The 115,343-nt window shown below is 59.4% G+C and carries 81 protein-coding genes and 1 riboswitch (2 of these 82 only partly in view); of the genes, 58 read left to right on the top strand and 23 right to left on the bottom strand.

Annotated elements, in window-relative coordinates; translation table 11 throughout:
* Positions 1 to 494, top strand: partial view of a nucleoside/nucleotide kinase family protein gene (locus tag J3R80_RS14470; protein WP_343075828.1) — the 3' portion only. It extends 136 nt beyond the left edge of the window; the window shows 494 of its 630 coding nt (coding positions 137-630); the start codon falls outside the window, past its left edge; its stop codon occupies positions 492 to 494.
* 16 nt (positions 495 to 510) lie between these two features.
* Here the strand turns inward: J3R80_RS14470 and J3R80_RS14465 are convergent, their stop codons facing one another.
* Positions 511 to 834 carry a metalloregulator ArsR/SmtB family transcription factor gene (locus J3R80_RS14465; protein ID WP_275394502.1) on the bottom strand — a complete coding sequence of 108 codons (324 nt, stop codon included), beginning with the start codon at positions 832 to 834 and terminating at the stop codon, positions 511 to 513.
* 129 nt (positions 835 to 963) lie between these two features.
* Here J3R80_RS14465 and J3R80_RS14460 point away from each other — a divergent pair, with 129 nt between their 5' ends.
* Both J3R80_RS14460 and J3R80_RS14455 read left to right on the top strand, forming a co-directional pair.
* A complete protein-coding gene (locus J3R80_RS14460; protein WP_275394501.1) occupies positions 964 to 1,923 on the top strand; it encodes an efflux RND transporter periplasmic adaptor subunit in 960 nt (319 codons plus the stop codon).
* Entirely contained in the window at positions 1,920 to 5,159 is a 3,240-nt protein-coding gene (locus J3R80_RS14455) for an efflux RND transporter permease subunit (protein WP_275394500.1), read from the top strand. The genes J3R80_RS14460 and J3R80_RS14455 overlap by 4 nt, the downstream gene beginning before the upstream one ends.
* Here J3R80_RS14455 and J3R80_RS14450 read toward each other — a convergent pair.
* Positions 5,156 to 6,328 carry an MFS transporter gene (locus J3R80_RS14450; protein ID WP_275394499.1) on the bottom strand — a complete coding sequence of 391 codons (1,173 nt, stop codon included), beginning with the start codon at positions 6,326 to 6,328 and terminating at the stop codon, positions 5,156 to 5,158. The genes J3R80_RS14455 and J3R80_RS14450 overlap by 4 nt on opposite strands.
* Positions 6,329 to 6,654: 326 nt before the next feature.
* Positions 6,655 to 6,868, top strand: a riboswitch (cobalamin riboswitch).
* Between the two features lie 121 nt (positions 6,869 to 6,989).
* Between J3R80_RS14450 and J3R80_RS14445 the strand changes: the two genes are divergently transcribed.
* The 5 genes from J3R80_RS14445 to J3R80_RS14425 are packed head-to-tail and all read left to right on the top strand — an operon-like array spanning position 6,990 to position 10,424.
* Entirely contained in the window at positions 6,990 to 7,775 is a 786-nt protein-coding gene (locus J3R80_RS14445) for a DUF4198 domain-containing protein (protein WP_275394498.1), read from the top strand.
* Positions 7,776 to 7,785: 10 nt separating this feature from the next.
* Positions 7,786 to 8,403: a cobalt transporter CbiM gene (gene cbiM / locus J3R80_RS14440; RefSeq protein ID WP_275394497.1), complete on the top strand. Its 618-nt coding sequence runs from the start codon at positions 7,786 to 7,788 to the stop codon at positions 8,401 to 8,403.
* On the top strand, positions 8,400 to 9,002 hold the full coding sequence (locus tag J3R80_RS14435; RefSeq protein ID WP_275394496.1) for a cobalt ABC transporter permease: 603 nt from the start codon (positions 8,400 to 8,402) through the stop codon (positions 9,000 to 9,002). Before cbiM ends, J3R80_RS14435 begins: the two co-directional genes overlap by 4 nt.
* Positions 8,999 to 9,787: a cobalt ECF transporter T component CbiQ gene (gene cbiQ / locus J3R80_RS14430; protein ID WP_275394495.1), complete on the top strand. Its 789-nt coding sequence runs from the start codon at positions 8,999 to 9,001 to the stop codon at positions 9,785 to 9,787. The genes J3R80_RS14435 and cbiQ overlap by 4 nt, the downstream gene beginning before the upstream one ends.
* Positions 9,774 to 10,424 carry an ABC transporter ATP-binding protein gene (locus tag J3R80_RS14425; protein WP_275394494.1) on the top strand — a complete coding sequence of 217 codons (651 nt, stop codon included), beginning with the start codon at positions 9,774 to 9,776 and terminating at the stop codon, positions 10,422 to 10,424. The genes cbiQ and J3R80_RS14425 overlap by 14 nt, the downstream gene beginning before the upstream one ends.
* A gap of 3 nt (positions 10,425 to 10,427) precedes the next feature.
* Here the strand turns inward: J3R80_RS14425 and J3R80_RS14420 are convergent, their stop codons facing one another.
* The 4 genes from J3R80_RS14420 to J3R80_RS14405 are packed head-to-tail and all read right to left on the bottom strand — an operon-like array spanning position 10,428 to position 14,602.
* Entirely contained in the window at positions 10,428 to 11,060 is a 633-nt protein-coding gene (locus J3R80_RS14420) for an ATP-binding cassette domain-containing protein (RefSeq protein ID WP_275394493.1), read from the bottom strand.
* Positions 11,053 to 12,756, bottom strand: coding sequence for an ABC transporter permease subunit (locus J3R80_RS14415; RefSeq protein WP_275394492.1), 1,704 nt, complete (start codon positions 12,754 to 12,756; stop codon positions 11,053 to 11,055). Before J3R80_RS14415 ends, J3R80_RS14420 begins: the two co-directional genes overlap by 8 nt.
* Before the next feature lie 8 nt (positions 12,757 to 12,764).
* Positions 12,765 to 13,970 carry an ABC transporter substrate-binding protein gene (locus J3R80_RS14410; RefSeq protein WP_275394491.1) on the bottom strand — a complete coding sequence of 402 codons (1,206 nt, stop codon included), beginning with the start codon at positions 13,968 to 13,970 and terminating at the stop codon, positions 12,765 to 12,767.
* Positions 13,967 to 14,602, bottom strand: coding sequence for a CDP-alcohol phosphatidyltransferase family protein (locus tag J3R80_RS14405; RefSeq protein ID WP_275394490.1), 636 nt, complete (start codon positions 14,600 to 14,602; stop codon positions 13,967 to 13,969). Before J3R80_RS14405 ends, J3R80_RS14410 begins: the two co-directional genes overlap by 4 nt.
* Positions 14,603 to 14,792: 190 nt before the next feature.
* Between J3R80_RS14405 and J3R80_RS14400 the strand changes: the two genes are divergently transcribed.
* Together J3R80_RS14400 and J3R80_RS14395 are read left to right on the top strand one after the other, a co-directional pair.
* Positions 14,793 to 15,806 (top strand): glyceraldehyde 3-phosphate dehydrogenase NAD-binding domain-containing protein, encoded by a 1,014-nt coding sequence (locus J3R80_RS14400; RefSeq protein WP_275394489.1) that lies wholly within the window; start codon positions 14,793 to 14,795, stop codon positions 15,804 to 15,806.
* 12 nt (positions 15,807 to 15,818) lie between these two features.
* On the top strand, positions 15,819 to 16,583 hold the full coding sequence (locus tag J3R80_RS14395) for an NAD(P)-binding domain-containing protein (RefSeq protein ID WP_275394488.1): 765 nt from the start codon (positions 15,819 to 15,821) through the stop codon (positions 16,581 to 16,583).
* A 129-nt stretch (positions 16,584 to 16,712) separates the two neighbouring features.
* Here the strand turns inward: J3R80_RS14395 and J3R80_RS14390 are convergent, their stop codons facing one another.
* From J3R80_RS14390 to J3R80_RS14375, 4 genes are all read right to left on the bottom strand, one after another.
* Positions 16,713 to 16,970 (bottom strand): hypothetical protein, encoded by a 258-nt coding sequence (locus J3R80_RS14390; protein WP_275394487.1) that lies wholly within the window; start codon positions 16,968 to 16,970, stop codon positions 16,713 to 16,715.
* 308 nt (positions 16,971 to 17,278) lie between these two features.
* Positions 17,279 to 18,835: a S8 family serine peptidase gene (locus J3R80_RS14385; RefSeq protein WP_275394486.1), complete on the bottom strand. Its 1,557-nt coding sequence runs from the start codon at positions 18,833 to 18,835 to the stop codon at positions 17,279 to 17,281.
* A 12-nt stretch (positions 18,836 to 18,847) separates the two neighbouring features.
* A complete protein-coding gene (locus J3R80_RS14380) occupies positions 18,848 to 19,801 on the bottom strand; it encodes a phosphatase PAP2 family protein (RefSeq protein ID WP_275394485.1) in 954 nt (317 codons plus the stop codon).
* Positions 19,802 to 19,823: 22 nt separating this feature from the next.
* On the bottom strand, positions 19,824 to 21,608 hold the full coding sequence (locus J3R80_RS14375) for an SARP family transcriptional regulator (RefSeq protein ID WP_275394484.1): 1,785 nt from the start codon (positions 21,606 to 21,608) through the stop codon (positions 19,824 to 19,826).
* Positions 21,609 to 22,427: 819 nt separating this feature from the next.
* On the opposite strand from J3R80_RS14375, the gene J3R80_RS14370 reads away from it, so the two are divergent.
* From J3R80_RS14370 to J3R80_RS14355, 4 genes are all read left to right on the top strand, one after another.
* Positions 22,428 to 22,625, top strand: a complete 198-nt coding sequence (locus J3R80_RS14370) for a hypothetical protein (RefSeq protein WP_275394483.1) — start codon at positions 22,428 to 22,430, stop codon at positions 22,623 to 22,625.
* A 185-nt stretch (positions 22,626 to 22,810) separates the two neighbouring features.
* Positions 22,811 to 24,535, top strand: coding sequence for a type I secretion system permease/ATPase (locus J3R80_RS14365; RefSeq protein ID WP_275394482.1), 1,725 nt, complete (start codon positions 22,811 to 22,813; stop codon positions 24,533 to 24,535).
* Positions 24,536 to 24,538: 3 nt separating this feature from the next.
* Positions 24,539 to 25,855 carry an HlyD family type I secretion periplasmic adaptor subunit gene (locus J3R80_RS14360; protein WP_275394481.1) on the top strand — a complete coding sequence of 439 codons (1,317 nt, stop codon included), beginning with the start codon at positions 24,539 to 24,541 and terminating at the stop codon, positions 25,853 to 25,855.
* A gap of 169 nt (positions 25,856 to 26,024) precedes the next feature.
* Positions 26,025 to 27,458 (top strand): efflux transporter outer membrane subunit, encoded by a 1,434-nt coding sequence (locus J3R80_RS14355; protein ID WP_275394479.1) that lies wholly within the window; start codon positions 26,025 to 26,027, stop codon positions 27,456 to 27,458.
* Positions 27,459 to 27,577: 119 nt separating this feature from the next.
* Here the strand turns inward: J3R80_RS14355 and J3R80_RS14350 are convergent, their stop codons facing one another.
* The 3 genes from J3R80_RS14350 to J3R80_RS14340 form a co-directional block, all read right to left on the bottom strand.
* Entirely contained in the window at positions 27,578 to 28,981 is a 1,404-nt protein-coding gene (locus J3R80_RS14350; protein ID WP_275394478.1) for a hypothetical protein, read from the bottom strand.
* A 31-nt stretch (positions 28,982 to 29,012) separates the two neighbouring features.
* Positions 29,013 to 29,603 (bottom strand): polysaccharide biosynthesis/export family protein, encoded by a 591-nt coding sequence (locus J3R80_RS14345; protein ID WP_275394477.1) that lies wholly within the window; start codon positions 29,601 to 29,603, stop codon positions 29,013 to 29,015.
* Positions 29,604 to 29,848: 245 nt separating this feature from the next.
* The gene (locus tag J3R80_RS14340) at positions 29,849 to 30,493 is read right to left on the bottom strand and encodes a sugar transferase (RefSeq protein WP_275394476.1); all 645 of its coding nucleotides are present in this window, start codon (positions 30,491 to 30,493) and stop codon (positions 29,849 to 29,851) included.
* A 572-nt stretch (positions 30,494 to 31,065) separates the two neighbouring features.
* Between J3R80_RS14340 and J3R80_RS14335 the strand changes: the two genes are divergently transcribed.
* The 4 genes from J3R80_RS14335 to J3R80_RS14320 all read left to right on the top strand — a co-directional run bounded on the left by J3R80_RS14335 (position 31,066) and on the right by J3R80_RS14320 (position 35,354).
* A complete protein-coding gene (locus J3R80_RS14335; RefSeq protein ID WP_275394475.1) occupies positions 31,066 to 32,004 on the top strand; it encodes an AAA family ATPase in 939 nt (312 codons plus the stop codon).
* 159 nt (positions 32,005 to 32,163) lie between these two features.
* The gene (locus tag J3R80_RS14330; protein WP_275394474.1) at positions 32,164 to 33,642 is read left to right on the top strand and encodes a lipopolysaccharide biosynthesis; all 1,479 of its coding nucleotides are present in this window, start codon (positions 32,164 to 32,166) and stop codon (positions 33,640 to 33,642) included.
* Positions 33,643 to 33,682: 40 nt separating this feature from the next.
* Positions 33,683 to 34,501 carry a CpsD/CapB family tyrosine-protein kinase gene (locus J3R80_RS14325; protein WP_275394473.1) on the top strand — a complete coding sequence of 273 codons (819 nt, stop codon included), beginning with the start codon at positions 33,683 to 33,685 and terminating at the stop codon, positions 34,499 to 34,501.
* Positions 34,488 to 35,354, top strand: coding sequence for a glycosyltransferase (locus tag J3R80_RS14320; RefSeq protein ID WP_275394472.1), 867 nt, complete (start codon positions 34,488 to 34,490; stop codon positions 35,352 to 35,354). Before J3R80_RS14325 ends, J3R80_RS14320 begins: the two co-directional genes overlap by 14 nt.
* Here J3R80_RS14320 and J3R80_RS14315 read toward each other — a convergent pair.
* Complete coding sequence (locus J3R80_RS14315) at positions 35,351 to 36,016, bottom strand: rhomboid family intramembrane serine protease (protein ID WP_275394471.1); 666 nt, start codon at positions 36,014 to 36,016, stop codon at positions 35,351 to 35,353. The two genes, J3R80_RS14320 and J3R80_RS14315, sit on opposite strands and share 4 nt — an antisense overlap.
* A 214-nt stretch (positions 36,017 to 36,230) precedes the next feature.
* Here J3R80_RS14315 and J3R80_RS14310 point away from each other — a divergent pair, with 214 nt between their 5' ends.
* The 14 genes from J3R80_RS14310 to J3R80_RS14245 all read left to right on the top strand — a co-directional run bounded on the left by J3R80_RS14310 (position 36,231) and on the right by J3R80_RS14245 (position 58,719).
* Positions 36,231 to 36,629 carry a UDP-N-acetylglucosamine--LPS N-acetylglucosamine transferase gene (locus J3R80_RS14310; RefSeq protein ID WP_275394470.1) on the top strand — a complete coding sequence of 133 codons (399 nt, stop codon included), beginning with the start codon at positions 36,231 to 36,233 and terminating at the stop codon, positions 36,627 to 36,629.
* Positions 36,626 to 37,096, top strand: a complete 471-nt coding sequence (locus tag J3R80_RS14305) for a glycosyltransferase (protein WP_275394469.1) — start codon at positions 36,626 to 36,628, stop codon at positions 37,094 to 37,096. The genes J3R80_RS14310 and J3R80_RS14305 overlap by 4 nt, the downstream gene beginning before the upstream one ends.
* Before the next feature lie 181 nt (positions 37,097 to 37,277).
* A complete protein-coding gene (locus J3R80_RS14300; protein ID WP_275394468.1) occupies positions 37,278 to 38,111 on the top strand; it encodes a class I SAM-dependent methyltransferase in 834 nt (277 codons plus the stop codon).
* Complete coding sequence (locus J3R80_RS14295) at positions 38,108 to 38,923, top strand: CPBP family glutamic-type intramembrane protease (RefSeq protein ID WP_275394467.1); 816 nt, start codon at positions 38,108 to 38,110, stop codon at positions 38,921 to 38,923. The genes J3R80_RS14300 and J3R80_RS14295 overlap by 4 nt, the downstream gene beginning before the upstream one ends.
* A gap of 143 nt (positions 38,924 to 39,066) precedes the next feature.
* Positions 39,067 to 43,509, top strand: coding sequence for a MupA/Atu3671 family FMN-dependent luciferase-like monooxygenase (locus tag J3R80_RS14290; RefSeq protein ID WP_275394466.1), 4,443 nt, complete (start codon positions 39,067 to 39,069; stop codon positions 43,507 to 43,509).
* 45 nt (positions 43,510 to 43,554) lie between these two features.
* Positions 43,555 to 49,620 carry a type I polyketide synthase gene (locus tag J3R80_RS14285; protein ID WP_275394465.1) on the top strand — a complete coding sequence of 2,022 codons (6,066 nt, stop codon included), beginning with the start codon at positions 43,555 to 43,557 and terminating at the stop codon, positions 49,618 to 49,620.
* 119 nt (positions 49,621 to 49,739) lie between these two features.
* Positions 49,740 to 50,210, top strand: a complete 471-nt coding sequence (locus J3R80_RS14280; protein WP_275394464.1) for a DUF2946 family protein — start codon at positions 49,740 to 49,742, stop codon at positions 50,208 to 50,210.
* 59 nt (positions 50,211 to 50,269) lie between these two features.
* Positions 50,270 to 52,387, top strand: coding sequence for a NosR/NirI family protein (locus tag J3R80_RS14275; protein ID WP_275394534.1), 2,118 nt, complete (start codon positions 50,270 to 50,272; stop codon positions 52,385 to 52,387).
* A gap of 22 nt (positions 52,388 to 52,409) precedes the next feature.
* On the top strand, positions 52,410 to 54,326 hold the full coding sequence (nosZ, locus tag J3R80_RS14270) for a TAT-dependent nitrous-oxide reductase (RefSeq protein WP_275394463.1): 1,917 nt from the start codon (positions 52,410 to 52,412) through the stop codon (positions 54,324 to 54,326).
* 3 nt (positions 54,327 to 54,329) lie between these two features.
* The gene (locus J3R80_RS14265; RefSeq protein ID WP_275394462.1) at positions 54,330 to 55,601 is read left to right on the top strand and encodes a nitrous oxide reductase family maturation protein NosD; all 1,272 of its coding nucleotides are present in this window, start codon (positions 54,330 to 54,332) and stop codon (positions 55,599 to 55,601) included.
* Entirely contained in the window at positions 55,591 to 56,487 is an 897-nt protein-coding gene (locus J3R80_RS14260; protein WP_275394461.1) for an ABC transporter ATP-binding protein, read from the top strand. Before J3R80_RS14265 ends, J3R80_RS14260 begins: the two co-directional genes overlap by 11 nt.
* Complete coding sequence (locus J3R80_RS14255; protein ID WP_275394460.1) at positions 56,484 to 57,305, top strand: ABC transporter permease subunit; 822 nt, start codon at positions 56,484 to 56,486, stop codon at positions 57,303 to 57,305. The genes J3R80_RS14260 and J3R80_RS14255 overlap by 4 nt, the downstream gene beginning before the upstream one ends.
* The gene (locus J3R80_RS14250; RefSeq protein ID WP_275394459.1) at positions 57,302 to 57,820 is read left to right on the top strand and encodes a nitrous oxide reductase accessory protein NosL; all 519 of its coding nucleotides are present in this window, start codon (positions 57,302 to 57,304) and stop codon (positions 57,818 to 57,820) included. The genes J3R80_RS14255 and J3R80_RS14250 overlap by 4 nt, the downstream gene beginning before the upstream one ends.
* Complete coding sequence (locus J3R80_RS14245) at positions 57,817 to 58,719, top strand: FAD:protein FMN transferase (RefSeq protein ID WP_275394458.1); 903 nt, start codon at positions 57,817 to 57,819, stop codon at positions 58,717 to 58,719. The genes J3R80_RS14250 and J3R80_RS14245 overlap by 4 nt, the downstream gene beginning before the upstream one ends.
* A 6-nt stretch (positions 58,720 to 58,725) precedes the next feature.
* Here J3R80_RS14245 and J3R80_RS14240 read toward each other — a convergent pair whose 3' ends face one another.
* Together J3R80_RS14240 and J3R80_RS14235 are read right to left on the bottom strand one after the other, a co-directional pair.
* Positions 58,726 to 62,526: a translocation/assembly module TamB domain-containing protein gene (locus tag J3R80_RS14240; RefSeq protein WP_275394457.1), complete on the bottom strand. Its 3,801-nt coding sequence runs from the start codon at positions 62,524 to 62,526 to the stop codon at positions 58,726 to 58,728.
* Entirely contained in the window at positions 62,523 to 64,265 is a 1,743-nt protein-coding gene (locus J3R80_RS14235; RefSeq protein ID WP_275394456.1) for an autotransporter assembly complex family protein, read from the bottom strand. Before J3R80_RS14235 ends, J3R80_RS14240 begins: the two co-directional genes overlap by 4 nt.
* Before the next feature lie 301 nt (positions 64,266 to 64,566).
* Here J3R80_RS14235 and J3R80_RS14230 point away from each other — a divergent pair, with 301 nt between their 5' ends.
* Positions 64,567 to 65,373, top strand: coding sequence for a hypothetical protein (locus J3R80_RS14230; RefSeq protein ID WP_275394455.1), 807 nt, complete (start codon positions 64,567 to 64,569; stop codon positions 65,371 to 65,373).
* Positions 65,374 to 65,431: 58 nt separating this feature from the next.
* Complete coding sequence (locus tag J3R80_RS14225; RefSeq protein WP_275394454.1) at positions 65,432 to 67,180, top strand: glycosyltransferase family 2 protein; 1,749 nt, start codon at positions 65,432 to 65,434, stop codon at positions 67,178 to 67,180.
* Here the strand turns inward: J3R80_RS14225 and J3R80_RS14220 are convergent.
* Positions 67,171 to 68,178, bottom strand: a complete 1,008-nt coding sequence (locus J3R80_RS14220; protein WP_275394453.1) for a glycosyltransferase family 2 protein — start codon at positions 68,176 to 68,178, stop codon at positions 67,171 to 67,173. The two genes, J3R80_RS14225 and J3R80_RS14220, sit on opposite strands and share 10 nt — an antisense overlap.
* A 168-nt stretch (positions 68,179 to 68,346) precedes the next feature.
* On the opposite strand from J3R80_RS14220, the gene J3R80_RS14215 reads away from it, so the two are divergent.
* The 10 genes from J3R80_RS14215 (at position 68,347) to J3R80_RS14170 (ending at position 80,904) form a co-directional block, all read left to right on the top strand.
* Entirely contained in the window at positions 68,347 to 69,444 is a 1,098-nt protein-coding gene (locus J3R80_RS14215) for a glycosyl transferase family 90 (RefSeq protein ID WP_275394452.1), read from the top strand.
* A 107-nt stretch (positions 69,445 to 69,551) separates the two neighbouring features.
* Positions 69,552 to 70,280 (top strand): class I SAM-dependent methyltransferase, encoded by a 729-nt coding sequence (locus J3R80_RS14210; RefSeq protein ID WP_275394451.1) that lies wholly within the window; start codon positions 69,552 to 69,554, stop codon positions 70,278 to 70,280.
* 32 nt (positions 70,281 to 70,312) lie between these two features.
* Positions 70,313 to 71,200, top strand: coding sequence for a hypothetical protein (locus J3R80_RS14205; RefSeq protein ID WP_275394450.1), 888 nt, complete (start codon positions 70,313 to 70,315; stop codon positions 71,198 to 71,200).
* Complete coding sequence (locus J3R80_RS14200) at positions 71,169 to 72,053, top strand: hypothetical protein (RefSeq protein WP_275394449.1); 885 nt, start codon at positions 71,169 to 71,171, stop codon at positions 72,051 to 72,053. The genes J3R80_RS14205 and J3R80_RS14200 overlap by 32 nt, the downstream gene beginning before the upstream one ends.
* 95 nt (positions 72,054 to 72,148) lie before the next feature.
* Positions 72,149 to 73,588: a hypothetical protein gene (locus J3R80_RS14195; RefSeq protein ID WP_275394448.1), complete on the top strand. Its 1,440-nt coding sequence runs from the start codon at positions 72,149 to 72,151 to the stop codon at positions 73,586 to 73,588.
* A complete protein-coding gene (locus J3R80_RS14190; protein ID WP_275394447.1) occupies positions 73,516 to 74,361 on the top strand; it encodes a hypothetical protein in 846 nt (281 codons plus the stop codon). The genes J3R80_RS14195 and J3R80_RS14190 overlap by 73 nt, the downstream gene beginning before the upstream one ends.
* Positions 74,358 to 76,664 carry a sulfatase-like hydrolase/transferase gene (locus tag J3R80_RS14185; protein ID WP_275394446.1) on the top strand — a complete coding sequence of 769 codons (2,307 nt, stop codon included), beginning with the start codon at positions 74,358 to 74,360 and terminating at the stop codon, positions 76,662 to 76,664. Before J3R80_RS14190 ends, J3R80_RS14185 begins: the two co-directional genes overlap by 4 nt.
* Positions 76,665 to 76,675: 11 nt before the next feature.
* Positions 76,676 to 77,794, top strand: coding sequence for a glycosyltransferase 61 family protein (locus tag J3R80_RS14180; RefSeq protein WP_275394445.1), 1,119 nt, complete (start codon positions 76,676 to 76,678; stop codon positions 77,792 to 77,794).
* Between the two features lie 155 nt (positions 77,795 to 77,949).
* Positions 77,950 to 79,857: an FkbM family methyltransferase gene (locus tag J3R80_RS14175; RefSeq protein ID WP_275394444.1), complete on the top strand. Its 1,908-nt coding sequence runs from the start codon at positions 77,950 to 77,952 to the stop codon at positions 79,855 to 79,857.
* Between the two features lie 228 nt (positions 79,858 to 80,085).
* A complete protein-coding gene (locus tag J3R80_RS14170; protein WP_275394443.1) occupies positions 80,086 to 80,904 on the top strand; it encodes an alpha/beta hydrolase in 819 nt (272 codons plus the stop codon).
* On the opposite strand, the gene J3R80_RS14165 is transcribed toward J3R80_RS14170, so the two are convergent.
* Positions 80,892 to 81,584 carry a 4'-phosphopantetheinyl transferase superfamily protein gene (locus J3R80_RS14165; RefSeq protein WP_275394442.1) on the bottom strand — a complete coding sequence of 231 codons (693 nt, stop codon included), beginning with the start codon at positions 81,582 to 81,584 and terminating at the stop codon, positions 80,892 to 80,894. The genes J3R80_RS14170 and J3R80_RS14165 overlap by 13 nt on opposite strands.
* A 10-nt stretch (positions 81,585 to 81,594) precedes the next feature.
* Positions 81,595 to 91,938 (bottom strand): non-ribosomal peptide synthetase/type I polyketide synthase, encoded by a 10,344-nt coding sequence (locus J3R80_RS14160; RefSeq protein WP_275394441.1) that lies wholly within the window; start codon positions 91,936 to 91,938, stop codon positions 81,595 to 81,597.
* A 290-nt stretch (positions 91,939 to 92,228) separates the two neighbouring features.
* On the opposite strand from J3R80_RS14160, the gene J3R80_RS14155 reads away from it, so the two are divergent.
* The 7 genes from J3R80_RS14155 to J3R80_RS14125 all read left to right on the top strand — a co-directional run bounded on the left by J3R80_RS14155 (position 92,229) and on the right by J3R80_RS14125 (position 101,776).
* Complete coding sequence (locus J3R80_RS14155; protein WP_275394440.1) at positions 92,229 to 92,807, top strand: hypothetical protein; 579 nt, start codon at positions 92,229 to 92,231, stop codon at positions 92,805 to 92,807.
* A 98-nt stretch (positions 92,808 to 92,905) separates the two neighbouring features.
* Positions 92,906 to 94,519, top strand: a complete 1,614-nt coding sequence (locus tag J3R80_RS14150) for a hypothetical protein (protein ID WP_275394439.1) — start codon at positions 92,906 to 92,908, stop codon at positions 94,517 to 94,519.
* Between the two features lie 218 nt (positions 94,520 to 94,737).
* Positions 94,738 to 95,307: a VPLPA-CTERM sorting domain-containing protein gene (locus J3R80_RS14145; protein ID WP_275394438.1), complete on the top strand. Its 570-nt coding sequence runs from the start codon at positions 94,738 to 94,740 to the stop codon at positions 95,305 to 95,307.
* 153 nt (positions 95,308 to 95,460) lie between these two features.
* Positions 95,461 to 97,917, top strand: coding sequence for a tetratricopeptide repeat protein (locus J3R80_RS14140; RefSeq protein ID WP_275394437.1), 2,457 nt, complete (start codon positions 95,461 to 95,463; stop codon positions 97,915 to 97,917).
* A 233-nt stretch (positions 97,918 to 98,150) separates the two neighbouring features.
* Positions 98,151 to 99,752: a VPLPA-CTERM-specific exosortase XrtD gene (gene xrtD / locus J3R80_RS14135; RefSeq protein WP_275394436.1), complete on the top strand. Its 1,602-nt coding sequence runs from the start codon at positions 98,151 to 98,153 to the stop codon at positions 99,750 to 99,752.
* An 86-nt stretch (positions 99,753 to 99,838) separates the two neighbouring features.
* Entirely contained in the window at positions 99,839 to 101,245 is a 1,407-nt protein-coding gene (locus J3R80_RS14130) for an oligosaccharide flippase family protein (RefSeq protein WP_275394435.1), read from the top strand.
* A gap of 87 nt (positions 101,246 to 101,332) precedes the next feature.
* Complete coding sequence (locus J3R80_RS14125; protein WP_275394434.1) at positions 101,333 to 101,776, top strand: acyltransferase; 444 nt, start codon at positions 101,333 to 101,335, stop codon at positions 101,774 to 101,776.
* A 96-nt stretch (positions 101,777 to 101,872) separates the two neighbouring features.
* Here the strand turns inward: J3R80_RS14125 and J3R80_RS14120 are convergent, their stop codons facing one another.
* Positions 101,873 to 102,091 (bottom strand): hypothetical protein, encoded by a 219-nt coding sequence (locus J3R80_RS14120; protein WP_275394433.1) that lies wholly within the window; start codon positions 102,089 to 102,091, stop codon positions 101,873 to 101,875.
* 84 nt (positions 102,092 to 102,175) lie between these two features.
* Between J3R80_RS14120 and J3R80_RS14115 the strand changes: the two genes are divergently transcribed.
* On the top strand, positions 102,176 to 104,950 hold the full coding sequence (locus J3R80_RS14115) for a right-handed parallel beta-helix repeat-containing protein (protein ID WP_275394432.1): 2,775 nt from the start codon (positions 102,176 to 102,178) through the stop codon (positions 104,948 to 104,950).
* Between the two features lie 131 nt (positions 104,951 to 105,081).
* A complete protein-coding gene (locus tag J3R80_RS14110; RefSeq protein WP_275394431.1) occupies positions 105,082 to 105,885 on the top strand; it encodes a hypothetical protein in 804 nt (267 codons plus the stop codon).
* On the opposite strand, the gene J3R80_RS14105 is transcribed toward J3R80_RS14110, so the two are convergent.
* Positions 105,830 to 107,002 carry a DegT/DnrJ/EryC1/StrS family aminotransferase gene (locus tag J3R80_RS14105; RefSeq protein ID WP_275394430.1) on the bottom strand — a complete coding sequence of 391 codons (1,173 nt, stop codon included), beginning with the start codon at positions 107,000 to 107,002 and terminating at the stop codon, positions 105,830 to 105,832. The genes J3R80_RS14110 and J3R80_RS14105 overlap by 56 nt on opposite strands.
* On the bottom strand, positions 106,995 to 108,080 hold the full coding sequence (locus tag J3R80_RS14100; RefSeq protein ID WP_275394429.1) for a GNAT family N-acetyltransferase: 1,086 nt from the start codon (positions 108,078 to 108,080) through the stop codon (positions 106,995 to 106,997). Before J3R80_RS14100 ends, J3R80_RS14105 begins: the two co-directional genes overlap by 8 nt.
* A gap of 168 nt (positions 108,081 to 108,248) precedes the next feature.
* Here J3R80_RS14100 and J3R80_RS14095 point away from each other — a divergent pair, with 168 nt between their 5' ends.
* Genes J3R80_RS14095 through J3R80_RS14080 form a run of 4 tightly spaced genes read left to right on the top strand, consistent with a single transcriptional unit; the run spans position 108,249 to position 112,123 of the window.
* Positions 108,249 to 109,229: a glycosyltransferase family 2 protein gene (locus tag J3R80_RS14095; protein ID WP_275394428.1), complete on the top strand. Its 981-nt coding sequence runs from the start codon at positions 108,249 to 108,251 to the stop codon at positions 109,227 to 109,229.
* Positions 109,229 to 110,419, top strand: coding sequence for a GNAT family N-acetyltransferase (locus tag J3R80_RS14090; protein ID WP_275394427.1), 1,191 nt, complete (start codon positions 109,229 to 109,231; stop codon positions 110,417 to 110,419). The genes J3R80_RS14095 and J3R80_RS14090 overlap by 1 nt, the downstream gene beginning before the upstream one ends.
* Before the next feature lie 8 nt (positions 110,420 to 110,427).
* On the top strand, positions 110,428 to 111,456 hold the full coding sequence (locus tag J3R80_RS14085) for a peptidoglycan bridge formation glycyltransferase FemA/FemB family protein (RefSeq protein ID WP_275394426.1): 1,029 nt from the start codon (positions 110,428 to 110,430) through the stop codon (positions 111,454 to 111,456).
* A gap of 1 nt (position 111,457) precedes the next feature.
* On the top strand, positions 111,458 to 112,123 hold the full coding sequence (locus J3R80_RS14080; RefSeq protein ID WP_275394425.1) for a polysaccharide deacetylase family protein: 666 nt from the start codon (positions 111,458 to 111,460) through the stop codon (positions 112,121 to 112,123).
* A 9-nt stretch (positions 112,124 to 112,132) separates the two neighbouring features.
* Here the strand turns inward: J3R80_RS14080 and J3R80_RS14075 are convergent, their stop codons facing one another.
* A complete protein-coding gene (locus J3R80_RS14075) occupies positions 112,133 to 113,626 on the bottom strand; it encodes an O-antigen ligase family protein (protein ID WP_275394424.1) in 1,494 nt (497 codons plus the stop codon).
* A 401-nt stretch (positions 113,627 to 114,027) separates the two neighbouring features.
* On the opposite strand from J3R80_RS14075, the gene J3R80_RS14070 reads away from it, so the two are divergent.
* Positions 114,028 to 115,343, top strand: partial view of a cytochrome D1 domain-containing protein gene (locus J3R80_RS14070; RefSeq protein WP_275394423.1) — the 5' portion only. Its footprint extends 361 nt past the window's final position; only the first 1,316 of its 1,677 coding nucleotides appear in the window; the start codon lies at positions 114,028 to 114,030; its stop codon lies off the right edge, out of view.

The following is a 115,343-nucleotide window of genomic DNA, read 5'->3' as shown; positions in this document are numbered from 1 at the left end:
ACCAGTTGATAGCAGCCGGCTGCAAAACGCAGGTGGTTCCGATGGATGGTTTCCACCTCGACAATCGGATCTTGACCGCGCGCGGGCTGTTGCCCCGCAAAGGCGCGCCCGAGACTTTCGACATTGACGGTTTCAAGCGCCTTGTCGATGCGCTGCCCCACTCAGAGACGGCCTATTTCCCGCTCTTTGACCGTGACCGGGATATCGCGATAGCCGGGGCGGGCCATGTGTCTGCGGGATGCGACACCGTTGTCATCGAAGGCAACTATCTGCTTTTCGATGCGCCCGGTTGGCGTGACCTGCATCGTTGCTGGGATTACTCCATTCGACTGGACGTGCCACCCGATGTTCTGGAAAAACGGTTGGTCGAACGTTGGCTGGCGCATGGCCTGACGCTGGATCAGGCGCGTGCTCGTGCGGCCGATAATGACCTGCGAAACGCAAATTGCGTCGCGCAGTCGTCGCTGAAGGCCGACATTACCGTTACCATGTGATTGTCCGGGGCGCCGATCAGTCGCAGAAGCTGGCTTTCAGGTGCTCCAGCACGTCAAGGCAGCGGGGGTCCGAGATCGTATAATAGATCTGCAAGCCTTCCTTTTCGCCCTTTACCATCCCTTCGGACCGCATTTTCGCAAGATGTTGCGAGAGTGCGGATTGAGACAGGTCGGCAACCGTGCACAGCTCGGACACCGTGGCGCGGCCAGCGGCAAGGCGGCACAGGATCAGCAGGCGCTTGGTGTTGGCCAGTTGCTTCAACAAGGTCGCGACCTCGTCGGCGCGGGCCTGAAGATCGGCCATCGGATCGGTCTTTTGTATCGGGATGCTTTTGGACATATTCACGCTTGACTATATTTTAGTGTTTACTAAATTAGTTTTTGCTAATATGAAAGTCAAGCGCAACCGGCACTGCCGTGTCAGGGGCGCAGAAAATCGCTTAGACCAGCCCAAACCAAAGGCGCCGACATGTACAAACCTTTGCTTCTTTCCGTTGTTCTGGCCGGGCCGGTGATGGCCCAGGCCCATGACGTCACCGTCACCGAACTGTCCGACCGCAAGGCGGTGTTTGCCACGGTTGAAAGCGTCGATACCCTGACCGCGCGGACGCGAAGCGGGGGCACCATCGTTGATCTGATGGTTGATGAAGGTGATACCGTCGCAGCAGGTGACGTTCTGGCGCAGGTGGTCAATGAACAGATGGCCCCGCAGATTGCCGCCGCGACATCACAGGCGGCATCGCTTGAGGCAGAGCTGGCACAGGCCCGGGACGACCTGAAGCGGGCCGAAGATCTGTTGACCCGCGGCATTATCGCACAAACCCGCGTTGATCAGGCACAAACCGCCGTGGCGGTGTTAGAGGGTCGGTTGGCCTCGGCCCGTCAATCGCGCGATGTACTTGTGCAACAACAGCGCGAAGGCGAAGTGCTGGCCCCCGGCGCGGGCCGCGTGCTGAACGTGCTGGCTCCGCGTGGCAGCGTGATGTTGCCGGGTGAGCCTGTGGCGATCATCGCCTCGGATCATTATCTGCTGCGCCTGAACGTGCCCGAACGCCACGCGCGTGCCATTGCCGAAGGCAACCCGATTGAGATCGCAGGTGCCGCGCTTGGTGGCGATGTGGCACAGACCGGGGTGATCCGGCAGGTCTATCCCCAGATCCAGAACGGCCGCATCACCGCAGATGCCGAGGTTGACGGGCTGGGCAGTTTCTTTGTCGGCGAACGGGTCCGGGTGTACGTGACAGTTGATACGCGGCAGGGCATTGTCATCCCCCGCGCGTTTGTTTCCACGCGGTTCGGCAATGATTTCGTGACCCTGCAAACCGCAGACGGCACGCGCGATGTTGTGGTTCTGTTGGGCGAAGAAACCGCTGATGGTGTTGAAATTCTTGCGGGATTGTCGGCAGGTGACAAGCTGGTGCAGCCATGAAACTGGGTATTTCTGGGCGTCTGACAAAGGCCTTCATCCGCTCGCCCCTGACGCCATTGCTGCTGATGGCCTCGCTTGCCATGGGGCTGATCGCGCTGGCGGTGATCCCGCGCGAGGAAGAGCCGCAAATCTCGGTTCCGATGGTCGATGTGATGCTGCGCACCGATGGGTTGCGCGCGCCTGACGCCGTCGAACTGGTGACAGAGCCGCTTGAGGCGATCCTTGGGTCGATCAACGCGGTCGAGCATGTCTATTCCCAGACCGAGGATGATCAGGTGATGGTCACCGCCCGCTTTGACGTGGGCACCGACCCGGATGACGCGATCCTGCGCGTCAACGAACGGATCATGGCGAATATGGACCGTATCCCGCAGGGCATTCCGCAGCCGCTGATCATCGGACGCGGCATCAACGACGTGGCCATCGTGGCGCTGACCCTGTCGCCCAAACCGGACGTCGCCGAACACTGGGATGACCGCGCCTTGTATTCGCTGGTCGAGGAGCTGCGCGCCGCGCTTATGTCGGTCGAGGATGTCGGCCTGACTTATATCGTCGGCGGGCGCACGGATCAGATTCGCATCGAGCCTGACCCGGAGCGGTTGGCGCTTTACGGTGTCACTCTGCAACAACTTGCCGCCCGCGTGGGCGAAGCGAACCAGACCTTTCCGGCGGGCCGCATCAATACGCTGGACCGCAGCCTTGTGGTGACGGCGGGGCAGACTTTGCACAGCCCATCGGACATCGGCCTGTTGCAGCTGACCACCCGTGATGGCCGCCCCGTCTATGTGCGCGATGTGGCCGATATCGTGGTCGGTGGCGCACCGGTGGATGCGCGCACCTGGACCATGACCCGTGACGATCACCATGCGGACTGGACGCGCCTGCCCGCCGTGACGCTGGCCATTGCCAAGCGCGAAGGGGCCAATGCCGTTCTGGTGGCCGAGCATGTGCTGGAGCGGCTGGAGCTTCTGCGCGGCGAGCTGATCCCCGAGGATATCAGTGTCGAAGTCACCCGGAACTATGGCGAATCTGCCGATGAGAAGGCTGATGAGCTTTTGTTCCACCTTGGTCTTGCCACCGTGTCCATCGTGTTGCTGGTGACGTTTGTCATTGGCTGGCGCGAGGGCATCGTGGTCGCCATCGTCATTCCGACCACCATTCTTCTGACGCTGTTTGCGTCGAACATGATGGGCTACACGATTAACCGGGTGTCGCTGTTTGCGTTGATCTTTTCCATCGGGATTCTGGTCGACGACGCCATCGTGGTGATTGAGAACATCGCGCGGCATTGGGCGATGCGCGATGGATGCTCGCGCGTCACTGCCGCGATCGAGGCGGTGGCCGAAGTGGGCAACCCCACCATCGTTGCCACCCTGACCGTGGTCGCCGCCCTGTTGCCGATGCTGTTCGTGTCGGGTCTGATGGGGCCATATATGGGGCCGATCCCGGTGAATGCGTCCGCCGCGATGATCTTTTCCTTCTTCGTGGCGGTGATCCTGACCCCGTGGCTGATGTTGAAAATCGCGGGTCGCGGTGGATCAGAGGCTGGCGGACATGACCATGAAAGCGAGGGCGTGTTGGGCCGGATGTTCCGCCGCGTGGCCGCCCCGGTGATCGCCAGCCGCTGGCGGGCAGGGGTGTTCCTGATCGTGGTGTTGGTGCTGACCGGCGGGTCGATGACGTTTTTCTTCGACCGCACGGTGGTTGTGAAACTGCTTCCCTTCGACAACAAGTCCGAGTTTCAGGTGATCGTGGATATGCCCGAAGGCACCAGCCTTGAGCGCACGGAACGCGTGCTGACCGAGGCCGCTGAACGGCTGGCGGCGTTGCCCGAGGCGACCACCATCCAGCTTCATGTCGGCACCGCTGCGCCGTTCAACTTCAACGGGCTTGTGCGGCATTATTATCTGCGCAAGCGGCCCGAACTGGGCGATTTGCAGGTCAATCTGGAACCCAAGCACCACCGCGACCGCTCGTCCCACGAAATTGCACTGGCGGCCCGCGAGATGTTGGCGGATATCGCCCTGCCCGAAGGTGGCTCGATCCAGATTGCCGAAATCCCGCCCGGCCCGCCGGTTCTGGCCACCCTCTTGGCCGAGATTTATGGCCCCGATGCCGAAACCCGCCGCGCGGTGGCGCGCGAGGTGCGCGAAGCCTTCGCCTCGGTCCCCTATGTGGTCGATATCGAGGACAGCTTCGGCCAACCCCGCCCGCGTCTGCGGTTGGCGATTGATCAGGACAGTCTTGAATATTTCAACGTCCTGCAAAGCGATGTCTATGACACGATCCGTGTGCTGTTTGACGGGATGCCTGTGGGTTACTCCCACCGCGGCGAAGGGCGTGATCCGATCGAAATCCGCGTCGCCCTGCCGCGCGAGGATCTGAACTGGTCGGCGCGTTTGGCGTCCACCCCCGTGCCCGCGAACCTGTTGCCGGGTGACCGGGGCGTGGTTGAATTGGGCGATCTTGTGACCGTGACGGAAGAGGCCGGAAGCTATCCGATTTTCCGCCACAACGGCCGGTTTGCCGAAATGGTGATGGCTGAAATGGCGGGTGATTTCGAAGCGCCGATCTATGGGATGATTGCGGTGCAGGGTGCGCTGGACGACCGGCCCTGGACGGCGGACGTGCCGAAACCCGAAATCAGCCTGCACGGCCAACCCGCCAGCGACACCACACCCACGCTCTTGTGGGATGGGGAATGGGAGGTCACATATGTCACCTTCCGCGAAATGGGTGCGGCCTTCGGGGTGGCGATCCTTGCGATCTATGTGCTGGTTGTGGCGCAGTTCGGGTCGTTCCGGGTGCCCCTGATCATCCTGACGCCCATTCCGCTGACCTTCATCGGCATCGTCTTCGGGCATTGGCTGTTTGATGCGGCGTTCACCGCGACCTCGATGATCGGGTTCATCGCTTTGGCGGGGATTATCGTCCGCAACTCGATCCTGTTGGTGGATTTCATCCGCCACGGGTCCGAAGGGGACGAGCCGCTGCGCGAAACCCTGCTGCGCGCTGGTGCAATCCGGTTCAAGCCGATCCTGCTGACCGCGATTGCCGCAATGATCGGGGCGTCGGTGATCCTGACCGATCCGATCTTTCAGGGGTTGGCGATCTCGCTTCTGTTCGGGCTGGCGTCGTCGACCTTGCTGACGGTTCTGGTGATCCCTGCGATTTATGTGCTGTTCAAGAAGGCGGATCAACCCTATCGGCCCGCTGTCATGGCGGAGGATGACTAGGGCGCAGGCGGTCTGAGCGCGGGGGCGAGAGCCGCCATCAGCACCGCCAGCGCCGTCAGAACGGCAAAGCCCACGCGGATCGAGCTGATTTCGGCTATGAAACCGATCACTGGTGGTCCCATCAGCAGCCCGCCATAGCCAAGGGTGGCCAGGCTGGCGACGGCCTTGCCGGGCGACAGGATGGGGTCACTGGTGGCGCGGCTGAAGGCCAGTGGCATGATAACGGCATAGCCCACCCCCATCAGGACAAATCCGACCAACGCCGCGGGATAGCTGGCGATGCCCACGGCCAGCCCGGCCCCGATGGCAGCGGTGATCCCCGCCAGCCGCGCTGTCCGGGCAGGGCCATAGTGAAATGTGACCCTATCCCCGCCCAACCGCATGATAACCATCGCAACCGAAAAGACCGCATAACCGATGGCGGCGGATGCCTCGGTGACGCCGGTTGTGGTCATCAGGAAAATCGCACCCCAATCGGCCATTGCCCCTTCGCCCAGTGATGCGCACATGGCAATCAGACCGACCAGCACAAGTTGGCCCTTGGGCAGGGTGAACAGCGGCGCGTGCGGCGTATCGGGGCGCGGTGTCGGGGCCCACATGGGAGACTTTGACGGGGGAACCGCCAGCCACAGGCAAATCGCGGCGACCACGCCGATCACAATCGCGCCGTGGGCCAACAGGGGCAGCCCCAGCTTGATTGCGACGAACCCGGATGCGGCACCAATCCCTGCGCCCACCGACCACGACGCATGGAAGCGCGACATCATCGGGCGGGGCAAGTGGCGTTCGACCGCACCTGCCCAGGAATTCATCGCGACGTCCATTGCACCATGCGTTGCGCCGAAAAAGATCAGGGCGAGTGCCAAGGTGCCGATTGACGGCGCAAGCCCCATACCAAGGATCGACAGCGCATGGGCGGCGGCAACCCAGACGGTGGTCGTCGCCGCGCCGTGGCGGTCGACCCAGCGGCCTGCCAGCGGAAAGGCGGCAATCGCGCCGCCTCCCATCAACAGCAAAAGCATCCCCAGCGCACCCGGATCCAGCGACAGCTTGGCCGAGACAGTCGGAATGCGCGACGCCCACAACCCGAACAGCGCCCCGTTCAGAACGAACATCGCGATCACCGCATTGCGCGCGGCCAGAATATTAGGGGCAGGGGTGTCAGACATGGTTGGCCTTGTGGTTGAGGAGCAGATGCTTTGCGTGAGTTTAGTGACTAATGTGCTAGCTAGAGCCTTGTTTTGGTCTTTTTCCGAAGTTGCCATTTGCGGGACCGTTGACTTCGACGGTTGCATGTTCGACGTCCTTTTGTTGCGCACAGTGGGGCGAATGAGCCTGAAGATCAATCAGCACATGACAGCGTGTTATGCAGTAAAAATTTGCATGGGAAAATTCCTAAATCTTCAATGAGTTGCGAGTGTCAGCGACTCAAATTCGCGTTTCAGCGACGTTGATGTGGGCCTGCATTTGCTTGACTCGTCCCCGCCGGTTCTGACATTCAGAACCAGCGATCGGTTTCGCGTGTGCTTAAGCACCGCGGAAGTAATAGGGAACCCGGTGAGGTGTAGCCAACAGGCGCCAATTCCGGGACTGCCCCCGCAACTGTAAGCGGCGAGCAACGCTGACTATGCCACTGGGATCTATCCCGGGAAGGCCAGCCAAGCTAAGACCCGCGAGTCAGGAGACCTGCCGGACGCTGGGCATCTGCCCATTTCCACCGGACGCCGGGGTGAGCGTCTGGCCCGGCGGTCACAGACCAACCCGAGCCAATATACCCCGTTGTTCCTTCTTGAACGCAGGCCTGTGCCTGCTACCCTTTAAGAGGACGACATGAAAACTTGTCTTTTGGCCGCCGCAATGGCCGCTTTTGTTCCTGCTGCCGCGTCGGCGCATTTCCTGCTTCAACATACCGATGAGGTCCTGATCGAACAGCCCGGCGATGTGCCGATGGGGCTGATCTTCTGGCACCCGATGGAGAACGGGCACGCCATGGATATGGAGAAGCCGCAAGAGTTCTTCATGATCCACAATGGCGAAAAGACCGATCTGATGGATCGCGTAGCCCCGGCCACGTTCAAGGGCAAAAGCAATGACGCTTCGGCCTTTACCGCGTCTGTGCCTGTCAAACGCTCGGGCGACTATGTGGTCGTGACCGTGCCTGCGCCCTATTACGAGGAAAGCGAGGATATCTATATCCAGCAGATCACCAAATCGGTTCTGAACCGCAACACGCTGCCCACCGATTGGGATCAGCCCGTGGGTTTGCCGACCGAAATCCTGCCGCTGAACAAGCCTTATAATGTCGTCGCAGGTTCGACCTTCTCGGGCGTCGTTCTGGTGGACGGCCAACCCGTTGCTGGGGCCGAGATCGAGATCGAATACATGGCCGCCGAGCCGGATCTGGAGACTTTCGCAGCCACTGAAAGCACAGTTGACGCGATGCCGGGCGGCTCGATCGTGGCGATCAGTGACGCAAATGGCGTCTTCACCTTCGGCATTCCGAAAGCGGGCAACTGGGGCTTTGCGGCTTTAGGATCCGGTCCGGCAACCGAACATAACGGCAAAGAGCTGTCGCAAGACGCTGTGATCTGGATCCATGCCAGGGATCTGAAGTGAGGGCAGCCCCATGCATATCGTAGACGGCGCGCTGTCTAACCCTGTTGTCATCGGCGGCGCAGTCGCGGCTGTCGGTGGCATCGCGATGGGGCTGAAACACTTGCCGCTGGAACGCATTCCGGCGGCAGGCGTGCTGTCGGCCAGCTTTTTCGTGGCCTCGCTGATCCATGTGCCCATCGGCCCCAGCTCGGTCCACTTGATCCTGAACGGGTTGGCGGGGCTGGTTCTGGGCTGGGCGGCCTTTCCGGCCTTGTTTGTCGGGCTTCTGTTGCAAGCGGTGTTCTTCGGGTTTGGTGGTCTGACGGTGTTGGGCGTGAACACGGTGAACATCGCGTTGCCCGCGGTGATTGTCGGGCTTTTGTTCCGCCCGCTGGTATCGCGCGGGTCGGCATTGCACGGCGCGATTTGGGGCGGGATCGGTGGCGGCGTGGCGATTGCGGCCACCACCTTGGCGGTGGCTGTATCGCTGATGCTGTCCGGGGACGAATTCACCGCAGCGGCCAAGCTGGTTTTTGTGGCCCACATCCCCGTCATGGTGATCGAAGGCCTGTTGACCGGCGCGGCCATTTACCTTGCCCGGCGTGTGAAACCCGAGCTGTTCATCGACGTCAAAGGAGGATGGGCATGATCCGCGCGTTTTGTTTGATGCTGGCCTTGGCCATGACCCTGGGCGTGACGCATCCGGCGCTTGCGCATAACGTCATCGCCTCGGTCTTTCCGTCGGGCGATGCGATTGAGGGCGAAATCGGTTTCTCTAACGGTGAAATGGCCGTGGGTCTGACCGTTGAAGTGTCGGACGGCAATGGCAACAAACTGGGCGAAACCGTCACGGATGATGACGGGTTCTTCATGTTTACCCCCAGCCAGCCCGTGACGCATGTGTTTCGCGGCGATCTGGGCGCAGGTCACGTGGCCGAAGTGGTGATGAGCGCCGCCGAGGTTGCCGAGATATTGGGCGAAACTGCGGCTGCTGACAGCGCCGGGGCTTCGGTTCTGGAGGGGACGCCTGCGAGCATGGCGGGGCAGGGGGGCGGTTTGTCTGCGGACACCCGTGCCGAGCTTGCCAAGATGCTGCGCACCGAGCTGCGTCCGATCCGCCAAGAGCTGACCGCGTTCAAGAACAAGTCTGATTTTCAGTCAGTCTTGGGTGGAATAGGCTATATTTTCGGGCTGTTCGGTCTGGGCTTTTACCTTGCCGCGCGGCGCAAGCTGGGGGCGGATAGTTGACCTATGTTCTGACAGGTGCTGACAGGGCCATTGGTGGGTTTGGCGGGCTGCGATCCGCCATCACATCGCTTGATCCGCGGATGCGGATTGTTGTGACGGTTATCTACGCGATCACCGTTGTCGGCCTGTCCGATCTGCGGGTTCTGTCAGGCGCGATGATCCTGTCGCTTTGGCTTCTGGCGATTTCGGGCCTGCCGTTTCAAAAGACGCTGAAACGCATGGCGATGATGGATACGTTCATCATTTTCATGCTGGTCCTGTTGCCCTTCACCATGCCCGGCACGCCGATTTTCACGGTCTGGGGGATTTCGGCCAGTTGGGAAGGGCTGTGGCGCGCGGTCGAGATTGGGTTGACCGCCAACGCGGTTATCCTTGCGGTGATGACCATGGTCGGCTCGATGGAGCCTGTCACGATGGGGCATGCCCTGTTCGCGCTGAAAACGCCGGAACGGCTGGTCCATCTGATGATGTTCACCATCCGCTATATCGACGTGCTGCGTGAGGAATATCAGCGGCTCAGAACGTCGATGAAGCTGCGGGGGTTTCGACCCGGCACCAACTGGCACACCTATCGCAGCTATGGCTATCTGGTGGGGATGATGCTGGTGCGCGCGATTGAACGGTCCGAGCGTATCCTTGCGGCAATGAAGTGCCGGGGGTTTTCGGGCAGGATCGTGCTGTTGGAACAGTTCCGCCTGACCCGTTCGGACCGGGTCTTTGCGGCCGCCTTGTGCCTTGCTCTTGGCGCCCTTGTCTGGGCCGAGGTTCTTTATGCCGCTGCTTGAACTGTCCGGCATCCACTTTGCCTATCCCGGCCTGGACCCCGTATTGGACGGCGCGTCGATGCGGTTGGAGTTGGGCGAGCGGTTATCACTGGTCGGGCCGAATGGTGCCGGAAAATCCACCCTTCTGAAGATCGTGATGGGGCTTTTGCATCCGGCACAGGGGACGATCACCGCCTTCGGCAAACCCCGCATCGAAGAAGCAGATTTCCACGAGGTGCGCCGACGGATTGGTTTCGTGTTTCAGGACGCTGACGACCAGCTGTTCTGCCCCACCGTGGCCGAGGACATCGCGTTCGGGCCACTGAACCTTGGCAAAACCCGCGACGAGGCCGTGGCGATTGTCGATGACATTCTGGCGCGTCTTAGCCTGACCCATCTGCGTGACCGCGTGACGCATAAATTGTCGGGGGGTGAAAAACGTTTGGTGACCTTGGCAACCGTTCTGGCGATGGAGCCGGAGGTGTTGATATTGGACGAACCGACCAATGCACTGGACCCTGACAATTACGCGCGGCTGGTGGCCATTCTGAAGGGGCTTGATCAGGCGATCCTGCTGGTCAGCCACGATTCCGATTTCCGGGCTGAGATTGCGCCAGAGGGGTATCGGTTGGAAAACCGAGTATTGACGCGAATATAGACCCTATTTCAGCGTCACAACGGGGCCATCGGCGGCGTCTGCATCTGCTTGGTCATGGGTGACCAGAAGCACCGGCAAACCCCGTGCGCGGGCATGGTCAAACACCAGTTGCCGGACCTGACCGCGCAGTTCTGCGTCCAACCCCGAAAAGGGTTCATCCAGCAACAAGGCATGAGGCTCGGACAGCAACATCCGCATCAGGGCCACCCGCGCGCGCTGCCCGCCGGACAGGGTGGCGGGATCGCGAGAGGCAAAGCCGGTCAACCCGACCTCGGCCAACCCTGCGTCGATCTTGGCGCGGCGCGCGGCGCGTGTGCCGCCTTGTGCCAGTCCAAAGGCAAGGTTCGCGCCGACGCTTAGGTGCGGAAACAGCAAAGCGTCCTGAAACAGGATGCCCACACAGCGTTCGTCAGGGGGCAACCCCGACAAATCCCGACCATTCAGGATAATTTGGCCTGACAGGGCGAATTCCTGTGAAAGCGTGCCTATTATGGCCGAAAGCAAGGTGGATTTGCCCACGCCAGATGGGCCCATGACGGTCAGAACCTCGCCCGGCGCGACATGGGTGTCGATGGACAGAAGGGGTTTGCCATCGCGTGTGATTTTGACCTGCTCCAGTCGCAACCCGTCAGACATGCAACAATCCTTTTCGATTGCGCCATATCAGGGCGGGCAGGGCCAGGGCCAGCGCAAAGGGCAGCAACGCGGCGGCGGTTTGCATCAGGCCAAACACCCCGATGGCGCGCCGATCCCCGCCCGATGCCAGCGCGACGGCTTCGGTCGTCAGTGTTTCAACCCGTCCGCCGCCGACCAGAAGGGTGGGCAGGTATTGCCCGACCGAAACGGCAATGCCCACCGCCATGGCGGTCAGCAGAGGGGCCAGCAACATCGGCAAGCGAATGCGCCACAGCACGCGACCCTCGCTTGCGCCAAGTGCGGCGGCAACGGTGGCTTGCCGAACGTCCCAACTCTTCCACGGCCCTTCCAGCGACAGGCGCAAGTAGGGAAGGACGAACACCAGATGGACCAAAACAACAGGTGTGCGGCCCATATCCAGTCCAAAACCCAGAAACAGGGTCTGAAGCCCCGGCAGAAACGCCGTCTGTGGCACGATCAGGGGCAGATAGATCAACCACATACCGCGCTGGGTCAGGCGCAGGTTGCGGCGGTGCTCGGTTTCCAGACAGCCGATGGTCAGGATCATGCCGATGGCAACTGCGATGCCCGCGATCAGGGCGGTTTCCCATAGGGCGTCCAGGCTTCCTGCGCGGTGGCGCATCCAGTTTCGGGACGTGACGTGATCGGGGATCAGATCGGGGAAGCTCCAGAATCCGGCAACGGACCAGACGGCAAGGCTGAGCAGGCCCAAAAGAAGGGACGCCGAGATCACGGTGCCAAAGGCAAAACCGGTAATGCGCCATGGACGGTCGCGATGCCCGCGGCGACCCGTTTCAATGCGCATGCAGGCAAGGCGCGCGACCAGCTTTTCACCCACGAACCACACACCCACGGCGCCTATGACCAGCGCCAGCTGCACCAGCGCGGCAGCGGCGGCCTGCAGGCGGAAGGCAAGGTCAGGATCCGACATCCAGCGCACGATCTGCACCGACAGGGTCGGGGGTGTGGACGGGCCAAGGATGACGGCCATGTCAACCACCGACATCGACCATGTCTGAACCACCAGCACGGGCAGGCGAATGCGGGCATAGACGGCGGGAAACACCGCGAACACCCATGCCGCGATGCGGCCATAGCCCATGCTTCGGCTGAGCGCGAGGCGCCGCCGGCCGTCGATCTGGCCCAGGGCCGCGATGGACATGAGAAGCAGGAACGGCACCTCTTTCATCACCATGCCAAGGGTCAGGGTAATGCCCCATGGATCGTTCAGGATCAAAAGATCCGGGGGCCGGTCCCACCCGGTCAGCCACGGCGAAAACAGCCGCGCGATCCAGCCCGAGGGCGCGATCAGGAAAGCAAGGCCAAAGGCGGCAGCAGCATGGGGGACTGACAGAAAGGGCGACAAAAGACGTTCAAGGACGCGAAACCCCCGCGTGCCCGCCCACCCGGCCAGGATCAGCACGGTGATACACAACGACAGGAGCGCGGCGACCAACCCTGTGACCACCGACAACCGCACCGCCGGGCCGATGCCAGGCCAGTCAAACAGGGCGCGAAAGGCGTCAAGCGACGGGCCGGTCTGCCCGGCGGCGGGCAAATGGCCAAACGCAGGCAGGACGGTGCCCCAGAGCCCCGCCGCCACCGGCCCCAGCAGCACCAGAACGGTCAGTGCCGGGAACAGGGGCAGGCGCGGAAATCTGATCGTTTGGGCCATATCAGGCTCTATTGCACGCCGTATCGGGCCTGCCAATCCTCGGCGATGCGGGTCATCCAGCTTGGATGCGGTTCATCCTGCACACGTCCCAATTGCTGCGGCGTCAGCGTGGCTAGGCCAAGGTCCAGCGCCTCGAACGCCGCGCGGTCTTCGGGCGGCAGGACGCCGACATTAAGAACCGTGCCATAGCCCAGCACGCTTGGATCTTGGGCATGGGCCTGTGCCGTGGGCGACATCAGGAAATCGGCCACCACCATCGCGCCTGCCTTGGACCCGGAATTATAAGGGATCGCCACGAAGGACGCGTTGCCGATGGTGCCCTTGTCCAGAACGAAGGTGCGCACCGTGTCGGGCAGTTCATAATTCGCGATGGCGGTCGAGGCTTCAGAGGGCGAAAAACTGATCGCCAGATCAACCTCGCCGTCATTCATTAGCTGGATTTGCCGTGGCCCGTTGGCGGGATAGGCCCGCCCCTGCCGCCACAGGGTCGGGGTCAGCTCTTCCAGAAAACCCCAAAGCGGCGCGGTGACGCGGTCGTAGCTGTCGTCAGACACCGGCGCGGCCAAGGCCGACGGGTCATCCGCCAGCTCGACCAGCATTTGTTTCAGAAACGTGGTGCCCAGAAAGTCCGGCGGTTGCGGATAGGTGAAGCGACCGGGATTGGCCTTCGACCACTCAAGGATCGCGGCGGCCGAGGGCAGGGGGGCCGGAATATCCGCCGTGTCATACATGAACACCACCTGCGCCATCGCCCATGGGGCTTCATAGCCTTCGACGGGGACGGTGAAGTCGGTGCGCACGGTCTTCCCCTCGGCATCGACAAATTGCCAGTTGGGCAGGTCTTCTGCGAAGGGGCCGAACAAAAGCCCCGCGTCTTTCATCGACGCGAAATTGGCCCCGTTGATCCAGATCAGGTCCACCGCACCGTCCGTGTGTTTGCCGGCCTGCTTCTCTGACAACACGCGTGTGACGGCATCGGCGGTGTCCGTCAGCTTCACATGCTCCAGCGTCACGCCGAACTCAGCGTTCACTTGCTGCCCGACCCAGTCGATGAATGCATTGGTGGTGGGTGACCCGCCCCATGCGTGCCAGAAGATGGTCTGGCCGTGGGCTTCGGCCTTAACAGTGTCCCATTCGGCTGGATTAGGGTCTGATAGGGCTGGGGTGGCCAGCATGCCCGCAAACAATGTGGCGGCAAGGGCGATGTGTTTCATGGAGACTCCTGTCGGTCATTTGAGAGGTGGCCAAACGCCTGATACGCGCCGATGACGCGCAAGGTGGCAGTGGCAAAGCAAAGCGCGCCGAATAAATAGGCGAGCGGTGCGAAATAGGCGGGCAACAGGCAGAGCAACAGGAAGAAGGCGATGGTTTCGGTCCCTTCCAGCAACCCGTTTGAGTAGTACAGCGATTTGACGCCTTGGGATTGGGTGGTGATGCCCTTCTTTTCCGCAAGGATCGCATAGCCCAGAAAGCTTGCCCCGTTGACATAAAAGGACAGCAGCAGAAAGCCGCCCGCGACCCCGTTGGCGGACGGATCATACAGAATGAACCCAAACGGTATCGCACCGTAGAACAGAAAGTCCGACGTGATGTCCAGATAGCCGCCGAAATCGGTTTTCCGGGTGGCTCGGGCGACCGCGCCGTCCAACCCATCAGCAATGCGCGAAGCCAGGATCAGGCACAAACCCACCATAAAAGCGCCGAACACCACTGCAGCTGCCGCCGCCAGACCAAGTCCCAACCCGGCCAGTGTTACAGCGTTCGCGCCAATCCCGGCGCGCGCCAAACCGCGACCCGCCAAGTTCAGCGGTGGGTCGATTAGCTTGCGTGCATGGGCGTCCAACATCGACGAACCTTTCCCAATCCCCTTGCCCCGTGATCAGGCATTTTTGACATTTGGCCCAGAAGCGGCCCATTCGTCCATCCGGCAAACGCAAACGTGAGCATTCGTCAGCAATCAGTGTTTTCACGCGCCCCCTTGCACCTGCCACCGCTTTCGCGTTCTGTGGACCCATCACCCAGACGACGAGGTTCAGATGTCCCCCTCCTCCTCTCCGCGCAAGACGCGCATTGGTTTGAATGGTTTTGGCCGCATCGGCCGGTCGATCCTGCGCATCCTGTCCGCAGCGCCGTCGGATTTCGAGGTGGCGTTCATCAACGATATCGAACCCTTGGATACCTGCGCCTATCTGTTCAAATATGACAGCGTGTTCGGCACCTTTGCCGGGCAGGTCGAGGCGGTCGAGGGCGGCTTGTCGATCAATGGCACCGTGATCCCGTTTCACGGGTTGTCGGATATCAGCACCCTGGAACTGTCGGACGTGGACGTGGTGCTGGAGTGCACCGGCATGGCGGGCAAACGTGCGGTCGCAGAACGCGGGCTTCAGGCCGGTGCGCGCAACGTGCTGATCTCGGGCCCGTCGAACGAGGCGGATGTGACCATCGTGCTGGGGGCGAATGAGGAAAAGCTGGTCGGGCAGAAGATCGTGTCGAACGCATCCTGCACCACTAACGCCCTCGCTCCGCTTTTGAAGGTGCTGGATCAGGAATTGGGCGTGATTGGCGGTCATATGACCACTGTGCATTGCTACACGGGCAGCCAGCCGACGGTGGACAAGCCGCGCGCCAACCCGGCCCGGTCGCGGGCCGCTGCCCTGTCGATGGTGCCCACCACAACCAGCGCGCACGAATTGGTTGGCGATGTGTTGCCCCATCTGACCGGTCGCATCGAAGCCCGCGCGATCCGGGTGCCGACGGCCAGTGTCTCGGCAATCGATCTGACGGTGCGCACCCGGCAAGACGTCACTGTAGACGAGGCGCGCGCGGTCCTGAACGCCGCCGCCACCGGGCATGTTCTTGGCTGGACTGACGAACCTTTGGTGTCCAGCGACCTGCGCATGCGGTCTGAGAGCCTTGTTTTGTCGGGGCCGGAAACCTCGGTGTCCGAAGGTGGTCTGCTTCGGGTTTTTGGGTGGTATGACAACGAATGGGGCTTCTCGCATCGGATGCTGGATGTCGCGCGGATGATTGCGCAGGACATATCTGCCTAGGAAGGACGCTAAATGGAGCGGATCGGGTTCATCGGCACGGGCGAGATCGCGGCGGCGATGGTGGCCGGGTTAACCGGGCGTGGCCATCAGATCACCGTGTCCGAACGCAACGGGGCCATGGCGGCGGCATTGGTGGCGCAGTTCAGTGATGTGACGATTGCCCCGAACCAACAGGTGATTGCCAACAGCGATACCGTCTTCCTGTGTCTGCTGGCTGACGTGGCGCGCGCGGTTTTGCCGGATCTTCGCTTTCGTGATGATCAGCGGGTTATTTCGGTGATGGTTGATGTTCCACTGGCCGACCTCAGATCGCTATGCGCCCCGGTGAACGAGATCGCGATCACCATCCCGCTGCCGTCCATCGCCGTGGGTGGTTCGGCCTTGCCGGTTTATCCCGACAGCATCGCGCTGCGCACGCTGTTTGGGGATACCGATATGATCATTCCCTGCCCGTCCGAAGCCGCGTTGAATGCCCATTTCGCGGCCTGTGCGATGGTCTCGCCGATATTGGACCAGATGCGCGAAGGGGCAGGATGGTTGGCTGCCCTGACCGGTGATCAGACGGCGTCAGAGCAATATGTGGCGACGGTATTTGCGGGTTTCCTGCGCAGCATGACCGAGAATCCGGAAACGTCGTTTGCCGATCTGTTGGACAGTTTGGCGACCGAGGGCGGATTGAACGCCACCCTGCGCGCCCATATGCGCGACACCGGCGCGGTTGATGCCTTGACCAAGGGGTTGGAGGACTTGAAGCCGCGTCTTGGTCTGGAGGATTAGACCCATTCAGGGATTATCAAACATGAAAACGGGCCGGTGGGAGAAACCGACCCGTTTTTGTGCATTCCATCCCCAGCGTTGTGCGGCCCACCGGCACCGGCATTGCCGGTGACACCCCCGCAGCGAAGGTTACTGGAACACGCTACCATCATCGTCCAGCGCGATCTGGGCGACTGTTTCGTGGTTAAGCAGATCCTCGATCTGCCGCGAGGTGAGATCAGCGACCAGCAGCTGGATCTCGGCCATGTTGTCGTCGACCATGACACCGTTCTTGTTCAGGTGATCCATCAGCAGGTCGCAATCATCGTGACAGGTGATCAGCACGGGATGGGAATTTCTGGTCAGGCTTTCCATCCGGTCTTTCAGTTTCGGGTCCAGTTTTTCCATTGTCGCACCTCGGTTCATCAGGTCGGTTGTCGGGTTGTTGTCATCGGGTCTTGGGTTTGTGTCTCTGGTGCGAACTGAGGAACCAGTTTGGGGTTTGGAAAGGTACAGGTGATAAAATGGCTTTCGCCAAACTGGCTACTCAGAACGCATATTCAATATGACGCAGGGGCATAAACGCGGCGAAAGGGCCGCGTGAATGTTGCGTGATAAATGCCGACTCTCGGGCAGATTTGCGTGAATTTCATGGGATGTGCGCATGAAAAAACCGCCGGAGGTTCGCCCCGGCGGTTTTTGAAAATCAAACCGGCTTAGTCCAGTGCGGCGGTCACGGCGGCTTTGGCGTCGATCAACCCGGCACCAAAGAACGTCCCGAACGCGTCCGCATCTTCGTTGGCGCTGTTCATACAGTCGGATTTCAGGGGCAATGTCGCGCCGATCATCGGCATGTCACGGCGCGCTGTGGCCATCAGCAATGCCTTCAGGTCGGTGCCGTCGCGTGGGCATTTGCCGCTGCCAGACAGGCGTTCGGCGCGTCGCACCAGCGCGACAACGCCGCCAACCAGTGCCGAGGCACCCGAGGTGCCGCCGAACTGAGTGTAAAACCCGCTTTGCGCCACTTCAGGCGGCAGATCGTGGCCGTCATCGCGCGCCCCGTCATATCCGAAACTTCCGGGAATATCGGTGCTCAGCAACCCCTTGCGGCTATAGGGCACCGCCATGGCGCTTGTGGGTTTCAGATAGCCCACCTTGTCCATCCGTTTCGGTGTTTCGCGCAATTGGTGGCGATTGAAGACCTCCATATCATCGGAGGGTGCAACCAAGGTCAGCCCGTCGCCGTAATTGGAGTAGCCCGAGCGATAGCCCTGTCCTGATACCGCCCCAACGGCGATGATTCCGTTTTCGCGGTTGGCCAGATTGGCGGGGAACAACAGCTGGCTTTCACCTTCGTTCCCGGCGGCACAGACGATGGGAACATGTTTGCTGATCGCGATGAACAATGCGCGCACCACCCGCCATAGGTGACGACCAGTTTCCGACACTTGCGGTGCGCTGGGATCATGGGGCGAAGCCTTGTCTGTCAACACCTCGATCCGGTGCAGAAGGTCGGCGGCCTCGTGGTTGGCCCAGCTTTGCAACTCGGCCTTGAAGTCGTCCTTTGGCGTCACGATCGAGGCATCGGGGTCCGGAAGCCCGCGCGGCATGACGATCACGTCAGGTTTCTGATGCCAGGCATAGAGAAGGGCTGCGATGAATTGCAGAGGGTCATTGTCAAACCCGGTGCGCAGCGAAATCAGCGTCGAAAACGGATCGACCCCGAAATAAGGGATCACGCCCGTCGAGGGTTCGTCGCCGGTCTTGCAGCAGTTTTCCGGCCCACCAACGATCAGCCCGCTGACCGCGGTCCCGTGCGAGGCAAACTTGGCCTCTGTATCGCCATTGGCACGCAATTCGCCGGTGCTTTCAGCAAGGTATTGGACCACCTCGTCGAACATCGCCAGCTCATCGGCCTCCAGCCCATCCAGATGCAGGTCATCGACCGACAATCCGGCAAAGTTTTTCTGATCGCCATCTGATCCGGTCGCCAGCCGTGCCCCGAAAGGCGTGCCGGTGAAATCGAGCGAGCGGGCCGCATCAACCCGGTCTTTCAGGTTGGGATGGGCAAAGCTGCACCCGACGTCGATCAGAACAACGGTCGATGGCGTTGCTTCGGCCTTACCTGCCAGCATATCCCACAACGTGTCTGAAAACCCGGTCTGGGATTTGTCTGGGGTCAGAACCCCCAGCGATACAAGATGCCACAGGTAATAATAGCTGGTCTCGTCCACGGTCTCAGCCTGGACACATTTCGAGTTTACGGTGTTCATATCCATTGCCCCTCAGATCCATTCCTGTTGCACCGACTGATAGCGGTCGGCAAACGCCTCGGCGAACAGGGGTGCAAAGCGTTTTGCCAGCAGTCGCCCGGCGGCGGTGTCACTGGGATAGTGTAGTCCCGCCCATTCCCGGTTCTGCGCCACGTTCAGGGCGGATTCGGACAAGACATGCGTCGCGGGATGTTCCGGCAGGATCGTGTTGAAGGCGAAGGCCAGCGTGTGACATTGGAAGGAATGGTTGCTGGGATAGGCTTCGTGTGCCGGATTGGGCAGAACCGGGCGCAGGCGCGGTTCAACCTGATTTGGGCGAAGCCGCCCGAATAAGCCCTTATAGTAAAGCCCCACATATTCGGTAACGGTCAGAAGCTCCAGAAACAGCGCCTCGGTGTTTTCAAACCCGGACAGCCCGTCAATCCCCAGTGGGCGGGTGAAGGCGGTCAGGTCCAGCGTGGCTTCCTGGATGATATCAGGGATGCGCAGTTTGCGTTCGTCTATGTTGCGCTGCATGGCCAGCAAAAGCTGGGTCTCCAATCGGCTGTGATCTGGCCCCGGTGGCGGGGGCAGGGTGACGTTGGTCCATTCATTCGGCAACCGTGCATCCAGATCAGCAGCGCCGGGACGATGAAGACGCAACAGGGCATCTGTTGGCATCAATGCCCCGCTGGCACCCTGTGCGCTTGGGGCCTGGAGCTTATTCTTGTTTTTGTTTTTATTCTTGTTTTTGTTCTTATTCTTGTTCAGTGCCGATTTGTTAAAGGCGGATTTGTTCAGCACCATCCGGACCGCGCTGACGCCGCCCGCGCCCTGAGCCCCAGTCCGGCTTTCAACCGAGATTTCGGTGATCTTGTCTGTGGCATCGTCAAACTGAAGGCCATTGGGCCCAACGATGATCCGGCCAAGGCTTAAAAACTCGGCGATAGAGCCACATTCGTGAGGCGTGTCTGCCCGGTCTTTCATAATGTTGTTCCCTGTAATTGGTCTAATCTTGGTCGAATCCGGCCTTGCTCAGCCCCAGAAGAAACTGTCGGCCACCTTCGGTGGCCAAACCCGGATAGCCCGATCCGCGCAGCACTTCGGTCGAAAAGTCGGGCTCGATCTCGGCCAGTTTCTGGCGCAGGCTTTCGACCATCTGGACATTGCCAAGATGGGCGTGGCTGGAAATCAGATAGCGTAGGATCGAGTTGAATTTCGGGCGCTGCACCAGTGCCTTTTCCCCGGCTTCAATGGCGGCGGCATGATTGCCGGCCAGCGCGGCCGCGATGCATTTCGTGGTATCGAAATAGTAACTGATCGGCGTGTTGGACCCCAGATGCTGCGCCCATGACGCCATTGCCAGCGATTTCTTGGTGTCGCCGGCATAGGCGCTCATCGTCGCATACAAATCCCAGCCGATTGCCTGTTCGGGGTCGATCTTCAGCGCGCGTTCGAACAATGACGCCGCCATGTCGAATTCGCTGAACAGATAGGAATGGATATGCGCGGCCAATGACAGGACCAGCGGGTCGAATTCGTCTTCTTCCAACGCACGGGTCGCGTAATACTGCGCTTCCGAGATCTGCGCGGCGGCGTCCGGCGTGAAGCGTTGGCCCACCTGAAAGGACTTGGCAAAAGCCATCCACGCATAGGTCTGCGCGTTGGGCTGCATCTTCAGAAGATGTGCCAGCTTATCTTCGGCGCTGGACAGCTCGTTCACCGAAAGACCGAACATCTGATAGATGCACTCGATCAGCTGCCCGGCACCTGCCATTTGCGGGCTGGTGGCATTCATTTGCAGATGGCGCCCGATCTGGATCACTGCGTGAGACACAAGCCCGTTCAGGGCAGGGCAGGCCGGCTGGGCAAAGTCATCGGGGCCGAATGCCTGACTGGACGACCAGACGGTCACGCCATCCTTACCGGTCAGAAGTTCGACCGACAGGCGCACATACGGGCCTTGGTTCAACTCTGTCACTCGCAGAACCAGCGGGATTTCAACCCGGCCAAATTCGCTGCGCATTTGCGACAGAGGTTGGTTTTCAAAAGTGCGCACGCTGGGCACACGTCCCATTTCGCGCAGGTTTCGCGTCAGTTTGTCGATCAACAGCCCCGCATGGGCATCCCCGGCCATGCCGCTTTGCACCCCGATGGCCCAAGTGGCTGCTTGCGCCGGCTGGATCGGTTGCGAGGTATTCATTTGGGCGCTGATCAAGGGATCAGGGGCGGATGGGCTGCGCGACAGGCCCAAGGCGTCTGGGGACATTTCGGGGGTCGCGTCCGCGCTGTGTTCACCGTCGTGATCCATCAGCCGCTGTTCCCAAATCTGGCGCTCTAACGTCAGCCAGCTTTCAAATTCGGGATCACATATGTCGAAGCCTTCCAGAAAGTGCTCTGAGATTGCGTCAAGACCGACGGGTGGGGTGACCACGCCCTGTTCCACCTTGTCCATCAGGTCGATAGCATCGACACGGATGCGCGACAGATCCAGCGAGACCGAGTATTTATCGGCGCTGAGAATGTCTTTCAGGTCCGCTCCGAAGCATTTTCGTATGTCCAGAAGCGCCTGCCGCAGACTGGCGGACGCCTGATCTTCGCCGCGGTCGCTCCACAGCTTGTCGCGCAGCCAGACCCGTGACCGCGACCCGCGCGGGGCCAGCGCCAGCATGGCCAGAACGGCCTTTGACTTCTGGTTTTTGGGAGTGAACTGGTTGCCTGCGCCATCCTGCACGGCAAGAGGTCCGAACAGGAAGATGTCCAGGTCATGTTGTCGGGAATGATCAGCGTCCATTGGCAATCCTTCGGAAACCTTCGCGCTAAACGCAAAAGATTGTTTCGAAATACTACCCAAAACTGGCATTTCTTGCAAAATATGCTCTGCAATCAATTGTGCGGTCCCCGATGAACATCCCTGCATGTTGTTTACGAACCATTAGTGATTGCTGCGTGAAGGCAGCGTGAAGGCTGTCGGATATGAAGGATCGAAGCGCGGGGGTGCCCGAATTTCTTCACGGGAAGGGCAGAATTTGACAACGTTTCTTGCGTGCTGAACCTGGCGGTCGCTTAGAAAATCGCTTCACACGGTCGAAAATCGGCAAAGTGATTCGTTTCAACGCTGATGCATTCATGCGTCTGAATTTTGCACCCGAGCTGTCTGCGTGTGGTTGCGAGGGAACAGGGCGTCCGATCAGGTGTCATCACGATGTAGATATACTCCCGATCAAAACTGTCGGGAAAAGTCGCGTAAAAACAGTTACAAAGCAGATCGCGACATATTCTTTCGAATATTTTGGCGTGATGGTTCGGAAGCGGTCCCAAATGCGCTTGTTTCGCCTGTTCGGCGCTGTCTCGCCTGTTTATGAAATTTAGCTTGGAGGGACTCGCGCATGGGTTGATTTTATGTATATTGGCGGTACCACTCAGGCCGGAACACTCTGTCATAGATCGCCGCCCCGCGATCGACAGCCAATGTTTTGCAACCCTGAATATATGGCGCTCGCGCCTTAATTGTGCCACGAATCCTCCGCAAGATAGAGGAGTGTGGAATCGAAGGAATGATCTCTGCGAGGTCGCACATGATCGCGATCAACCGCGTGGACTGGAGTTGAACATGGTAATCGGTGTTCTTGGTCTTGGAATGCTTGTTGGGCTTGGCACGGCAATTGCCGCGCTTTTGAACGGCTATTCCATTTGGATGGCGCTTTGGTTCTATAGCTCGGTCGGTACATTTTCGGCCCTTGTCAGCATCGCAATGTTGCGCCTGATCCGCGATCATTTCATGAACGGCTCAGACGAACCTCAAAACTGACCACTTATCCCACACACACCACCGCACGCGCGCCCGGATGACCCGTGGCGCGTTTTTGTTTCTGTGCCGGACTAATTTCCAACGGGTCTTGTTCAGTCCTTGCATCGCCGGGTACATGTGAACAAACTGAGCGCATTATCGGCGCAGACACCTATGGGGATAATTGATTGTCAGAACAGCTTTCGGTGAAGCCCAAGAAAAACCCCTATAAGAAAGAGCTTTCGCATCTGCGCCGGGCGTTTCTGACAGTCGGTCTGTTCAGTGCCGCGATCAATCTGCTGATGCTGACAGGTCCGCTTTACATGCTTCAGGTCTATGACCGCGTGCTGTCCAGCGGATCGGTGGCGACGTTGCAGGGCCTGTTTGTGATCGTTGTCATCCTTTATGCCTTCTTGGGCATTTACGAATTTCTGCGCGCCCGGCTTTTGTCGCGGGCAAGCTATCGGCTGGATCAGGCAATCGGCTCTGATGCCTTCGGTTTCTGGCTGCGATCGGGCTTTGTCGACAACAAGGAACACTACAACCCGGTGCAGGATCTGGCCGTGGTCCGTGCTTTTCTGGCCAGTCCGGCCATTCTGGGGCTGTTCGATTTGCCGTGGATCCCGATTTTTCTGGCTGTGGTGTTCTTCATCCACCCATGGCTGGGATGGCTGACGGTGGGCGGCGCGATCATTGTTGTCATCGCGGCGGTCATCAACCGCTTTGCCACGGGCGCGCCGATCAAAAGCGCGGGCAACAGCGAAGGGATCGAACGGTCCTTCGTTGAACGCACCCGTCGCAACGCCGAGGCCGTGATGGCGCTTGGCATGCTGGACAAGGTGACAGACCGCTGGCGCGGGCTGCATCAGAACAGTCTGGGTTACTATCAAACCGGTGGTGATCGGTCCGAGATGGTGGCGGCATTTTCCAAAGCCTTTCGTCTGCTTTTGCAATCGACCTTGTTGACGGTCGGGGCTTATCTGGCCCTGTCACAGGAAATTTCGGCCGGGATGATCATTGCGACCTCGATTGTTGCGGGTCGTGCGCTGGCTCCGGTGGATCAGGTGATTGGCCACTGGCGCACCATCGGGCGTGCGGGCGATGCGCATCGTCGGTTGAAAGAGGCGATGGACTATATCCCCGATCCGCAAAGCGGTTTCGATCTTCCCGACCCCAAGGGTCATCTGGTTGTGAAGAACGTCACCAAATTGACGCCCAAGAATTCTTTGGTCAGCGACCGGCCGCGTATTCTGGAACGCATCAGTTTTGAGCTGGAGCCGGGGGACGGGTTGGGCGTCGTGGGCAGCAGTGCGGCGGGTAAATCCAGTTTGGCGCGTCTGCTTGTGGGGCTGTGGCAGCCCGACCATGGCGAAGTGCGTCTGGACGGCGCGACGCTGAACCAATGGCACAACGAAGATCGTGGCGGGCATATCGGCTATTTGCCACAACGGGTGGAAATGCTGCCCGGCACCATCGCCGAAAACATCGCGCGGTTTGATCCCGATGCGCGAGACGAAGATGTCATCGAAGCCGCGCAGATTGCGGGCGTTCACGACATGATTCTGAAGATGCCACAGGGCTACACCACGTTTGTGGGCACCACAGAACAACCCCTGTCGGGGGGGCAGACACAGCGCCTTGGTTTGGCGCGCGCGCTTTATGGCAGCCCGCGTCTTTTGGTGTTGGACGAGCCGAACTCGAACCTCGACGCAAAAGGGGACGAGGCGTTGGCCAGCGCGGTGATCGGAATGCGCAAGAAGGGCTGCACTGTTCTGGTGATGGCGCACCGCCCCAGTGTCATTCAGGCCGTGAACAAGATCCTGATCCTGCACGAAGGCAAGGTTGGCCGCTTCGGTTTGAAAGAAGAGGTGTTGCAACACGCAACGCCTCAGCGTCCCACCGCCGCCCCCAGTTCCGTGTTCGAGGTATAAGCGATGGCCAATCCTGCATCCGCCCCCCAAAGCCCGATCAAGACCGGATTGGCGACCCCTGTCTATCTGGGTGCGCTGGCCAGCTTGGCGCTGTTGGTGTCGGGTTTTATCTGGATGTCCACGACACTCATCACCGGGGCCGTGATTGCGCCGGGCAAGGTGGTTGTGCGCGGTCTGCCCAAGCAGGTGCAAAGTCTGGACGGCGGTGTGGTTAAGGAAATTCTGGTCAAAGATGGCGATGTGGTCAGTAAGGGCGATGTATTGCTGCGTCTGGACCCCAGCCTGCTTCAAATCAACCTTGAGATTTATCGCAACCGCCTGTCCGAAGTTGTCACCCGCGAGGCCCGGTTGGATGCCGAATATCAGGAACTTGACGCCCCCGTGTTCAACATCGACAGCCCGTATCTGCCCGATATCGACCTGACCCAGCATTTCAAAGGCCAGCGCGAGATTTTCGTGGCCCGGCGCGAGGTGCTGAATGGCCGCAAGGAGCAACTGGCCGAACGTATCCTGCAATTCCGCAACCAGATTTCCGGGGTTGAAGCCCTGATCAGCGCCAAGCAAGACCAGTTGGCTTATGTCAGTCAGGAGCGCGAAACCAAACAGGGGTTGAGCGAACAGGGGCTGGTGCGCGAAAGCGAATTGCTGGAGCTGCAGGGGCGGGAATCTTCTCTGCTGGGGCAGATTGCCGAACATCAGTCAGAGCTTGCGCGCATCTATAACTCGATCCGCGATACCGAGCTTGAGATCCTGCAAGCGGATCGCGAGTTCAAGGAGCAGGTGGTGACCGAGCTGCGCACCACCACCGCCGAGCGCGAAGAGCTGATCCTGCAAATCGTCACGGTCGAAAAGCAGCTGGAGCGGATCGACATTCACGCCCCGACTGACGGGATCGTGCACGAATTGCAGGCCACCACCGAAGGGGGCGTCGTCGCGCCCGAAGCGACGATCACCCAGATCGTGCCGTTGTCAGATGGGGTTGAGTTCAAGCTGCAGGTGGACCCGCAGTCGATTGATCAGGTGTTTGTGGGGCAGGTTGCGAAGGTTCTGTTTCCTGCGTTCAACCAGCGCACCACGCCGGAACTGTTTGGCACGGTGTCCGGTATCTCGCCCACATCCGTTGACGATCCGCAGACCGGGCTGAGCTATTTCCGTATTGATCTGACCTTGCCGACCGAGGAAATCGCGCGGCTTGGCGATGTTGAATTGATCCCCGGAATGCCGGTCGAAGCGTTCCTGCAAACGGGCGAACGGTCGGTCCTGACCTACCTGACGGAACCGCTTTTGCAGCAGCTCAGACGCGCATTCCGCGAAGGATAGCAGGCCCGACATCTTCGCAGGTTGTGGTTTTTTGGTCATCCTGCTTCCGCAGTTTCACGAAAACCTCAGTATTTCTTGGTGAAAACAGGGTTCTGTGCCAGTCTGCCCCCAATAATAACCGTGAAAACAACAGTCGCACAGACGGCTGACGAGGCAGACGGGTAGTAATATGAAACAGATTAACGGGCGCAAAGCGCCGGTCTTGGGATGCGTTTTGGCAGCGACAATCGGGCTTTCCGGTTGTGCAACGGACGAGCCTTACAAGCTTCCATTCTTCAAATTCGCCAAATCTTATTCCAGTGTGTCATCGCACGCGGTGCCGGTGCCTTTGGCCAATGATACATGGTGGATGGGGTTCAAGGATCCGGTTTTCAACAAGCTGGTCGAACGAGCGCTGGCCGGGAACTATGATCTTGAGATCGCCCGCGAAAAGGTGATCGAAGCACGGGCGAACCGTGATGCGGTTCCGGGGCTTCTGAGTGTGTCGCCCACCGCCACGCACCGCTATGCGCAACCCCCCGGAGGCACAGCAAGCCATAGCAGCAACGCCCGCCTGAACCTTGACTGGATGCTGGACCCGTATGGTCTGCGCCGTCAGCAAATTCAGGCAGCGGGCGCCCGGATCGACATCGCGGATGCCGAAGAAGATGCGGCCCGCCTGACGGTTCTGCTGAACCTGTCCAATGCATATGTGGACCTGCGCTATAACCAGCGCTTGCTGAATCTGCGTCGTCAGCAGTTGGCCTCGCGCCGGAATGCCGTGACGCAGACCAAGCAACTGTTTGACCGCCGCGCCGCGACCAAGCTGGATGTCGTCCAGACCGAGGCGCTGGTGGCCGAGACGCAAACGCAGATCCCGGCCCTGATCGCAGCGATCCGCGCTGGCAAAACTGAGATTGCGGTTCTGACCGGCGTCGCGCCGGGTCGTCTGGGCGTCAATCTGGATGGCAATGCCAGCCAGCCGCGCCCGTCGAAGACCCTGAAAACCGGCGTGCCCGCAGATATCCTGCGCAACCGCCCTGACATGAAGATTGCCGAGCGTAGCTATTATGAAGCGATCACCAATGTCGGCATCGCACGGGCCAATATGTATCCGTCGCTGTCGCTAAGCGGCATGATCGGCTTTGGTAAGAACAGCGCAGGGGATGGCCTTGAATATTCTATCGGGCCGACCCTGAACCTTCCGTCCTTGCCGATGAACAGTGAAAAATCCCGTGTCGCCGCGCGCCAATCCGCAGCCCGTCAGGCCTATGCGGGCTGGCAGTCAGCGGTCCTGAGCTCGGTCAGCGAAGTGGAAAGCGCGCTTGCCGCTTATCACGGCAGCCGCAGTGCCGTGGTTGAATCGCAGCGCCGCGTGCGCCTGAACAGAGAGGCACGAGACCTGACCCAGGAACTTCTGAAGCAGGAAGGCGCGACCATTCGCGACCTGATCAGCGCCGAGGAACGGATTGCGGATGCGGACACTGCGCTTGCTGACAACCTGCGCCAACTGGCACGTAACTACGTGCGCCTGAACATCGCATTGGGGGCCGGCAGCCAGTTTGGCGAGCCGGAAGAGGAAACGGTCGTCGAAGTGAAATCAGCCAGCTCGGTATCCAACTAGAGCGGCCAAAACTGCGCGTCGCCATCTAAGGTAAACGTAAAAAACCCACCCGGCTGTCAGGCTCGGGTGGGTTTTCTTTTGTGTCTTCGCCGCTGTGCCCAATCGCGCGGGGGCAGGGGTCAGCGGATGCTGAACGCGCGCTCCAGTGTCACGAACAGTTCGTTGGATTCGCGGTCGGTCGAGCCGGTTTCCTTGCGCTTGCGGTATTCGTAACCGGCGGTCAAACCCCAATCCGCCGTCAGGTCGCGGGTATAGGTTGCACGGAAACCCGAGACGGCGGTGGTGGTGTCTGCGACGACATCCGTCACCTCGGCGTAATCCAGTTCGAACCCGATCGACGCATTGGGCGATATATCGGTGTCGAAGCCAAGCGATGCGGTGGTCGACCGGTTTTCAACACCGCCGTCCGACGTGTCATAGCTGCGCTCAAGCGCCGCGGTGATGGTGCCTATGGCCAGCTCGTTGGTATAGCCCAGGCTGCCGATCATGTTCACATCGCCTGCGTTCGACCGTGTGGCGCCGACGCCTGCGGTGATGGATCCACCGGGCGTTTCCAGCTCGCCGCGCAGTTCAACCGTGTCGCGTCGGCCCGTTGTGCTGATATCGGTCGTGAATTCTGCCGTGACGTTTCCGGTCGGGAAATCGCGCGTTACGGACAGCCCGCCGGTCACACCGTCTTGCAGCGTGGTTCCGATCAGGTTGGTTTCCTCGATCTCGGTATAGCCCAGGCTGGCGGTCATACGGGTAATCGCGTTGATCTCGTAAGTCAGACTGGCGGTTGCGCCAACGGTGCGACGCGAAGTGCGGACGGTGTCCATCGCGTCATACTGTTCCCAATCCAGCGCGATCCGGCCTTCCATAACGGGCGAAAATTGCAGGCGGGCAAAAACCTCGGCCGCGGTGGTTTCATCGTCATAGTTGCCGGGATCGGTGGTGTTCCAGAATTCGGTTTTGTCGTATTCCAGAACCGTGCCGAAGCCGAAGGGGGCAGTGCGTCCGGTTTCAAACGCCACGCGGGCGCTGTATGTGCCGCGCACACCGTCCGAGGGGACAAGATCCTCAGGCTCAAGCCCATCTTCGATCAGATCGTCAAGGCCGGCCAGCGGGTCTTCGAATTGCAACGAGACTTGCTGGTAAGACAGTTCAGCCTCAAGCAGGCTGTCGGCGCTTTCCAGTTGATAGCCCAGAACGATGGATGGGTCGTCAAAGGTCGTTTCGGTCGATTGGCCGGGCAGGGCTGCCGTGCGGACGGTTCCTGCCAAATCAGCGGTAAACCGGGCAACGCCGGTTTCGCTGAGCAGCCCGAGCGTCACTGTATTGTCCCACAGGGTCGATGTGCCGGGGGATGGGTCGCTGAAGCTCAGGTTGTCATTAACCCGCAAGGTCGACGCGACCCCCAGCGTCAGGGCGAACCCTTCGGTCGGGGCGACTGCGTCGGCGTCTTGACCTATGGCGGGAACCAACCCTGTTGCGAGAAGGCTGGTTCCGGCCAGGAGGGCGGCGATTTTATTTTTCTGTCCCACCTGATTTCCTCTGCTCGTTTTGCCTTGGCGCTTACTCGAAAAGTCGGCGCTGCGGCACGATGATCACGTCACCCTTCTTCAACCGGATGTTACCGGCATTGGTGTCGTAGTTATAGCCATAGATTTTGCTGCCACGGCGCACCTGTATGCGTTTTGAGGCCGCAAATCGTGTCAGGCCACCCCCTTGGGCGATGGCCTGCAAGACGGTCATGCCACGGCTGCCTTCCAGTTTACCCGGGCTGTTGATCTCGCCCGTGATATAGATGTCTTGCGTCGCGACGGCACGAGTGGCCGTGCCCGTGCTGGTGGACCGGCCAATTTCGCCAACCGAAACATAGACGTTCGGGGTCGCAGCAAAGTTCGACGCCATTGCGCTGGCAAGGGCAGATGCGACCTGCGCGGTGGTGCGGCCTGCTGCGCGCACGCCGTCGGCGAATGGGAAGCTGATCGAGCCATCGGGAAGCACCAGAACCGATCGGTTCAGATTGGCATCTTCGACAACCTCGACATTCAATGTGTCGCCGGAGCGAATTTTGTATCCGTTCTGGGCCTGGGCATCGCTCGCCGAAATGAGGCTGAACGCAAATACCGCGGTAAGAAGTGTGAAAAATTGTTTTAACATGGTGAATCCCCTAGCTGCCAAGTGGCATAGGCAAGAATAGCCCTGTCTGGCTTGTAATCAAATGATAAATAATAAGGCTTTACCCGTTGAAGCAGATTTGTCGCGCAATTGCACTCATTTCCCGGGAAATTCGACCTAGGGGAAAGGTGCGCAGGATAAGATCACGCTAACGTTGATCGCAAAGGTTAACTGGGTTCGCGAAACCGACAACGCCAGACCGATTGGCCTGGCGTTGCGTGTTTGTATCAGTGGCCGGTGCAGCGCAGAACAACGCCGACGGTTTGGCTCAGAATTTCGAGGTCTTTCTTCAGCGAAAGCTCGTAATAGTATTTGGTGTCGAAGGTCGCCCGCTGGGCGAAAGTCGTTTCGTTGCGGTCCGACACCTGCCACGGCCCGGTGATGCCGGGGCGCATGGCATAATACGCAGCGCCCGGATACAGCGTTTTCTGATCTTCCATCATCGGGCGCGGGCCAACGATGGACATATCGCCCATCAGCACGTTCCACAGCTGCGGCAGTTCATCCATCGACGATTTGCGCAGGAATTTCCCGATCTTGGTGATCCGCGGGTCGTTCTTCAGCTTCTGGGTGCTGTCCCATTCGGCGCGGGCCTCGGGGTTGCTGTCCAGATAGGCTTCAAGCCGCTGATCTGCATTCTTCACCATCGAACGGATCTTGACCATGTTATAGATGCGTCCGTCTTTGCCGATCCGACGCTGACGATAGAACGGCTTGCCCCCATCAAGGGCAGCCAACAGCAGCATGATCCCGATCAGCGGAATCGCAATGGGCGCTGCCGCGACGACAAAGGCAATGTCGAACAGGCGCTTGAAGCGATCACGATAAGGACGGACAGAAGAATCAGCTACGTAGAAGTTTTGTCGTTTCACCAGCTTGGTGCTGGGACTTGAAAAGTCTTTAAAATGCGTCGTCATTTTTCCTTACACCTCAAAAAATAGCAGCGGCCTGACACGGGAAACCCTTGAGACGAAATAATCTCTATGTCTTGCAGGCACAGCAGCTTGCGAACCAACCGAAAAGTCAAAATACTTCCGGCTCTCCTTAACCCCACAGGTACTTTAACACATTATTGCCCAATTTGTAGCACAATTCCGCCCACCTCGCAGAATGCTGCATTAAGTATTTGGAAACTTATAATTTTACAAGCATTCTATTGGCTCATTTTGATATTTTATTGTTTTGGATAGGTCTACAATGAAGGACGCAGTTCCATTTTTATTGATTTTTGGTTTCGACCCGTCGCGGGAAAAACCGAATCTAAGCTGCGATTGATTCTCTTTGGTCATGTGGGACTGGATTTCGTCCTGATTTTCAATTGGACAAACAGGTTCAAATTTTTTGTGTAGGCCGTTATATGCAAGAAGTTGGTGGGTTTTGACATTATTTGGCCACAACCTCGCGTTAGCTGTTAAGGTATTAAACCGGAAAGTCTGATAGGAATATGAATTCCAACGAACTCTACACTGGGCATTTCGGATTGACCGAACGGCCCTTTACTCTGGTGCCGGACCCGAGCTTCCTGTTTTGGTCCAAACAGCACAAGCGCGCCTATGCTGTATTGGAGTTTGGTGTTTTGTCGCGTGCCCCGATCACGTTGATCACCGGCGAGATTGGGTCTGGAAAGACGACTTTGGTGCAGAAACTGCTGAGCCAGATGGACGACAGCGTGCGTGTCGGGTTGCTGTCCAACGTGCAGGGCGACCGTGGCGAATTGCTGCAATGGGTGATGAACGCGCTGTCGATCCCGTTTGAACCGACGGAAAGCTATGTCACGCTGTTTCAGCGGTTTCAGGAAAGCATCGTCAGCGAATATGCCGAAGGGCGCCGGGTTGTCCTGATCATTGACGAGGCGCAGAACCTGTCCAGCGAAGGGCTGGAAGAGATGCGGATGCTGACCAACATCAACGCCAACAAGGACGAGTTGATCCAGCTGATCCTTGTCGGTCAGCCCGAACTGAAAGACATCGTGCTCAGCCCCGGTATGCGCCAATTGGCGCAACGGGTGGCCGCCAGCTTCCATTTGGACGGCATGGATGAAACCACCGTACGCGCCTATATCAAGCACCGTCTGAAGGTGGCCGGTGGAACCGGCAGCGAAATCACACCTCTGGCATCTGCCGAGATCTTCAGAGCCACGAACGGCATTCCGCGACTGGTCAACCAACTGTGTGAGCTGTCCTTGCTCTACGCCTGGAGCGGCAGCAGCAAGCGGGTTTCGGTGAAGGCCGTGCGCAACGTCCTGGAGGACGGAGTGTTTTTTGCCAGCAACCTATCCGACGACAACGACGCTGTGGATGACGCGCCAGAGGACGATGTATCCAAACCTTTGTTCTTGCGCGAGGGGCGGCGGGTTGACATTCCCAAGAAGAAAACCGGATAGCTTCAACAGAAATTAACAGCATGTTTCGACCCCCGACCAAATTGCTGATACGAATTTCGCGGACCGGCGGGTCATGGGGTAAGGATTAAAGAGTCAATGGCTTCAACAAACTTACGATATTACCGATCAATTTTCATACGGCGACTTCCATATTTTCTGGTGGTTGCCACAGTTATCTCGGCGGCCTCGATCATCATCGGGATGTCCTTGCCGCCGTCCTATGTGTCGCGGATGACGCTGATTGTGGAATCGCCACAGATCCCGGACGAGCTGGCGGCCTCGACCGCGCGGACGCCTGCGCAGGAACAGTTGCAGGTGGTCGAGCAAAAGCTGATGACGCGCGCCAATCTGCTTGAGATCGCAAACAAGTTTCAGGTGTTGGAAGGTCAGGATGAAATGACGCCAGACCGAATTGCACAGGCAATGCGGTCACGCACCTCGATCCGCAGCTCGGGCGGGCTGGATCAGGCGGCGTTGATGACGATTAATTTCGAGGCGCCGACCGGTCAGAAGGCGGCCAGTGTACTGAACGAATACCTGACCCTGATCCAGAAAGAGGACGTGCAGTCGCGCACCGGACGCGCCACGCAGACGCTGGAATTCTTTGAACAGGAAGTGTCGCGCTTGAACCAGGAACTGGCCGAGCGCAGCGCGCGTATTCTGGCCTTCAAGACCGAGAATGTCTCGGCCCTGCCGGAAAGCCTTGATTATCGGTTGAGCCAGCAATCCCTGATGCAAGAGCGTCTGGCGCAGTTGGAGCGGGAAACCGTCAGCCTGCAAGAGCAGCGTCGGAGGCTGGTGCGAATCTTCGAAACAACCGGACAGGTCGGCGGGTTGCGTGGCCCGGCCCTGACGCCCGAGCAAAAACAATTGGAAGAGCTGCGGTCAGAGCTGAACAACGCGCTTGCGGTCTATTCCGCCGACAACCCGCGGGTGAAGATGCTTCAGGCGCGGATCACGGTTCTGGAAGACCAGGTCAGAACGACCCCGACAGAAGACGAAGGTCAGGAAGTGACCGGCAATTCGCTTCTGGATGTACAGTTGGCTGAAATCTCGGCCCGGCAGAAGGTTCTGGATGAACAAAAGGACAGCGCGCGCAAACAGTTGGCGCGACTGACAGAGTCCATCGAACAGACGCCCACCAACGCCATCCGGCTGGATGAGCTGCAGTTGGACTACGAAAACCTTCAGCTGCAATACAACACGGCTGTCGATCGGTTGTCGCGTGCCAGCACCGGCGAACGGATCGAAGTGATGTCGCGTGGGCAACGGATTTCGGTGATCGAACCGCCTGCCGTTCCAAGTCAGCCTGACAAGCCCAACCGCGCGCTTATCGCCGGCGGGGGCAGCGTGTTCGGCATTTTGGCAGGGCTTGGTCTGGTCGTGCTGTTAGAGATTTTGAACAAGTCGATTCGCCGACCTGAAGATTTGGTGTCTAAGTTGGGCATCGCGCCGCTGGCCACGATCCCTTACATCACCGTCGATGGTGAAAACTCGCACCGGCGCACGTTGCGCATTCTAGGTTTGATCATCATTTTGATTGGCATTCCCGTCGCCGTATACGCCGTGCACACGTTCTATCAGCCGCTTGATCTTCTGGCTGACCGGATCATGGACAAACTTGGCGTGCGCTGGTGATGGCGCGGAAACAGAACAGTTCAGAGAGGATCTGATCGCAATGGAAAAGCTTCAGGCCGCCATCGAAAAGGCACGCAGACAACGCGACGGGAAATCCCCGGTGCGCCGGTCTCAGGAAAGACCAGCCAAACCGCCCGCTTCAATGTCCGAAGCCTGGGCCGAGTTGAAACCTTTTGAGCTGTCGTCATCGCTTGCCCAGAAGAACCGTCTGGTGTCGCTGAACGGCGGGTCCAGCGCCGGTCCGTTCGACATGTTGCGCACGCGGATTTTGCAACAAGCCATCAACAATGGCTGGAAACGTATCGCGCTGGTGTCGCCACACAGTGCCTGTGGCAAAACCACCACCGCGGCCAATCTGATCTTCAGCTTTGGTCGGCAATCGGATTTGCGGACGATGGTTCTGGATCTGGACTTGCGTCGGCAGGGCTTGGCCAAAGTGCTTGGTCTGCAATGTGATGGCAATATGGGGGACGTGCTGCAGGGCAAGAAAAGCTTCGCTGATCACGGCCGCCGGTTTGGTGACAACGTCGCCGTCGGATTGAACAGTGGCGAGGTCGTGAATGCCTCGGAAATCCTGCAAAGCAGCCAGACCAAGGCCGTGTTGGACGAGCTTCAGGACGATTACGAGCCGGACGTTATGCTTCTGGACATGCCGCCTCTGATCGGAGCGGATGACAACTTCGGGTTCCTGCAAAACGTCGATTGCGCCATTCTGTTGGCCGAGGCCGAACGCTCGACGATAGAGCAGGTTGATGTCGCTGAGCGGCAGTTGTCCGAGCTGACCACCGTCATGGGTGTCGTGCTGAACAAAAGCCGTTTCGGCGACAGCGCATATGGATACGGATATGGCACCGCCTGACGCCGCGATCATCATTCCCCATTACAATGACCCGGAACGGTTGGCGCGATGCCTGACGGCGTTGACGCGAAATGATCTGTCCCGGGTCGAGGTTTTGGTCGTCGACAACAACTCGCCCACGCCGCCGACCGAGGTTCAGACCCGGTTTCCCGATGTTCGGTTCGTGGTCGAGAGAGAGAAAGGCGCCGCCGCCGCCCGCAACCGTGGTGTGGCGGAAACCGACGCCCCGCTTCTGTTCTTCATTGATGCGGATTGCGTTGCCGCCGACGATTGGGTTGCCAAGGCGCACGAGGTTGCGCCAACTGCTGATCTGATCGGGGGGCGGGTCGATGTGTTCGACGAAACCCCGCCGCCGCGCAGCGGGGCCGAGGCGTTCGAGGCGGTGTTTGCCTTCAACTTCCAGAACTATATCGAGGTTCAGGGGTTCACCGGGTCGGGCAATCTTGTCACCACCCGCGAGGTCTTTGAAGATGTTGGCGGGTTTCGCGGTGGCGTCTCGGAAGATCTGGATTGGAGCACCCGTGCCGTGTCCAACGGGCACAAGCTGATCTATCGCGAAGATCTGGTGGTTAGCCATCCGTCACGATCTGATTGGGCGGCGCTGCGGCACAAGTGGCGGCGATTGACGCAAGAGCTGTACGGTGTGAACGGAAACACGCCGCGCGATCGGATGAAATGGGCGGTGCGGGCGCTGGCCATGCCAATCAGCGCCATCGTGCACACCCCGAAGGTTCTGAGCAGCGACAAGCTGGATGGGTGGGTCGAGCGATTGCGCGCGGTGGGCACCTTGTTCCGCTTGCGGTTTCAGCGGATGGTCTGGATGCTGCGACAAGCAATGGGGCAGGATATCTAGCGCGCCGATCTGCGTCGGGCGCGGCGCCTTTTTCTGAAAAACGCAAGGGCTGCTGCCCCTAGCCAACCGGCGATAAAGCCGCCCAGATGCGTCTCCCACGCCAAAAGTCCGCCCATCAAAAGCCAAAGCAGCAGGTTCAGGACGCCAAGGATCAAAGCGGTTTTCAGAACCGGCCACTGATCCAGCCCCAGCCGCCTCCGGTCGCTCCAGCGCCAGTACAGGATTGCGCCAACCAGCCCAAACAGCGCCCCGGACGCCCCGACCATGGGCCGCGCTGACAGCGTCAGCGCCCCGAACATCAGCGCGCCGCCAATCGCAGACAGCACGTAAATCAGCACGAACCCCTTCGGCCCTGCGCGCACGATCGCCATACGTCCGATCAGCCAGAGCGTCAGCATGTTGCCCAGCAGATGCATGATGCCACCGTGCAGGAAGGCATAGGTGATGAACATGGTCCAAGGCTGCGCGGTATAGTTCGGCCGCCAATTGTGCAGAAGGCCCGCCCAGAACGCGGCGTTTTGATAGATTAGCGGACGCCATTGCCTGGTGCCCACAAGGCCCAGATCGGCGGCGAACAGCACCGCCTCGATCGTCACGTTCAGCGCGATCAGGCCAAGCAGCAGCGTCTTGGCAAGCGGGTTAAGATGCGGGCGGGCAAACATGGTGCAGAATTGCCTTCTTGTCCGGCGAGACTCAAGGCTCAAATACGTCTGGCGGCTGGTGGTGCCCGTCGAAACTTGTTATAAGCAGGGCATAGTTTACTCTGTTATTTCAAAGCTGCTTGGTCCGGGTTCTGTTTATATGACAACATCAATTTCTTCCGGGCCTGCGCCTCGTATCCTTGCAGTCGCGTCGGCTGGGGGCCATTGGCACCAGTTGGGACAGGTTTGCGCGGCATTTGATCCTGCGGATGTCACCTATGTGACCACGCTGGATGGATTGCCGCAGAAGTCAGGATTTGCGCGGTATGCGCTTGTGCAGGACTGCAACAAGAATGCCCCGTTCAAGGCATTGATCTGCACCCTGCAGATGGCCGGCGTGCTGATACGCACGCGCCCGGATGTCATCATCACAACGGGTGCTTTGCCCGGTGTGATCGCCCTGGTGCTGGGCTGGATGATCCGCCGCCGTACCATCTGGGTGGACAGCATCGCCAACGCGGAAGAGGCGTCATCGTCAGGCAAACTGGCAAAACGCTTTGCCACCCTGTGGCTGTCGCAATGGGAAAGCGTCGCGCAAGCCGAGGGCGGCCGGTACGAGGGGTCGTTGCTATGATCTTCGTGACTGTTGGCACGCAGTTGCCGTTTGACCGCATGGTATCAATGATTGACGATTTGGCGGCAGAGCTGTCGCTTGACGTCTTTGCCCAGACCGCGGACCCGACCGCGACTTACACTCATATCAAGCACGCGCCGTTTCTGACGCCGGATGAGTATGATGATATCATCTCGCGCACGACCGTGTTGGTTGGTCACGCCGGGATCGGAACCATTCTGACCGCGAAGCGCGTGGAAAAGCCGGTGATCGTGATGCCGCGAAAGGCATCATTGGGCGAACATCGCAACGAACACCAACTGGCCACCGCGCGTCATCTGGATGGGCACGAAGGCGTCTATGTCGCCCATGACAAGGCCCAGCTTGCCACCTTGTTGCAGACACAAGACCTGTCGCCCGCCAGCTTCCGCGACACGCCGGAAAAGACACGACTGCAGAGTTACTTGCGCAACTTCGTCTATGGCTGAACCGGGCAGCCGGTTGGCAGGTTGTCAAACTTGTGAACAGGTTAAACGCTCGTTTTTTTGTTGAAATAGTGCTATGCTGCGCCTTGCGCGTCAGGCTTTTGGTCAAGAATTTCGATTGGCCCGTCAGGTCCGCGTGAAGTTTTGAAGAGCATTTTATTTCGACATAAAGGAGAGGATCGCCATGAGCCTCCTCAAGAAGCAAGCCAAGCTGCTGGCCGGGCGTTTAGGGGAAACGCTGTTTCCCCGCGTCGTCGAGGAAATTGAGACCGGACAACACAGCGGGCGCGATCTGCGTTTGAAACGTGCCATCCTTTATGCCCGCAGCCAGCGGGCAAAGAAACAGGGCGATGACCAAACCAGTCAGAACACGCTGCACCAGTTCTGGAAGACCGATACTGGCAACGATTTCTATATGCTCTATGGACATCGGTTTCAGGATTGGTTCCTTGGGCCGCATCTAAAGCTGGTCGATCAGATCGAAGATTACATGCAGGACAACAGCATCGACCAGATGATCGAGGTCGGTTGCGGCGATGGGCGGGTGCTGGAATATTGCGCGAAGCGGCTGACCGGTATCAAGCGGTTCACCGGGCTGGACATCAACCCGATGATCATCGACGCCAACAAGACGCGTTATGCCGACAATCACGCGCTGAATTTCGTATCCGAGAATGCACAGGACTGGGTGCCGGAAAACACCGGGCCGGGGACGTTATTGTTTACCTATGGCGGCGTGTTGGAATATTTCTCGCAACGCGGGTTAAACCGGCTGTTTCAGCGTCATACACAGCAGCATGGTAGTGTGATCGCACTTGTCGAACCCCTTGACCCTGAGCACGATTTGCAAAATGATCCCGACAGCCATATTTTTGGGCAAGAGAATTCGTTCTCGCATAACTACAAACGTATATTGGAAAAATTTGATTATCATGTTCGATTTGAAGAAGAACACCAGATGGGTCCAATCCGATGGATCATGATGATGGCAACCAACTCCAAGCCGCGAAATACATGACCGCCGATACAGCGTCCGGGTCAGGTCTGCTTGGCACTTTGCGCCGCCACGAAGTCTGGGTGTTCCTGTTCGGGATCGTCATCCTGAACGCCTGTTTCATCACAGCGATCGCAAACGGGATTTTGCCGCGCAGCCTGTACAATTGGGGCCGGTTTATCCTTCTGGCCTCGTATCTCGTATTTGTTGTGTATCTGGCGCGCCAGATGGGTGGTGTCTGGTCGTTGATCAAACCTATGGGCGTATGGCGCGTGGCCCCGAAATGGTTCCTTCTGGCGGCCATTTGGGGGGCGATGAACGCCATAATTGTGCTGGTCCTGAAAGGCCTGATCCTTGGCACCGGATTGTCCGAAGTCCACGCCAGTTTCGAGGTCATCTCGCGCCCACGGTTGCTGATGGTGATCGTCATCAGTTCTTTCATCGGTGAGATCGTCTGGATCGGTTACGCGGTTCAGAAACTGTCGGTGCGGTTCACCCCCTTCGTGTCGGCCCTGATTGTCGGGCTGTTTTGGACGGCATGGTGGACCCCGATGGTGTTTTTGCAGATCGGCATTGTGCCCGAACTGCCCTTGGGGGGGCTTTTGCTGAACCAGACCGGTATCGCGATCATGTGCGCGTATTTCTATGCGCGCACCGGCAGCGGGCTGGTGGTGCTGACCATGCAGATCTTCTTTAACAGCTCGATTCTGGTGTTCCCCATCGCTCCGACGACGGGCGGGGTTGCGACCTATTGGGGGTTCGCCATGTTCTATTTCACTCTCAGCGCCGTGTTTTTTGCGCGGTATGGGACCAAGCCATTGTTTGCAAAAGATTAACCCGACGCTTCGGCGTGGGTGAACTTTTGCAGGCGTACCGGTTGTCTTACGGGCAACAATGTCGTTGACTAGATCATCCAGACCGCGCGCGATGAACCGGCCATATTAGGGCCGGTGGTAAGACCTGTTGTAGGAGTTCGATCGTGAAGGCTGTATTCTGTGGGGACGGGACGCTTCTGGCGCAATGCGCGGACGTGTTTGCAGAAAAAGGGCATCAGATCGCGGGCATTATGACCGATGATCCGGGCTTGCGACATTGGGCGGACGGAAACGGGCATCGCTGGATTGGGACGCTGGACGATCCGCAGATGTCGGGCGTGACGTGCGACTATCTGTTCAGCATCGCAAACACCCGCGCCCTTCCAGACGACGTGATCAATGTCGCAAGCCGTTTTGCCATCAACCTGCATGACGGTCCCTTGCCGCAGCGTGCCGGGGCCAATGTGCCTTTCTGGTCGGTTTGGGAGGGGCAGAAAACCCATGCGGTGACGTGGTACAGGCTGGGCGCGGGTATGATCGCCGAAGCTGCCCTGCTGAGCGCAAGTTTCGAGATTGCCGAGGGCGAGACCACGTTCAGCCTGAACACCAGGTGTTATGAGGCGGCACAGGCGTCCTTTGTCGATCTGCTGACCATGCTTGAAACCGGGTCCACACAGCCAGAGCCGCTGGGTGTGGCCCATCGCGTCTATACCCGCACAGATCGACCCGCCGCGCTGGGTTTGTTGAATCTGACCACGACGGCCGAGGCGCTTGGTCGATATGTGCGGGCGATGGATTTCGGCACGATGACCAACCCGATTGGGCGGGCCAAACTATGGACCGGCCAGCAGGTGGTGATGGTCGCGGGGGTTGAGGTTGGCGTTGAAACAACGGCACCCGCTGGAACGGTCATTGACGTCGCTGCCGATCATCTGACGATCGCCGCCGCGGATCACAATGTGACGCTGACCGGACTGACCGATCTGGCGGGCGGGCCGGTAGATCTTGCCCCATTGAAGGGCGCGCTTTTGCCAGCGGTTGAAAATGTGCCTGATGACCTTCTGGCCGCCGTCGCAACGGGCGAGGACGACTGGCTGGCCACGCTGCAATCCGGTGTGCCTGCCGCGATCCCGCCCTATCCGCGCGCGCATGGTGCGGGGCAGGGTATGCAGATTGTGCCGCTTGAGGGCACACCCGTGGATGCCGATACCTTGGTCGCCGCATGGGGGGGCTGGGTTGTCGGGCTGACGGGACAGACGGCGGTGTCGCTGGCATTGCCGACCGCCGCGCCTCATCCCGCGCTTGCGCAGACCTTGCCGATCACCCTTTCCGTTTCTGAAAGCACGCGCGGCGCGGACCTTGTGGGGCAGGTGCAGGCGGCACGAAAGCGGCTTAGATCTGCCGTCCCGATGGCTGCCGATCTTCCTGCGCGATTGGGGGATGCTGACAAGCGTGAGAATATTGCGCAGGCATTGTCGGTGGTCGGGTGTGACACAGGTGCGATCCCGGTTGGCACGGCGATTGCGCTGACCACCGCCCCGATGGCGCTGCATGTGCGCGATGGTCTGTTTGACGCGGACGTGGCGACCGCAATCGCCAAGGATTTCGCGGTCTTTCTGAATGCGTTTCAGGCGTCACCCGATGCGAAACTGGCAGCCCTTCCGTTGGGGGCACCCACGCCCGCCGCCCGGTTGGGCGAGGCATTCGACCATACCAACCGTGTGCATGAAGCCTTCGCCGCGCAGGTGGTCGCAACCCCCGATGCCCCTGCACTTGAGGTAGGTGAGGCGCAATTCACCTATCGCGAGCTGGATCAGGCCGCAGACGCGCTTGCCGCTGCCCTTGCCGAACGCGGGGCAGCGCGGGGCAAGATTATCGGGCTGTGTCTGGAACGCTCTGCCGATCTGGTCATTGCGATGCTGGCGATCCTGAAAACCGGCGCCGCCTATCTGCCGCTGGACCCGTCATACCCGGCGGACCGCATCACCTATATGGTCGAGGATAGCGAGGCGCATTTGATCGTCGCCAGCGCCTCGGCGGCGGCGCGGCTGGCGCTGGACCCGGACAAGACGATCTTCCCGCAGGCCACCAGTGACCGTCCGTTTGACATGGCGGGTACGTCGGAAGACCTGTTCAACCTGATCTATACTTCAGGTTCGACTGGCAAGCCCAAAGGCGTGATGATCCCGCACAAGACGGTGATGAACTTCTTTACCGCAATGGACGAGGCAGTCCCCCTGACCGAAAAAGCCCGCATTCTGGGCGTCACGTCGGTGTCGTTCGACATCTCGGTGCTAGAGATATTCTGGATCCTTTCACGCGGGGCCACGCTGGTCTTGCAAAGCGACGGGGCCAGCGAAACACGGCTGCCCGATTTTTCGCTGTTCTATTTCGCGTCCGAGGCATCGGGGTCGGGCCATCACGCCTATCGCCTGCTGCTGGAAGGCGCACGGTTTGCCGATGAAAACGGGTTTCACGCGATCTGGACGCCCGAACGCCATTTCCATGCCTTCGGCGGGCTTTATCCCAACCCTGCCGTTGCCGCCGCCGCGGTTGCGGGGATCACCAAAAACGTCCAACTGCGCGCCGGGTCTTGCGTTGTGCCGCTGCACCATCCGGTCCAGATCGCCGAAGATTGGGCGCTGGTCGACAACCTGTCCAACGGGCGGGCAGGGGTGGCGCTGGCATCGGGCTGGCAGCCCAACGATTTTATCCTGAACCCGACCAACTTCGCTGACCGGAAAGAGTCGATGCTGGACAGCGTCGCGACATTGCGCAAGCTGTGGCAGGGCGAAACACTCAGCTTCGATGGCCATGACGGCAAGCCGGTCGCGTTGGAAATCCACCCGCGTCCGGTGCAAAAGGACATTCCCCTGTGGCTGACCGCCGCTGGCAACCCCGAAACATTCGCGGCGGCTGCCAAGCTGGGCTGTGGTGTGCTGACGCATCTTCTGGGGCAGAGCTTTGAAGAGGTCGCCGAGAAAATTCGCGCCTATCGCGTCGCGTGGCGTGATGCGGGGCATAATGGACAAGGTCATGTCGTTCTGATGTTGCACAGTTTTGTCGGGGACGATGAAGATACGGTGCGCGAACTGGCGCGTGAACCGATGAAATCCTATCTGCGCAGCTCGGTCGATTTGCTGAAGAAGGCCTCCTGGACTTCACCCCTGATTGCCGAGCGGGCCGAAGGCAAGGGCCTGACCCCGCAGGAGATGTTCGAGAAGGAAGAGCTGTCGCCGGAAGACCTCGACGTGCTGCTGGATCATGCGTTTGACCGCTACTATCGCACATCGGGCCTGTTCGGCACGCCCGACAGCGCGGGTGAGATCGTGCGCCGGGTTGCCGAAATGGGCGTGGACGAGATCGCCTGCCTGATCGATTTCGGTATCGACACGGATGTGGTTCTGGAAAATCTGCCGAACATTAAGGCGTTGATGAACACGCTCGAGAACGAAGGCGGGGTAGATCGCAAGGCGACCGTCGCGGAAGAGATCATGGAGCGCGATATCACGCATTTGCAATGCACGCCCCCGATGGCGACATTGCTGGCGGCTGATGACGCCGGGAAGATGGCGCTTGGACATCTTGACGTGATGATGGTGGGCGGCGAGGCGTTTCCACCCGACCTTGCCCGCACCATTCGCGATGCCATGTCGGGCACGCTTCTGAACATGTATGGCCCGACCGAGGCGACAATCTGGTCATCGGTGGCCAAGTTGGATCGTGTGGACGAACGCATTCCGTTGGGCGACCCGGTAACCAACACGGTGCTCAGCATTCGGTCGCCCGAGGGGCGCGAGCTGCCGGACCTTGTCGAAGGCGAGCTTTGGATTGGTGGCGAAGGGTTGGCGGTCGGTTACTGGAAACGCCCCGATCTGACCGAAGAGCGGTTCGTGGAAACACCCGACGGGCGGTTCTATCGCACCGGCGATCTGGTGCGCCGCCGTCTGGACGGAACGTTGGAATTCCTGGGCCGCATGGACACTCAGGTTAAGGTGCGCGGCTATCGGATCGAATTGGGCGAGATCGAAGCGACGCTGGCCGCCCAGCCCGGTGTGCAAGATGCGGTGGTCAAGGCGATCAGCTTCGGCCCCTCGGATCAGCGGCTTGTGGGCTATGTAACCGCCGACGGGGTTGCGCAACAACCGGACGATTTGCGCGCTGCGTTGGCCGATGATCTGCCCGAATTCATGGTGCCCTCGATCATCGTGGCAATGGACAGGATGCCGTTGACGCCGAATGGCAAGATTGACCGCAAGGCCCTGCCTGTTCCATCGGTCGGCAATGTCTCGGGCCGGATCGAAAAGGCCGGAACCGAGGTCGAAGAAACCGTGGCGGACATCTGGAAGACAGCCCTTGATCTGTCCGAAGTGTCCGTGACGGAAAACTTCTTCGATTTGGGCGGGCATTCGCTTTTGGTCGTGCAGGTGCAGCGGTTGTTGAAAGACAGGCTGCACAGGGATGTGGCGATCACTGACTTATTCCGGTTCCCGACCATTCGGGGATTGGCCGCACATCTGTCTGACGGAGGCGAGCAGAAAGAAACGGCGGCCAGCCGGGGGGCAGCCCGTGCCGCCGCGCGACTGGCGCGGATGGGCCGGCGCTGATACGCTTTTAAGTAGAGGCGCGATCGGGGGGGCAGGAATCAGCGCATGACGGCAGAAAACAACCACAACAAGATCGCGATTGTCGGGCGATCCGGGCGCTTTGCATCCGCCCCGACGGTGCGTGACTTCTGGCGTCTGCTGGCGGATGGCCGGTCCAGCGAAACGCGCCTGTCTGATGCCGATCTGCTGTCCGCCGGTGTGCCGCGCAAGACGCTTGCCGATCCGCGCTATGTGAAGGTGGCGCATATTTTCCCGGATATGGAGTGTTTCGACGCAGGCTTTTTCGGGTTTTCCCCGAAGGAGGCATCGATCATGGACCCGCAGCATCGGCATTTTCTGCAATGCTCGTGGGAGGCATTGGAAGACGCGGGCCACATGCCGGAAAATTTCGACGGGCGCATCGGGGTCTATGCCGGGTCCGGGATGCAGACCTATATGCCGTACAACCTTCTGTCCAACCCAGAGCTGCTGGACGAGATCGGGTATTTCCTGCTGCGCCATACAGGCAATGACAAGGATTTCCTGACCACGCGGCTGTCTTATCTGCTGAACCTGACCGGGCCGTCGGTCGCGGTGCAGACCGCGTGTTCGACATCGCTTGTCGCCGTGCATATGGCCGCCAGTTCGCTTCTGAACATGGAATGCGACATGGCGCTGGCGGGCGGCGTCACGATCGAACTGCCGCATCGGGTGGGATATGGATATTCCCCCGGTGAAATCCTGTCACCTGACGGGCTGTGCCGGGCGTTTGACGATGACAGTCAGGGCACGGTGTTCGGCTCGGGCGCGGCGATGGTCGTGTTGCGCCGGTATGATGATGCCATCGCGGATGGGGATGACATCAAGGCGGTCATTCTGGCCAGCGCGATCAACAATGACGGGTCGGGCAAGGCCAGCTATCTTGCGCCCTCGGTCGACGGGCAGGCCGAGGCCGCTGCCGAGGCCGTGGCGCTGGCCGGGGTCGATCCCTCGTCAATCAGCTATATCGAGACGCACGGCACCGGCACGCCGATTGGTGACCCGATCGAGCTGTCGGCGCTGGATCAGGTTTACGGAGACGCGCCCAAGGGCAGCATCGGCATCGGCTCGGTCAAGACCAATATCGGTCACACGGATACGGCGGCAGGGGCGGCCAGCCTGATCAAGGTGGTCGAGGCGATGCGCCATAACTACCTGCCCGCCAGTCTGAACTTCGCGACCCCGAACAAGCGGTTCGATTTCGATGCCAGCCCGTTCCAGGTGGTCGCTGATGGGCGCGACTGGAAAGGTGGGGAGGTCCCGCTGCGCGCCGCCGTAAACTCGCTTGGGGTCGGTGGTACGAACGCGCATGTTGTGGTCGAAGAGGCCCCGGAACGCGCTCCGTCGGCGAGTGATGGAAACTGGCAACTTTTCCCGTTCTCGGCGCGCACCGACGCGTCGCTGGAGGCCGGGCGCGCTGCGTGGGACGCGTTTCTGACAGATGCTCCGCCCGTCAATGATATCGCCTATACTTTGCGTGAAGGGCGGCGCGCTTTCACGGAACGTCGCGTTGTCGCGGCGCGTTCGGCGGATGAGCTTGCAACCGTGCTTGGGCAGGCGAACTCTGTTTTGTCCCGACGGGCCAAGGCAGCCGATGGTCCGACGCAAATTGTCTTTCTGTTCCCCGGCGGCGGGGCGCAATATCCCGGCGCGGGTGCGGGGATGCTGGCACAGTCAAAAGTGTTTGCGGATGCGGTCAGCGCGTGCTTTGCCGCGTTGCCCAAGACGGCCCCCGAAGATCTGTATCATGTGATGTTTGACTGCGCGCTGGAGGATGCCGAGGCGCGCCGCAAACTGGGCCAATCCGGCTATGCGATTCCAGCGCTTTTCATTCTGGAATACGCCTATGCTGCGGTTTGGAAAGGCTGGGGGGTCACGCCTGACGCGATCCTTGCGCATAGCGTGGGCGAATATGCGGGCGCGGTTGTCGCGGGTGCCATGACCCTGCCGGACGCGCTTGCCATCGTGACCCTGCGCGGTCAGGTGATGGATGCGGCCCCAACGGGTGCCATGACGACTGTGCCGTTTCCCGAGGATGAAACCCGTGCAATGCTGCCGGATGGCTTGGACATTGCCGCGATCAACACCGCGGAAACCACCGTCGTGTCCGGCCCCTTGTCCGAAATCGAGGCATTTGAGAAGAAACTGGCCAGCGATGAAATCGAAGCGCGGCGCATTCACATCGACGTGGCCGCCCATTCGCGTCAGCTTGACGGACAGTTGGACCGGTTCCGCGCCGGGTTTGACGGCGTTCAGTTCGCCCAACCGACAGTGCCCATGGTCTCGTCACTGCGCGGCGACTGGGCGCAGGATGACGATCTGGCCTGTGCCGATTACTGGGTTCGGCATTTGCGCCACACGGTGCGCTTCACCGATGCGGTCGCGGCCGCCCTTGATGCACCCAACCGGATTGTGATCGAGGTTGGCCCGGGCCAAACCCTTGGCCCTCTGGTGGGCGCGGCGGTCGGCGATCATCCAGCAGCTGCAATCCTGCCCAGTGCGCCGGCGGTGACGGATACCACTGACGAATATGGGGCGGCCCTTGCGGCGTTCGGTGGGCTATGGGCTGCGGGGCATTCGGTCGATTGGTCGAACGCTGTCGCAACCACGGGCCAGCGCGTGTCCCTGCCGACATACGCGTTTGAAAAGCAACGGCATTGGATCGAACCCGGTAAGGGTGCCGGGGACAGCGTGGATGATGACGCGCTGGCAATTCCCCGGATCGACGACATCGACATGTGGTTCGAGAAGCTGGAATGGCAGGTCGCACCGCGCACAGGGTTGGCAGCGGACCTGTCGGGACCGTGGCTTGTTTTTGCCAATGATGATGCCCTGTCCGCAAAGATTCTGGACGCACTGGCGGCCGCCGGGGCGCAGGTGATCCGTGTGATGCGTGGGGATGCGTTTGCGGCCATTGATGGCGGCTATACCCTGCGCCCGGACCGTGCCGAGGATTATGACCTGTTGGGGCAGGCGTTGGGCGACGTGCCACCCCGCATCCTGTCACTTTGGTCCTTGGCGGGTGATCAGGTGTTTGAAAACGCCTATGACCTCGCGCGGATGTTGCAACAGGCCGAGGTGTCGCCGGGAACGCGCCTGGGCATTGTGACCAGCAACCCAGATGCGATGGCGGATGGCGTCACGTTCACACCCCGGAATGCCTCATTGCTGGGGGTGGTTCGATCCGCCCCACGCGAGGTGCCGGGTCTGGGCGCGGTGCTTGTCGATCTGCAACCCGGCAGCGCAGATTGCGCCGCCGCCTTGTTGGCCGAGGTTGCGGGCAGCAGCCCAGATGATCTGGTCGCGCTGCGGGATGGGGAAGAACGCCTGGTGCGTCGGCGTGTGCTTGCACCGCCCTCCAATGCGGGCGCGGCGGAGTTGCCCAAGCGTTTGCGCCAAAACGGCACCTACCTGATCACCGGGGGGACTGGTGGCATTGGCCGCCAAATGGCCCTGTGGCTGGCGCAGACCGCAGGGGCGAAAGTCGCGCTTCTGTCGCGCTCGGCCCAACCCGACCCAGCGTTCGAGGCCGAGATCGCCGCCGCCGGTGGCGCGCTGTTGGTGTTGGCTGCCGATGTGACGAAAGAAGCTGCTCTGAGCGATGCAATAGACACGGTTCGTGACCGGTTTGGCGCGGTGAACGGCGTTATTCATGCGGCAGGTTTGCTGGACGATGCGCCATTGGCCGCGCGTTCAGCCAGCGCGGCCGCGGCCGTCACGGCCCCCAAGTTGCTGGGTGGAGAGCTGTTGAACCGCCTGTTGCCGGTTGGTTCGTTGGATGTTTTTGCGACGATCTCGTCCACGTCGGTTGAGGTTGGACCACCGGGGCAGGTGGCTTATGTCGCGGGCAACGCGGCGGTGGATGCCTTGGCGGCCTCACGCCCTGACGGTTTGTCGATTGCATGGGGCACATGGCGTGACAGCGGTATGGTCGCACGCGCATATGGGCACGAGATGTCCGGCGATGATCAAGGCATTCTGGGCCAGCAGAGCGCGGGAGAGGATAAATCCATCATCTTCCAGCGCGTTTTGGATCCGGAACAGAATTGGGAATTGTCCGAACATGTGGTGGCCGGTCATTCCGTTCTGCCCGGCACCGCCTATATCGAGCTGGCCTTCGCGGCGGCGCGACAGGTATTGAAAGGGAAATCGTTCGAGATCAACGCACTGTCACTGACCCAGCCGATGGTATTCAGTGATGGATTGCCGCGTGTGATGCAAATTTCGCTGCGCCCGGTTCTGGACGGGTATGACCTGACCGTCGAAAGCCGTCTCGGCAGTGATGCACAAATGACGGATCATGCGCAGATGCGGATCAGGATTGTGCGTGGGCAAGACACGTCCCTGCCGGATGACCTGGTGCGCACCGCCGAGCTGTTGCCCGTTGCGCGCGACACACGCGGCACTCAAGAGGATCTGATCGAGTTTGGCCCACGCTGGGACAGCGTGACCGACACGCGCCGCAACGCCGATGTGATCGAGGGGCATTTCAGCCTGTCCGATACCTTCGCCGGAGATCATGAGCATCACCCGGTGCATCCCGCGCTTCTGGATATGGCCGCCACCTTCGGGCTGGGTCTGTTGGACCTGACGGCCGATCATCCGATCTATGCGCCCATGTCCGCCGAACGGGTGCGGATCTTTGCCCCCCTGCCAGCCCGCGTGATCAGCCGGGCGCGCAAGGTTGCTGAAACGCCGGGGTCATTCGTCGCTTTCGATGTGCTGATCACATCCGAGGATGGTGCACCGTTGATGGTGATCGAACATCTGGCGTTACGCGCCATTGACCGTGCGCAATTGTCGGCTGTTCCCAAGGCGGCGCGTTTGACCGATCAACTTCTGGCCACAGGCATTCGCGACCAGGAAGCCGCCGCCGTGTTTAATCGTGCCTTTGCCCATCCGGACAAGCATCTGGTGGTGTCGCCCACATCACTTGATCTTGTGGCGTTGGCCATGGCCGAGGCGAACAAACCCGCAAAAACGGGTGAAAAACGCAGCGGATCGGGTGGTGCGATCGCCGATCCGGTGGCGGCGAAGCTCGCAGGAATTTGGGGTGAAATTCTGGGTGTCGACGGGATCGGTTTGGAGGATGATTTCTTCGACCTCGGGGGGCATTCGCTCAGCGCCGTGCGCATGTTCGGACGTATCCGCAAGGAGTACGAGGTATCCCTTCCCTTGGCGACCTTGTTCGAAGCCCCGACCATCGCAACATTGGCGGCACTGGTGCGCGATAAGGCAGGGATCGAGGCTGTGGATGGCACCGCGACCGACACTCCGGATCGCAAACCATCCACCAAACCGTGGAGCCCGCTTGTCGTGATCACCAAAGGGTCCGAATATGTGCGGCCCTTCTATTGTATCCATGGGGCCGGGGGGAACATCCTGAACTTCCGCCCGCTTGCGGGCTTTCTGGATCCAAGCATTCCGTTCGTGGGTCTGCGCGCCCTTGGGTCAGATGGTGGTATCGAGGTTGACGAAACGATCGAGGCGATGGCCGAACGCTATATTCGGGCGGTGCGGGACTATCAACCGATCGGCCCCTATCGCCTGTCCGGCTATTCCGGTGGCGGTGTGGTGGCCTATGAGATGATGCGGCAGTTGCGCGAAGCGGGCGACGAGGTCGAAACGCTGGTCTATTTCGACACGATTGCCCCGCATATGTCACACAAACCCCTGTCGCTGGCGCAGAAACTGTGGGCGGCACGCAAATGGGATCTGGAGTTCGCCCTGGGCTGGCGCGAACGCAGACAGGGCCGCGACGAAGATCGGCGCAACGCCGAGTTGATCCGTCAACATCTGGCCGCGGGCGACCAACTGCCCGACGAACTGATCGGGCAGCGTATGACCGACGCCTTTGTCGACGCGCAAACCCGGTATGAAACACCAAGACAAGACGCGGCTGTCACGCTGTTCAAAGCGCGAAAGGCGGGAACATTGTTTATCGCAGCGGGGCCAAAGCTTGGCTGGGACCGCTATATTGATGGTCCCATCGACATACGCGAATTTGACTGCGACCATTTCACGATGATGACCGAACCGGCCATCATTCAAATTGGTGATGTTCTGAATAAGTTGTTGCTTCGGAAAGAGTAACTTATCAGTTCCGGTCAAACAGCAAACGCTTCCAGCAGCAACAATGCATGACTTTTATCAAGGAAGCACGGCGCTCCATCCCGCACACCCTAGGCTGAAACGCTTAAAGGGATTCGGCGATGCGCCGTGTGTGGCAGATGTCAGCGATCATTGCGGGGGCCGTCCGTCGGACCGCCGGCAATGCTGCTTTGACCGCGTCTCTGCTTGCTTTGGTGCTGCAGCTCTTTACGTCTTCGATGGGTTATGCGTCCAACGGGACATGGATCGAAATCTGTTCTGATTTTGGCACGGAATATGTGCAGGTGGACCTTTCGGATCCGTCATTGCCTGTACCAGACGATTGTCACGACTGTTTTGACTGTGTGATGTGTGCCGCGTCGATGGCCGCCTTGGTTGATAACCGTCAACCGCAGTTGGCACCGTCGCATGTTGCCGCGCAGATCGTGCTGCTTAATCCCCAAACCTTGGGTGTTGCGCTTAGACGTGCCTGGCCCGAAACCCGTGGACCTCCAGCCGCGAACAAGAAAACAGCTGACCGCGCCGCGCGTGCGTTCATGGCGTCAATCCAAGAAAACGGAGGTGCGCTGTGAATACGAAGCGCGCGATCTATTACTGGCTCAGTGCCATTGTTGTGATCCTTGCCGGGGTCATGGCGGGCGAGGCAAAGGCCGAAAGCCTCGCAAATTTCCTTCCCGACATTTCACCCTCTGACCTGGCTGAAGGTGCCGATGCGTTCGGCCCGATCCGCGACGATGTGCCGGTTGCCCCTGTTCTGAAGGGCGGCGAGACGGTTGCTTATGCCTTCCTGACCTCGGATTTCGTTGGGACGACAGGATATTCCGGTAAACCCATCCATGTTGTTGCCGCGATTGACGCGGATGCGATTTTGACGGGTGTGAAGCTGGTCAAGCACTCGGAACCGATCGTGCTGATCGGTATCCCCAATTCGAAAATGATCAAGGTGACCGAGGGCTACAAGGGTCTGGACCTGAAGGCCGAGGTGGCCGCTGGTGGCACCGCGCATGATCTGGACATCATTTCCGGCGCGACCGTGACGATCATGGTGATCGACGACAGCCTTGTGCGCGCGGGCATCAAGGTCGCACGCGGTCTGGGCCTTGGCGATCTGTCCCCCGCGCAGGCCGAAGGGCCGAAACGCGAAGTGGATATGTCGCAAGAAACCATTTCGGACTGGACCACACTCGCAGGTGACGGATCGGTGCGCCGCATGACGCTGGATGTGGGCCAGATCAACGCAGCGTTCGAGGAAACCGGAGACGCACGTGCCATCAAGCGCCCGGAAAAGGGCGCGCCGGACGACACGTTTATCGACATGCACATGGCGTTGGTGTCCGTGCCGTCCATCGGTAAATCGTTGTTGGGTGATGCGGAGTACAGAAACCTCACGAACTGGCTGGGCGATGGCGAACATGCGATCCTTGTGATGGGGCGGGGGGCCTACAGCTTCAAAGGATCGGGCTATGTCCGGGGCGGTATCTTTGACCGCATTCATATGATCCAGGGCGACAAATCTGTCCGGTTCTTTGACAAACAGCACCGTCGTGTGGGCAATCTGGCCACGCCAGATAATCCCAGCTTTACCGAGATGGATCTGTTCAAGATCCCGGCCGAGGCTGACTTCAATCCGGCAGAACCTTTCCGCCTGCAATTGTTGGTGCAACGCGCGGTCGGGGCAATTGACAAGACCTTCCTGACCTTCGATCTGGATTACAAACTGCCGCAGGATTATCTGCTGCCAGTGGCCGCCCCGGCGCCCATTCTGAACGATGTCGATGACGAAGCTGCCGCCAAGTCGCAGCTGTGGAAGCGCATCTGGCAAGACAAGTCGGTCGAGATCGGCATCCTTGGCGCCATGCTTCTGGTGCTGACGGGCACGTTCTTCTTCCAGTTCCAGGCCACCGCGAATGCCCGCGTCTTTTTCTGGTTCCGCATGGGGTTCCTGACCTTCACGCTGTTCTTCCTTGGCTGGTATGCCAACGCGCAACTGTCGGTGGTGAACCTGTTGGCGCTGATCAACAGCCTGCGCAGCGGATTTACCTGGGATGCGTTCCTGATGGATCCGCTGGTGTTCATCCAGTGGTTCGCTGTTGCTGCCGCCTTGGTGTTCTGGGGCCGTGGGGCTTATTGCGGCTGGCTGTGCCCCTTCGGTGCGCTGCAAGAGCTGACGAACCGCATCGCGCGCGCGTTCAAGGTGCCGCAATGGACCCTGCCTTGGGGTCTGCACGAACGCCTGTGGCCCATCAAATACATGATCTTCTTCGGCCTGTTTGGGCTGAGCATGGTGTCGCTTTCGATGGCCGAACACTATGCCGAAGTCGAACCCTTCAAGACCGCGATCATTCTGAAATTCGTGCGCGACTGGCCCTTCGTGGTCTTTGCGGTCGCGATCATCGTTGCGAACCTGTTCGTTGAACGGTTCTATTGCCGATACGTCTGCCCGCTTGGCGGTGCATTGGCGATCCCGGCGCGTATCCGCATGTTCGACTGGCTGAAACGCTACAAGGAATGCGGCAATCCCTGTCAGACTTGTGCAAATGAATGCCCTGTTCAGGCCATTCACCCGACGGGCGAGATCAATCCAAACGAGTGTGTCGACTGTCTGCATTGTCAGGTTTTGTATCAGTCGGCCGACAAATGCCCGGTCGTGATCCGCAAACTGAAGCGGCGCGAGAAGATCGGGGCGGCGGATCTGAACATTCCGCCCAAAAACCCACCGGCAAATCACCCTAATGCCAAGACGTCATAAATCCTTGAAGGAGGTATCTGAAATGACTGAAGAAACCAAACTGTTCCCGTCCAAATTGGCGATGACCCGTCGCGGCATGTTGGGAGCTGCCGCCACTGGTGCGGTTGTCGCTGGCACCGGCATCGGCGGATCGGCCCTGACGGCCACACCTGCGCGCGCTGCGGGTTCAGTTGAGCTGGCTCCGGGCGAGCTGGACGAATATTACGGCTTCTGGTCGTCGGGCCAGACCGGCGAACTGCGCATTCTGGGCTTCCCGTCGATGCGCGAGCTGATGCGGGTGCCCGTGTTCAACCGCTGCTCGGCCACGGGCTGGGGTCAAACCAATGAAAGCCTGAAAGTCTTTGATGACGGTATGCTGCCCGAGACCAAAGCCTTCCTTGAGGCCAACGGCAAGCGCATCCATGACAACGGCGACCTGCACCACCCGCACATGTCGTTCACCGACGGCACCTATGATGGTCGCTATCTTTTCATGAACGACAAGGCCAACACCCGCGTGGCTCGCGTGCGTTGTGATGTGATGAAGTGCGACAAGATCGTGGAGATTCCAAACGCAAAAGCCATTCACGGCCTGCGCCCACAGAAATTCCCGCGCACCGGTTATGTGTTTGCCAATGGTGAAGACGAGACACCGATCGTAAACGACGGCTCGATCCTGGATGATCCCAGCCAATACGTGAACTTCTTCACCGCGCTGGACGGTGACACGATGGAGATCGCATGGCAGGTCATGGTGTCGGGCAACCTTGATAACACCGACTGCGACTATCAGGGCAAATACGCCTACTCGACCTCGTACAACTCGGAAATGGGGATGAACCTGGCCGAGATGACCGAGAACGAACTGGACCACGTCGTGATCTTCAACCTTGCCGAAATCGAAGCGGGTATCGCCGCCGGTGATTTCACCGAGATGAACGGCGTCAAAGTGATCGACGGCCGCAAGGGTCAGAACAAGAAATATACCCGCTATGTTCCGATCCCGAACAGCCCGCACGGCGTCAACACCGCGCCTGACATGAAGCACGTTGTGATCAACGGCAAACTGTCACCAACCTGCACCGTTCTGGACGTGACCAAAATGGATGCCCTGTTCGATTCGGATGCCGATCCGCGCTCCTGCGTTGTGGCTGAACCCGAGCTGGGCCTTGGTCCGCTTCACACCGCTTATGACGGTCAGGGCAACGCCTTCACCACTCTGTTCCTGGACAGCCAGGTCGTGAAGTGGAACATCGACAAGGCAATCGAAGCCCATAACGGTGCCGAGGTTGATCCCATCATTTCGAAAGTGGACGTGCACTATCAGCCGGGCCACAACTCGACCTCGATGGGTGAAACCAAGGAGGCTGATGGTAAGTGGCTGATCTCGATGAACAAATTCTCGAAAGACCGCTTCCTGAACGTGGGTCCGTTGAAGCCCGAGAACGAGCAGGTGATCGACATCTCGACCGATGACATGAAAGTGGTGCATGACGGCCCGACCTTTGCCGAACCGCACGACTCGATCATCGTCCGTCGTGACATCGTGAACCCCGTCAACGTCTGGGATCGCAATGACCCGACTTGGGCCGAGACACGCAAGCAGGCCGAAGCCGATGGTGTCGACATTGATGATTACATGGACACCGTCATTCGCGACGGCAACAAGGTGCGCGTTTATATGTCGAGCCAAGCGCCGACCTTCTCGCTTGAGACGTTCGAAGTGACCGAGGGTGACGAGGTGACGGTGATCATTACCAATCTGGATGACATCGACGATCTGACCCACGGCTTCACGATGAACAACCACGGCGTGGCAATGGAGATCGGGCCGATGGCGACATCGTCCGTCACCTTCACCGCAGCCAAACCCGGCGTCTACTGGTACTATTGCCAGTGGTTCTGCCACGCACTTCACATGGAGATGCGCGGCCGGATGTTTGTGAAACCGAAGGCCTAAACCATGCAGATCGCGCGCCTTCTTCTGACGGTTCTTTTTACGGTTCTTGCCGCGTCCTTGGCGTTGGCCGCCGAACGGATCGTGCCCGCGGAAGAAGGCGCGCTTGCAAATGCCATCGCCGGGGCCCAACCCGGCGATGTGCTGATCCTGGCACCGGGGCGTCATGCTGGGCCCGTGGTGCTGGACAAGACCATCACGTTGGACGGGCGCGGCAAGGCCGTGATCGACGCGGGTGGCACAGGGTCGGTCGTGACGGTGACGGGGCTTGATATCGTGGTGCGCGGGCTGGAGCTGATCGGGTCCGGCAGCAGCCACGAAACCATCGACAGTGGCGTGCAGCTGACCAAGACCGCACGGCGCGCGATTGTCGAGGACAATAGAATTCTGGGCAATCTGTACGGCGTGGACATTCACGGTGCGCGCGACAGCATCGTGCAGCGCAATGTTATCGAAGGCCGTCAGGATCGCCACATGAACGCGCGTGGCAACGGCGTTTACGTCTGGAACGCTGCCGGCGCAAAGGTGCTGAATAACGACGTGCGCTTCGGGCGCGACGGCATCTTCGTCAACACGTCGAAAAAGAACCTGTTCAAGGGCAACCTGTTTCGCGATCTGCGCTTTGCGGTGCATTACATGTATGCAGACCGCAGCGAGGTGTCGGACAACGTCTCGATCAACAATCACCTTGGCTACGCGATCATGTTCACGACCCATGTGAAGGTGCTGAACAACGTGTCGATCAATGACCGTGATCACGGTGTCATGCTGAACTACGCCAATGAAAGCGAGTTTGTCGGCAATTACGTGAAGAACGCGTCTGACCGCTGCACATTCCTGTATAATGCCAACAAGAACACCTTCACCGACAACTGGTTCGAAGGCTGCGATATCGGCATTCACTTCACCGCCGGATCGGAACGCAACCGCATTGTTGGGAACAGCTTCGTCGGCAACCGGACGCAGGTAAAATACGTTTCAACCAAATGGGTCGAATGGTCCGAGGATGGGCGCGGCAATTACTGGAGCGATTTTGCTGCCTTTGACGTGGATGGCGATGGGATTGCCGACAGCCCCTATCGCCCCAATGACAGCATGGACCACGTGCTGTGGACCCAGCCCGCCGCGAAACTTCTTCTTGGGTCGCCGGCCGTGCAGCTTGTGCGCTGGTCGCAATCCGCGTTCCCGGCGCTTCTGCCCGGTGGCGTGATCGACTCGAACCCTCTTATGCAGGCCGTGAAACCGGCCGCGAGCGCAAAGGTGCCTTATGATGGATAACGCCCTGACCATCGAACATGCCCGCAAGGATCGCGGCAAGACAACTGTTCTGGATGACGTATCGCTGCGGGTCGCGCCCGGCGAACGGGTCGCGCTTCTGGGTCATAACGGGGCGGGCAAATCGACCCTGATCAAAACCATTCTTGGCCTTACACCACTCACGGATGGCCAAATTCGCGTCGGTGACGCGAAACCCGGAAGTGCGGTTGCCCGTCGCACGACCGCTTATTTGCCCGAAGCGGTCAGCTTTCATCCCGCTTTGACCGGGCGCGAGCAATTGCGGCTGTTTGCGCGGCTGGACGGTCAGAAGGCCGACGTGACGGGATTGCTGGACCGTGTGGGGCTGGGCGACGCGATGGACCGCCGGATCGGTGCTTATTCCAAAGGAATGCGGCAGCGTTTGGGGCTGGCGCAGGTGCTTCTGGGCAGCCCGAAAGTGGCTCTGCTGGATGAACCGACCAGCGGGCTTGATCCGATTTCGCGGCAGGACCTTTACGCAATCATTGACGAGCTGGCGGCAAACGGCACCGCCGTCCTGATCGCCAGCCATGCCTTAACCGAGGTCGAGGCCCAGACAGACCGCATCGCCATTCTGCGCAAGGGGGTGAAGGTGGCGGATGACACCCTGCAAAACCTGTCAGCACAAGCCGGGTTGCCAACCAAGCTGCGCATTCGCGCCAGCGGTGATCATGCCGATCAGGTTGCCGAAGCAACGGGCGGCACGCGCATCAACGGCGTGGCCGTCGAAATTCTGTGTGCCCCGGATCGCAAGATGGAGGCGCTGCGCCGCGTCGCCGCCATGGGGGATGTGATAACCGACATCGAAATGACGCCCCCACGCCTTGAAGACCTCTATCGCCATTACGCTAAGGAGGGTGCGCAATGACCCGTTTCCTGTCCATCGCTTCGACTGAAATGCTGATCCTGCGTCGCAACCGTTGGCTGTTGATGGCGACCATCATCATGCTTTTGTTCGCGCTGGCGCTGACCTTCGCGGGCAGCGCGCCGACCGGGTCGGTGGGGGTTGATATGCTGACGGTATCTGTCACCTCGATGACCACCTTGTCGGTCTATCTGGCCCCGCTTCTGGCCCTGATGATCAGCTTCGACGCCATCGCGGGCGAGGCCGAGCGCGGCAGCCTGTCGCTGCTTTTGTCCTATCCCGCCGGACGGGGTGAAATCCTGCTGGGCAAGTTCGCCGCCCATCTGGCCGCGCTGGCCTTTGCCATGACGGTCGGGTTTGGTGCCGCCGGTGCCATTGCCGCATGGTTTGGCGGGGCAGGGGCGGAAAGCCTGTTGGCATTGGCGCGTCTCATTGGCACATCGATCCTGCTGGGCGCAGTCTTTCTGGCGCTTGGCTATCTGGTGTCGGCCCTGTCACGCAGCGCAACCGGCGCCGCCGGTCTGTCGGCGGGTCTGTGGCTGGTCTTTGTTGTGCTCTATGACTTGGGCCTGTTGGGCGCGGTGGTGATGGATGGCAGCGGAGAATTCACCCGCTCGGTCTTTCCGTGGCTGATGGTCGCAAACCCGGCAGATGCGTTCCGGGTCTGGAACATCTCGGCTTCGGATGGGGTGGCGATGGCATCGGGCATGGTCGGCGCCGCACAGGCATTGCCCGCATGGGCCGCGCCAATGTCTCTTATCCTGTGGCCGCTTCTGGCTTTCGCTCTGGCACGCGCCGCTTTCAAAAGGGTTGAACCATGAAACGCCTGATCGTTCTAAGCCTTCTGGCGCTGATTGCCTGCAATGAGGAAGAGGCAAAAGCCCCGCCGCCTCCTACGGACATATCCGAACAAGCGCTGAGCTATTTCTGCCAGATGAACGTTGCCGAGCATGGCGGCCCCAAGGGGCAAATCCATCTGGATGGTCACCCTGCGCCCTTGTTCTTTGCACAGGTGCGCGATCTGGTCGCCTATCTGAAAAGCCCGGAACGCGAGGCGGATATTACCGCGATCTATGTCAGTGACATGGGCGTTGCGCAAAGTTGGGCCGATCCCGGCAAAGGCAACTGGATTGCAGCCGAAGATGCGATATATGTTGTGGGCGCGGGCGTGGCTGGCGGCATGGGCGCACCCGAGATCGTGCCGTTTGCAAACGACGAAAGCGCCGCTGTTTTCATTGCACAATATGGCGGTGAAACACATGTGCTGGACACCATTCCTGACGACGCCGCCCTTGGTGCCGTTGATCTGAACAAGACGTTGGAGACACCTTCATGAGCATCCTGAACCGCCGACGTTTCCTGGCCATCTCGGCTGTCGCAATGGCTGTTCCGACCGGGGTCATGGCCGCTGCCCCTGTTGCCCACTGGACCGGGTATGCATTGGGCGGACCGGTCTCGATGCAGCTTGTGGGTGTGGCCCAGTCGGATGCAGACGCGATTTTCGCCAAGATCGAAGCCGAGTTGAACCGGCTTGAAGATATTTTCAGCCTGTATCGTGAGAATTCTGAACTGTCGCGCCTGAACCGTTTTGGCTCGCTTGGCGATCCATCGGCAGAGCTTTTGCATGTGCTTAGCGCCTGTGCCAGCCTGCACGCCGCCAGTGACGGGCAGTTTGATCCGACTGTCCAACCGCTGTGGTTGGCAATCGCGAACGAGGCGGGCGACGATGCCATCGCGGCGGCAAAAGCGGTTGTGGGCTGGTCGAACGTGACGTTCGACGCCCATCAGATCAGCTTGCCGAAAGGTGGTGCGCTGACCCTGAACGGAATTGCCCAAGGGGCCGTAACCGATCGCATCGCAGCACTTTTGCGCGGTCAGGGCTTGCATGATGTTCTGGTCGATATGGGCGAGATCGCGGCGCTGGGGCAAGGGCCGAATGGGCCGTGGTCGATCGGGGTGGCGAAAACCGATGGCACATTGGTGCATCGCCTGACCGCAACGGATCGCGCGATTGCGACCTCGGTGCCCACTGCGATGGAAATTGGCGGCACGCAGGGGCATATCCTGTCCCCAACCGGCGATGCGCCGGTGCAAGCCCTTGTGTCCGTATCGGCGCCCACCGCGATGATTGCGGACGGGTTGTCGACCACGCTGTGTCTGGTCGATGACGCCACGGGCGCGAAGATCGTCGCCGCCTTCCCGGATGCCAGGATCGAAATTGCGACCGGCGTTTGACGCTGGTCAGTAGTCCCGTTCGTAGTAAATCCCGATGGTGCTTTCGCCGTCGGACCCCACCGTGCCACGTGCTGTCACAGACGGGCTGATGGTGAGGTTCAGGTTCACCTCGGTATTGCCATCGGCCCCGATGTTCACATTGGTATAGATATTCTCAGAGATGTATTTGCCCACGCTCAACGAGGCTTCTCCGTCTTCGTTGGTCGTCAGGTCAAGATCATCCAGCCCGAAGTTCTTGCGCAGGTTGCCGATGATCCCGTCACCGCCCTTGCCAGCCAGCGTTCTGACCGCCGCGGCAAGCTGTAGGGCCTGCAAAGCGGAAATGTCGGCGATGCTGCGTCCGAACAGAAGCCGCGCCAGCACCTCGTCCTCGGGCAGTGCCGGGCTTGAGGTGAACGTAACTTCGGGGGCCGAGACCGGGCCGATCACGTTGATACTGACCGTGATGTCGTCGGATTGAGAAACGGCTGCGAACCTTAGATAGGGGTCGAATGCGCCGCGCAGGCTGACGCGACCCTCGGTCAGGGTCAGGCGCTTGCCAAGAATGTCCAGCCGTCCACGGATCAGATCGAACTGGCCAACAGGGCGCACATCTGCGCTGGTGCCGGTCAGGCGCAGCTGTCCGCCCAATTCGGCGTCCAACCCACGCCCCCGCACGAAAATCTGGCTGGGCGCGCGCAGCGTGATGTCGACAGGATAGGGGCGGGCGGTGCCGCCGGCGGCGGCAGGATCCGTTTCGACGATCAGGCCGGCAAAGGCCCGCGTTTGGCGCGATGCGGCAGCTTCGTTGATGTGATCCAGTTCCGCGATGATCGGCACTGTGCTGGCAGGTACATCCGAGATGCGGATTTCGGTACGTCCCAGCGTCATGTCCGCGCGCAATGTGGCCCCACCAACCAGCGGCCCGCGCAGGGTTGCCGAACCGTCCACGGTGGTGTCGAACAGATTTCCATCGGTCAGCGTCACCTGATCGACGTCAACATCAAGATCGGCCTGATAGGGCGAGCTTAACCCGACATTGCCGCGGGTTATGACCTGCCCTCCGTTGACGACGGATGTTGTGATGTCCACGCGCGCGCGGCCGTCTGACAAGACGGCGTTGGCAGCCGTGATATCGAGCGCCTGTTTGAAGGTTGGCAATGTCAGCCGGGCACCTGTGGTCTGGACCCGACCAGACAACGAGGACAGTTTCAATGGGCCGTTCAACGTCAGGTCATACGCAGCCTGACCCGTCAGCAGGCGGGGTTGAATAAATCGGTTCGCCAACTCCAACGGTGCGGTGCCGTTGATTGTCAGATTGGCGGTGCTGGCGTCTGAACGCACCGCGCCATCCACCCTGCCGGTTGCGCCCCCCGGCCCGGTCGCCGAGGCGGAAAGCTGCCAGCTATCATCGACAAGCGTCGCGGTGCCGTTGGCCGAACCGGGCCCGGATATCCCGCTTGCCACCACACCGACATCGCGCAGATTGACCTGAAATGTCAGGGTGTTGCGTCCATCAACCTCTTGCCCCGTCGCCTGCGCGGTCACTTCGGGCGTATCGATCGACAGGGCGTCAATGAACACAACCTCGCCGCTGGTGCCATGGGCGCGGGCCATGAAGGTGCTGGCCCCTCGGGTCAGGCCATCAACCACGTCAAGGCCCAGCCCCAGATTGGTAGCAGACCCATCCACTTCGCCCTCAAAACGGTTGGTCGCAAGGTCGTAACTGCCTGTCGTCGTCGCCGAGATCGCGCCCGAGATCGGGCGGCCCGCCAGTCGCGCATAGGGAGCGAGTGACGCAGCCTTGGCTGTCAGTGTGCCCCTGACCAGACCCGGGCCATCCTTGGTCACGTTAACCGTTCCATCGACCGATGCCGCCACACCACCCGGTGCTGTCACGTCAGCCAGCACGGCCCAGATGTCCCCGGTCTGGGTGGCCGAACCCTTGGCCGTTGCAGGGCCGGACAGGCCGAGGTCGACAACCGCCGCGTCTTTGATCCGCACATCAAATTGAACGGTTGAAGCGTCCGTTTTCAGATCAGCCGTCACAGCGGCAACGGTTTGGTCGGTGGTGATGTTCAGCCGCTCTAACCGCGTGCCGGTTTCGTCGCGCACAGCTTTCACATCCAGACGGCTGGCCCCGGCGATCAGCGGATCAAGCCGAGGTTGTCCAATGCCAAGATCGGTGCCGTCGCCCGTTATGGCCAGATCAAAGGATCCGCCCAGCAGGTTCGCCGTGCCCTTTACCGCCACCGAGGCCGCCCCGGTCAGCGGTGTGCCCGCAAGCCCGGCAAACTGCGACAGGTCACGGGCCGTCAGAACGAAATCCTTGTTGGTTGTCACCGTGATGCCGTTTTCCAGATCATCGGCGGACAGGCTGCCGGTCAGCCCGTAATCGGTTCCGGCCAAGTCAATATCCGTGACCTGCAAGGGCGCATCTTCGCGCCAGTCAAATGACAATGTCCCCGCCAGTGCGGGACCAATGGCGCGCGCAAGGTCGTCGGATGTCGGCGCGATGCCCAGCACGTCCAGCATGATATCGCCATCCAGACGACCCACCGCAACGCCTTCGCCCCGCACCAGCGTGCCCGCGGCGGTGATCGTTGCCGTCTCAAGCGCCAGATCGTCGCGGTTCATGCCATCCAGCGCGAAATCCGCCTGCCATGCCTCTCCGTTTGCGGCGTCATAACCGATGGCAATGTCTGCCGTCTGGACCTGCGTTTTGGTTCCCCCAACGGGCAACACGACCGGCGATCCGTCGTCGTGGGCGATCTTGCCTTGCAGCCGGAAGCGTTCAGGCCAACCGCCTTCTGACACCGCCAGATCACCCTGAAGCGTCAGCGCCTTGGTCGTAAGCTCAAGCGTTTCAAGGTCCAGCGCACCATCGGCAAATCGTCGCCCCGTTGCCGTCAGTGCAACATTGTCGCCGAAAAAATCGCGATAGTCGGGCAAAAACACCGGCGCGATATCGCCGGACAACCGCGCGGCAAACCGTTTCAGCTTTACCGGGTTGTCGGGGGTCGAGGCGTCGTCGTCCAACTCGTCCATGACCTCGACCTGACCGGTCAGACGCTGCGCGCCGTCAGTGGACAGATCAATTTCGGCAATGAAGTTCGACAGCGGACCGGCGCCAGCAACCGTCAGGCCGATGGACGGGCGTCCCGGCAGATCAAGAAGGTTCGCCGCGATGCCGTCTTCGCCTTCCTCAATCGCCAAGGTCAGGTCCAGCATTTCTGTGGTGTTGCTGTAGCTTCCTTCGAATTGCAATGCGCCGCTTGGCCCGTCCGTGCGGACGATGCTCAGCTTCGCCGCTCCTTCGCCGCCAGACAGGTTGGCAGACCCTTCCAAACGAACCACTGTGGCCTCGCCGATCACGGGTTGCGCAATTTCGACGCGGTCAGCCTTGATCACACCGATCTCGACCGAGACCGGAAGCTCGGGCAGCGAAAACCCCGACGCTTCGGGCGCGGCAGGACCCCCGATCGGAATTGGTTTGCGCGCAAGAATGATCTCTTTCGCCTGTATCTGGTCAATATTGATCGCGCCACGCAGCAGGCTGGAGCGGGTCCAGGACAGAACAAGGTCATTCAGCGTTAGCCAAATCCCTTCCTCATCGGCAATGGTGATCTGGTCTACCGTGGCCCGCGAACTGAGCGCACCCTGAAAACCGATGATGCGGATGTCACGGCCCACGTCGGACAAGTTGTCTTCCAGCAACGCCTGAAGATAGCCGCGGTCATCCTGCGCCTCCGACGCGGTCTGGGCCAGGGCGAAACATGACCAGCACAAGGCCGCCAAGGTGACGATTATTCGGAAAATATGGCTCAAAACGCTTGCCCGATGCCGATATAAATCTGCACCCCATCGCCCGTGTCGCCGGATATAGGCCCCGCCACGTCCAATCGCAAAGGACCGATAGGGGTCTTGTAACGAACACCGATGCCACCGCCCGTGTGCCAATCGCCTGCACCGTCAAACAGGCTGCCCCCGGCCACATGCCCCGCATCCACAAAGCCGACCACACCGATCTTGTCGGTGATCTGGGCGCGCAACTCGGCCGACAGACTGACGAAGGATTGACCGCCGGTGATCACGCCGCCGCCCGCATCAAGACCCAGCGACTGATACGGCTGGCCGCGCACGGTGCCACCACCGCCCGAATAAAACAGGTAGTCCGGGGGAATATCACGGCTGTCCCCGGCAATGACCGATCCGACCTGCACCCGCCCGGCGACGACAAACCGATCCTCGGCCCCGAAACCGCGATAGGCCCGCCCGTCGCCATACAGCCACGCGCCCGTGCCGCCCGTATCAACCGAGATGAACGGGATCGCTTCGGCTTTCAGATAGGTGCCGCGTGTGGCATCCAGCTTGTCGTTGCGCCGGTCCCAGGTCAGCGAGGCTGGCAGGGCAAACAGGAAAAACCTGCGATCGCCCAACACGTCGGTGGTTTCCGAATACATCAGCGCCGCGCCCAGTTCACCCTCAAGCGTGTCCGAGAATATACGTTTGATCCCACCGCCCAGAGCGGCGCTGCGCGCGATATAGCCCGGCTCGTCCTCATAAGCGAGGCTGCCGAACACGAAGGCGTTTGTGTCGGGTCCGAACGTGGCGGGTTGATCCAGCCGTGCGTCCAGGTGGTAGTCGATGCCGCCATGCTGGCTGCCAATGCCCGAAACCTCACCATCCACGCGGAACCGTTCAGCCCCGCCAAACATGTTGCGGTGCAACCAGAAGGCGGTCAGTTGCAAACCCTCAAGCGACCCAAGCTCGGCCCCGAAGCCGAAGCGGCGCGGTTCCTCATCGACCAGGGCAAGCCCGATATCCAACGTGTTGTCCGGCCCCAGTGTTTCCGCTTCGGTCAGCGTGACCGACGAAAACGCACCGGTGCGGCGCAAACGTTTCGCGACCGTTTCAAGATCATCGGGGGAAAACACCTTGCCCTCTGGAAAACCGGCGATGCGCGCGACCCGGTCGGCGCGCACGGCGCTTTCGGTTGTTTGGCGCAACTTGCCGAAGCGCACTTTTGGTCCGGGTGCAAACCTCAGGGAAGCCGACAATTGCGCATTGGCATGATTGGCGGTGATGGTCTGGCTGGCCAGATCGACCTTGGCATGCCCGGCTTCCCGCCACCCCAGAACCGCCGCGTCCACCGCTTGTTGCACGGTGACGCTTTTGGCGATTTCACCCGCACGAAACGCGTCCGGCAGGTCGGTGCCCGGGGCCAGCGGCGCGGCTTTGGCGGTCCCAAAGCGGAACTGCTTGCCGGGATCAACCGAAACGTCGATCTGGCGGATATTGCTGGGCACATCGAAAGGTGGGATCCGGGCCGCCTCGCGCCCATCCACGCGCACCCGCACCACGCCGCCGTAATACCCGTTGGCATAAAGCGCCTGCACCAGTTGACCATATTCGGCCAGCGCCGCCGCAAAGACATCGCGGGTGTCCTTTTCAGCGTCACCTTCGGCAGCAAGCACCAGAGAGGCCGATTTCAGCTCATCTTCCAACGTGCTGTCGGAACCGGCTACAGTGAAGCTGACATTGTCCAGCGCCCAGGCGGGCTGCAAAGATCCGACAATCGTAAAAGCTAGGAATAACAGAGCCTTATCAAAGGTGGACCGCAACCCCCAACTCCCATCTTGTGCAAATCACGTTGTCGTTCGGTTTCAGCCTAGCGTGAACCGCAGAAAGCCTCCACCGGTTTCGCGGCATCGGCGGGAATTTGCTGGATCAAACCGGTCGGGCAATCTTTGCCGATGATACCAGCCGGTCAATCCATCGTTTGACTTGTTTACAAGGGCTTGGCGTCTACGCTAACAGTCTGGGGAACACGCCACCAATGGCGGACCAGTTGGAAAGGGCAGAAGTATGAGTGAACGGCGACCGGTTGCATCCCTTTGGATTGGTGAGAAACTGCATTATCTCAACCAGTTGTGCCTGTTGTCCCATGTGCGGGCAGGACATCGGACCATCCTTTACTGCGCCGACAAGGTCGACAATGTCCCGGATGGGATCGAGGTGCGCCCGGCCTCCGAGATCATGGAACTGGATCGCGCGCTGATCGAGGCAACAAGTGCCTCGTTCCTGTCCAACGTGTTTCGCTACAAGATGATCCAGAAGATCGGGGCCATCTGGATTGACTGCGATGCCTTTTGCCATCGCCCGTTCCCCGAAGATCAGGAATATATCTTTGGTCGCCACGGCATGTCGGGTGCGCTGAACTGTGGCGTGGTCGGGTTGCCGCAGCAATGCGAGCTGATGGACCAGCTTTTGGATTATTATGACAACCTGCCGGACTATCCCGCGTGGTGGAACAAGAACCAGCGCAAGAAATACGACCGGCAAGACCCGAAACTGTCCCATGCCGCGCGCATCTACAACGCCGAGCGGACGGCGTTCGGCCCGCAGGCCTTCACCTATTTCGCAAAACAGACCGGGCAGTATGATCAGGCCAGCGACCGCGACGTCCTGTATCCGGTGCCGTTCCAGCTGAACGACATTTTCTATGATCCCTATGGTCGGGTCGAAGGACATTTCACGGAAAACACCTTGTCGGTGCATCTCTATACCAACGGCACCAAGCCGTGGTGGCAGAAACACGCGCCATTGCCGGGGTCATACGCCGCGCGGATGTGTGAACAGGTGGGCGTGGATCCGACCAAGGCTTTGCGCTAGGTGACGCATCAAACTGAAGCCACATAAAAGCCCGCATGGCGAATTGCTTGCCATCTCGATGATGAAGGACGAAGCACCGTTCCTTCTGGAATGGTATGCGCACCACCTTGCGGTCGGCTTCACCAAGATCCTTGTCTATACCAACGACTGCACCGACGGCACTGACGACATGCTGATCCGGTTAGAGGAGCTGGGGCTGGGCTATCATCGTCGCAACGATATTCCCGAAGGGGTCAAGCCACAGCCATCCGCCATCAACTATGCACAGGCCGAGCCGATCGTGCGCAATGCCGATTGGGTGCTGTTGTTCGATGCGGACGAATTTCTGTGCATCAATTACGGCGACGGCACGCTGGATCAGATGCTGGACGCGGCAGGGGATGCCAACGGGATCGTCATCACGTGGCGCATTTTCGGGTCCGGCAACATTGTGGACTGGAGCCGCGCACCGGTGACGGAGCAATACCTCTATGCCGCGCCGCCGACATGGAACAAGGGGTGGGGGGTCAAGACCCTGTTCAAGTTCGACCATGACAAATGGAAACTTGGCATTCACCGCCCCGCGATCAAGAACAAGCATCTGGAAACCGATTTTCCCGATACCGTGAAATGGTTGAACGGGTCCGGCCTGCCGATGGAGGATTACTTCAAGTTTCGCGGCTGGCGGTCGATCCGGCGCACGGTGGGCTACCAATGGGCGCAGATGAACCATTACGCGGTGAAGTCGGTCGACAGCTATGCGGTGCGCAAGTTCCGCGGCAACGTGAACAACAAGAAAGACAAGTACAACGCCGATTATTGGTCGCTTCAGGACCGCAACGAAGTGCGGGATGACAAGATCCTGCGCTATTCGGAAAAGCGGCAAGCCATCATGGATGAACTGCTGACCGACCCGGTGTTGAACAAGCTGCATTTCGACGCGCTGGAGCGGATCGAGGCGCGGCTGGATGACTATCGCAAGACCGAAGCCTATGAAGAGCTGAAACAATCGTTGGTCGAGGCATCCAAAGTGCCGATCACGCAGGTATCGGCCAAGCCGCCCAAGGCGCGCGACCCCGCCGAGATCGCGGCCCTGATGTCGAAGGTTGAAAAGAAAAATGCGGAACGGCCCATCGAAGAGCGGCGCACCAAGCCGTCGGCCGAATTCATTGACACCCACGAAGGGGGGGACGGCTTCGTCGTGGGCCAGATCGACGTGTCCGCCGAAGCAGCCGTGGATTGGATCGCCAACCACGAGATCGAGATGCCGGCAGACATACGCATTTTCTCTCCCAGCCAGCTCGACATGGTTCTGCGTGGCAAATACCAGCGCAAGCTGGCGCGGCTGTCCGGGCGCATGGTCGAAAATGGTGAGACTGTTCTGGATCTTGGGGCGGGGGTCGGGTTCCTGTCGATCTATACCTGCAAGATTTTCGATCGCGCGACGATGATCGCGCAGGAAGACAATGCCTCGCGTCTTGTGATCGCGCGCAACATCTTGGACCACAACGGGCTGGAGTTCGGCGCGCGGCTGTCATTCGACACGTCGCGGGTGATCTGGCCTGACGATCCAGAAAAAACAGCCGCTTCGATCAACACATTGATTTCCAAACACAACCCCGACGTGTTGCGCGTCAGTTATGCCGATATTGGGGCCGGGGTGCTGGGCAAGCTGGACCTTGGAGGCGTAAGGCGCGTTGTGTTGATTGGCGGCGCAGCGCACGCGTTCCACAAGGCATCGCAAAAAGTCAAAGCCGGGGTGCTGCATCCGAACGAAGATGCATCGGTTCCCGAGATCGTGGTGCTGGAACAGAAACCTCAGTCATAGAAACCGATGGCGCGGGCCAGGTTTTCTCCGGCTTCCGTTTTCAGGATTTCTGCCAGACGAGTTTCGCGCAGGGCGAAGGATTCTTCGTGCAACTCGCGCAGTTGGGTGTCCGCAAGGAAGTCATCCAGCATTGCCTTGGCGTCCGCGCTTTGCTTTGCGCCGGATGTGTCAATGTCGCCGGGGCGGTTCCCATGGGTCCAATATTGCTCGGACGCGCCCAAACGGTCGGCATGCACCGCGTCCCCCCGGTCGACCTTCAGCAAGAACTCGGCAGCGGATTTGATAGCGTAATGGTTGACCTGCGCATGATCCCGGCTGCCCAAGGCGTTGATCGCCTTGCCAGCACCATCGGTAAATTCGGGCAGCATTTCGACGCCTGACCCGTTGATCCATTTTTGTCCTGTCTGCGAAAACGCATTCGTCACGGGGCGATGTGGCCGCCGCGGACCTTGCACGGTATTGCGATACAGTGTTTTCACCGCGGTTATGACAGGCGTATTCTGGGCCGCCGCCGCTTCAAACTGCGATGAGGTTTGGGTGAAACGACGGGTCACAAGATCGGTGCTGGCCGTCCTGTGACCGTTGCTGTTGAAGGCAACCGACGTAAAGGACACCGCATCTGCCGGGCCGGTTGCGTCAAAAAACTGGTCGAGCGTTTCCAGATCGCCCCTCAGGTTCAGAAACTCGTCCGCGTCCGTGACATAAAGCCAGTCCGCAGCCTTGCAGCGGCCAAAATGCCCGGCATAGCGCAGCGCCATGATGTGCCATTTGCCCCGGTCGGGAAACATGACCTTAGGGTTTGGCTGGTGCTTGACGCGGTGGGGCATCAAGGCTTCAAGCCGGTCCAGGATCTTGTCGGTATTGTCGGTGCATCCGTTGGTGAAGATCAGAAGGTCATCAATGCCGAGTGAGAAGTGATGCGCCAGCCATTCAAGGATGTACGGCCCCTCATTGCGCATGACGCTGAGCAAAAGCACCTTCTCGCGGCCGATGGTCATGTCTGGTCGCCCCTGTTGTCGAAATTGGCAAGGCCAACCTAGCCACGAAACCACCGGAAATTCAATGTGTTCCGAGGCAGGCTTAGCAGTTGTTGTAACGGGTCCGCCGCGATAGTCTGACGACACAAAACGTCACAGAACGTCGTCGCAGGTTGGGGCAGAGGAAACATGGTCACACGGGCAGAATTCATAGAGACCTCGGTCCGGCATCAGCTGGGCGAGGTTTCGGATGCCCGCCGGTCAGGCAGTCAGGATGCTGTGGACTATGCCAAGTCAGCGTCATCGGGCATGGCGCTGCACTGGGATCATCAGGCAGGCGCACCCGGCGACTTCAACGGCTGGCGTCTGGAAGGACATATTTTGCGAAAGTCCGGGGCCAAGGTGAATCGCGAAAAGACCGCAGGCGCGTTGTTTGGCGTACTGGAGCATGCGCCGGATTACTCGTTTCTGGTTGATATGGCCGACCATCGCACGCGGTCCCTGATCTCGCCAACAGGCGAGGTGGCGCCCGTGTTCAGCTTTAACCGCCCGGTGGTCAAACGCACGGGGCGGATCCTGTGGCCTTTGCCAGACTATCACGATCTCGAGGGCGACGCGTTTCTGGGTAAACTTGACCCAACCCGCGTGCCGTGGGGCGACAAGTCCGACCTGTGCGTTTGGCGTGGCGGTCCGGGCAACCGCGGTCGGCTTGGGCGGCATGCACGCGGCAAATCGATCCGGTTGCTGCCCTTGCTGCGCAAATACAAGAAAGGCGAGCTGAGCGCGGAAGAAACCGAAACGGCCCTGATGTCGATGTCGCGATATCGGATTGTGCGCCGATATATCAACGACCCGAGGTTTGATATCGGCTATACCAACTCTGACGGCATCATTCTGAAAGATCAGCCTTTTGTGAGTGATTTGGAACGCCCTCGCATATCGCGCGAGGCGTGCCAGACATACAGGTATATCCTCGTTCTGCCCGGCAATGATGTGGCGTCCAGCCTTTACTGGACATTGAACAGTGGCAGCGTGGCGTTGGTGATGGATTGCGAATTCGAAACTTTCGCCACCCATCATTTCAAACCATGGGAGCATTATGTCCCGATCCGCCGGGACCTGCGTGATCTGGAGCAAAATTTGGCTTGGTGCCAGTCCCATCCGGATGAATGCCAACAGATGACAGCGCGTGCAGGCGAGGTCTGCAAAATGCTGGCAGACGGTGATATGCGCGATGAGGTTTTGCGACAGGTCGTCCACCGGGTGGGGGCGCAACTTGCAACCTGACATCGCCACCAAAAAAAGATCGCCCTGCCGCGCGTTGTGCATCACGACCGATGCGGCATATGGTGCGCAAAACGCACCCAACCGCATGATGATCAAAGGAGCAGAGCGTGATTGAATCCTATGACGCGTTGATCGCCAGCAAGGACTGGCAGGACAAGTTAACCGATCTTAACCACACATTGCGCGACTGCCTGATTGCCGCAGGTGAACAGCCCGTTCTGCAAGGCAACGTGTTCTATCACAGCTTTCAGGAAGATTTCTGGAACGCCGACCCGGATCCTGAGATGGAAGTGAAACGGCGCAACCTGTTCATTGTCGCCCAAAACAGCTCGCATGTGTTCGAAATCGGAGTGAATGGCGGGCACAGCCTGCTTTTGATGCTGATGGCCAACCCGGATTTGAAAGTCGTGGGTGTCGATCTTTGCGAACGCGTGCAAAAACAATGGGCCCCGGTCGAAGTCTATGTCGAAGTGGCTGGCAAGTGGCTTGAGATCAACTTTCCCGGCCGGGTCAAATTCATCAAGGGTCATTCCCTGGTTGAAACGCCGCGCTATGCGATTGAAAACCCCAAGCGCCACATTGATGCGGTGCACCTGGATGGGGCGAAGGTGACGCATTTCCGCGAACTTTGCGGCATTCGCCCGGTGTTGACGCCTGATGCGTTCGTGATCCATGACGATACGGGCATCACATCGGTGAAAAAGGCCATTCGGCACGAAACGCAGCTTCGCATGATCCGCCCCGTCGAACCGGAGCTGGGTCTGGTTAAGAACGAGTTTCACCAGATCTATCGCAACTGGGACAAGAAGCGCGGGATCAGCGATCCGGCCAATTGAAGCTCTGACGGAAAGAAAAGGAATGCTTCGGTATGAGTGATGCCAAACTGACGATCTTTTTCGTGGTCGAGCCGCCAAAATATCAGGATATGGCGTGTTTTCTGGCGGCGTCGATCCGGTGTCAGTTTGACGAACCGATTGATCTGGTGGGCTATTGCCCGGCAGACACGATCGGCGACATGGATCCGAAGGCTGTGGGCATCCTGAACAGCCTGGGCGTCGATATCCGCCCGATTGAGACGGACGGTCGGTTTGATCCGCCCTATCCGCATGGCAACAAGATGCTGGCCGCGTTGGAACCGCGCGACACGCCGTATTCCGCCTTCATGGATTCCGACATGCTGTTCATTGGCAGAAACTCGGTCGATGCGATGGTGCGCCCCGGTCATGTCTCGGTTGCGGCGGCAACGTCGATGTACTGGTCGGGGCAGAGCATCTGGAACGACATCTACGCCGCCTGTGACATGCCAATGCCCGAGGATCGGATCTGGTTGTTGCGACAACGGCGGCGCAAGCTGATGCCTTATTTCAACGCGGGTCTGATCGTGTTCCCGGAAGGTCCACTGACCGATGACGGGGAAAGCTTCGCGCAGGTCTGGATGCGGCTCGCGCAGCGGATTGACCAGATCGACATCGTGAAAAAGCGGCCCTATCTGGATCAGATGAGCCTGCCGTTGGCGATCCGTGCGGCCGGGCTGGATTGGAACATCCTGCCGGAAGAACAGCATTATATACTGGGCGGCAGTTTGCGGGGTGAACCGCTGCCGTCGGATATGGACATAAAGATGATCCATTACCGAAACTTCGACATTCTACGCGAAGTTAAGTGCCGTGGGATGGCCAAGGATATGCTTGAAAAAACGACCGGCGTGCGCCGCCTGTCCAGCTTTGACCCGGATGCTGCCCATGGCGGAAACTGAAGGGCCGGACTGGCCGGACCCGGTCGTCATCCATACTTGTCCCGCGCTGCGGCTGGAATATATCGGCCCGGATCTGAACGACCCGGAACATCGCCCTGCCAATGTGGTGGTGGCCTTCGCCCCGGTCGACTTCCCGTTTGATCCCGACAGTGGCGGTTGGGGGTCGCGATCATTCCGCAAACGCGGGATCGCGCATGTCTGTGTCTATCACAGCGCGCCTGACTGGTATCAGAACGACGGGTTCTTCAAGGCAATGTCGCGTCTACGCGAAGTGTTGGATGACGACATCGCGTTGACCACCTATGGGTTCAGCATGGGAGGCTATGGGGCAATCCTTGCCGCCGATCCCCTGAACGCCCGGCGGGCGGTGGCCGTGTCACCCCAGTTCTCGGTTGATCCGGCGGTCGTGCCATTCGAACGGCGATACAAGGCGGAATGGGCTGCCATGGGGCCGTGGCGTCACGATCTATCTGCCTATCGCAAGGATGCCGGGCGCGAGGTCATTGTGCTCTTGGACCCCCTGCACCGGCAGGACCGACGGCAAGAGGCGTTGTTTCCAAAACCCTCGGGCCATACCCGGTGTTTGATCCACGGCGCTGGCCATGCAGGCATCCAGACTTTGGTTGAAATGGGAATTGTCGAGGTTTTGTTCGATATGCTGCGTGGTGATGCCTCGGCCAAGGATCTGCGCAATGCGTATCGGCAGCATCGGCAAACCGGGTTTCGATATCTGCGAAAGGTCGGCACACGCCTGCATGAACATGCACATCCCATGGCCCCGCAGTTTATGGACTGGGCCAAGGCGCGTGGATTTCGGCGGCTGATCAAGAAATGGCGGCCTTACTATGAATGACGCCTACGCTGTTGCGACAAATTGCGGTGCGAAAGGCGCTTGCGGTGTGACGACCACCCCGACACAATCACAGCCGAAACAGGGATGTCTTTTGCATGAGTAATACCGACAAACCATCGCGCGGTGTGTTGTTGAAGGTTCGCAACGGCGATGTGATCGCCTTTGATGAAACCGGCCTGCGAATGCGCCTGTCGGACGAGGTGATCGCCGATATTGGTCGCCGGTTGGACATGGCCGACAGGTCAGCACCGGTGGACCCATCCGTTCTGGGCGACATTCATGCATGGGACGCGCGCCGGGCGGGCGACTGGTATATGTTCACCGCCCACTTGCCGGGCGAGCAGGGGATTTGCCAGTTCCGCAGACGGGTTGACCCGCTGGGTGACAGCGCACCTGACATTCTGGCCAATCCTTCAGGCGGCTTGTTTGCCATCCTGTCAGTGGGTGGCACGCGGCGGGCGATCACCTCGGACGAGGTGCTGCGCTATCCCTATCATGTCATCACCACCGGCGACGATCTTGGCCCCGCAGGCGCGTCGGGGACCGAAGCCGTGACCCCAACCCCCGATCTGCAACGCCTGACCGAACAATCCCGCGACAGCCTGATTGCAGACGAGATCATAGCGCGCCGCCACAGCGATTTCCGCGCCTTGCCGGTGATCTATGCCCGCAGCGAGACGGATAATTCCGCGTCGATCACCGAGTTTGCAACCGGGCGCGCCCTTGAGAACTTCGCCCAGACCGTTGCCAATCTGCACGCCGCCGCCACCAGCCTTGGGGTGCCACCCAAGGTGCTGGCTGTCGGGCTGGATTTCACGCTGGAGGCCCTGGATACAGACGGCACCGTATGGCGCAACGGGATCTACGACATCATGGCGCGGATCACAGACATCTTTGCCGACAATGGCCTGCGCAAGCCTCTGTTTGTCTCGACCTTCGATGCAGGCACTCACCGCGTATCGGATCATCCGGTCCTGCGGGCCCAGTGGGAATTGGCATGGAACAAGGCCGGGCATGATCACGTATTCTCGGCCCCCGGCTATATGTTTGCGCAGGATGAGTTCGGCCGCCCCACCGCCGAAGCCCGTCAGCAGATCGCCGAAATGGACGCCTTCGCGATCGAGGCGGTGAACAGCGATCAGGACTGGTCTTGCCCCGTCCTTCTGCTGGCCGAACGCGAAGACGATCCGAAGGTGATCCGCTGCCGGGGGCAGGCGCTTGGCGCGTTTGTGCTGGACCCCGACGATTTGCTGAATGCCGGGCCTGACGGTGGTTTCCGGCTTGAAGGGTGCGAAAACGGGGCAAAGATCACCGGCGTGATGGTGGATCGGGGCGATCCGAATGACCTGTTGATCAGTTTCGACAAAGCACCCGAGGGCAACAACCTGACCCTGTGCTATGCGCTGGGGCATCCAGCGTCCCCGGACCACATGCCCGCCAATCGCGGTGCGCTGCGCGATGAATGGCACGCGACCAGCCGCACCGGGCGCATCCTGCATCGCTGGGCCTTGCCCGCAGCCCTTCCGGTGCATTGATGGGGCAGGGGGACGCATATTTCGTGGATGTCGAGGTGCCGCGCGCCGTGTTGCTGGACACAAGCCAGACCACACCAACGCGGAAGTCTCCGCTTCAATTCGGCGCTGTGTGGTATCGGTCGCAACACGCCGAGCAGACGATCAACGACTGGACCCCCGAAAACGGGCTTGGCGTCGTCGCCTATCCGGTCAAGCCCAATGAAGCAGGTGCCAAGCGGCATCCCGAGGGTGGCATCGCCTTCACGTCCGCAAAGAACACGGGGCTGGTGGCCGAAGGAGCTTTGTCGGAAACCCGGCAGTTCACATGCGCCGTCCGTTTTGACAGCCCGCTAGGCGAGGCACGCACACTTGTGACAATCAACCCGACGGATGCCGACAACTATCTTTTCCTGAACGAAAAGGACGGCGAGCTGACATGGCAGGATCAAAAAGGATCGGTCGCCGTTGCCATCCCAACTCCACCCACGCCCGCTTGGGTGGTCGTCGGATATGATGCCGGGCGCCTTAGCATCGCGGCTGCCAGCGAAGGCCACGCGCTTGCTGCTCCTGTTACCAGCACCGAGGACAACCCGCTGTTGGACCGTGACCTTTCAGGCTCAAGCGATCTGTTCATCGGGTGCCGCTCGCATCGCAAGGGCATTCTGAAGACACTGGGCACCTCAAGGATCATGGATGTGCTGTTGTGGTCCGACAGCTTTGTTCTGACACAAGGCGAGGCCGCGCAGTTGAATGCGGTCTGTCGCTACGCCGAAACCGAAGGAGCGTCGGAATGAGTTTCAACCGCGCCAGTATCAAGGACGACAATATCTGTGTCATCTGGATTGATGACATGATCGACATCTTCACATGGCGCACGGCCTTCGGATTGACGATTTCAACCCCGAACATCGACCGGTTCATGGGCGAAGGGGTGCGGTTTGCCAATGCCTATGCCACCGTGCCATTGTGTGCGCCGTGCCGGGCGGAACTGGCGACCGGTCTGTCGCCCTTCCGCACCGGGCTTGTCGACCTGAACCGGTTCTGGCGTGACGTGCTGCCACCCACAGCGGGCTGGCAGTTCGACCTGCGCCGCGCGGGCTTTCGCACGTTCACAACGGGTAAGGTGGACAGCAATTACAAGCCAATGCCGGAAGACTACAAGCGGATCCTGTTCCACGAAGAACCCGAAGCGCGCGACGCGGGCAAACGGTCCAAAGTGAAGGATTATCTGGACAAGGGGCCGGGCATTTCGGGCGTGAACCACCCCGACGATGACGGGTCGCAGGACAGTAAGTTTTATGACTACACCGTTGCGCAAAACGCGATCGAGTATCTGGATCGTGCCGACCCCGCGCGCCGACATCTGATTCAACTTGGCTTCAAGCATCCGCATTACAAACTGCAATGCCCCGACCGGTTTTATCAGACCTATGACCCGGCGGATATCGTGTGGCCCACAACCGCGGCACCCGAAGATTACTTCGGCCCGCAGGACGGGATGGCGGTCTATGAAGCCGCCTATATCACCAATGGGCCGTGGACGCCCGAGAAGGCAGGCGATCATGCGTGGCGCGAGGTGGTGCGCGCCTATTTCGCTGCAATTTCACATGTGGATCACGAGATCGGACGCTTCATGGATGCGCTGCGAGCGTCTGATCTGGCGGACAACACCACGGTGATCCTGCTGTCAGATAACGGGTTCAACCTTGGCACACATGACAGCTTCCACAAGATGAGCCAGTGGGACAGCGCCGCCCATGTGCCATTGGGTATCTGGAGCAAGCGATTGGACCCGCAGGTCGTGGACATGCCGGTGTCGCTGCACAATGTGCCCAAGACGATCCTTGATCTGGCGGGATTGCCTTATCGCCCGGATTGGGTGTCGGGGCAAAGCCTGTTGCCGCTGATTGATACGAATTTCGGAGAGTATGACCGCAGCAAATCGCCCGTCACCAGCGTTTTCGGCACCCTGTCGATCCGCCCCGCGACCGACGACCTGAGCCGCTATCGCTATTTCCGCTATCCGAACGGGGAAGAGCATGTCTATGACCTGATCGACGACCCCGGCGAGACCACAAACATTGCTAAGACAGGCCCGCTGCAAGAGCTGAGGCAGGCGCTTGTCGACAACGCGCTGGAGCTTGGTCTTGATCTGCGCGGGTTCGAAAACCCCGAACGCGGTGTCAACGCGATGATGTCGCTGGATGGCAGCGTGGTGATGGCGGGCGGCAATGCCGACAACAGCTATTGGGCCTATGGCAAACACGCCGAAAACATCCGCGAGGAACAGGACGGGGGCGAGGATACGCTTTGGTATATGGGCGGACCGGACGATTATGTTCTGCACGCACCGGCCTATGTTGAAAATATCCGCATCGCGACGGTGGTGTCCCGAAACGAGGACAACCCATCCGAATCCAAACGGTTGGACATCGTCGCCCATCCCGACACCCCGATCACTTTCGAGACCTCGGAACGGGTGACGGTGAACGTGCGCGGAAGCCGCGGCGACGATGTGATGATCGGCCCGAAATATGGCGGGGCGGAGTTCCACGGCGGCGGGGGCGACGACACGTTGATTGCGGTCTCCGGGCGGCGCAAGGATGTGCACAAGTTCTATGGCGGGGCAGGAAACGACACGCTGATCGGCGGCAATGGACGTGACATTCTGGATGGCGGATCCGGCCATGACGTGATCAAGGGCGGGGATGGGCACAGCACCATCTATGGCGGTCCGGGCAACGACGATATCTCGGACGGGGAGGGTGGTTCGGAAATTCACACGGGACCGGGGCGCAATACGGTGCGCTCGGCCGGTGGGGATGACCGGATGTTCGTCGGCGCAGGGCACAACCGGATCGAGCCGGGACCGGGCAAATCCGTATTTCAGATCGCCTATGGTGGCGTGACGGAATTCTCAGATTGGCACGACGATTATACGCTTGATCTTAGCGCATGGCCGCAGCGACCCGAAATCCTGATCAACCCGGATGAAACCGCGACCATTCAACTGGGCGTGGCGTTCATCAGGATCAACGCCAAGGTGTCCAAAGCCAAGCTGGACGCCCAGATCGTCCAATCCACTGCAAGAAACTAACCGGGCTGTTCATGCGACTAGAATTCGATCCCGAAAAACCCCTCGCGAACAATATCCGCGTGCTTGAAAACGCTGTCGTCGTTGCCTGGGGGCAGGGTGATAATGTGCGCATGGCACGGCCTGCGGGTGTTTTCACCGACGATGGCGACTATGTCGAAGATGCAATGTGTTTCCGTGCCAGCACGCGCCCGACAACCGTGGCCGCCCATCCACCTTCGCCTGAAGACATCAAGAACGAGCTGTCAGGCACCGTGCTGTTTGGCGGGCTTGCATATGGCCATTTCGGTCACGCCTTATGTGAAAGCACAGCGCGTCTCTGGGCGCTCGACCAGTTTGATGGCAAGATCGACAGCGTGCTGTTTCTGCCAAAGAAGAAGTTCACATGGCCAAATCGTGCATTGGCCCAGACAAAATCCATTGCACATTCGCTGGGCATAGAGCAGCCACTGGTTGCCTATAACGAACCTGTGCGGGTTGAGCGGTTGGTCATCGCACCGCAAGGGTTTGGTGTGAACGATATGATCGGCGCATCGCCCGAGTTTCGGACATTCACCGATCAACACTGGCGGCAACGCGTCCAGGCAAATGGCCCCGAAAAGCTGTATATCTCGCGCACCGAGGTGTTTCGAAAACGCGGGCGCTTGCTGCATGAAGAGTATATCGAACGTCAGTTGATCGCCGACGGGTTTACGATTTTCCACCCCCAGCAGCACGACCTTGAAACACAACTGGCCCATTACAAGGCGGCAAAGGTGATCATCTCGACCGATAATTCAGCCCTTCACCTTGCCGCTTTTGTTGCCGTCCCCGACTGCAAGGTCGCGATCATATTGCGGCGGCCGGGCAAGATCTTTCTCGATTTTCAGGAACAGCTTAGACGGTTTGCCGGAATAGATCCCTTGATCATTGATGCCTGCCATCGGTTCTGGTTTCGGGAAGGCGAGCCGGTTCAATTCAACGAAATCATCGCGCTTCCAGACTTTGATAAGATTGGGCGAGCCCTGACCGAGCATGGTTACATAACACCAAGCCGGTGGACCAATCCGACCGAGGCCGAGACAGCCAATGCACTTGAAGAGTTTCAGCAGGTCGGCGACATGAGTTTGCAGGAAGTCCCTGCGCCTTCCTAGACCACCCGAACAAGCACCGCGTTTACTGGCGGTCGTCACTGGGCTAGGTTAGGTTATCAAAACGGAACCGGCGCAGTCCGGCATAACAAGACGAGGCAACCGTGGTCAGTGCTCCTGTTCAACCAAACCATCAAAACGAGGTGCAGCCACAGGTCGTGGCAACCCTGAAAAGGATAGAGGTTCTGTCGGCACCGCACCTGAAACCATCTATCCTGCGCAGCATTCGCAGCGGCGACTATGAACGGCCCGAGATTGAGTTTGGTCTGGCCAATCTGCGCCCCGGGGATCGGGTGGTCGAGATGGGAACGGGTGCAGGGATCGTCGGGTCTGTTTTCTCCAAACATATCAAAGACCTGAAGATTCGTTCTTACGAGGCGAACCCTGACCTGATCGACCACATTCGCGCACTTTATGCGCATAACGAGGTTGGCGACGTGGTGTCTGTGACCAACAATATCGTCGTGTCAGGCGAGCACGCACCGGACCAGATGGACTTTTTTGTCCGGTCCAATTTCCTTGGATCACGGTTATCTGCCGAGAACACCGAGAACGACGCGCGAAAAGTATCCGTTGCGACCAAGCATTATGACGAAATCACAAGGGAATATCCGCACAATGTTCTGGTGATGGACATCGAAGGCGGCGAGCTGGAGTTCCTGGCCGATGCCAATCTGTCCGGCGTCGAACTGGTGATGCTTGAGCTGCACCCCAAGGTCTATGGCGGCAACGGTCGCCAACAGGTGATCGAACATCTGACACGTAAGGGCTTCACGTTAGACGAGGCAACATCTCGTGGGCAGGTGGCGTCGTTCAAGAAGCCCGCGCGGATGAAGCTGGCCCCCGATTTCTCGCAGATCGGCTCGGGGCGGGCGCCGCAGAGTTCGTATAATCTGGACCCGCACGAACCGCTGGCAGATCAAATCATCAACGTCGATCACGCCGTTCTGGCCAAGACCCCCCGAAGCGAAGGTTTCCGCATTTCGGCCTCGGTGTTCGACGCCGATCGCAATCCGGTGCCCGAGGCCATCTGCTGGATGTCGCACCGTCTGCCTGCAACGGTCGAACGGGCGCATCCGCGCGCCAATCGGATTGTCCCGTTGTCAGGTACGTGGCTGTTCGGTGGACGCTATCATCCCCATTTCGGACATTTCCTGATGGAAACCTTGGCGCGGCTCTGGGCTTTGGACTACATAGATGAACCGATCGAGGGCATGTTGTTCTTCCCCGCGTATAACGGGTTGGAAGCCTCCGCCGCCAAGATATTTGCTCAACTGTCCGAAGTGTTGGACATTCCGGTTAACTATAAACTTTGCGATGCGTTCTATCGTGTGGATCGGTTGATCGTGCCGCCGCAGGGAAGCGGGATCGGACGACTGACCGCCTCGTCCCCCGAAATGCGCGCGTTTATCGCAAAGCACCTGAAGCGAGATCTTGATCCTCTGCCCGCGCACAAGCTTTACATCTCGCGGTCGGAAGGGTTTGGAAAAGTGGGTCGGGGAGTGCTTGGAGAGCGGCGACTTGAGGCGTTGCTACAAGATGAAGGCTATACGATCTTTCATCCACAGAAGCATTCTTGGAGGGATCAGATGCGGCACTATCTGTCCGCCTCGCATATCCTTGGCACGGACGGCAGTGCGTTTCACCTGGTGAACTTCACGGGACGCAAGGACGTGAATGTTGGTGTCATCCAGCGCCGCCCGGGGCACGATGCGAAACAGATGGCACATCAGGCGCAGCTATATGGTGTCGAAAACGCGACCGATCTATCACATCTTGGGCGGTTCTGGGCTTGTGCCGGGGGGCGCCGCGCAGGATTGACCCTGACCAGCGAGCTGCGTCTGGCACCTTTGTGCGACGAGCTAAAGGCAAGGGGGTTCGTCCGCAGTTCGACAAAGTGGGACAACATGACAGATGCCGAGCTGGAGCAGGAACTACGACTGATCGCGACCGAAGCCGACACAGACATGCGACGGGTCGGTTCAGCCCATGACACGCTGTCTGACTATCCCGCGCGCAGCGACGGCATAAGCCCCAAGGTTTTCATGTCGATGCCATCCGGTTGACCTCACAAATCGGAGGGCTGACCTGCTTTGCAGAACCAGTGACATTTCTACTTGCTGCAGCAAACCACCTATAATCAAGATTATGTTAAATGTTGACCGCGCATTTGATCATGTCAGCATGTCAAACGACACCGTCAATGCGCCGCTCTGCAGTTGGTTTTGCGCCGAAACACCCCTAGGCTGTGATTGATGGTCCGCCACTAACTCTGCTGCCCAAGGACGTTCTACATGAGCATTTTTCAGATCGCTGTTGTTTTCGCAATTGCTTTGCTATGCGCGGGGATCGGCGGCATTGCGCTGTTTCAGAATACGGCGATCTATCGGTTCTCGGCCGAGCCGGGCACCCCCGCCGACTATGGGCTGACCGAGATGAAAGAAGTCGCCTTTACCGGCTCCGACGGTGCACCGTTGCGGGCGTGGATCGCCATGCCTGAGGGAGATGCACCGATGGTGATCAGTTTTTATGGCAATTTCACGCAGTTTGGTCCCTCGGTTCAGCATCTGACGCCCTTGATCCAGCTTGGCTATGGGGTGGCCGTGATGGAGTATCGTGGCGCAAACGGCGACGCCGGGTCAGCAGGTGAAATTGGCTTTGCCCAGGATGCCCGCGCCTTCTATGACCAGCTGGACCGCCTTACAGGTGCCCACGTCCCCGCGGATCGCCGGATCATTCACGGCTTCAGCCTGGGCAGCAGCATCGCCACCCATCTGGCTGCGACACGGGACGCATCGGCGCTGGTTCTGGAAAGCAGTTTCGACAGCCTGTGTCGGTTTCAAACCCGTCGACTACGGGGGATTCCCATGTGTTGGTTGATGTGGCGAGAGCGCCATGATGTGCGCGATCAGATCGGCAAGGTCGATATGCCGATCCTGATTGCCCATGGCGCGAAGGACACGTCCATCCCCCTGCCCTGGGCACAGGCTTTGGTTGATGCGGCACCTGACCCCAAGACATTCAAGATCTATGAACAGGGGACGCACACCACCTTGTTCGATCTGGGACTGGCAGACGACATCGCCCGGTTCTATGCGGATCAATCCGGCTGACCGTCACCGCCCAGATGGCAGACGCAACAAATCGACGCGGGTGTCATCAATGGAACAAACGCAAGACGGCAGACAGGGTCGGTCGGCAGCTCGTAGCGAACTGGCCAACCCTCTTTCAGCCCCAGCGAAATGCTCTTGGGTGGCAGGCTCATTCCCGCGCCGGTCAGTTTCATGCGTGCCTCTTTCGCGGTCCAGAACGCAAAAAATCTTTGTGCACGATGGGGACCATCCACAGCAGCCAAAGCGCGCTGTTCCGTCTCGGTCATGCAGCTTTCAGCCAGCCCGGAAATGTCTACCTTCCGATCAACATGCTCGACATCAACGCCGACCGGCCCGCACAGGGAAATGGCAACAACCGCCAGATCACCGCTGTGTGACAGGTTGAATTCCGGTCCATCCCCGGACAGTTGCGGTTTACCCTGAGGGCCATAGTCAAAAGCCACCGCCACCGGATCTTGCATCAAGACTTTGCCCAATATGCGACGCAACTGCCCGCGCGCACGGATATACCGTGTTCGGTCGCGGTCGAAATGGAACCTGTCTGCACGCGCGGCCTCGTCGCTGGACAGCAAAGACCGGGCATCCTGCAGCGCAATGTCCCGATCATCACCGATCGAGAACGCGTGCAAGGTAATGGCGTCAGGCAGGGCAGACACAAAGGCCAGAGGCGTCCGATGCATCCCTGACGCCTTAAACCTCGTCCGGTCGGCGCAACCGGATTTCCTGTTCCATCATACCGGCAAGATCACGTGCCGCGTCGCCCTTCAATATCTCCAGATGGTTCGACGGATGGGTTGCAAGGCGCAGTTTTCCGTTTACCAGCCGCGACCAGCCAAAACCCGGATCGGCCTGCCGCGCAAGGGTTGCGGCGAAACCATCGGCCTCGGTGATCACCAGCCAGACATCATCGTCGTAAGGCTTTGGATCATACCGGGCACTGGCCTCCACCCAGCGCTGGCTGAGCACCTCAAGCCGGAACGCATCCGGCTTTACCTTGTTGACCAAGCGCACAACCTTGTCGGACATCATCTTGCTGCGCACGCGCGCAAGCAGGCGGGTGCCGAAGCCGCGCGCGCCCTGTGTGCGCAAAAGCTCTTGCTCCATTTTGAACCGCTTGGCAAAGGGAACGCTCAGGTCGACATGGAAGCCCGGCGCCTCGACGTCGATAATCCCAAGGAAGCCGACCTCTTCACCCTGCGCGCGCAATTGCTTTGCGATCTCGAACGCGGCAAAACCTCCGCCTGAATATCCGGCCAGAAGATAGGGCCCTTCCGGCTGGTGACGCTTGATGTTCTGAATGTGGTCAGCGGCCATGGCTTCGATGCTGTCATGCATTCTGTGACCCATGACGCCACGGGTTTGCAGGCCGATCAAAGGTCGGATTTCGCCGACAATCTGACCAAGTTCGAACAGGTTGTTCACATTGCCGCCGACACCACCCGCGATGAAGATCGGACGGCGCCCATCACCGGGACCGGCATGGATCACCGCCGTGGTGTCCCAGGGATCGTCCTCGAACTCTCCGGTCTTCAGAACGGGCGCGTCAGAGGATGTCACCTGCGTCGCCAGTTTGCGAATGGTCGGATAGGACAACAGCGTCGCGATGGGCAGGTCGACACCGAACTCACGTTTGACCCGCGCAAACAGTTTAACCGCCATTAGGGAATGGCCGCCAAGCGCGAAATAATCATCGTCTATGCCAATGTCATTCGTCCCCAAAAGCTGCGTCCAGATCTTGTGCAGCTTCACCTCTTCCGGGGTGTGTGGCGTGCTGTCGCGTGGCTGGTCAGATGCCGGACCTGTCTGCGACATCTCGGTCAGCGCGGTACGGTCGGTTTTGCCATTGGGGTTCAACGGCATCGCGTCCAGCACCTGAATACGCGCGGGCACCATGTAATCGGGCAAGGTGTCGGCAAGCGTGTTGCGCAAGGACTGGGCGTCCAGCGCGTGCCCGTCGACCGCCGTCACAAAAGCCAGCAGAAGTGTATCGCCACCACCGTCCAGCGTGGTCGTGGCAACGGCCTCGGACACACCGGGCTGTGCAGCCAGCGCAACCTCGACTTCGCCCAACTCGACCCGCGAGCCGCGGATCTTGACCTGATGGTCGGACCGGCCGTGATACATCAGGCGACCATCGGGCAAACTGCTGACCAGATCGCCCGTCGCGAAATAGAGTGCATCAGGGTCGTCCATGAACGGGTCTTTCAGGAACCGTTCGGCAGTCAGGTCGGGGCGGTGCAGATAGCCCGCGGCCAGCACATCGCCCCCGACATAAAGCTCACCCACCGTGCCGGTCGGCACCGGTTGCCCTGCCCCGTCAAGAATATACAGACGCGCATTGTCAATCGGCGTTCCGATCGGGATCTCGTCAGTATCGGGATCGCGCACGATCTCGCAGGTGACATCAGCCGCCACTTCGGACGAGCCGTAAAGATTTACCAGCGTCACATCCGGCGCAAGCGACTGCACCTGTCGCGCAAGGCTGGCGGGCAGACGCTCGCCCGAGCAGAAGAGCAATTTCAGCGACGGTATCGTTTCCTGAAGATTGGTCTGTGTTTCAACCAGCGCCTTCAAAAGCGACGGGACCACCAAAAGGCGCGAGACCTTGTGATCAGCCAGCGTCGTCAGGAATGCCGAGGGGTCGCGCACAGTATCAGCTGGGATGATGACCTGCGGCACACCGGCCAGCAACGGACCAAAAATCTCCCACACGCTGTCCACGAACGAGATCGCCGTTTTCTGGCACATTACTTCGCCGTCTTCAAAGGGGAAGGTGTTCCACATCCAGACAAAGCGATTGATTGTCGCCCGGTGGGTGCCCATCACACCCTTCGGGTTGCCGGTCGACCCGGACGTGTAACAGATATAGGCCGGTGAAAGCGGGTCTATAAGAACCTCGGGCAAGGATGCGCCATCGCTGCCCCCGGTTTGCGGCACATCTTCGACAAAGAAGGTATTCGGAAGCTCAAGCTGCGCCGCCAATTCCCGATTGGTGACCACAAGCCGCGCTTGGGAATCTTCGACTATATACTGAATACGTGCAGCAGGGTTCGCGGGGTCCAGCGGCAGGTAAGCCGCCCCAAGGCGCATGGCCGCCAGCATCGCCGCGACCATATCGACGGACCGTTCCAGACAAACACCCACAACATCGCCAACAGAGACACCTGATTGCTGCAATGCCTGCGCGATCTGCACCGACCTTTGATCAAGCTCCAGATAGCTGACTGCCCTGCCGTGTTCGATCAACGCTGGCGCGTTGGGCTTCGACTGCAATTGCTCGGCGAAAAGACGCCCAAGATCGGCGGTGACTGGATAATCCGTCATTTTTCCACGCCATTGGGCAAGTAACATCTGCTTCTGTTCCTCTGAAATAAGCGGCAAATCTTTGACTTCTGTGGCTGGCTTTGCTGCCAGGGCCGCTAAAAACTCGTTAAATTGCGTATTATGTCTTTCAATGGTTGCGACGTTAAACAAGTCGGTATTGAAGGTCCATTCCGCCGTTATGGATTGGCGGTTATCCGTCACATTCAGGAAGATTTCGAACTGTTCAAACACCCTTGGGTTAGAAATGAACTCGGTCTTTGCACCTCCGAATTGCATATCGCTCAGGTCGATGCCGTTATCGATATTGAAGATCACCGGGGTCAGCGGCACGCGGCTGGGATCCTGCGGCATCTTCAACGCATGAACCAGCGCGCCGAAGCCGAAATGCTGATGCTCGCTGGCATCCAGCAACGCGGTTTGCGTGGCTTTCAACACGTCGCTAAACGGCGCATCGGGATCAACATATGTGTGCACCGGCATCAGGTTGACGCAGTGGCCCACAAGGCTGTCCATCCCTCGCGACGCCTGGCCGGACGACGGCACGGCGACGGCAACGTGTTTGCTGCCACTGATCCGTGCCAGATAGGCATTGAAAGCCGCCAGCAACAGGTTGACCAGGGTGGACCCCTGCCCGGCCGCCGTCTTGCGAAGTTTCGCCACCAGATCCGGGTCGATATCGGCGTCAAGCCGATCTGCCGCCACGCTGCGAACCGCAGGGCGCGGTCGGTCGGTCGGCAGGTCAAGAACGGGCGGCGTGGCGGATCCTCGGTATGCACTGAATGCCTCGAGGAAGTGATCCCGATCCGCTTTTGCCGCGTCCGAGCGCGCCCAGTCGGCTTCGACCCTTGCATAATCGACGATGCTGTGCGGCGAAGGCAGATCAACGCGCGCACCTTCGATCAGGGCGGTATAGATTTTGCCGATGTCCCGGACAATCACGTCAATCGACCACCCGTCACAAACGATATGGTGGGCAGTGATCACCAAATGGTGCAGGTCATCCCCCAACTTCACCAGTACGGCGCGGATCAGCGGCCCATTGGCAAGATCGAAATGGGTGGTCACGTGATCGCGCAACAAAGCCTTCATCGACGCGTCGCGATCCGCCTCAGACTGATCCGAGAAATCCGCTTCGTCGACCGTGGCATTGCCTGTGGGCGCAATCCGCATCTCGGTCCCGTCATCCGAGAAGGTCGAGCGCAGCGCGTCATGGCGTTCGAATGCCTGTTTGGTCGCCTGCACAAGCTCGGCGTTGTTAACCGGACCTTGCAGTTTCAGCGTGACGCTTTCGTTATAGGCAGGCGACACTTCCGGGTGCATGACCACTGCGCCCCAAACCTCGCGTTGGGACACGGTTGTGGGAACGACAAGCGGCTCCAATGGCTTGGCCATTTCTTCGGCAATTTGCTGTTCGCCACCCGGCAAACTCAGGCGTGGTGGCACATGTGACAGCTTCGGCCCGGCATAGGGCACGGCCTCGCGCCCCGTAATCAGACCCGAAGCCCGCATTTCCAGCGCAGAATCCTTGAACGCTTCGACGACATAATCAATGTCTTCATCATTATGTGCAGCGGTCATATAGGACGGGAACCCTTCCAGCAGGAACACGCCGCGATCACGCATGTGCGCGCCCAGCAGGGCCCCGAATTTCTGATCTTCCCCGATGCGCAGATACATCAGCGATCCGCAGTTCGGCATCTGGAACGGCATATCGTTTTCGACAAACCAGCGATCCACCCGGCCCGCCAGCCGGTCGCCCTTGGCGTTCACCGTTTTCCAGAAAAGGTCGGGCTGGGATTTGAAAAAGCGCAGCATCTCGCGCAGCGATGCCATGGCCAGCGGATGACGCACGAAGGTGCCGGCGAAGAAGGTCACGGGTGCTTCGGGGAAGCTGTCGTCCCCGTATTGCCACTGGCCCCCGTCGAACGTGTCCATATACCGGGCCTTGCCCGATACGACGCCCACGGGCATACCACCGCCCACCACCTTGCCATAGGTGACAAGATCGGCATCCACCCCGTAATAGGCCTGCGCCCCGCGCGGACCGAAGCGGAAGCCGGTCACCACCTCGTCAAAGATGAACAGCGACCCGGACCGTTCCGTCACCCGACGCACCTCGCGGATGAAATCGCGGGGGCGGAATTCGGGGCGGCGGCTTTGCACCGGCTCGACAATCACGGCGGCCAGGCTATCGGCATTCTTGCGGATGTAATCCAGCGCCTGTGGCGTGCCATAGGGCAGAACGATCACGTTCTTCACCGCGTCGCGCGGAATGCCGGGGGCCAGCGGCAGGGTGCGCGGCCCGTCCTTGCCGTCAACCGCACGCACCAGAACCTCGTCGAAATTGCCGTGATAATCACGCGCAAACATCACGATCTTGTCGCGGTTCGTCACCGTGCGCGCCAGTCGCATGGCGGCATAAACGGCCTCGGACCCCGTGCAGACGAAACTTGCCCGGTCGTTGCCTGTCACCTCGCAGAACAGCTGCGCAGCTTCCATCGCCACAAGGCTTTGTGGCCCAACCTCGAACCCGTCATCCAGTTGATGATGCAACGCCTCGACCACCTTGTCGGGGGAATGGCCCAGGAAGCCCGGCCCGAACCCGTTCAGGATGTCGATATATTCGTTGCCATCGACGTCCAGCAGACGCGAGCCTTTCGATTTCACCGTCACGATCTGATAGACGATTTCCTTCCACAGCCGGTTGAAACCCGACGCCGTGCGCGGGTCGGCATGGGTGGCGCGGTGCTCAGACGTCAACGCCTTGGACTTCGCGGTCTTGGCGGTAAACCGGTCCACCAGCGCGTCAATATGGGCGCGTTGGTCTGGCGTGAGTTCCTCGGTCTCGCGTTCGATCTTGGTGACCGGCGCCGAGGATGGCGAGGCCTGTGCCTCGTCCGTTTCAATCTTGGTCAGCTCGGCCGGGGCCGCCTTTTCGGCCGGGGCCGCCCCGGGCAAGGTTCCATGCGCCTCGATATGGTCGGCCAAAGCATCCACATTGGGGAACCCGTCGATCAACTGGCGCAAGGCCACGTCGACGCCGAACTGTTCGCTCAGCTCGCGAATGGCCTGGGTCAGCAGCAGACTGTCAAACCCAAGCTCAAGGAAGGACGCGTCACCGTCGATCTCGTCCGGTTCCAGTCCTGACAATTCCGACAGCATCTCACGCAGGGCCTCGCCCGCGGTCAGTTGCGGGGCGCCTGCCTCCTCGGTGATCTCGACCGTGGCCGAGGTGTTTTCCAGCGCGGCATAGTCCACGGTGACATCCACCGGTTCCACCCAGAAGCGTTTGCGCTGGAACGGATAGGTCGGCAGACCCGGCAGGCGGCGGGCGGCAGGGCGGTTATTGTCGATGCGCGACCAGTCCACCGGATAGCCATTGGCCCACAATTCACCAAAGGCCGATAAAAGGCTGTCATGCGAATTGGCATTCTCGGCCTGTGCGGCGGGCAAGGATGCGATCGCGGGCTGCGCTTTCTTCCGGTCCGGGTTCTGCCCCGACAGGGTGGCCATGGTGCGACCGGGCCCGGCCTCAAGGAAGATATGCCGGTTTTCAGCCCACAGAAGTTGGATCGCGTCATAGAACCGGACGGGGCGGCGCATGTGCATGGCCCAGTAATCGGGATCCGTCGCCTCGTCATCCGTCATCCAATCGCCGGTCACAGTGGACAGGATCGGAATGCGTGGGGCGTTCAGTTTCAGCCCAGCCACGGCCTTGCGGAACGGCTCAACCGCCGGGTCCATCATCTGCGAATGGAACGCGTGGCTTGTGTGCAGGCGCGAGGCAACGACCCCGTCCGTCTCAAGCCGTTTCAACAGGTCTTGCGCGGCCTCCTCTGGCCCCGCCACGACACAGGCCTTGGCCCCGTTCACGGCGGCCAGATCAATGCCGTTGCCAAGATAGGGCGCAACCTCGTCCTCGCTGGCCCGGACCGAGATCATGACGCCTTGCGGCAGGTCCGCCATCAGCCGCCCGCGCAGGGCAATCAGCTTCAGCGCATCGGGCAGGTCAATCACGCCCGCAATCGTCGCGGCGGCAAATTCCCCGATGGAGTGGCCAACCATGACATCGGGCGTGATGCCCCAATGCCGCCATTGCTGCGCCAGAGCATAACCGATCGAGAAGATCGCGGGCTGCGCCAACGCGGTGTTCTTCAGCTTTTCGGTCGCGCAGTGATGTTCGCTTTCCGGCGCGTGGATCACATCCAGCAGGTTCAGGCCCAGATCGTCTTCCAGCAGTTTGGCACACAGGCCAAGGGCTTCACGGAACACGGGTTCCTGCTGATAAAGGTCGCGCGCCATGCCCGCGTGCTGCGCCCCCTGCCCCGGAAACAGGAAGGCCAGCGCATCGCGTTGACCGGCGGCGATGCCCTTGCCGGTGAACCCGTCCGCCGCCGTTGCCAGATCGGACAGGTTGCGCGCCACAAGGGCAGCACGCTGGTCGAACTGCGTGCGCCCGCTGCGCAGCGTCGCAATCACCCGGTCGGGATCGGCATCGGGGTTGGCCTTTGCCCAGTCTCCCAGATTGGCAACCGCCGCCTTCAACGCATCCGGGGACGAGGCAGAAATCGGGAACACACGCGGCGCATCGTCTTTTGCAGGTGTGGCGGGGTCTTCGACCTGCGGGGCTTCCTCCAACACCATATGGATGTTGGTGCCGCCCACGCCGAAGGCCGACACACCGGCGCGGCGCGGGGCATCAGTGCCGGTCCACTCCAACCGCTCGGCCACCGGGAAGAACGCCGAATTGTCGAAGTCGATACGCGGGTTGGGTTTCTTGTAGTGCAAAAGCGGGGGGATCACGCCGTGTTTCAGGGTCAGCGTGGTCTTGATCAGACCGGTTACACCTGCCGCAATATCCAGATGGCCCAGATTGGTCTTCACGCTGCCAAGCGCGCAGAAGCCTTTGTCATCTGTGCTGGCGGAAAAGGCGGTTTGCAGGGCGGTGAACTCGATCGGGTCGCCAAGGGGGGTGGCGGTGCCATGCGCCTCGATATACCCGATCGAGCGTGCATCGACGCCAGCGGCCACATGGGCGGCCCGGATCACGTCGGTCTGTGCCTTGATCGACGGTGCGGCATAGCCCGCCTTGTCATGCCCGTCATTGTTGATCGCATAGCCCTTGATCACCGCGAGGATGTTGTCGCCGTCGGCCTCAGCATCCTCAAGCCGACGCAACACGACGATCCCGGCCCCGTCGCCGAAGACCGTGCCCGTGGCATCGGCATCGAAGGTCCGGCAATGCCCGTCGGCCGAGGCCATACCATCGGGCAGATACATATAGGGCCGCTTGGTCGGGAAGGTGATCGACACGCCGCCCGCCAGCGCCATGTCGGCATCGCCCCGCAAAAGCGCCTGACAGGCCTGCGCCACCGCGACCAGAGAGGTCGAACAGGCACATTGCACCGTCATCGCAGGCCCGCGAAGGCCGAGTTTATAGGCGATGCGCGTTGCAATGAAATCCTTGTCATTGCCAAACAGCGTGGCGAAATCCTTGACCGGATAACCCATCGCCAGTTCGCGCGAGGCACCGGGCGCCGACAGAAGGTTGTTCAGAAGGTATGAGTTCTGGCTCGACCCGGCGAAAACGCCGATACGCCCGTCAAACCGGGCCGGATCATGGCCCGCGTTTTCCAGCGCGGTCTGCGCGACCTCAAGCAGGATGCGGTGCTGGGGGTCCAGACGCTCTGCCTCTTTCGGGGGGATGCCGAAATGGCGCGCGTCGAACATGTCGGGTTCGACCATCGCACCGCGGGCCCGCACATAGGGCGCATCCGGGTCGTCTTTGGACGGATCGACGTCCAGCTCGTCCTCGGAAAACTGCGAAATCAGCTCGCGCCCATCCATAAGCGCCTGCCACATCTCTTCGGCACTGCTGGCACCGGGATAACGCCCGGCCAGCCCCACGATGGCAATCGGACCGCTGTCGGACATGTCGCGCACCTTTGCCTCGCGCGGGGCGGGCTGGGCCTTGGTCACGGGATCGGACAGATGCGCCGACAGGGTTGAAGCCGTCGAATGCAGGAAGAAATCCGAGATCGGGAAATCGCGTTTCAGCTTGTCCTGCAAACGCTCATGCACCCGCGCGATATGCAGGGACGAGGCACCGAGATCGAAGAAATTTGTGTTGGGATCGACGTCTGCGACTTCAAGCACGTCCGACAAGGTGCTAAGAACAAGCGTCTTCGTCGATGCGTCGCTGTCACGCTTCGCGACCTTCTTCTGCACCTTCGGCAGCGCCCGCTGCTCCAGTGCCTTGCGATCCACCTTGCCGTTGTCATTGATCGGCAGCGCGTCCAGCGCCACCAGATGCGCGGGTACCGCATAATCCGGCAATTGCGTTTTCAGATGCGCCCGCAGCGCGGCCGTATCGCAGTCACCATCGGCCACATAATAGCCAACCAGCGTCTTGTCGGCCCCGTCCGCGCCCGCACGCGCGATGGCGGCGGCGTGCCGGATGCCGTCGAATTGCTCCAACGCAGTTTCAATGCCGCCCAGCTCCACCCGGAAGCCACGCACCTTCACCTGCTTGTCGATCCGACCAAGATAGCGGATGACGCCTTTCTTATCGCGCTCGACCAGATCGCCGGTGCGATACAGCCGCACAGACTTATCCCACGGCGCGGGCACGAACACCTCGTTGGTCAGGTCGTCCTGCCCCAGATATCCCAGCGCAAGGCCCAGCCCGGCGGCGCACAGCTCGCCGGGTGTGCCATCTTCGACGGGCTGCAAATCAGCATCGACAACAAAGACCTCGGTGCCATTGATTGGCTTGCCGATAGGCAACGGCTTGCCCGATTTCGCCTGCGCCTTGGTGATCTTGTGACAACAGGTGAACGTGGTGTTTTCAGTCGGGCCATAGCCGTTGATCACGGTCAGTTTCGGACAGGCGGCCTGCACCTTGGCGACCTTGTCCGGTGACACCACATCGCCGCCGGTCAGAAGCTGGCGCAGGGGTTTGAAATCCTCGGGCCGTTCATCCGCCATGGCGTGAAACAGGCCAGCGGTCAGCCACATGCTGGTGATCTTCTGGTCGCGGATGATCGCGCCCAGCCCACGCAACGATGTGTCGTCGCTTTCGGGAATCACCAACGTGCCCCCGTTCAGAAGCGCCCCCCAGATTTCCAGCGTCGAGGCATCGAACGCGATGGGAGAGTTCTGCAAAATCCGCTCGTTCGTGCCGAGTTTCATGAAGTTCTGGTCCCGCACCAAGCGGATGATCCCACGATGCGGCACCACGACGCCCTTCGGCACGCCCGTCGTGCCGGACGTATACATGACATAGGCCACAGCCTCGGGGTCATGCTTTATATTCAGTGGCTTGACAGGCTTATCGACGGTGTCATCCACAGACAGCTTGGGAAGCGACACGCCCTCCAAAGCCGGAATGTCGCCCACGATCGCCGCCAACCCACTGTCCTTGGCAATCATGCGGATGCGATCATCCGAATAATACTCGGGAAGCGGCACATAGCCGGCGTCGGCCTTCAGAATTCCCAGCGCGGCAATGATCGTATCGACCGAACGCTGTCCGGCCATACCCACAAGGCTGCCGGATTTAACGCCGGATTTGGCAAGCTGCGCGGCCACCGCGTCAGAGCGCACTTCAAGGTCATGGTAGCTGAGCACATTTGCGCCCTGGCTCAAGGCTGCACGATCCCCGTGTTTGTCGGCCACGGAACGAAAAATAGAAACGACGGAATATGGCATCTGTTAACTTTGACGATAAAGGTTAAAAACTGAAATATTGGCAACAAGAAGTACAAACACAGCGATGATATCACCAAGCCGCGAAAACACACGTGAATAATCCGTTGTGTGAACAATCTGGGATGATCGACGACACTGTTCAGCGGTAGCGCCCCAATGAGCAAAAAATTGGTCAATAAGGGCCCGTAACACCATGGCAAATCTGACATAGTTCGTCAAAGTATCGCGACGATGTATCGCCGGGCAACCCGAAACGGCAGCAAAATTCAACAGAGACTCAATCGAATACCATGAATGTATTTTGGACCTGCATAACCGACACCTGGACCCCGACAATTGGTGATCCTGATCTTCTTGGCTGGGCAACAACCCTGCTGTATCTCGCGGCGGCCTATCTGTCGTTTCGATGCGTCAGGACCGCTCGGCTCAGCTCCTCTGAGCGTCGGTTCGAGCGGTATTTCTGGGCGTCCACCGCAGTTTTGCTGGCCCTGCTTGCGGTCAACAAGCAGCTTGATTTACAGACCTTTGTCACCTCGGCCGGGCGCTGTGTTGCCCAAGGTCAGGGTTGGTACGGGCTGCGGCGCGGTGTGCAACTGGCATTTGCACTCGTGATCGCGGGCATGTTGGGGTTCTGGGTGGTCTGGATCCTGATCGGCCTGCGCCACGCCATGTCACGGATGTGGCTGGAACTGCTTGGGATCATTGCAGTTTTTGCCTTTGTCCTGCTGCGTGTGTTGCGGTTTTTGCATGTCTACCACACCCATCTTCTGGGCAATAACGCTTGGGTCGAACGGATATTTGAGCTCACCGGACCGATCATTCTGATTGTCGCCGCCCAGCGGTTCCTTGGGCGCCACCGCAAACCCTGACCTCGGCGCATTGAAGCAATACGCGCATAACGCGCCGGATTGTGATATTGTCGTAAACGGTGCAGCGATATTACGCTGCGAAGCCGGGGGTATTAGACATGCATTCAATAAAGTTTTTCAATGGACTGCGGCGCGTATTGGGGATCGCTTTGCTGACAATTGCGCCCCCGGCACTGGCACAATCCCCGGACGGCCCCCAACCGGTCGATGTGAACGGAGGCAGCGCCTATGTTGCACCCGTTCACCTACCCCCCCCGCCACTGTCGGAACGTCCCATCGTTCAGATCAACTTTCCAAATAACGCCCCAACGGCTGTGCTTGGTCCCGAGACCCCTTTGCCGGGTCACCAACTGCTGCGCGAGCTTTATGCCCGTGGCGAAGCGGCCGGGAACTGGGGCGATCTGTACGAGAACCGGGATCGCAAGCATTCGCCGCTTAATCTGGCGCGCCACCCCCAGCTGACCACGTTGCTATATCACCCGATCTTGCGCGATCAGAACATTGATTATGGCCCTGCCCTTGGTTTGCTGTTCAACGCGCCAGTGATCGGCAACTCGTCAACCGCGCTGACGGCCGGTCCTTTCGCGCGCTCGCTTCCACGGATGGTTCTGACCGGGATGCAGCCCGGCGGTGCCCAAGCCCTGTATCAGAACTATGTGAACGGGCAGATCCATGTCTATCCATCCTACCAGGACCACGAACCGGGGGGCAAAGACATGTACCCGGCCAACACGCCCTACTATATCATTTCGCAGGGTTCTTCAGGATCAGACCAACCGCATCTTGAGGCATTGGCGATGATCCTTGCCGCGTTTCGCCCCGATACGAAGGCGAAGCTGATGGAAACCGGCCTTTTGGCCTCGACCGTGCAGATGGTGTTCCGGCGCAGCCGTGATCAGATCGGCGAACGCGGGGCCTATCTGGCCGCCGTCGCGCATCCAACCGTGTTTCCGCCGGAAGGCATCAACCTTGAACGCATGGTGGCGCTGGCCAATTCGATTATGCCCGAAAGCATCCCGCCCATGGTGCACCTGTCGGTTCTGGAAGAAACAGGGGCAACACCCGGCATAGATATATTCGGTGACGGGCTGACCGAGCGTCTTTTCGACACACCCTCGGCCATCGCACGGGTCTGGCGCAGCCCTCGTTTCAGCCGCGAAATGGTTGTGTCCGCACAGGATACAGTCGATCCAAACGGCTTGCCGTTGACCTTCAACTGGGTGTTTCTGCGCGGAGATGATGATCGGGTTGAAATCGAGCTTCTGGACGAAGCCGGTTCAACGGCGCGCATCACGATGGGTTGGCAAGAGGCCAACATAATCGCCGGTTCGCCCGATGTCGCGTCAACCCGCGTCGACATCGCGGTGATTGCAAATAACGGCGTGCATGACAGCGCCCCGGCTTTCGTGTCCATGCAGTTTCCCGATCACGAGATCCGTTATTACGAACCGGGGCCGGAAGGGGCCATGCGGATCACGCGACTGGTCCGCTCGCCCAATCCCGAGGTGCCGTATGATCCGGTGTTGTTCCCGTACACAGACTGGATTGATGAATATACCTATGACGGCGCTGAGTTGACCGGCTGGGAGCGGCTGTCGGATCACGGCAACCAGACCTTCAATGCGCAGGGCGAAACAGGGGGGGCCATGCCCAGATACCCGGTGGTTGAAGGGGCCGATGGCCTACCCACCGTCACCCAGCAAACGCAGTGATTGCTGACTCATTGTTTCGGGACTTTACACAATGCTTTCAATTCGTGAAGAAAGGCCATTGCTAACGACTTGAAAAGCCACAAAGTTGCCCTTTTTGGTTCAAATTTGCCTTAATTCATCGTGACACATATTGGCCAGCATGATACGTTTTCCATGGTGGTGTATATTATATGAGTGAGCTTGGTATTATTTAAGCTATTAATAAGAAGGGTAAGGATATGAAAAAATTCCTAGCAACCACAGCTGTTGTGGGCATGATGGCAACTGCCGCAAATGCCGCAACTGTTGTTGACCTGACAACCGGGGGCGATGTGACTTCGCTGGGCCAGATGGGGTCATTTGACACCGTTGGCGCTCAGGGTTCCATTGATCCTTGGCGCGCGGGTTCCGGCGCTGATTACCTGACACAAACCGCTAGTGGTCTTGGTGTCTATGGGTTCGGCGATTCCAGCGCACAGCTGGATGGTTTCGTCGATGAAGCCATCACGTTCAACTTCGATTACGCTGTCCGCCTTGTGTCGGTGACGTTCTCGTATTTCGGTCGTGGTGACGACGCCGACATTTATGTGAACGGTTCCAAAGTCGCAAACGAATCCAGCAGCAACCCGTACTATTTCGGCAATGTGATCGCGACGTCGTTCACAATCGGCGCTGATGGTTCGACTGACAGCTTCCGCATCAAGGAATTCAAGGTCGCTCCGGTTCCGCTGCCTGCCGCAGGCTTCCTGCTGCTTGGTGGTCTGGCCGGTCTTGGCGCCCTGTCGCGCAAGCGTAAGAAATCCGCCTGATCTACCCGATCACGCAACGGAAAAAGGGCCGAGCAATCGGCCCTTTTTTCTTGCCGCACCGCTTGCTTGTGATCGCGGACAGAAATCGGGTAAATATGTGCTATAACATATTTACGCATTTCACGGCCAAATGGCCCCATTTATCATGAGCTGATGACACCTATGATCAATCGCATCTTCACCGGCATCCTTCTGGCCTGCGCCCTGACCGTTCTGACAAGTTGCAAGTCATCTGAGGAACGCGCGGAAGAGCATTTCGCGGCGGCGCTGGAGCATATGGAAAACGACGACGTTGCCCGGGCCACCGTCGAATTCCAGAACGTCTTCAGCCGCAACGGAAAGCACCGCGATGCCCGTGCGACCTATGCCAAGATGCGGCGCGACCACGGCGACATTGCCGAGGCTTACAGCCAGTATCTGCGTCTTGTCGAACAGTATCCCGATGATCTGGAAGGCCGAAAGGCGCTTGCCGAAATGGCGTTCGAAAATGGCAACTGGGATGAATTGCGCCGCCATGGTGAATATACGGCGAAGCTGGCCCCGGAGGATCAGACCGCACGCATCTCGACAGTGGCCCTTGCCTATCGCGATGCCGTCATCGGCAACAACGAAACCGGAAGAAGCGAGGCGCAGAAGGCCGCGCTTGAACTGCTTGAAGAAGCCCCGTCGCATCTGGGCCTGCGTCGGTTGGTGATTGATGACTATATCCGCCTGAAGGACTGGAAACGTGCCTTGCAGGCGGTGGACGCCGCATTGGAATACGCGCCGGAATCGACAGAGTTTCTGCAAAAGCGACTGGGCGTTCTTTATGCCATCAACGATTCAGACGCCATCGAACAACAGCTGACCAGGATGGTCGAAACATTCCCCGAAAATCAGCAAATGTTGGCCGCCCTCGTGCAATGGCAGATTTCGCGCGGAAACACAGACCAGGCCGAAGCTCTTCTGCGCGAGCGGGTCGATCCGCAGGACGAAAGCCCCGAGGCAGGTGCCACCCTGGTCCGTTTCTTGTCCGAGTTTCGTGGCAGCGACGCGGCAAAGGCCGAATTGGACAAACTGATCGCCAGCGGATCACCCCATCAGGCGTTGTACCGGTCACTGCGTGCATCGATAAATTTCGACACCGGCAATCAGCAGGAAGCAATTGCCGAGATGCAGGCCATTCTGGACGGGGCAGAGCCATCGGCTTCAACCGACAATGTCAAAGTTGGTTTGGCGCGGATGTTGGACGCAACCGGGAACCCCGTGGGCGCGCGCGCCATGATCGAGGAGGTGTTGGAACGTGACAGCACCCATACCGAAGCCCTGAAACGTCGGGCGGATTGGCTGATTGCCGATGATCAGACCGGGGACGCGATCATGACCCTGCGCGCGGCTTTGGCCGACACGCCCAACGATCCCGAGATCATGACGCTGATGGCCCGCGCCCATGAACGCGACGGGAACAAAGAACTGATGTCCGAGATGTTGGCGCTTGCCGTCGAAAACTCGAACAACGGGGCTGCTGAAAGCCTGCGTTATGCCCGGCACCTGATGAGCCAGGGCAAACACCTGCCTGCTGAAGACGCCCTGCTGGGTGCGCTGCGGATCCAACCCCAGAACGCGCAAATCCTTGCGGCGTTGGGCGGTTTGTATGTCGACATGCAGGATTGGGGTCGCACTGAACATGTGGCGCAGACCCTTCGCGGACTGGACACAGAGCAAACCACCGAGCTTGCAAACAACCTGACCGCGCGCCGACTGGCTGCCCAGAACCGCGAGACAGAGCTGAACTCGTTCCTGGAATCTGTCTCGGCGGGCACCGAAGGTGTCGATACCGCAGATATCGTCATCATTCGCCGTTATCTGGATCAGGACGACACTGAACAAGCGTTGGATCATGTCGACAAGCTGCTGGCGGTTTCACCCGATACGCCGATGCTGCACTTCGTGCGTGCCTCGATCCTGGCGCAAAGCGGGCGGGTATCCGAGGCTGAAACCATCTTTAACGACTTGCTGGAAGAAGACGATCAACGGGCCGAGGTCTGGACCGCACTTTACCGCCTGCAACGTAGCAGCGGCAACAGGGACGCGGCTTTGGCAACCTTGGCCACCGCGCGGACAACCGTGCCGGGCAGCGCACAATTGGCGTGGGTCGAGGCCGGAGAGCTTGAGCTGGCGGGCGATATTGACGGGGCCATTGCCGTTTACGAAGACCTTTATGCCAAGGACAGCAGCAACCAGATTGTCGCCAACAATCTGGCCAGCCTGTTGGCCGATCACCGCGAAGATACCGAAAGCCTTGAGCGCGCATATACCGTCGCCCGCCGCCTGCGCGGGTCTGATGTGGCACCGTTTCAGGACACTTATGGCTGGATCGCCTACCGCCTGCAGAACTATGACGAAGCGGTTGCCCATCTGGAACCTGCCGCTGACGTCATGGAAAACAACGTAACGGTGCAATATCATCTGGCGATGGCCTATGCCGGTGCCTTTCGCTTCGACGCGGCGCTGGCACAATTCGAGAAGGTCAAGGACATGATTGATCCGGCCAACCCGCCTGCCTTCGTCGCAACGATGGATGCCGAAATCGCACGTCTGAAGGAACCCAAAACCGAGGATGCCAACTGATCGACGCATGATCTGCGGAACGGATCGGTCAGGCAGCGAACCAGTCCTCGCCCGGCGGCCTGATCGTTTCGCAATCGCGAACATCACGCTCACATTCCGGTGAAAATCCGCGGTTTTTGCCAATGGGTGCGGTTTTTCTATGGGCCAAGCCCCAAAAATGCCCGATAAACACATCATTATTATGCAACTTCTGTTAACCATTTGATTGTCAGATTATTCAAGGGACAGGTTTGATGTCCGTCACCAGTGACAAACCGCAACAGCCGACACACGCGCTTCCAGATCTGAATCTGGCTGGCATCTTTTGGTTTGCCGTCCTGATCCTCAGCGCCCTGCCGGTGTTCTGGATCGGGTTTCAGTCCCTGGCGGCGGCGTGGTCGACGCCGGAATACAGCCATGGGCCGCTGATCCCGATCATCTCGCTGTACTTGTTTCTGCGGGAGTTGCGCAAAGCCCCCCTGCCCGACCTGACGGTGCAGGATCGCTGGCCCGGCGTGTTTGTCATCGTGGTGGCGCTGGCGATTGCCATTCTGGGCAACCTGACACGCATCCCCGATATCGTCACCTATGCGATGATCATCTGGCTTGGCGGCGTGGTGCTGGTGGTCTTTGGCTGGAGGCGCGGACGAACCCACCAATTGCCCGTGGTGCATCTGGTCTTCATGCTGCCGCTGCCGCAGTTCCTGTATTGGAAGCTGACGATCCTGCTGCAATACCTGTCCTCGGAACTGGGCGTCTGGTTTGTCAGCCTTGCCGGTGTGTCGGTCTTTCTGGAAGGCAACATCATCGACCTTGGCGTTTATAAGCTGCAGGTCGCCGAGGCCTGTTCCGGCCTGCGCTACCTGTTCCCCATCCTCAGCTTCTCATACCTGTTCGCGATCCTGTATCGCGGCCCGATCTGGCACAAGGTGGTGCTGTTGGTTTCGGCCGCACCGCTGACCGTCCTCATGAACTCGGTTCGGATCGGCATCATCGGCATTCTGGTGGACCGTCAGGGGATCGAAGCGGCCGAGGGTTTTCTGCATTTCTTCGAAGGCTGGGTGATCTTCGTCATCTGCATCCTGATCCTGTTTTTGATGGCGATCATCCTGCAACGCATGACCCGCGATCCCAAACCGCTGAGCGAAGCGATTGACCTGGACACCGACGGCTTCGGCCCGGTCGCCGGGCGCTTTCTGGGCATTCAGCCGTCCAAGGCGATGGCCGTGGCGACCTTTCTGACCATGGCGGTGTCGGTTGGCTGGATGACATTGCAAGGTGGCGATCCGGTCAAGGTCGAGCGCGAACCGTTCACCTTGTTCCCCCGTCAATTCGGCGACTGGTCCGGCACCACATCCCGTCTTGAACCCGAGATCGAAGAGGTGCTGGGCGCCACCGATTATCTGAGCACAACCTATGCCGCGCCGGGGTCGCCCGACTATATCAACATGTTCGTGGCCTTCTATGACAAGCAGACCGAAGGCAGCGGCATCCATTCGCCCGAGGTCTGCCTGCCAGTCGGCGGGTGGGAAGTGTTCAGCCTTGAACCGGTCGAGGTTAATCCGAACGTCCCCGCCTATGGCAGCTTCCACGTCAATCGTTCGGTCATTCAGAAGGGGCTAAGCAAACAACTGGTCTATTACTGGTTCGAACAGCGCGGCAAGCGGCAGACCAATGACTTCACTGCCAAGATCGGTGTGGTGATCGACAGCCTGACCAAGGGGCGCACCGACGGGGCGCTGGTGCGCTATGTCACGCCGATCCGCCCGGATGAAACCGAGGCAGACGCCGATGCAAGGCTGATTGACTTTATGACCCAAAGCCTGCCAAGACTGCCAAGGTTCGTACCGATGTGAGACTGACAAGACCTCGGTTCTGTTGTTTAAATGTGTTCGCTGGCGTATCGGCGATGCCGCTGACAAGCCCTGCATAAGAGTCCACCATGTTAAAATCCGCGATTGTACTGTTATCCGGGAACTCGTTCTTCTATCTGATGCTGTTCGTGCGGAACCTGATTGTCGCGCGCCTGATCAGCGTCGAAGATTACGGCATCGCCTCGACCTTCGCGATCAGCATGGCCATCGTCGAGATGATGTCGACTCTGGGCCTACCGCAGATGATCATTCAGGACGAAGACGGCGACAACCCCGACATGCAGACCAACCTGCAAGGGTTCAACTTCCTGCGCAGCTTCATCTCCGCCGGCGCGCTTTTCATCATTGCGCACCCGCTGGCCAATTTTCTTGGCATCCCCGAACTGGCATGGACCTATCACCTGCTGGCCATCGTGCCGATCATCGCGGGCCTAACGCATTTCGACATCTACCGGCTGCAACGGCAGATGAAATATGCGCCCAATATCCTGTCCCACCTGTTGCCCACCGTAATCTCGGTGATTTCGCTTTGGCCGCTACATTATATATATGGCGACTATCGCGTCATGCTTTATGCGCTCTTGGTCCAATGGGTGTTGACCACGGTGTTTTCGCATCTGTTGGCGGAACGGCGTTTCCGGATGACCTTCGACCGGCAGACCATGATCCGCGCCTTCCGCTTTGGCTGGCCGATCCTGTTGGGCGGTGCGGTTCTGTTCGTCATCTTCAACGGCGAGAAGTTGGTGGTGGGACGTGAATTGGGGCTTGAGGCATTGGCGCTGTTCTCAATGGGTTTCACGCTGACCCTGACACCGACGCTTGTGTTAGAGACAAGCGTGCAATCTTTCTTTCTTCCTCAATTGTCGAAGAACCAGAAAGAGCCGCGCCAGTTCCATAAACTGTCGATGACCATCATCCAGTCCTATCTGCTGTTGGGGCTGATGTTCGTGCTTGGTGTTCTGCTGCTGGGCGATCCGGTTGTGCATCTGCTGCTTGGCCCGAAATACGAAGCGATCATCCCGATCCTGCCATGGCTGGCCCTGTTGCAGGCGCTTCGCATGTTCAAAGCAGGTGGGAACGCCATTTCACTGGCCCGCGCCCAAACCGAAAATCCGATGATTGCAAGCCTTGCCCGCGTCGTGGCCCTGCCCGTCGCCTGGTATGCCGCTGCGACGACAGGAGAGCTTCTGCCAGTGATCTGGATTGCTGCCATCGCCGAATTCGTGGGTTTTGGGCTGTCGCTGGGGCTGATCCACTGGCGCCTGAACATCTCGCCCCGCCCGGTCACGGTGTCGATTGGCCTGACCTTCCTGTGCATGATCCTTGTCGGGCTATACACATCGCTGAAATATGCGTCGATCCCGTCACCAACATCGCAGAGTGCAATTATGGTCTGTGTGTTTGCTACATTCCTGCTGGCCCCCGTCACGATGGGGTTCCTCAGACGATATGTCGCCGAAAAGGGTCAGGTCTGACGACGCGCGCAGATCAGGTTGCAGGATTGTCGGGCAACCCGCACCGCCCTAGACTGCTGCAAAGGAATTTCGGGATACACACTTAACATGCAATACCCCATTCATCAGGTTCGCAATAATATCTACCATTATCGCACGATTTTACGCCGCGCGATCCTGACACGGTATTTCGGCATGACGATCGGAGAGAACACCCGGATATCCTCGAAAGCGCGCCTTGATTACACCAATCCGCGCGGCGTCCATATTGGGGCACATACAAGTGTGACCTTCGATGTTGCCATCCTGACCCATGATTTCGTGAACAACAAACATGTCGACACCCATATCGGTGCCTATTGCTTTATTGGCGCAGGGTCGATCATCATGCCCGGCGTGACCATCGGGGACCACTGTATCGTCGGGGCGGGCAGCGTGGTGACCAAAGACGTGCCAGACTGCACGATCGTGGCGGGAAATCCGGCGCGGATCATGCGCTCGGACATCATGACGACCGAATATGGCATCCTGACACCCGAACTCCAAAGCTAAGCCGGTCTGTCAGACGCATCTTTGGATGTATCTGACCTGCACCGGGTTGGGGTGATTCTCTCTGTCCACCCAAACGAAACGATGCCAGATATTTCTCTACTTTTTGGCGATCATCGTGTCGATCTGGCGAACAATCGGTATGCAACGAATCGACTTTTTGTCCGAAATTGCCCCGTAAATAAGGCAGGCAATGCTGAAATGTGGCGCAGAAATTGTCCATTTTTCGCTTGTTCGATGCATTTCTGGGTTTTTTTCATTGTTTCTTTGAGCGAAAAAACACGCATCGAACACAATCTCGGCGCGTTTACGCCTCATCAACACGGATTATCCATCAACGGGGTGCACGAAGTTAGATCTCTGCCTATGGGAGGGCAGAGTATGAAACATGGCAGGTGATAAATGACCATCTACAACGTAAGCAATGCGTCTGAGCTTTCTGCGGCGATCAGCAGCGCGCAGGGCGGTGACACCATCAAATTGGCTTCCGGCAACTATGGCGCGCTGAACCTCAGCAAGCAGTTTTCGGATACGGTGACAATTACGTCGGCAGACCCATCGAACCCCGCGAGCTTTTCGTCGGTTCAGGTGAACAACGCTGAGAACGTGACCTTCGACAATCTGAAGTTCGATTACACGTACAAGAACGGCGACCCTGACTATCTGCAAGCCTTCGCGATCAACGGAAGCTCGTTGATCACGGTGCAGAACACACAAATCCTGGGGGATGATGACAACACCGGCTACGGCACCGCCTGGGGCCTGACGGTCATCAACTCTGACAACGTCAATGTCCTGAACAACGAAGTGTCGAACTGGCACCGTGGTGTGAAGATCCTTCAAAGCACCGACGTCAAGGTCGTGGGCAACGACGTGCACTCGATCAGTGGCGATGGCATGAACTTCGCTGACGTGCAGCGCGTTCTGATCGAAGACAACTATATCCATGACTTTGACTCGGATCCGGCATCGCCGTTCCACAAAGACATGATCCAGTTCTGGACAACGGGCACCGACAGCCCCAGCACCGACATCGTGATCCGCGGCAACACGCTGGACATCGGTTCCGGTGCATGGACCCAGTCGATCTTCATGCGCAACGAGCTGGTCGACCAGGGCCAAGCTGGCGCCAACATGTACTACAAGAACATCCTGATCGAAGATAACACGATCTATAACGCCCACGTTCACGGCATCACGGTTGGCGAAACCACCAACCTCGCCATTCGCAACAACACCATCCTGCAAGCCGATGGTGACATGAGCAATGGCAACAATACTGGCCGTTCGGGCAGCATCATGACCCCGCGGATCATTGTTTCGGACAATGCGAAACAGGTCACGATCGAAGACAACATCACCTATGAAGTCGGCGGCTACAATGGCCAAAGCGGCTGGAACGTGAACGACAACGTGATCGTTCAATACACCAATCCCGGCGCATCCAACTATGTGGGTAATCTGCTGGAAAGCACTGCCGGCCTGCAGGGCGGCGGCGCCCATAGCGCGACCGGTGTGACCGGCGGCATCATTGATACGTTGAATGCCGGCGCTGCGAAGGTCCAGCCTGAATATCAGGGTGGTGGCTCAAGCGGCGGTGGTCAAACTGGCGGCGGCGATCAAACCGGTGGTGATGACCAATCCGGTGGTGGCGATCAGTCCGGCGGTGGCGATCAGTCCGGCGGTGGTGACCAATCCGGCGGTGGTGACCAATCCGGTGGTGGCGATCAGTCCGGCGGTGGTGATCAATCCAGTGGTGGCAATCAGTCCGGTGGTGGAGACCAATCCGGCGGTGGAGACCAATCCGGGGGCGAAAATCAGTCCGGCGGCAACGAAACCGACGAAACCGATGAAACACCAGTGGTTCAGGCGAAATATGTACTCGACATGGATCAACTGGCCCGCAACAAGTGGGCGCTTCAGGACGACGCAGCCGTTAACAACGGCGCTGTCCAAATGGATGGTTACAAAGATCACGTCTATCTGGGACGTCTGGAAGAGTTCGAGAACTCAGGGAAAATCGCGTTCTCGGTCACATATAACCAGGCCGATTCAGATGGCGGCAGCCAACGACTGGTTTGGAACCACATGAAATTCGGCGTCACCCTGAAAGACGGTGATCTGTCGGTCCATGTGGCGAACGAAGAACGTCCCTTCTGGGAAGGTTTCCAGATCAAAGGGCTTGGTCTTGATGATCATGAAGATCACAACATCGTTGTGCTGGCCGATCAGGATACCGACCAATTGAAAGTCTATGTCGACGGCGAGTTGGTCCTTGACCAAAACGACGTGGACCTGAACTTTGTCGGCGCCGGTGGTGGCGAATGGGGTTGGTCACTTGGCACCGCCTGGGACAGCTTCTTTGAAGGCGAAGTCAGCGACTTCCGTATTGGGACCGACTTCGACATGGTCGAAGACGAAACCGGCAGCGGCGACCAGACCGGTGGTGGTGACGAAACCGGCAGCGGCGATCAGACCGGTGGTGGTGACGAGACCGGCGGCGGTGATCAGACCGACGATGATGAAGGCGAAGATGACGGACCCAACTTCCCCGACGAAGGCGATCCCGTTGTGGCCGACGGCATCGTCGTCGACGACCACGTCATCGACTTCGGTTCGCTGATCGGTGATGACTATGCCTTGGGCGACGATGCGAAAGTTATCGGCAACGGCGAAGGCGTGCGTCTGGATGGTGATCGCGACAGCGTCTATCTTGGCCGGTTGGAAGAATTCGAAGATACCGACCAGCTGACCTTTGCAGTCGAATACAACCGCAACTCGGTTGACGGCGACACCGAGCGTCTGGTCTGGAACCACATGAAGTTTGGTGTGGCTCTGGAAGGCGACGGCCTGCGCATTCACGTGGCCAACGAAGACCGCCCGTTCTGGGAAGGCTTCAAGGTCGACAATCTTGGACTGGATGACACAGACAGCCACCAGATTGTTGTGATGGCCGATGCGGATGCCGATCTGCTGCAGGTGTTCGTTGACGAACAACTGGTGCTGGAACGTGCCGATCTTGATCTTGAATTCGTCGGCGCTGGCGGTGGCGAATGGGGTTGGTCGCTTGGCACCGAGTGGGATCGCCACTTCGACGGTGACGTCACCCAGTTCGCGCTGGAAGCCGATGCGCAGTTCATCGACACCACGGTGCCCGAGCCCGAACTTCTGGGCTAACACACCTACGAAACGTGACAAAAGCGCCCTTTCCGACCGGAAGGGGCGCTTTTTTCATCCCAAACCTTGCAATTCATCCAAATTCCACACGTAATCGCGAAAACAAAGTCAGAGCAGTTCGGTTTACAGGCGTGCTATTCAGAAGAACCACCGCGAACCCGGAATTTGATGCGCCCTTCAACAAATTGCGACGCCGCGCGCGCTTGTTGCAGGTGAACATCAAATATAACGGTGTGGCGCAGACCGGATCGGTCTTGCTGCTGGGGGTCGCGAAACGGATGCGGCTTTGGTCGGGTCCGGTGGCCAAGCTGGGCCAGTGTCGCCACAGTCGCGATCTTGACGTGCACGGGATCGTCGATGTGTCGGACCTGTCCGTCTCGGATCTGAAACGCAGCGCGGCGAACCGATATGAACCGACCCCCGCGCTTGAGTTTCGCCACGTTCTGCAATCGCTGAAGCTGCCCTATGATCAGTATGATTTTGTGGATTACGGATCGGGCAAAGGTGCGATATTGGCCGCTGCGGCGCGCTATCCGTTTCGACAGGTAACCGGTGTTGAGTTTTGTAAAAACCTGCATGCCGACGCACAGCGAAACATCGCAACCTTGAAAACCCGCGCGACAGGTCACGTCACATCGGTTCTGGCCGACGCGCGGGATTTCAAACCGCGCCCCGGCCCGCTGGTCGTTTATCTCTATAATCCATTCAACTATGACATCATGGAACCGGTGATCGAGAACTGTGTTCAGGCGACACTGGATACGGACCGGCCCTGCTATCTGTTGTACAAAAACCCGTTTCTGCGCGACCGGCTGGATGTCCACCCTGCCCTTGAGAAGATCCGCGAACCTTTCGGCGGATCGTGGGCAGTGTATCGGTTCAGGGCTGGTCGGCAGTCCCAAGCGCCGCGGTCAGCTCGGACACGATCAGCCTGATGTGATCTGCGGCCAGATGTTGCCCGCATGGCAAGGTCAGGACATGGTCTTTCAGGAACTGAGCATCGTCAAACTCAGCCCAGTCCAGCTTCTGATTATAACCTGACCACCATGGGGTTGCAGCAATCCCGCGCGCCGAAAGACGGGCGGCGACGGCATCCCGATCTTCCACCAGAACCGGAAAGGATAGTGGGCACGCCGTGTCGGGCAGTGTTTCATAAAGCGGTGTTACACCCGCAATATCCGACAGAAGAGATTGATAAATATCATAATTTTCGCGTCGGCGCGTGCGGGTCTGCGCCGGATTGAATGCCGCAAGGGCGCGTTTGGTAAAGCCGCTGATCCGGCTATGCTTCAGGGCGGGATCGAAATAATAGCCCGGCGGCATGTCGATATGCGCCCCCGGTTCAGCTGCAAGGGACGGTGTCACGCGGCCCTTGCGCCGCCACATTGCCACTTTCCGAAGCAAGCGCGCGCCCACAAAGGCTTCCAGCCCCATTCGGATAAATGGTTTTCTAAGCAGCGAGTGGGGCGGCGGCTGATCGAACGGCTCACGAAACTCAAGCTGGTCGGCGTTCAACACAATCGCGCCCCCTGCCAAAACGGGGAAGAGTTTATAGAAGCAAAAGACGCTCACATCACCGGCAAACCCCTCGGCCGGGCGGTCGCCGCTCAGCAGGCTGAGTGCGCAATCTTCGATCAGGAACAGCCCGTGCTCGTTACAAAGCGCACGGATCGCGGATGTGTCAGGTTGCAGCATCCCGAAATAATGGGTCAGATATATCGCTTTGGTCTTTGGTGTGACACGTTGCGCCATATCGGTCAGGTCCGGGCGCGTCCGGCGGTCGATCTGATAGAACGCGATGTCCAGCCCGGCATCCAGAAGGGGGTCCAACTCGGACCCACAATTATAGGCGGGGGCAAGCACCTCGTCACCCGGTTGAAGGCCCAGAATGTCACAGGCCTCGCGCAAGGCCGTGCGGGTGTTGAAACTAAAAGCAACCCGCCGCCCATCGAACAAAGGTTCCAACCCGCCATCGGGATCACGCGATAGCAAGGACCACAGCGATGGCGTGGGGTCACCGCAATCCAGATGCTGGCGCGTCAGCTCAGTCATCATCCAACCCTTTCAGCGCCCGATACCGCCGCCTTGCCGCGGCCTTCAACACCTCTTTGCCATTGCCGGTGACATGTAGAAACCCGTTTGCAATCCGGCTGCGTTCGCCAATCCGAATGACGGCTTTCGGGGCGAGTTCGGATTTGTATTTGTAGATGTTGTATTTCTTGTCCGACTTGTCGGTCGTTTCAACATACCCCTCGACATCCAGAGAAGCACATCCCTTGGAGCGCGCCCAGATCATCCCCTCAAGCCATAACAGCGGTGATATCCTGAGATTTTTCAGCGCGTGCAGAAGCTCGGTTTCCGTGGTGAAATGGCGTCCATGCGCGGTGTGCGCACTGCGATACATCAACAGCCCACTGATGAAAGCCCCGTCGCTGAACGCGCCCAACAAGATCCCCATATCACCGGCTTCATAGATGTCATCAAAGCTCTGAACAAAGCTGTCCTCGGCCAATGCAAACAACCCGCGACTCACGCGAAGCCGGTTCAGGCTGTGCAGGAATTCCAGTGCGCCGTCGCGCGTTGTGATCGGCCTGACAGACACACCCGCCCTTTCCGCCCGCCGCACTTCGCGCCGCGCGCTTTTGGAAAACCGCGACATGATTTCATCAGGATCGGGGGTGATATCGATCAAACCGGTATCGCGAAAAATGCCGTCACTGGACAGGGCAAACCGGTTGTCCTCCAGCAGGCGGTGCAGCGCCTGCGCGTCATCTTCCAGCCAATAAGGTGTGATCCTGACACGCCCGATGCGCGCAATTTCCGGGTGGGCGAAGGCGGCATTCAGGAACGCAATCATCGCCGGTGCATCGTTGCAGACCGGTCCGCTCAGGAAAATTGCGTCGCGATAGCGGGACGCCAGAAACGGGTGCGGCGTGCGCGACAGCAGACCAACCCCGGCCAGCGCCCCGTCAACACGACCCAGCACAAACAGAACATCCGCCCCATCGACGCGTTCGGTTTGGGCGAAACGGTGGTCTTGCCTTGGATGTTGAAAAGGCGACGCGGAGAGGAAGGCATCCCACTCTGCCTTCTGCTCGGGCCCCAATTCCTGCAAACATTCGATGTCCATTAAGGATCCCGATAATAAACGAAGATCGACGCAATATCGTCGCATTCAATTGAAATTATGGTCCAGACAGTAGATACCAGACCCTATAACGCGCTTTCAGATCATTATATCAGTCTATGTAGCGTAAAATAATAGATATTTGGTTGTTGTTTAAGAGATACTTTACGAATGAAGGCAGTACAAACCCCCAATGAAGCGAATGACGGGCCGTTTGACGTCTCGGTGATCATCGTGAACTGGAACACCTGCGACTTGTTGCGGGACTGTTTGCAATCGATCATCGATCAGACCCGGGCCTCATGCGAATTGATTGTCGTCGATAATGCCAGCGCGGACGGATCGGCCGAGATGGTGGCCGCCGAGTTTCCGGATGCCGTTCTGATCGCCAACGCCGAAAACAACGGGTTCGCGGCAGCAAACAATCAGGGGCTGGCGGTGGCGCGCGGGGCGCATGTTCTGCTTCTGAACCCGGACACGATCATCCTGGATGGCGCAATCGACAAGATGCTGGACTGGCTGTCGCGGCACCCGGATGTGGGCTGCGTCGGTTGTCAGGTCATGGAAGGCCCGGACGTGATCCAGCGCACGGGCTTTGCCGAACCGGGGTTGGTGAACCTGCTGATTGTCAGCCTGGGCCTGATGCGGCTGGACGGGATACATCCATTCTTTGGCCGCCCGTGGTACACCGATTGGGATCGCAAATCCGAACGCGACGTAGATGTCGTGTCGGGCATGTTCATGCTGGTCCCGCGTCCTGTGCTGGACAAGGTTGGCCCGCTGGACGACGCCTATTTCGTCTATTCCGAGGAAGCCGACTGGTGCTATCGCATCCGTCAGGCCGGGTGGCGCTGCGTGTTCACGCCCGAGGCGCAGATCATCCATCTGGATGGCGGGTCGAAAAGCACCTCGCAAATTCGGTCGCGCATGTATGTCCAGATGCAGAAAAGCCACCTGATCTATTCGCGCAAGCATCACGGGACGCTGGGCTATCTGGGGGCCAAGCTGATCTATATCCTGTCGGCGGCGTTGCGGCTGGCGGTTTTTGGTGCGTTGCGGCTTGTGCGCAGCGATGCCGAGACCAAGGCCAAGGTGCGTTTGTCGTTGGCCTCGTTGCAATATCTGCTTCTGGGGAAGGAGCCGATGTCCTGATGGCAGGCTTTGACCATGAATGGCTGGACGATCCTGCTGAGGTTCTGGCACTGGCAGACGAATGGGATGCGCTGGCTGACCAGACCGGGGCAGATATTTATCTGACCCCGGGGTGGTTCGCTGCCCGGTGGCGGCACTTTGGTCAGACCCAACGGCTTCGGTGCCTTGTTCTGCGCCAAGATGATGCCCTTGTCGGCATCCTGCCGTTCAGCATCGAACGCATTTGGGCGGGACCAGTGCCGCTGACGCTGGCCCGGCTGGCCGGAACCGATCCGCATTGCCTGATCTTCACCCTGCCCGTCCAACCCGACGCGATGGGCGCGATGTGGACCGCCACTTGTGCGGGGCTTCTGGATACAGGGCTGGCCGACGCGATCAGCCTGACGCCGGTTTCCGACCTGTCGCACATGCTGGCAGCCGCCCGGGCCTGTGCCAGCCTTTCGACCGTTGAGGTCACCGACCAGCCCGCTGGCGCGCATACGGTCTTTGATCTGCCGGGCGACTTCGACAGCTATCTTGCCAGCTTGTCCAAGAAACGCCGCAGCCAGTATCGCCGCGATGTGAAGGGGCTTGAAGCCGCGTTTGACATGACCACTCGTGTGGACATTCCAGACGCCGACGCCTTTGCCGATTTCATCACCTTTCACAACATCCAGTGGCAGGCCGTTGGCAAGGGCGGTCATTTCCATGACTGGCCGGGCAGCAGTGCGTTTTATCAAGAATTGTCCGACAGGTTGGAGGACAAGGAACAGGTGCAGTTTCACACGCAAATGGGCAAGGACGGGCCGCTGGCGACCCAGTTCGCGTTGGTCGCCGGGCAAACCTGCCACTGGCGTCTGCCTGCCCGCAGCCTGGACGACACCGCCGACAAGCTGAGCATCGGCAAGGTCGGTCTGGTTCAGTTGATCGAAAGCATGATCAAGCAAGGCGTCACGCGGATCGAGGGTGGGATGGGCAGCTATCCCTATAAACTGTCCTATGGCGGTCGCATGGTCGACGTGCACCGCATCGTGCTGTCCCGCGCTACGGGTAGGGTGCGACTACGGCTGAACCTGATGCTGAAATGGGCCGAACTGGTCAATTTCCTTTACTACCGGCTGTGGTTCATCAAGCTGGCCCCACGCATTCGGGCGCGCACCGGAATGGGGTTTCACGCCCTGTCCCGCCACTGGATCAGGACGCGGATATAAGGGGTCACATGGTTACCACGCGCTATATCACGGCAGAGGACTGGCCCGGCATCGCGGCCCGGTTTCGCGACCTGAGTTTTGAACAAAGCCTGACCTATGGGCAGGCAGCCGCCCGACGCATCGGCGGCCAGTTGAAATTCCTGGTCGTCGAAGACGCATCGCAAGTCATCGCCGCCACCAGCGTGCGGCTGAAAACCATTCCCGGCCTTGGGCGCGGCATTGCGTGGATCCCCTCTGGCCCGCTGGTCCTGCCGGTCAGCGGCGACGACCCGGACGCCGCGCGGCTGCAAGCGATCCTGACAGCGCTGCGCGACCGGCTTTGCGACAGCGAAGGTCACGTGCTGCGCCTGCGCTTTCCGGGGGTTGCCCTGCACGACAAGACTACGCTCGACCCGCTGGCCGCCGCCTGCGGCTATCGTCCAACCGACAAAGTGCCGTCTTATCAATCTTTTACGATGGATCTGCACAAGGATCACGACACGATGCTGAAAGATCTGATGGGCAAATGGCGCACCGATCTGCGCTATGCGTGGAAATCCGATCTGTCGCTGGAGGCCGGGTATTCGCCTGACCTGCAGGCGCGGTTCCTGCGGCTGTTTGACGACATCCAGAAGGAAAAGGGGTTTCAACCTGATATCACGCCCGAGTTTCATTTTGCCCTGTCCGGCGACGATCTGCGTTACGACATCCTGATCGCCACCAAGGATGGCAAGGATCTGGCCGGGATCGTGATCGGCACATCCGGCAAGGTGGCGACCTATCTGTTCGGCGCAACAGCTGATGCGGGGCGTCGTTTGCGCGCCGGATTTTTCCTGACATGGGAGGGGATCAATCTGTCGCGCTCGCGGGGCCTGGACTGGTATGATCTGGGTGGCGTGGATTTCGACGCAAACCCCGCCGTTGCAAGGTTCAAGGACCGGATGAACGGCACCCCCATCGACGCCGCCGGCCCGTATGAGGCCCGACCATCACAGCCGTGGTCCGCGCTGGTGCTGGGGGTCGAGGCCGCTTATGGCCGCCTGAAAGGACGTGGCTGATATGACTGTTGGCATCATTTTTCACGGCATCGGCACACCCAAGCGCCCGCTTGAGCAGGACGAAGCACCCTATTGGATCAGCGAAGACCAGTTCCGCCACGTGCTGGACATGATCGTTGCCCTGCCCGACCCCAACCAGATCAGGATCAGCTTTGACGACAGCAATGTCTCGGATCTTGAGATTGGGTTGCCCGAACTTTCCGCACGTGGATTGGTTGCGGATTTCTTTGTCCTGACCGGACGGATCGGACAGGCTGGGTCGCTAGATGCGCCGGATATTCAGACGCTGCAACAGCAGGGTATGACCATTGGCACCCACGGGGTTGACCACCTGAACTGGGCCAACCTTCCCGCCGACAAACTGCATCACGAACTGACAGCTTCGCGCGCCACGCTAGAGGAAATCTGTGGGCAGGCTGTGACCACGGCGGGTATCCCGTTTGGCGCCTATAACGCCGCCGTTCTGAAGGCATTGCGTCAGGTCGGCTATACCTGCGCCTATTCCAGCGATTGCGGCAAGATGGACCCGAACGCCTTTCTGCGGCCAAGGGCGTCGGTGCAGGGCAAGATGACTAATGCCGACTTCCGCGCATTGATCGCAGGGCATCTGTCGGTCAAACGCAAGCTGCGCCGGTTTATCGGCATGACGCGAAAACGGCTGACCTGATTTGTCGGATCAGCGTCTTTTCTTGGGATCATGCCCATTCGGAAAGCGGGTGTAAGGCAGGTGTTCGCGGCGCGGCGACTGTGTGTCCGCGTCTGACCGGCGCGTTTTCGGTGGCTCTTTGGTCTTTGGGGCGACCGTATGGTCCCGCGCCAGAACCGGTGCGTCCCCGCGGATACGTGTCACCGCTGGCCTGCGTTTGTCCGATATCTCTTGCACGTCGGTAACGTCAGATGGTCCCTCGGGTTTGGCGAAGATGAACCACACCCCGCTGCCCAACATGAAGAAGGTCCAGGAATAGATATTGGTCCACACATGCACAGTGGACAGCGTGAACGTCATGCCGATGAATGAAAACATGTAAGCCCGGCGCAACCGCCATGTCAGAGGGTCCGCATCCACCTTGGCAAAGGCGATGCGCAGGATGATCTCGGAATACCCGATGACCAGCAGGATGAACCCGGGAATGCCGAACTGCATGGCAATCAACAGCCAGAAATTGTCGACGGTGCTGGCGTGCATCCAGCCGGGCCGCTTCCAGTCGTTCAGACCCAGTCCGAAAACCGGATTGTCCCAGACGTTCTGAATCCCGTGTTCAAAAATCAATCCGCGCCAATAGGCGTTATGCGGCGAAAACGTCGCATAGCTCATAAACACCCGGATCGGCGTGCGGTTCGACAGAAGGTCGATGGTGATATAGGCCAGCACAATCAGCGACAGAAGCAACATCCAGCGGGATTTGAGCTTGTTGAACATCGCCGCCCAGATGATCAGCCCGATTTGCAGCGCCACCGGCAACAATGCCCCGCTGGACAGCGACAGAAAGACCCCCGCACAGATCAGACCGGTGGTCAGATAGCGGCGGAAATTACCCCATTCGCCTTTCATGCCGACAACGCAAAGCGCGAAGGCAACCGAACAGAACAGGCCATAGTGGATCGGGTGGGCAAAGACGACCTGCGCCCGATCAAGCCCCATCCGCGATTCCATCACGATGTTTTCAAGGCTGAACAGGCCCGGCAGCTTTGCGATCATCTCGATCGCGATGGGGCGCGCGGTCTTGGCCTCGAACAGCGCAAATGGCAGCGTCAGGATGATGATGACAAACAGAACTTTCCAGACGGCCATCAGAACCTGCGGCGACCGCACATAGGCGCGCGCCAAAATATAGCCGCCCAGAAACTCGACCGCGTTCGATCCGATGAACTGAACCGTTCGGTCCGGGTTGTTGACTTGCAGGGCGACCGCTGCCCACCCCATATGCAGAAAGAAAACGAAATCAGCGACAACCAACCGGCCGTATTTCCCGCTCATCAAATTGATTGTCATGGGAACAATCAGCACCAGCAGGAAGGCCCGGACACCGTTCAGAAGCACCGGACCCGCATAGAACTGGAACGGGACGACCACCATGATCAGATAGATCAACACCGGAAGGGGCAAAACCCGTTTGGACTGGTTTGCGGCGCTGAACGATTGCGATATTGTTTGGTCGGCTGTGGCCACGGTTTTGGTGCCCCGTAAAATTGACCGGCGCCCTCAATATCGGACGCTGACATAAATAACTAATATAACGTTGTGCAGGGATTACGCCACCGCGACGTGAAAAGCAAAGACCATGTGCACTGTGCACTGTGCAGATGGACGGGCATGTGGGTGGTCGCTTCAAGACAAAAACGACTCGCACCCGTCTGAACATGAGCCGACGGAAACCCAACGTCGATTGACTGGCTGGACGGGTGGGATCGGATCACGGGAATTCCACCAGCCTTTCTATTATCTGATTGTTTTTCTGATACTTAACGCCCCTGCTCTCATTTTCGTGAGCATCGTTGACATTTATCAAGACGCCCAGCGTCCAGAACCTTCATCTTCTCCCTGCCTCACCAAGCAAACGGAGAGTGATCATGTCACTTGGAACCACCCAAAAGAAAATCCGCAGTTCGCTAGGGATCGGCTTTGCCATGATGCTCGGCAGCGTTGCAATGCCGGCTTTTGCACAAGAGCCGACATTGAGCGATGAAGCATTCGAAGCTTCCAAGCAACTTTATTTTGAACAATGCGCCGGTTGTCACGGTGTGCTTCGCAAGGGTGCGACAGGTAAGAACCTGGAACCCCATTGGAAAACCACGGCAGCAGACGGCACAGTGACCGAAGGCGGCACACTGAAGCTCGGCCAGGAGCGTCTTGAAAAGATCATCATGTGGGGTACCGAAGGCGGTATGAACAACTTCTCGGACATCATGACCGAGGAACAGATCAAAGACATGGCGACCTATATCATGATGGATCCGCCGAAACCGCCAGAAATGTCGCTGGCCCAGATGAAAGAGACCCGCAAGGTCTATGTCGAAGAAGCCGACTACCCGACCGAGCCGCTGCACGGCCGCAACTGGGAAAACTTCTTCGTCGTGATCGAGCGTGACGTCGGTAAAGTGGCTGTCATCGACGGCGACACCAAAGAAGTTCTGACGCATATCCCGACCGGCTATGCCGTGCACGTTCTGAAAGCCTCCGAACACCACAAACTGGAAGAGCCGGAAAACCCGGGTCGCTTCTGGTACACCATGGGCCGCGACGGCAAAATGACCAAAATCGACCTCTGGCAGACGCCGGACAAGATGCTGGTTTCGGAAGTCAAGATTGCCTATGACGCACGCGACGTTGCAGTTTCCGGCGACGGTAAATACGTCATCGGTGGTGGTTACTGGCCGCCGCACTTCGCAATCGTTGACGCTCAAACCATGGAGCCGGTCAAAGTCGTGTCGACCCGCGGCGTGAACGTCGACGGCGAATATGTGGAAGAAGCCCGTGTGGCCGCAATCTACACAACGCCGAACGAACCGACATGGATCGTGGCCGTGAAAGAGCTGGGGCAGCTGTGGCAGGTGGATTACACCGACCTCGACAACCTGAGCATTGACAAGATCAACTCGGCCAAGTTCCTGCATGACGGGTTCTTTGATCCGACAGGTCGTTACTTCCAGATCGCAGCAAACGCGTCGAACAAAATGGTTGTTGTGGACACGCAAACCCACAAACTTGAAGCCATGATCGACACCGCCGCGCTGCCGCACCCCGGCCCTGGCGCCAACTGGGAAGATCCCAATTGTGGCCCGGTTGCAGGCACCACCCACTTGGGCGTCGGCACTGTGACGGTCTGGGGCAACGACCCCGAAGGTCATCCGGATAACGCCTGGAAAACCTGCTACGAAGTTGAAAC

The organism is Aliiroseovarius sp. Z3, from assembly GCF_029105185.1.
Lineage (GTDB): Bacteria > Pseudomonadota > Alphaproteobacteria > Rhodobacterales > Rhodobacteraceae > Aliiroseovarius.
The sequence above is the reverse complement of the archived record's forward strand: the minus strand, read 5'-3'. Positions and strand labels throughout refer to the sequence as shown.

Coding starts and splice junctions, on each gene's coding strand:
- J3R80_RS14465 (WP_275394502.1), bottom strand. CDS start 834: ATGTCCAAAAGCATCCCGATACAAAAGACCGATCCGATGGCCGATCTT.
- J3R80_RS14460 (WP_275394501.1), top strand. CDS start 964: ATGTACAAACCTTTGCTTCTTTCCGTTGTTCTGGCCGGGCCGGTGATG.
- J3R80_RS14455 (WP_275394500.1), top strand. CDS start 1,920: ATGAAACTGGGTATTTCTGGGCGTCTGACAAAGGCCTTCATCCGCTCG.
- J3R80_RS14450 (WP_275394499.1), bottom strand. CDS start 6,328: ATGTCTGACACCCCTGCCCCTAATATTCTGGCCGCGCGCAATGCGGTG.
- J3R80_RS14445 (WP_275394498.1), top strand. CDS start 6,990: ATGAAAACTTGTCTTTTGGCCGCCGCAATGGCCGCTTTTGTTCCTGCT.
- cbiM (WP_275394497.1), top strand. CDS start 7,786: ATGCATATCGTAGACGGCGCGCTGTCTAACCCTGTTGTCATCGGCGGC.
- J3R80_RS14435 (WP_275394496.1), top strand. CDS start 8,400: ATGATCCGCGCGTTTTGTTTGATGCTGGCCTTGGCCATGACCCTGGGC.
- J3R80_RS14425 (WP_275394494.1), top strand. CDS start 9,774: ATGCCGCTGCTTGAACTGTCCGGCATCCACTTTGCCTATCCCGGCCTG.
- J3R80_RS14420 (WP_275394493.1), bottom strand. CDS start 11,060: ATGTCTGACGGGTTGCGACTGGAGCAGGTCAAAATCACACGCGATGGC.
- J3R80_RS14415 (WP_275394492.1), bottom strand. CDS start 12,756: ATGGCCCAAACGATCAGATTTCCGCGCCTGCCCCTGTTCCCGGCACTG.
- J3R80_RS14410 (WP_275394491.1), bottom strand. CDS start 13,970: ATGAAACACATCGCCCTTGCCGCCACATTGTTTGCGGGCATGCTGGCC.
- J3R80_RS14405 (WP_275394490.1), bottom strand. CDS start 14,602: ATGTTGGACGCCCATGCACGCAAGCTAATCGACCCACCGCTGAACTTG.
- J3R80_RS14400 (WP_275394489.1), top strand. CDS start 14,793: ATGTCCCCCTCCTCCTCTCCGCGCAAGACGCGCATTGGTTTGAATGGT.
- J3R80_RS14395 (WP_275394488.1), top strand. CDS start 15,819: ATGGAGCGGATCGGGTTCATCGGCACGGGCGAGATCGCGGCGGCGATG.
- J3R80_RS14390 (WP_275394487.1), bottom strand. CDS start 16,970: ATGGAAAAACTGGACCCGAAACTGAAAGACCGGATGGAAAGCCTGACC.
- J3R80_RS14385 (WP_275394486.1), bottom strand. CDS start 18,835: ATGAACACCGTAAACTCGAAATGTGTCCAGGCTGAGACCGTGGACGAG.
- J3R80_RS14380 (WP_275394485.1), bottom strand. CDS start 19,801: ATGAAAGACCGGGCAGACACGCCTCACGAATGTGGCTCTATCGCCGAG.
- J3R80_RS14375 (WP_275394484.1), bottom strand. CDS start 21,608: ATGGACGCTGATCATTCCCGACAACATGACCTGGACATCTTCCTGTTC.
- J3R80_RS14370 (WP_275394483.1), top strand. CDS start 22,428: ATGGTAATCGGTGTTCTTGGTCTTGGAATGCTTGTTGGGCTTGGCACG.
- J3R80_RS14360 (WP_275394481.1), top strand. CDS start 24,539: ATGGCCAATCCTGCATCCGCCCCCCAAAGCCCGATCAAGACCGGATTG.
- J3R80_RS14355 (WP_275394479.1), top strand. CDS start 26,025: ATGAAACAGATTAACGGGCGCAAAGCGCCGGTCTTGGGATGCGTTTTG.
- J3R80_RS14345 (WP_275394477.1), bottom strand. CDS start 29,603: ATGTTAAAACAATTTTTCACACTTCTTACCGCGGTATTTGCGTTCAGC.
- J3R80_RS14335 (WP_275394475.1), top strand. CDS start 31,066: ATGAATTCCAACGAACTCTACACTGGGCATTTCGGATTGACCGAACGG.
- J3R80_RS14325 (WP_275394473.1), top strand. CDS start 33,683: ATGGAAAAGCTTCAGGCCGCCATCGAAAAGGCACGCAGACAACGCGAC.
- J3R80_RS14320 (WP_275394472.1), top strand. CDS start 34,488: ATGGCACCGCCTGACGCCGCGATCATCATTCCCCATTACAATGACCCG.
- J3R80_RS14315 (WP_275394471.1), bottom strand. CDS start 36,016: ATGTTTGCCCGCCCGCATCTTAACCCGCTTGCCAAGACGCTGCTGCTT.
- J3R80_RS14305 (WP_275394469.1), top strand. CDS start 36,626: ATGATCTTCGTGACTGTTGGCACGCAGTTGCCGTTTGACCGCATGGTA.
- J3R80_RS14300 (WP_275394468.1), top strand. CDS start 37,278: ATGAGCCTCCTCAAGAAGCAAGCCAAGCTGCTGGCCGGGCGTTTAGGG.
- J3R80_RS14295 (WP_275394467.1), top strand. CDS start 38,108: ATGACCGCCGATACAGCGTCCGGGTCAGGTCTGCTTGGCACTTTGCGC.
- J3R80_RS14285 (WP_275394465.1), top strand. CDS start 43,555: ATGACGGCAGAAAACAACCACAACAAGATCGCGATTGTCGGGCGATCC.
- J3R80_RS14280 (WP_275394464.1), top strand. CDS start 49,740: ATGCGCCGTGTGTGGCAGATGTCAGCGATCATTGCGGGGGCCGTCCGT.
- J3R80_RS14275 (WP_275394534.1), top strand. CDS start 50,270: ATGGCGGGCGAGGCAAAGGCCGAAAGCCTCGCAAATTTCCTTCCCGAC.
- nosZ (WP_275394463.1), top strand. CDS start 52,410: ATGACTGAAGAAACCAAACTGTTCCCGTCCAAATTGGCGATGACCCGT.
- J3R80_RS14265 (WP_275394462.1), top strand. CDS start 54,330: ATGCAGATCGCGCGCCTTCTTCTGACGGTTCTTTTTACGGTTCTTGCC.
- J3R80_RS14260 (WP_275394461.1), top strand. CDS start 55,591: ATGATGGATAACGCCCTGACCATCGAACATGCCCGCAAGGATCGCGGC.
- J3R80_RS14255 (WP_275394460.1), top strand. CDS start 56,484: ATGACCCGTTTCCTGTCCATCGCTTCGACTGAAATGCTGATCCTGCGT.
- J3R80_RS14250 (WP_275394459.1), top strand. CDS start 57,302: ATGAAACGCCTGATCGTTCTAAGCCTTCTGGCGCTGATTGCCTGCAAT.
- J3R80_RS14245 (WP_275394458.1), top strand. CDS start 57,817: ATGAGCATCCTGAACCGCCGACGTTTCCTGGCCATCTCGGCTGTCGCA.
- J3R80_RS14230 (WP_275394455.1), top strand. CDS start 64,567: ATGAGTGAACGGCGACCGGTTGCATCCCTTTGGATTGGTGAGAAACTG.
- J3R80_RS14225 (WP_275394454.1), top strand. CDS start 65,432: ATGATGAAGGACGAAGCACCGTTCCTTCTGGAATGGTATGCGCACCAC.
- J3R80_RS14220 (WP_275394453.1), bottom strand. CDS start 68,178: ATGACCATCGGCCGCGAGAAGGTGCTTTTGCTCAGCGTCATGCGCAAT.
- J3R80_RS14215 (WP_275394452.1), top strand. CDS start 68,347: ATGGTCACACGGGCAGAATTCATAGAGACCTCGGTCCGGCATCAGCTG.
- J3R80_RS14205 (WP_275394450.1), top strand. CDS start 70,313: ATGAGTGATGCCAAACTGACGATCTTTTTCGTGGTCGAGCCGCCAAAA.
- J3R80_RS14195 (WP_275394448.1), top strand. CDS start 72,149: ATGAGTAATACCGACAAACCATCGCGCGGTGTGTTGTTGAAGGTTCGC.
- J3R80_RS14190 (WP_275394447.1), top strand. CDS start 73,516: ATGGCACGCGACCAGCCGCACCGGGCGCATCCTGCATCGCTGGGCCTT.
- J3R80_RS14185 (WP_275394446.1), top strand. CDS start 74,358: ATGAGTTTCAACCGCGCCAGTATCAAGGACGACAATATCTGTGTCATC.
- J3R80_RS14180 (WP_275394445.1), top strand. CDS start 76,676: ATGCGACTAGAATTCGATCCCGAAAAACCCCTCGCGAACAATATCCGC.
- J3R80_RS14170 (WP_275394443.1), top strand. CDS start 80,086: ATGAGCATTTTTCAGATCGCTGTTGTTTTCGCAATTGCTTTGCTATGC.
- J3R80_RS14165 (WP_275394442.1), bottom strand. CDS start 81,584: ATGCATCGGACGCCTCTGGCCTTTGTGTCTGCCCTGCCTGACGCCATT.
- J3R80_RS14160 (WP_275394441.1), bottom strand. CDS start 91,938: ATGCCATATTCCGTCGTTTCTATTTTTCGTTCCGTGGCCGACAAACAC.
- J3R80_RS14155 (WP_275394440.1), top strand. CDS start 92,229: ATGAATGTATTTTGGACCTGCATAACCGACACCTGGACCCCGACAATT.
- J3R80_RS14150 (WP_275394439.1), top strand. CDS start 92,906: ATGCATTCAATAAAGTTTTTCAATGGACTGCGGCGCGTATTGGGGATC.
- J3R80_RS14145 (WP_275394438.1), top strand. CDS start 94,738: ATGAAAAAATTCCTAGCAACCACAGCTGTTGTGGGCATGATGGCAACT.
- J3R80_RS14140 (WP_275394437.1), top strand. CDS start 95,461: ATGACACCTATGATCAATCGCATCTTCACCGGCATCCTTCTGGCCTGC.
- xrtD (WP_275394436.1), top strand. CDS start 98,151: ATGTCCGTCACCAGTGACAAACCGCAACAGCCGACACACGCGCTTCCA.
- J3R80_RS14130 (WP_275394435.1), top strand. CDS start 99,839: ATGTTAAAATCCGCGATTGTACTGTTATCCGGGAACTCGTTCTTCTAT.
- J3R80_RS14125 (WP_275394434.1), top strand. CDS start 101,333: ATGCAATACCCCATTCATCAGGTTCGCAATAATATCTACCATTATCGC.
- J3R80_RS14120 (WP_275394433.1), bottom strand. CDS start 102,091: ATGAGGCGTAAACGCGCCGAGATTGTGTTCGATGCGTGTTTTTTCGCT.
- J3R80_RS14115 (WP_275394432.1), top strand. CDS start 102,176: ATGACCATCTACAACGTAAGCAATGCGTCTGAGCTTTCTGCGGCGATC.
- J3R80_RS14105 (WP_275394430.1), bottom strand. CDS start 107,002: ATGACTGAGCTGACGCGCCAGCATCTGGATTGCGGTGACCCCACGCCA.
- J3R80_RS14100 (WP_275394429.1), bottom strand. CDS start 108,080: ATGGACATCGAATGTTTGCAGGAATTGGGGCCCGAGCAGAAGGCAGAG.
- J3R80_RS14095 (WP_275394428.1), top strand. CDS start 108,249: ATGAAGGCAGTACAAACCCCCAATGAAGCGAATGACGGGCCGTTTGAC.
- J3R80_RS14090 (WP_275394427.1), top strand. CDS start 109,229: ATGGCAGGCTTTGACCATGAATGGCTGGACGATCCTGCTGAGGTTCTG.
- J3R80_RS14085 (WP_275394426.1), top strand. CDS start 110,428: ATGGTTACCACGCGCTATATCACGGCAGAGGACTGGCCCGGCATCGCG.
- J3R80_RS14080 (WP_275394425.1), top strand. CDS start 111,458: ATGACTGTTGGCATCATTTTTCACGGCATCGGCACACCCAAGCGCCCG.